Annotated in this window: 110 protein-coding genes, 2 tRNA genes and 5 pseudogenes (2 of these 117 only partly in view); 78 read left to right on the forward strand and 39 right to left on the reverse strand. The window is 75.3% G+C overall.

The genetic code is table 11. The features are described 5' to 3' along the window. On the reverse strand, positions 1–6 hold the 5' portion of the coding sequence (locus tag OVA14_RS07745; RefSeq protein WP_267503353.1) for an acyl-CoA dehydrogenase family protein. It extends 1,173 nt beyond the left edge of the window; the window shows 6 of its 1,179 coding nt (coding positions 1–6); the start codon lies at positions 4–6; its stop codon lies beyond the left edge, outside the window. 112 nt (positions 7–118) lie between these two features. Here OVA14_RS07745 and manA point away from each other — a divergent pair, with 112 nt between their 5' ends. From manA to OVA14_RS07775, 6 genes are all read left to right on the forward strand, one after another. Then, positions 119–1,285, forward strand: coding sequence for a mannose-6-phosphate isomerase, class I (manA, locus tag OVA14_RS07750; protein ID WP_267503354.1), 1,167 nt, complete (start codon positions 119–121; stop codon positions 1,283–1,285). Between the two features lie 186 nt (positions 1,286–1,471). Further along, positions 1,472–1,729, forward strand: coding sequence for a WhiB family transcriptional regulator (locus tag OVA14_RS07755; RefSeq protein ID WP_267505528.1), 258 nt, complete (start codon positions 1,472–1,474; stop codon positions 1,727–1,729). A gap of 44 nt (positions 1,730–1,773) precedes the next feature. Next, complete coding sequence (locus OVA14_RS07760) at positions 1,774–2,844, forward strand: glycosyltransferase family 2 protein (protein WP_267505529.1); 1,071 nt, start codon at positions 1,774–1,776, stop codon at positions 2,842–2,844. A 73-nt stretch (positions 2,845–2,917) separates the two neighbouring features. Further along, positions 2,918–4,840, forward strand: coding sequence for a glycosyltransferase family 2 protein (locus OVA14_RS07765; RefSeq protein ID WP_267503355.1), 1,923 nt, complete (start codon positions 2,918–2,920; stop codon positions 4,838–4,840). Beyond that, complete coding sequence (locus OVA14_RS07770) at positions 4,732–5,691, forward strand: hypothetical protein (RefSeq protein WP_267503356.1); 960 nt, start codon at positions 4,732–4,734, stop codon at positions 5,689–5,691. Before OVA14_RS07765 ends, OVA14_RS07770 begins: the two co-directional genes overlap by 109 nt. Before the next feature lie 11 nt (positions 5,692–5,702). After that, entirely contained in the window at positions 5,703–7,337 is a 1,635-nt protein-coding gene (locus tag OVA14_RS07775; RefSeq protein ID WP_267503357.1) for a DUF5719 family protein, read from the forward strand. 28 nt (positions 7,338–7,365) lie between these two features. On the opposite strand, the gene OVA14_RS07780 is transcribed toward OVA14_RS07775, so the two are convergent. Further along, complete coding sequence (locus OVA14_RS07780) at positions 7,366–7,788, reverse strand: hypothetical protein (protein ID WP_267503358.1); 423 nt, start codon at positions 7,786–7,788, stop codon at positions 7,366–7,368. 53 nt (positions 7,789–7,841) lie between these two features. Here OVA14_RS07780 and OVA14_RS07785 point away from each other — a divergent pair, with 53 nt between their 5' ends. From OVA14_RS07785 to OVA14_RS07795, 3 genes are read left to right on the forward strand one after another with little or no spacing between them, the layout of a single operon-like run. Then, positions 7,842–8,066 (forward strand): DUF3499 family protein, encoded by a 225-nt coding sequence (locus OVA14_RS07785; RefSeq protein WP_267503359.1) that lies wholly within the window; start codon positions 7,842–7,844, stop codon positions 8,064–8,066. Positions 8,067–8,108: 42 nt separating this feature from the next. After that, positions 8,109–9,542 carry an adenosylhomocysteinase gene (gene ahcY, locus OVA14_RS07790; RefSeq protein WP_267503360.1) on the forward strand — a complete coding sequence of 478 codons (1,434 nt, stop codon included), beginning with the start codon at positions 8,109–8,111 and terminating at the stop codon, positions 9,540–9,542. Between the two features lie 8 nt (positions 9,543–9,550). Continuing rightward, on the forward strand, positions 9,551–10,006 hold the full coding sequence (locus tag OVA14_RS07795; protein ID WP_267503361.1) for a hypothetical protein: 456 nt from the start codon (positions 9,551–9,553) through the stop codon (positions 10,004–10,006). A 17-nt stretch (positions 10,007–10,023) separates the two neighbouring features. Here OVA14_RS07795 and OVA14_RS07800 read toward each other — a convergent pair whose 3' ends face one another. From OVA14_RS07800 to OVA14_RS07810, 3 genes are all read right to left on the reverse strand, one after another. Then, positions 10,024–10,515: a MarR family winged helix-turn-helix transcriptional regulator gene (locus tag OVA14_RS07800; protein ID WP_267503362.1), complete on the reverse strand. Its 492-nt coding sequence runs from the start codon at positions 10,513–10,515 to the stop codon at positions 10,024–10,026. A 4-nt stretch (positions 10,516–10,519) separates the two neighbouring features. Beyond that, positions 10,520–11,137: a hypothetical protein gene (locus OVA14_RS07805; protein ID WP_267503363.1), complete on the reverse strand. Its 618-nt coding sequence runs from the start codon at positions 11,135–11,137 to the stop codon at positions 10,520–10,522. Between the two features lie 287 nt (positions 11,138–11,424). Next, positions 11,425–11,496: transfer RNA gene (locus tag OVA14_RS07810), tRNA-Gln, on the reverse strand. Positions 11,497–11,580: 84 nt separating this feature from the next. On the opposite strand from OVA14_RS07810, the gene OVA14_RS07815 reads away from it, so the two are divergent. From OVA14_RS07815 to OVA14_RS07845, 7 genes and pseudogenes are all read left to right on the forward strand, one after another. Continuing rightward, positions 11,581–12,291: a MerR family transcriptional regulator gene (locus OVA14_RS07815; protein ID WP_267503364.1), complete on the forward strand. Its 711-nt coding sequence runs from the start codon at positions 11,581–11,583 to the stop codon at positions 12,289–12,291. 22 nt (positions 12,292–12,313) lie between these two features. Next, positions 12,314–14,272 carry a glycosyltransferase family 2 protein gene (locus OVA14_RS07820; RefSeq protein WP_267503365.1) on the forward strand — a complete coding sequence of 653 codons (1,959 nt, stop codon included), beginning with the start codon at positions 12,314–12,316 and terminating at the stop codon, positions 14,270–14,272. Between the two features lie 36 nt (positions 14,273–14,308). Continuing rightward, positions 14,309–15,740, forward strand: a pseudogene (glmU, locus tag OVA14_RS07825) (bifunctional UDP-N-acetylglucosamine diphosphorylase/glucosamine-1-phosphate N-acetyltransferase GlmU). Between the two features lie 11 nt (positions 15,741–15,751). Next, a complete protein-coding gene (locus OVA14_RS07830; protein WP_267503366.1) occupies positions 15,752–16,729 on the forward strand; it encodes a ribose-phosphate diphosphokinase in 978 nt (325 codons plus the stop codon). Between the two features lie 13 nt (positions 16,730–16,742). Then, positions 16,743–18,047 (forward strand): hypothetical protein, encoded by a 1,305-nt coding sequence (locus tag OVA14_RS07835; protein WP_267503367.1) that lies wholly within the window; start codon positions 16,743–16,745, stop codon positions 18,045–18,047. A 47-nt stretch (positions 18,048–18,094) separates the two neighbouring features. Then, entirely contained in the window at positions 18,095–19,198 is a 1,104-nt protein-coding gene (locus OVA14_RS07840) for a methyltransferase domain-containing protein (RefSeq protein WP_267505530.1), read from the forward strand. A gap of 45 nt (positions 19,199–19,243) precedes the next feature. After that, positions 19,244–20,518, forward strand: a complete 1,275-nt coding sequence (locus OVA14_RS07845) for an APC family permease (protein ID WP_267503368.1) — start codon at positions 19,244–19,246, stop codon at positions 20,516–20,518. Positions 20,519–20,658: 140 nt separating this feature from the next. Here the strand turns inward: OVA14_RS07845 and OVA14_RS07850 are convergent, their stop codons facing one another. Next, a complete protein-coding gene (locus OVA14_RS07850; protein WP_267503369.1) occupies positions 20,659–22,044 on the reverse strand; it encodes a cation:dicarboxylate symporter family transporter in 1,386 nt (461 codons plus the stop codon). Positions 22,045–22,170: 126 nt separating this feature from the next. Here OVA14_RS07850 and OVA14_RS07855 point away from each other — a divergent pair, with 126 nt between their 5' ends. From OVA14_RS07855 to OVA14_RS07865, 3 genes are all read left to right on the forward strand, one after another. After that, positions 22,171–23,799, forward strand: a complete 1,629-nt coding sequence (locus OVA14_RS07855; RefSeq protein ID WP_267503370.1) for a sensor histidine kinase — start codon at positions 22,171–22,173, stop codon at positions 23,797–23,799. Continuing rightward, positions 23,796–24,476, forward strand: a complete 681-nt coding sequence (locus OVA14_RS07860) for a response regulator (RefSeq protein ID WP_267503371.1) — start codon at positions 23,796–23,798, stop codon at positions 24,474–24,476. The genes OVA14_RS07855 and OVA14_RS07860 overlap by 4 nt, the downstream gene beginning before the upstream one ends. A 93-nt stretch (positions 24,477–24,569) precedes the next feature. Then, a complete protein-coding gene (locus OVA14_RS07865) occupies positions 24,570–25,664 on the forward strand; it encodes a mechanosensitive ion channel family protein (protein ID WP_267503372.1) in 1,095 nt (364 codons plus the stop codon). Here the strand turns inward: OVA14_RS07865 and OVA14_RS07870 are convergent. Continuing rightward, positions 25,661–26,167 (reverse strand): Lrp/AsnC family transcriptional regulator, encoded by a 507-nt coding sequence (locus tag OVA14_RS07870; RefSeq protein ID WP_267503373.1) that lies wholly within the window; start codon positions 26,165–26,167, stop codon positions 25,661–25,663. The genes OVA14_RS07865 and OVA14_RS07870 overlap by 4 nt on opposite strands. A gap of 109 nt (positions 26,168–26,276) precedes the next feature. Between OVA14_RS07870 and ald the strand changes: the two genes are divergently transcribed. Further along, complete coding sequence (ald, locus tag OVA14_RS07875) at positions 26,277–27,377, forward strand: alanine dehydrogenase (RefSeq protein WP_267503374.1); 1,101 nt, start codon at positions 26,277–26,279, stop codon at positions 27,375–27,377. 175 nt (positions 27,378–27,552) lie between these two features. Continuing rightward, positions 27,553–27,993 carry a hypothetical protein gene (locus tag OVA14_RS07880; protein WP_267503375.1) on the forward strand — a complete coding sequence of 147 codons (441 nt, stop codon included), beginning with the start codon at positions 27,553–27,555 and terminating at the stop codon, positions 27,991–27,993. 70 nt (positions 27,994–28,063) lie between these two features. On the opposite strand, the gene gndA is transcribed toward OVA14_RS07880, so the two are convergent. Further along, on the reverse strand, positions 28,064–29,506 hold the full coding sequence (gndA, locus tag OVA14_RS07885; protein WP_267503376.1) for an NADP-dependent phosphogluconate dehydrogenase: 1,443 nt from the start codon (positions 29,504–29,506) through the stop codon (positions 28,064–28,066). Between the two features lie 101 nt (positions 29,507–29,607). Between gndA and OVA14_RS07890 the strand changes: the two genes are divergently transcribed. The 12 genes from OVA14_RS07890 (at position 29,608) to OVA14_RS07945 (ending at position 42,886) form a co-directional block, all read left to right on the forward strand. Continuing rightward, positions 29,608–30,492 (forward strand): SMP-30/gluconolactonase/LRE family protein, encoded by an 885-nt coding sequence (locus OVA14_RS07890; RefSeq protein WP_267503377.1) that lies wholly within the window; start codon positions 29,608–29,610, stop codon positions 30,490–30,492. Between the two features lie 58 nt (positions 30,493–30,550). Further along, a complete protein-coding gene (locus OVA14_RS07895) occupies positions 30,551–31,507 on the forward strand; it encodes a TIGR03557 family F420-dependent LLM class oxidoreductase (protein ID WP_267503378.1) in 957 nt (318 codons plus the stop codon). Positions 31,508–31,608: 101 nt separating this feature from the next. Beyond that, entirely contained in the window at positions 31,609–32,661 is a 1,053-nt protein-coding gene (locus OVA14_RS07900) for a D-2-hydroxyacid dehydrogenase (RefSeq protein ID WP_267503379.1), read from the forward strand. Further along, positions 32,661–33,437 carry an SDR family oxidoreductase gene (locus OVA14_RS07905; RefSeq protein ID WP_267503380.1) on the forward strand — a complete coding sequence of 259 codons (777 nt, stop codon included), beginning with the start codon at positions 32,661–32,663 and terminating at the stop codon, positions 33,435–33,437. The genes OVA14_RS07900 and OVA14_RS07905 overlap by 1 nt, the downstream gene beginning before the upstream one ends. Before the next feature lie 75 nt (positions 33,438–33,512). Further along, entirely contained in the window at positions 33,513–34,568 is a 1,056-nt protein-coding gene (locus tag OVA14_RS07910; protein ID WP_267503381.1) for an L-idonate 5-dehydrogenase, read from the forward strand. Then, positions 34,565–35,161 carry a gluconokinase gene (locus tag OVA14_RS07915; RefSeq protein ID WP_267503382.1) on the forward strand — a complete coding sequence of 199 codons (597 nt, stop codon included), beginning with the start codon at positions 34,565–34,567 and terminating at the stop codon, positions 35,159–35,161. The genes OVA14_RS07910 and OVA14_RS07915 overlap by 4 nt, the downstream gene beginning before the upstream one ends. Positions 35,162–35,241: 80 nt before the next feature. Continuing rightward, positions 35,242–36,651, forward strand: coding sequence for a GntP family permease (locus tag OVA14_RS07920; RefSeq protein WP_267503383.1), 1,410 nt, complete (start codon positions 35,242–35,244; stop codon positions 36,649–36,651). 258 nt (positions 36,652–36,909) lie between these two features. Further along, positions 36,910–37,557 carry a 50S ribosomal protein L25/general stress protein Ctc gene (locus OVA14_RS07925; protein WP_267503384.1) on the forward strand — a complete coding sequence of 216 codons (648 nt, stop codon included), beginning with the start codon at positions 36,910–36,912 and terminating at the stop codon, positions 37,555–37,557. An 18-nt stretch (positions 37,558–37,575) separates the two neighbouring features. Further along, a complete protein-coding gene (gene pth, locus OVA14_RS07930; RefSeq protein WP_267503385.1) occupies positions 37,576–38,154 on the forward strand; it encodes an aminoacyl-tRNA hydrolase in 579 nt (192 codons plus the stop codon). 69 nt (positions 38,155–38,223) lie between these two features. Continuing rightward, entirely contained in the window at positions 38,224–38,697 is a 474-nt protein-coding gene (locus tag OVA14_RS07935; RefSeq protein ID WP_267503386.1) for a hypothetical protein, read from the forward strand. Next, entirely contained in the window at positions 38,694–42,251 is a 3,558-nt protein-coding gene (mfd, locus tag OVA14_RS07940; RefSeq protein ID WP_420710570.1) for a transcription-repair coupling factor, read from the forward strand. Before OVA14_RS07935 ends, mfd begins: the two co-directional genes overlap by 4 nt. After that, positions 42,248–42,886, forward strand: a complete 639-nt coding sequence (locus tag OVA14_RS07945; RefSeq protein WP_267503387.1) for a MazG family protein — start codon at positions 42,248–42,250, stop codon at positions 42,884–42,886. The genes mfd and OVA14_RS07945 overlap by 4 nt, the downstream gene beginning before the upstream one ends. Before the next feature lie 40 nt (positions 42,887–42,926). On the opposite strand, the gene OVA14_RS07950 is transcribed toward OVA14_RS07945, so the two are convergent. The 3 genes from OVA14_RS07950 to OVA14_RS07960 all read right to left on the reverse strand — a co-directional run bounded on the left by OVA14_RS07950 (position 42,927) and on the right by OVA14_RS07960 (position 45,663). Next, the gene (locus OVA14_RS07950) at positions 42,927–44,051 is read right to left on the reverse strand and encodes a Gfo/Idh/MocA family protein (RefSeq protein WP_267503388.1); all 1,125 of its coding nucleotides are present in this window, start codon (positions 44,049–44,051) and stop codon (positions 42,927–42,929) included. After that, positions 44,048–44,872, reverse strand: a complete 825-nt coding sequence (locus tag OVA14_RS07955) for a sugar phosphate isomerase/epimerase family protein (RefSeq protein WP_267503389.1) — start codon at positions 44,870–44,872, stop codon at positions 44,048–44,050. Before OVA14_RS07955 ends, OVA14_RS07950 begins: the two co-directional genes overlap by 4 nt. Positions 44,873–45,054: 182 nt before the next feature. Continuing rightward, positions 45,055–45,663 (reverse strand): TetR/AcrR family transcriptional regulator, encoded by a 609-nt coding sequence (locus OVA14_RS07960; protein ID WP_267503390.1) that lies wholly within the window; start codon positions 45,661–45,663, stop codon positions 45,055–45,057. An 82-nt stretch (positions 45,664–45,745) separates the two neighbouring features. Here OVA14_RS07960 and OVA14_RS07965 point away from each other — a divergent pair, with 82 nt between their 5' ends. From OVA14_RS07965 to OVA14_RS07975, 3 genes are all read left to right on the forward strand, one after another. Then, positions 45,746–46,339, forward strand: coding sequence for a hypothetical protein (locus OVA14_RS07965; protein WP_267503391.1), 594 nt, complete (start codon positions 45,746–45,748; stop codon positions 46,337–46,339). Between the two features lie 132 nt (positions 46,340–46,471). Continuing rightward, positions 46,472–47,221 (forward strand): DUF1775 domain-containing protein, encoded by a 750-nt coding sequence (locus OVA14_RS07970; RefSeq protein WP_267503392.1) that lies wholly within the window; start codon positions 46,472–46,474, stop codon positions 47,219–47,221. Next, on the forward strand, positions 47,218–48,669 hold the full coding sequence (locus OVA14_RS07975) for a PepSY-associated TM helix domain-containing protein (RefSeq protein ID WP_267503393.1): 1,452 nt from the start codon (positions 47,218–47,220) through the stop codon (positions 48,667–48,669). Before OVA14_RS07970 ends, OVA14_RS07975 begins: the two co-directional genes overlap by 4 nt. A 246-nt stretch (positions 48,670–48,915) precedes the next feature. On the opposite strand, the gene OVA14_RS07980 is transcribed toward OVA14_RS07975, so the two are convergent. Next, the gene (locus OVA14_RS07980; RefSeq protein WP_267505532.1) at positions 48,916–49,344 is read right to left on the reverse strand and encodes a zinc-binding dehydrogenase; all 429 of its coding nucleotides are present in this window, start codon (positions 49,342–49,344) and stop codon (positions 48,916–48,918) included. A 217-nt stretch (positions 49,345–49,561) separates the two neighbouring features. Then, a pseudogene (locus OVA14_RS13840) lies at positions 49,562–49,732 on the reverse strand (alcohol dehydrogenase catalytic domain-containing protein); the annotation flags it as partial. A 212-nt stretch (positions 49,733–49,944) separates the two neighbouring features. On the opposite strand from OVA14_RS13840, the gene OVA14_RS07990 reads away from it, so the two are divergent. Further along, entirely contained in the window at positions 49,945–50,589 is a 645-nt protein-coding gene (locus OVA14_RS07990) for a TetR/AcrR family transcriptional regulator C-terminal domain-containing protein (RefSeq protein WP_267503395.1), read from the forward strand. On the opposite strand, the gene OVA14_RS07995 is transcribed toward OVA14_RS07990, so the two are convergent. Continuing rightward, complete coding sequence (locus OVA14_RS07995; RefSeq protein ID WP_267503396.1) at positions 50,549–51,274, reverse strand: Pr6Pr family membrane protein; 726 nt, start codon at positions 51,272–51,274, stop codon at positions 50,549–50,551. The genes OVA14_RS07990 and OVA14_RS07995 overlap by 41 nt on opposite strands. A 61-nt stretch (positions 51,275–51,335) precedes the next feature. Here OVA14_RS07995 and OVA14_RS08000 point away from each other — a divergent pair, with 61 nt between their 5' ends. The 9 genes from OVA14_RS08000 (at position 51,336) to OVA14_RS08040 (ending at position 60,483) form a co-directional block, all read left to right on the forward strand. Then, complete coding sequence (locus tag OVA14_RS08000; protein ID WP_267503397.1) at positions 51,336–52,556, forward strand: histidine--tRNA ligase; 1,221 nt, start codon at positions 51,336–51,338, stop codon at positions 52,554–52,556. 139 nt (positions 52,557–52,695) lie between these two features. Further along, positions 52,696–53,976 carry a phosphopyruvate hydratase gene (eno, locus tag OVA14_RS08005; RefSeq protein WP_267503398.1) on the forward strand — a complete coding sequence of 427 codons (1,281 nt, stop codon included), beginning with the start codon at positions 52,696–52,698 and terminating at the stop codon, positions 53,974–53,976. 68 nt (positions 53,977–54,044) lie between these two features. Then, a complete protein-coding gene (locus tag OVA14_RS08010; protein WP_267503399.1) occupies positions 54,045–54,506 on the forward strand; it encodes an FtsB family cell division protein in 462 nt (153 codons plus the stop codon). A gap of 97 nt (positions 54,507–54,603) precedes the next feature. Beyond that, a complete protein-coding gene (locus OVA14_RS08015; RefSeq protein ID WP_267505533.1) occupies positions 54,604–55,086 on the forward strand; it encodes a DUF501 domain-containing protein in 483 nt (160 codons plus the stop codon). Between the two features lie 39 nt (positions 55,087–55,125). Next, complete coding sequence (locus tag OVA14_RS08020; RefSeq protein WP_267503400.1) at positions 55,126–56,454, forward strand: NAD(P)/FAD-dependent oxidoreductase; 1,329 nt, start codon at positions 55,126–55,128, stop codon at positions 56,452–56,454. Between the two features lie 148 nt (positions 56,455–56,602). Continuing rightward, positions 56,603–57,253, forward strand: coding sequence for a TetR/AcrR family transcriptional regulator (locus OVA14_RS08025; protein WP_267503401.1), 651 nt, complete (start codon positions 56,603–56,605; stop codon positions 57,251–57,253). A gap of 112 nt (positions 57,254–57,365) precedes the next feature. Beyond that, positions 57,366–57,968: a TetR/AcrR family transcriptional regulator gene (locus OVA14_RS08030; RefSeq protein ID WP_267503402.1), complete on the forward strand. Its 603-nt coding sequence runs from the start codon at positions 57,366–57,368 to the stop codon at positions 57,966–57,968. Between the two features lie 2 nt (positions 57,969–57,970). Next, on the forward strand, positions 57,971–59,179 hold the full coding sequence (locus OVA14_RS08035) for an alanine racemase (protein WP_267503403.1): 1,209 nt from the start codon (positions 57,971–57,973) through the stop codon (positions 59,177–59,179). Continuing rightward, complete coding sequence (locus OVA14_RS08040) at positions 59,176–60,483, forward strand: D-arabinono-1,4-lactone oxidase (RefSeq protein ID WP_267503404.1); 1,308 nt, start codon at positions 59,176–59,178, stop codon at positions 60,481–60,483. Before OVA14_RS08035 ends, OVA14_RS08040 begins: the two co-directional genes overlap by 4 nt. Here OVA14_RS08040 and OVA14_RS08045 read toward each other — a convergent pair. After that, positions 60,480–60,998 (reverse strand): DUF4395 domain-containing protein, encoded by a 519-nt coding sequence (locus OVA14_RS08045; protein WP_267503405.1) that lies wholly within the window; start codon positions 60,996–60,998, stop codon positions 60,480–60,482. The genes OVA14_RS08040 and OVA14_RS08045 overlap by 4 nt on opposite strands. Before the next feature lie 114 nt (positions 60,999–61,112). Here OVA14_RS08045 and OVA14_RS08050 point away from each other — a divergent pair, with 114 nt between their 5' ends. Beyond that, on the forward strand, positions 61,113–61,661 hold the full coding sequence (locus OVA14_RS08050) for a LemA family protein (protein ID WP_267503406.1): 549 nt from the start codon (positions 61,113–61,115) through the stop codon (positions 61,659–61,661). Positions 61,662–61,680: 19 nt separating this feature from the next. Here OVA14_RS08050 and OVA14_RS08055 read toward each other — a convergent pair whose 3' ends face one another. Together OVA14_RS08055 and OVA14_RS08060 are read right to left on the reverse strand one after the other, a co-directional pair. Further along, positions 61,681–62,406, reverse strand: coding sequence for an amidohydrolase family protein (locus OVA14_RS08055; protein WP_267503407.1), 726 nt, complete (start codon positions 62,404–62,406; stop codon positions 61,681–61,683). A gap of 562 nt (positions 62,407–62,968) precedes the next feature. Beyond that, positions 62,969–64,175: pseudogene (locus OVA14_RS08060) on the reverse strand (winged helix-turn-helix domain-containing protein); the annotation flags it as partial. On the opposite strand from OVA14_RS08060, the gene OVA14_RS08065 reads away from it, so the two are divergent. After that, the gene (locus OVA14_RS08065; RefSeq protein ID WP_267503408.1) at positions 64,084–65,241 is read left to right on the forward strand and encodes an AI-2E family transporter; all 1,158 of its coding nucleotides are present in this window, start codon (positions 64,084–64,086) and stop codon (positions 65,239–65,241) included. The pseudogene OVA14_RS08060 and the gene OVA14_RS08065 sit on opposite strands and share 92 nt — an antisense overlap. Beyond that, positions 65,238–66,458 carry a threonine ammonia-lyase gene (gene ilvA / locus OVA14_RS08070; RefSeq protein ID WP_267503409.1) on the forward strand — a complete coding sequence of 407 codons (1,221 nt, stop codon included), beginning with the start codon at positions 65,238–65,240 and terminating at the stop codon, positions 66,456–66,458. Before OVA14_RS08065 ends, ilvA begins: the two co-directional genes overlap by 4 nt. A 481-nt stretch (positions 66,459–66,939) precedes the next feature. Here ilvA and greA read toward each other — a convergent pair whose 3' ends face one another. Both greA and OVA14_RS08080 read right to left on the reverse strand, forming a co-directional pair. Continuing rightward, positions 66,940–67,425: a transcription elongation factor GreA gene (gene greA, locus OVA14_RS08075; protein WP_267503410.1), complete on the reverse strand. Its 486-nt coding sequence runs from the start codon at positions 67,423–67,425 to the stop codon at positions 66,940–66,942. Positions 67,426–67,480: 55 nt separating this feature from the next. After that, positions 67,481–67,873, reverse strand: a complete 393-nt coding sequence (locus OVA14_RS08080; RefSeq protein WP_267503411.1) for a DUF4307 domain-containing protein — start codon at positions 67,871–67,873, stop codon at positions 67,481–67,483. A gap of 99 nt (positions 67,874–67,972) precedes the next feature. On the opposite strand from OVA14_RS08080, the gene mca reads away from it, so the two are divergent. Both mca and OVA14_RS08090 read left to right on the forward strand, forming a co-directional pair. Then, positions 67,973–68,827 (forward strand): mycothiol conjugate amidase Mca, encoded by an 855-nt coding sequence (mca, locus tag OVA14_RS08085; RefSeq protein ID WP_267503412.1) that lies wholly within the window; start codon positions 67,973–67,975, stop codon positions 68,825–68,827. Continuing rightward, on the forward strand, positions 68,827–69,177 hold the full coding sequence (locus OVA14_RS08090) for a hypothetical protein (protein WP_267503413.1): 351 nt from the start codon (positions 68,827–68,829) through the stop codon (positions 69,175–69,177). The genes mca and OVA14_RS08090 overlap by 1 nt, the downstream gene beginning before the upstream one ends. Positions 69,178–69,225: 48 nt before the next feature. Here the strand turns inward: OVA14_RS08090 and OVA14_RS08095 are convergent, their stop codons facing one another. After that, positions 69,226–69,618 (reverse strand): Rv3235 family protein, encoded by a 393-nt coding sequence (locus tag OVA14_RS08095; RefSeq protein ID WP_324287994.1) that lies wholly within the window; start codon positions 69,616–69,618, stop codon positions 69,226–69,228. Positions 69,619–69,804: 186 nt separating this feature from the next. On the opposite strand from OVA14_RS08095, the gene OVA14_RS08100 reads away from it, so the two are divergent. Continuing rightward, on the forward strand, positions 69,805–70,374 hold the full coding sequence (locus OVA14_RS08100; RefSeq protein ID WP_267503415.1) for a hypothetical protein: 570 nt from the start codon (positions 69,805–69,807) through the stop codon (positions 70,372–70,374). A gap of 66 nt (positions 70,375–70,440) precedes the next feature. Here OVA14_RS08100 and OVA14_RS08105 read toward each other — a convergent pair whose 3' ends face one another. After that, the gene (locus OVA14_RS08105; protein ID WP_267503416.1) at positions 70,441–70,689 is read right to left on the reverse strand and encodes a helix-turn-helix domain-containing protein; all 249 of its coding nucleotides are present in this window, start codon (positions 70,687–70,689) and stop codon (positions 70,441–70,443) included. Positions 70,690–70,861: 172 nt separating this feature from the next. Here OVA14_RS08105 and OVA14_RS08110 point away from each other — a divergent pair, with 172 nt between their 5' ends. From OVA14_RS08110 to OVA14_RS08120, 3 genes are all read left to right on the forward strand, one after another. Continuing rightward, positions 70,862–71,470: a hypothetical protein gene (locus OVA14_RS08110; RefSeq protein WP_267503417.1), complete on the forward strand. Its 609-nt coding sequence runs from the start codon at positions 70,862–70,864 to the stop codon at positions 71,468–71,470. A gap of 928 nt (positions 71,471–72,398) precedes the next feature. Further along, positions 72,399–72,728 (forward strand): hypothetical protein, encoded by a 330-nt coding sequence (locus OVA14_RS08115; protein ID WP_267503418.1) that lies wholly within the window; start codon positions 72,399–72,401, stop codon positions 72,726–72,728. After that, positions 72,725–74,233, forward strand: a complete 1,509-nt coding sequence (locus tag OVA14_RS08120; protein WP_267503419.1) for a sensor histidine kinase — start codon at positions 72,725–72,727, stop codon at positions 74,231–74,233. Before OVA14_RS08115 ends, OVA14_RS08120 begins: the two co-directional genes overlap by 4 nt. Before the next feature lie 79 nt (positions 74,234–74,312). On the opposite strand, the gene OVA14_RS08125 is transcribed toward OVA14_RS08120, so the two are convergent. Beyond that, entirely contained in the window at positions 74,313–74,561 is a 249-nt protein-coding gene (locus OVA14_RS08125) for a WhiB family transcriptional regulator (protein ID WP_267505534.1), read from the reverse strand. Positions 74,562–74,697: 136 nt separating this feature from the next. Here OVA14_RS08125 and OVA14_RS08130 point away from each other — a divergent pair, with 136 nt between their 5' ends. Further along, positions 74,698–75,096 (forward strand): hypothetical protein, encoded by a 399-nt coding sequence (locus tag OVA14_RS08130; RefSeq protein WP_267503420.1) that lies wholly within the window; start codon positions 74,698–74,700, stop codon positions 75,094–75,096. Positions 75,097–75,120: 24 nt separating this feature from the next. On the opposite strand, the gene OVA14_RS08135 is transcribed toward OVA14_RS08130, so the two are convergent. Further along, positions 75,121–75,594, reverse strand: coding sequence for a peroxiredoxin (locus OVA14_RS08135; protein ID WP_267503421.1), 474 nt, complete (start codon positions 75,592–75,594; stop codon positions 75,121–75,123). Positions 75,595–75,664: 70 nt separating this feature from the next. On the opposite strand from OVA14_RS08135, the gene OVA14_RS08140 reads away from it, so the two are divergent. Then, positions 75,665–75,737 (forward strand) — tRNA-Lys (locus tag OVA14_RS08140). 82 nt (positions 75,738–75,819) lie between these two features. Here the strand turns inward: OVA14_RS08140 and OVA14_RS08145 are convergent. Beyond that, positions 75,820–76,005 (reverse strand): hypothetical protein, encoded by a 186-nt coding sequence (locus OVA14_RS08145; RefSeq protein ID WP_267503422.1) that lies wholly within the window; start codon positions 76,003–76,005, stop codon positions 75,820–75,822. 258 nt (positions 76,006–76,263) lie between these two features. Here OVA14_RS08145 and OVA14_RS08150 point away from each other — a divergent pair, with 258 nt between their 5' ends. Continuing rightward, complete coding sequence (locus OVA14_RS08150) at positions 76,264–76,413, forward strand: hypothetical protein (RefSeq protein ID WP_267503423.1); 150 nt, start codon at positions 76,264–76,266, stop codon at positions 76,411–76,413. A 2-nt stretch (positions 76,414–76,415) separates the two neighbouring features. On the opposite strand, the gene OVA14_RS08155 is transcribed toward OVA14_RS08150, so the two are convergent. From OVA14_RS08155 to OVA14_RS08170, 4 genes and pseudogenes are all read right to left on the reverse strand, one after another. Next, positions 76,416–77,639: a pyridoxal phosphate-dependent aminotransferase gene (locus OVA14_RS08155; protein ID WP_267503424.1), complete on the reverse strand. Its 1,224-nt coding sequence runs from the start codon at positions 77,637–77,639 to the stop codon at positions 76,416–76,418. A gap of 72 nt (positions 77,640–77,711) precedes the next feature. Next, the gene (locus OVA14_RS08160) at positions 77,712–78,407 is read right to left on the reverse strand and encodes a PfkB family carbohydrate kinase (protein WP_267503425.1); all 696 of its coding nucleotides are present in this window, start codon (positions 78,405–78,407) and stop codon (positions 77,712–77,714) included. 13 nt (positions 78,408–78,420) lie between these two features. Next, positions 78,421–78,564 (reverse strand): annotated as a pseudogene (locus tag OVA14_RS08165) (hypothetical protein); the annotation flags it as partial. Continuing rightward, entirely contained in the window at positions 78,561–78,803 is a 243-nt protein-coding gene (locus tag OVA14_RS08170) for a hypothetical protein (protein ID WP_267503426.1), read from the reverse strand. The gene OVA14_RS08170 and the pseudogene OVA14_RS08165, both read right to left, overlap by 4 nt. A 175-nt stretch (positions 78,804–78,978) precedes the next feature. Between OVA14_RS08170 and OVA14_RS08175 the strand changes: the two genes are divergently transcribed. The 6 genes and pseudogenes from OVA14_RS08175 to OVA14_RS08200 all read left to right on the forward strand — a co-directional run bounded on the left by OVA14_RS08175 (position 78,979) and on the right by OVA14_RS08200 (position 84,469). Continuing rightward, a complete protein-coding gene (locus OVA14_RS08175) occupies positions 78,979–79,983 on the forward strand; it encodes a 3-oxoacyl-ACP synthase III family protein (protein WP_267503427.1) in 1,005 nt (334 codons plus the stop codon). Beyond that, the gene (locus OVA14_RS08180) at positions 79,980–80,753 is read left to right on the forward strand and encodes a glycosyltransferase (RefSeq protein ID WP_267503428.1); all 774 of its coding nucleotides are present in this window, start codon (positions 79,980–79,982) and stop codon (positions 80,751–80,753) included. Before OVA14_RS08175 ends, OVA14_RS08180 begins: the two co-directional genes overlap by 4 nt. Positions 80,754–80,821: 68 nt before the next feature. Next, complete coding sequence (locus OVA14_RS08185; RefSeq protein WP_267503429.1) at positions 80,822–81,940, forward strand: cytochrome P450; 1,119 nt, start codon at positions 80,822–80,824, stop codon at positions 81,938–81,940. 93 nt (positions 81,941–82,033) lie between these two features. Beyond that, a pseudogene (locus OVA14_RS08190) lies at positions 82,034–82,225 on the forward strand (AMP-binding protein); the annotation flags it as partial. A 226-nt stretch (positions 82,226–82,451) separates the two neighbouring features. Next, on the forward strand, positions 82,452–83,558 hold the full coding sequence (locus tag OVA14_RS08195) for an AMP-binding protein (RefSeq protein ID WP_267503430.1): 1,107 nt from the start codon (positions 82,452–82,454) through the stop codon (positions 83,556–83,558). Then, a complete protein-coding gene (locus OVA14_RS08200; protein WP_267503431.1) occupies positions 83,558–84,469 on the forward strand; it encodes an NAD-dependent epimerase/dehydratase family protein in 912 nt (303 codons plus the stop codon). The genes OVA14_RS08195 and OVA14_RS08200 overlap by 1 nt, the downstream gene beginning before the upstream one ends. A 113-nt stretch (positions 84,470–84,582) precedes the next feature. Here OVA14_RS08200 and OVA14_RS08205 read toward each other — a convergent pair whose 3' ends face one another. After that, complete coding sequence (locus tag OVA14_RS08205) at positions 84,583–85,821, reverse strand: cytochrome P450 (RefSeq protein ID WP_267503432.1); 1,239 nt, start codon at positions 85,819–85,821, stop codon at positions 84,583–84,585. A 5-nt stretch (positions 85,822–85,826) separates the two neighbouring features. Beyond that, positions 85,827–86,669, reverse strand: coding sequence for a sugar phosphate isomerase/epimerase family protein (locus OVA14_RS08210; protein WP_267503433.1), 843 nt, complete (start codon positions 86,667–86,669; stop codon positions 85,827–85,829). Positions 86,670–86,807: 138 nt separating this feature from the next. On the opposite strand from OVA14_RS08210, the gene ilvD reads away from it, so the two are divergent. From ilvD to OVA14_RS08235, 5 genes are all read left to right on the forward strand, one after another. Continuing rightward, the gene (gene ilvD, locus OVA14_RS08215) at positions 86,808–88,505 is read left to right on the forward strand and encodes a dihydroxy-acid dehydratase (protein ID WP_267503434.1); all 1,698 of its coding nucleotides are present in this window, start codon (positions 86,808–86,810) and stop codon (positions 88,503–88,505) included. Beyond that, positions 88,405–90,321, forward strand: coding sequence for an acetolactate synthase large subunit (locus tag OVA14_RS08220; protein ID WP_420710571.1), 1,917 nt, complete (start codon positions 88,405–88,407; stop codon positions 90,319–90,321). The genes ilvD and OVA14_RS08220 overlap by 101 nt, the downstream gene beginning before the upstream one ends. Then, positions 90,321–90,830 carry an acetolactate synthase small subunit gene (ilvN, locus tag OVA14_RS08225; RefSeq protein ID WP_267503436.1) on the forward strand — a complete coding sequence of 170 codons (510 nt, stop codon included), beginning with the start codon at positions 90,321–90,323 and terminating at the stop codon, positions 90,828–90,830. The genes OVA14_RS08220 and ilvN overlap by 1 nt, the downstream gene beginning before the upstream one ends. 34 nt (positions 90,831–90,864) lie before the next feature. Further along, on the forward strand, positions 90,865–91,890 hold the full coding sequence (gene ilvC, locus OVA14_RS08230) for a ketol-acid reductoisomerase (RefSeq protein ID WP_267503437.1): 1,026 nt from the start codon (positions 90,865–90,867) through the stop codon (positions 91,888–91,890). Positions 91,891–92,162: 272 nt separating this feature from the next. Then, positions 92,163–93,152, forward strand: coding sequence for a DUF2332 domain-containing protein (locus tag OVA14_RS08235; RefSeq protein WP_267503438.1), 990 nt, complete (start codon positions 92,163–92,165; stop codon positions 93,150–93,152). Between the two features lie 12 nt (positions 93,153–93,164). On the opposite strand, the gene OVA14_RS08240 is transcribed toward OVA14_RS08235, so the two are convergent. From OVA14_RS08240 to OVA14_RS08250, 3 genes are read right to left on the reverse strand one after another with little or no spacing between them, the layout of a single operon-like run. Beyond that, positions 93,165–94,196, reverse strand: a complete 1,032-nt coding sequence (locus OVA14_RS08240; protein ID WP_267503439.1) for an ABC transporter ATP-binding protein — start codon at positions 94,194–94,196, stop codon at positions 93,165–93,167. Beyond that, positions 94,193–95,761: an ABC transporter permease gene (locus OVA14_RS08245; protein WP_267503440.1), complete on the reverse strand. Its 1,569-nt coding sequence runs from the start codon at positions 95,759–95,761 to the stop codon at positions 94,193–94,195. The genes OVA14_RS08240 and OVA14_RS08245 overlap by 4 nt, the downstream gene beginning before the upstream one ends. Next, the gene (locus OVA14_RS08250) at positions 95,762–96,796 is read right to left on the reverse strand and encodes an extracellular solute-binding protein (RefSeq protein ID WP_267503441.1); all 1,035 of its coding nucleotides are present in this window, start codon (positions 96,794–96,796) and stop codon (positions 95,762–95,764) included. It lies immediately after the preceding gene. A 106-nt stretch (positions 96,797–96,902) separates the two neighbouring features. On the opposite strand from OVA14_RS08250, the gene OVA14_RS08255 reads away from it, so the two are divergent. Next, the gene (locus OVA14_RS08255; protein WP_267503442.1) at positions 96,903–97,295 is read left to right on the forward strand and encodes a hypothetical protein; all 393 of its coding nucleotides are present in this window, start codon (positions 96,903–96,905) and stop codon (positions 97,293–97,295) included. A gap of 642 nt (positions 97,296–97,937) precedes the next feature. Here OVA14_RS08255 and OVA14_RS08260 read toward each other — a convergent pair. Further along, complete coding sequence (locus OVA14_RS08260; protein ID WP_267503443.1) at positions 97,938–98,333, reverse strand: DoxX family membrane protein; 396 nt, start codon at positions 98,331–98,333, stop codon at positions 97,938–97,940. Between the two features lie 46 nt (positions 98,334–98,379). Beyond that, positions 98,380–98,841 carry a YbjQ family protein gene (locus OVA14_RS08265; RefSeq protein WP_267503444.1) on the reverse strand — a complete coding sequence of 154 codons (462 nt, stop codon included), beginning with the start codon at positions 98,839–98,841 and terminating at the stop codon, positions 98,380–98,382. Between the two features lie 174 nt (positions 98,842–99,015). On the opposite strand from OVA14_RS08265, the gene serA reads away from it, so the two are divergent. Together serA and OVA14_RS08275 are read left to right on the forward strand one after the other, a co-directional pair. After that, positions 99,016–100,608: a phosphoglycerate dehydrogenase gene (gene serA / locus OVA14_RS08270; protein ID WP_267503445.1), complete on the forward strand. Its 1,593-nt coding sequence runs from the start codon at positions 99,016–99,018 to the stop codon at positions 100,606–100,608. Positions 100,609–101,129: 521 nt separating this feature from the next. Beyond that, on the forward strand, positions 101,130–101,948 hold the full coding sequence (locus OVA14_RS08275) for an alpha/beta fold hydrolase (RefSeq protein WP_267503446.1): 819 nt from the start codon (positions 101,130–101,132) through the stop codon (positions 101,946–101,948). A gap of 46 nt (positions 101,949–101,994) precedes the next feature. Here the strand turns inward: OVA14_RS08275 and OVA14_RS08280 are convergent, their stop codons facing one another. Together OVA14_RS08280 and OVA14_RS08285 are read right to left on the reverse strand one after the other, a co-directional pair. Continuing rightward, a complete protein-coding gene (locus OVA14_RS08280) occupies positions 101,995–103,158 on the reverse strand; it encodes a sensor histidine kinase (protein ID WP_267503447.1) in 1,164 nt (387 codons plus the stop codon). 87 nt (positions 103,159–103,245) lie between these two features. Beyond that, positions 103,246–103,785: a TetR/AcrR family transcriptional regulator gene (locus OVA14_RS08285; protein WP_267503448.1), complete on the reverse strand. Its 540-nt coding sequence runs from the start codon at positions 103,783–103,785 to the stop codon at positions 103,246–103,248. A gap of 91 nt (positions 103,786–103,876) precedes the next feature. Here OVA14_RS08285 and OVA14_RS08290 point away from each other — a divergent pair, with 91 nt between their 5' ends. Further along, complete coding sequence (locus tag OVA14_RS08290; protein WP_267503449.1) at positions 103,877–105,403, forward strand: MFS transporter; 1,527 nt, start codon at positions 103,877–103,879, stop codon at positions 105,401–105,403. A gap of 58 nt (positions 105,404–105,461) precedes the next feature. Here the strand turns inward: OVA14_RS08290 and OVA14_RS08295 are convergent, their stop codons facing one another. Beyond that, positions 105,462–105,719 carry a DUF6458 family protein gene (locus tag OVA14_RS08295; RefSeq protein WP_267503450.1) on the reverse strand — a complete coding sequence of 86 codons (258 nt, stop codon included), beginning with the start codon at positions 105,717–105,719 and terminating at the stop codon, positions 105,462–105,464. Between the two features lie 178 nt (positions 105,720–105,897). Here OVA14_RS08295 and OVA14_RS08300 point away from each other — a divergent pair, with 178 nt between their 5' ends. The 4 genes from OVA14_RS08300 to OVA14_RS08315 all read left to right on the forward strand — a co-directional run bounded on the left by OVA14_RS08300 (position 105,898) and on the right by OVA14_RS08315 (position 109,260). Then, a complete protein-coding gene (locus OVA14_RS08300) occupies positions 105,898–106,956 on the forward strand; it encodes a 3-isopropylmalate dehydrogenase (protein WP_267503451.1) in 1,059 nt (352 codons plus the stop codon). Continuing rightward, the gene (locus OVA14_RS08305) at positions 106,953–108,041 is read left to right on the forward strand and encodes a branched-chain amino acid aminotransferase (RefSeq protein WP_267503452.1); all 1,089 of its coding nucleotides are present in this window, start codon (positions 106,953–106,955) and stop codon (positions 108,039–108,041) included. The genes OVA14_RS08300 and OVA14_RS08305 overlap by 4 nt, the downstream gene beginning before the upstream one ends. Next, positions 108,041–108,808: a fumarylacetoacetate hydrolase family protein gene (locus tag OVA14_RS08310; RefSeq protein ID WP_267503453.1), complete on the forward strand. Its 768-nt coding sequence runs from the start codon at positions 108,041–108,043 to the stop codon at positions 108,806–108,808. The genes OVA14_RS08305 and OVA14_RS08310 overlap by 1 nt, the downstream gene beginning before the upstream one ends. A gap of 125 nt (positions 108,809–108,933) precedes the next feature. Then, positions 108,934–109,260 carry a PadR family transcriptional regulator gene (locus tag OVA14_RS08315; protein ID WP_267503454.1) on the forward strand — a complete coding sequence of 109 codons (327 nt, stop codon included), beginning with the start codon at positions 108,934–108,936 and terminating at the stop codon, positions 109,258–109,260. Here the strand turns inward: OVA14_RS08315 and OVA14_RS08320 are convergent. Then, the gene (locus OVA14_RS08320) at positions 109,155–109,925 is read right to left on the reverse strand and encodes a permease prefix domain 1-containing protein (protein ID WP_267503455.1); all 771 of its coding nucleotides are present in this window, start codon (positions 109,923–109,925) and stop codon (positions 109,155–109,157) included. The two genes, OVA14_RS08315 and OVA14_RS08320, sit on opposite strands and share 106 nt — an antisense overlap. Positions 109,926–109,951: 26 nt before the next feature. Here OVA14_RS08320 and gltX point away from each other — a divergent pair, with 26 nt between their 5' ends. Further along, a protein-coding gene (gene gltX, locus OVA14_RS08325) for a glutamate--tRNA ligase (RefSeq protein ID WP_267503456.1) crosses the window boundary here: on the forward strand, positions 109,952–111,071 show its 5' portion. 371 nt of this gene lie beyond the right edge of the window; the window shows 1,120 of its 1,491 coding nt (coding positions 1–1,120); the start codon lies at positions 109,952–109,954; its stop codon lies off the right edge, out of view.

Genomic DNA, 111,071 nt, shown 5'->3' on the forward strand with positions numbered 1-111,071 from the left:
CTCCATTGCTCCTCGTCTCCCGGCCTGGCTCGGCCGTCGCCGCAAGGCTAGGGGCGCCGCCCGGGACCGCGCCGCGTCGTTGGTACGCTCGTGCAATCTGCCGGAAGGAGACCGCGGCGTGTTTGTGCCGATCGCCAACGAGCCGAGGGACTACGCCTGGGGCAGCTCGACGCTCATCGCGGAGTACCTCGGCCGTGCCCCGTCCGGGGGCCCGGAGGCCGAGGTGTGGCTCGGCGCGCACCCGGGGAGCCCCGCGCGGGTGACCGGTGGGAGGCACGAGGGGGCCACGCTCGACGCGGCGATCGAGGCCGAGGGGCTGGCGCAGCCGGCCCTGCTCCTGAAGGTGCTCGCCGCGGCTGCGCCGCTGTCGCTGCAGGCGCATCCGGACGACGCGCGCGCCCGGGAGGGGTTCGCGCGCGAGGACGCGGCGGGCATCCCGCGCGACGCCCCGCACCGCTCCTACCGGGACCCGTCCGCCAAGCCCGAGCTCATCGTGGCCGTGACGCCGTTCCAGGCGCTGTGCGGCTTCCGCTCGCGCGAGGAGGCGCTCGTGACGCTCGACGCGCTCGCCGCGCTCGACGCGCGGATCGCCCCGGTCGCCGAGCGCGTGCGCGCGGGCGACGCGCTCGAGTGGCTGCTCTCCGGCGACCCGGAGGTCGCCGAGGCGGTCGCGGCGGCCGCCTCGGCTGCGCCCGCGCTCGCCGCGACGCACCCGCGCGACGCCGACACGATCGCGCGGATCACCGAGACCCACCCCGGCGACCCGGGCCTGCTCGTCGCGCTGCTGCTGCACCGGCTCGAGCTCTCGCCCGGCGAGGCGCTCTTCCTGCCCGCCGGCAACATGCACGCGTACCTCGAGGGCCTCGGCATGGAGCTCATGGGCCCGAGCGACAACGTGCTGCGCGGCGGCCTCACGCCCAAGCACGTGGACGTCGCCGAGCTGCTCGCCGTCGTCGACCGCTCGCCGCTCGCCGATCCCCGCCTCCCCGCGACGCCGCTCGAGGGCGCGATCGCCTATCGGCCCGAGGCGCCGTTCGAGCTGCGTCGCGTCACGGGCGAGCACGCGATCGGTGGAGCGGGGGAGCGGGTGCGCGGCCTCGTGCTCGCGATCGCCGACACGACCGCGGAGGTCGAGGGCGAGGCGCAGTCGATGGCCCCCGCGGCGGCCGCGTGGATCGACGCGCCCGGGCCGGTGCGGATCGCATCGGACGGCGCGTGGGTCGCGCTCGAGCGCGACACGCCCGCGCGACCCGCGGTTCCGCAGGATCCGCCGCGACACTCCTAGGATCATCGACTTGACGCGGAGCGAATGACACCGGTGTAATTGGTCGCAACGCGGACCCGGCCGGGGCTCCGCAGAACCGGGGGATCCATGCGTGAGGGAGTGCAGCGCAGCACGTCGGCCGATGGCCGCGACACCACCAGCCCGCTCCATCGCGGGGTCCCCGGCGACTGGTTCGTCGACCCGGTCATGCTCGGCGTGCCGGGCGTGCGCCCGCAGCACGACGAGCAGCCGCTCGCATGGCAGGCCGACGCGCTCTGCGCGCAGACCGACCCCGAGGCGTTCTTCCCCGAGAAGGGCGGCTCGACGCGCGACGCGAAGCGCATCTGCGACACCTGCGAGGTGCGCCAGCAGTGCCTCGACTACGCGCTCGAGAACGACGAGCGCTTCGGCATCTGGGGCGGCCTCTCCGAGCGCGAGCGCCGCAAGCTGCGCAAGCGCGCCTGACGGGGCGACGCACGGTGCCGTCGCCCGGTCCGGTCGTGCTGACGATGATGGTGCGCGACGAGGCGGACATCATCGCCGCGACCCTCGAGCACCACCTCGCCGAGGGCGTCGACCGCATCCTGGTGACCGACAACGCGTCCGAGGACGGCACGCGCGACATCCTGGCCGACTACGCGCGCGTCGCCCCCGTCACGGTCTTCGACGACCCCGAGCATCGCAAGCAGCAGGCGGAGGTCGTCACGCGCATGGCCCGCCTTGCGGCGACCGAGCACCGGGCCGCCTGGGTGGTGAACGGCGACGCAGACGAGTTCGTGCTCGCGCGAGGCAGGACGCTCGTCGAGGCGCTGTCCGACGCGCCGCGGGGCACCACCGCGTTCCACGCGCCCGTGCGCAACCTCGTCGGGCCCACCGCACGCACGGGCTCGGGCCTGTCGACGAGGATGCACTGGCGCGACGAGCGCTCGCCCGAGCAGCTCGCGGCGGCCGGCGTGCACGCGCACCCGAGCGCCAACGCGATCCACGTCGGTGACGCGCACGTCGAGGTCGCGCAGGGCAACCACCGCGTCTCCACCCCGCCCGGCACGCCCGTCGAGGATGCGCTCGGCATCGAGGTGCTGCACGTGCCGTGGCGCTCCTGGGAGCAGTTCGAGCGGAAGACCGTGAACATGGGTCGCGGCTACGAGGCGGCGCCGCACCTCGACCCGAGCCCCGAGCACCACGGCATGCGCGACTGGCGGCGGTGGAAGGCCGGCATCCTGCTGCCCTTCTACCTGGCCCGGACCCCCGTGCGCGACGAGGCGTTCGGCGCCGGCTTCGTGCGCGACGACCGGCTCGCAGAGCGGCTCTCGGTGCTCGCGCCCGTGCGGCCCGAGCGCCTCGAGGCCGCCATCGACCCCGCCGCGGACGAGCCGTTCGCACCCGAGGAGGTGCTGGCGCTCCTCGAGCGAGAGCGCGAGCTCCACGGGCTCGACGCCGCCTTCCACGCGGAGATCGTCGACGCCGTCCGACGCAGGCAGGAGCTCGAGCGCCGCGCGATCACGCCGGAGCGCCTCGCACGGATCCCCCGTCGCGTGGTCCGCGCGGCCGGGGCCGCCGTGCGGCGCATCCGTCGATAGGTCCCCGGACGACTTGGGCGGCACACCGGCCCGCCGACGATGGGCCCGGGGGGCGCGCACCTAGCCTTGCGAGGTGCTCCCGAGGGTCTTCGCCGTGCTCGCCGTCTGCGACGGCGACGCTGCGCTGCCCGCCACGCTCGCGGCGCTCGAGGCGCAGACGGTCGCTCCCGACCGCCTCCTCGCGGTCGACGGCGGCTCGCGCGACGCCTCGGCGACGCTGCTGGAGTCCTCCGCCGCGAACGGGCTGCTCCGAGCGCCCCGCCTGCCCTACGGCATGCTGATCGCACGGGGCGCGGCGGCGCTGCCGGATGCCGAGGAGGGCGACTGGCTCTGGCTCCTCGCCCATGACGCCGCGCCGCATCCCCGAGCGCTCGAAGCGCTGCTCGCGCACGTCGACGCGCACCCCAGCGTCGCCGTCGTCGGTCCGAAGGTCATGCGAGCCGACGCTCCGGACCGGTTCGCCGAGTTCGGGCAGTCGGTCACCCCCTTCGGCCGGAGCCTCCTGCTCCACGAGGGCGAGCTCGATCAAGGGCAGCACGACGACGACTCGGATCGGCTGGGCGTCGCGGAGACCGGCGTGCTGGTGCGTCGCGACGCCTTCGCGGCGCTCGGGGGCTTCGACCCGGCGCTCCGATCGATCGACGCGGGCCTGGACCTCGGCGTGCGCGCGAGGCTGGCCGGCCACCGCGTCGCGGTCGAGCCGCGCGCCAAGGTGCGCCGCGCTGGCGGTCCCGAGCACTTCCAGGCGCGCTCGGTGAGCGACGCGCAGCGCGTCGCGATCGCGCGCCGAGCGCAGCTGCATCGACGCCTCGCGTACGCCCACCCGCTGCTGCTGGTCGTCCACTGGCTCCTGCTGCTGCCCCTCGCGCTCGCGCGCTCGGCGATGCACCTGCTCGCGAAGCGCCCTGCCGCCGTCCTCGCCGAGTGGCGCGCCGCGCTGGGCGCGCTCGTCGCCGTCGCGCCCGTCCTGCGCGCGCGGCGCCGCATCGCGCGCGCCCGCCGGACGGGATGGGCGGCGCTGCGGCCCCTGCGCACGTCGTGGCGCCAGGTGCGATCCCAGCGCCGCGCGCTCGGCGACCCCGACGAGATGCAGCGCCCGGCCGACGAGCGCGTCGGCTTCGTCGAGGGTGCGGGGCTGTGGGTGACGGCGCTCGCCGTGGTGGTGGGCGTCATCCTCTCGCCGCAGCTCATCGGCGCTGCACGGGCGACCGGAGGCGCGCTGCTGCCGGTCTCCGGTTCCCTCCGTGACCTCTGGTCGAGCACGCTCGCCGGCCCGCGCGATGCCCTCGGTGCCGTGGTCGGCCCGGCGGACCCGTTCACCCTCCTCCTCGCGCTGCTCGGCTCGCTCACGCCCTGGGAGCCGTCGACCGCGGTCGTGCTGCTGCTCTTCCTGGCTCCGGCGCTCGCCTCCATCACCGCCTTCTCCGCCGTGCGCCGCGCGACGGCCTCGCGCTGGGCGCCGGCGGCGGCCGCGGCCGTGTGGGCGCTCGCGCCGACGCTGCTCGTGGCCATCGTCGACGGTCGCCTCGGCCCCGTGCTGGCCCACATCGCACTGCCGCTGGCCGTGACCGGCGTGCTGCGAGCGCACGAGTCGTGGCGGGTCGCGGGCGCTGCGGCGATCCCGCTCGCCGTCGTCGTCGCCGGAGCGCCGATCCTGCTGCCAGCCGCCCTCCTGCTCGTGCTGCTCGGCGCCGCCGTCGGCTGGCGCTCGCCGCTGCGCCCGCTCGCGGCAGCCGTGCCGGCCGCGGTGCTGCTCGGCCCCGTCCTCGTCGACCGCTGGCTCGCGGGCTCCCCCTCGCGGCGCTCGCGGACCCCGGCGTGCCGAAGCCATCGGCAGCGCCGAGCGCGGTCGACTCGGCGCTGCTGGGCCCCGATGCCTCCCTCGCGATGCTCCGCGCGGCCGTCGACGCCGTCGCACCGGGCCTCGACGCCGGCTGGGTGGCGCTCGGGCTGCTCGTGCCGCTGGCGGGCGCGGCGCTCGCGGGCGTCGTCCTGAGGCCCCGCCGCGCGTGGCCCTGGCTGCTGCTGCTGCTCGCAGGCTACGCGAGCGCCATCGCCGCGGCACGCCTCGCCCCCACGACCCTCGACGGCGAGCCGGTGACCGTGTGGGCGGGCTCGGCGGCATCGCTCATGCTCGCCGCGCTGCTCGCGCTCGCGGTCGTCGCCGTCGACGTCGACGACCGCCGAGGCGCGGTGCCCGGCGGCATCGTCGCGCTCGCGGCGGTCGCCGCCGCGGTGCCCGTGATCGCGACCGCGTTCCTCGCTCCCGCGACGGTGATCGCGGCCCCCGAGCGCCGCATGCCCGCCTTCGTCGACGCCGCGGCCCAGGACGAGCCGCAGGTCGGGACGCTCGTCCTCCATCCGCTCGCCGACGGCGTGCTGGGCGTCGACGTCGAGCGCGGACGGGGTGCGGCGCTCGACGGCGTGGCGACTGCCGAGCTCGTCCGCACCGAGCCCGATCCCGCCGAGGCGGCGCTGGCCCAGGCGGCCGTCGACATGGCCACGGGCGGCGACGCGGACGCGTCGGCGCTGCTCGACCGGCACGGGATCCGCTTCGTGCTGCTCGAGCAGGAGCGCGAGGGGGCCGCGGCGGTGCACGATCGCGCCCAGCGCTCGCTCGACGCGCGCGGCGACCTCCAGGCGATCGGGCAGACCGAGGCGGGTCTGCTGTGGGAGCGCGCCGCTGACGGGCCGGACCAGGGCGCGCAGCAGGCGCGATGGGCCGGCTGGCTCCTCGCAGCGCAGCTGGCGGCACTGGCGATGGCGCTCGTCGCCGCGCTGCCGTCGCTGCGACGAGGCGCCCGCGTCCGCACCCGTCGCGGCACGACCGGGCAGGGCTGGCAGTGAAGGAGGACCCCGTGGGCGACCGCCACGACGAGCGCCGCGCGCCTCGCGACATCGACCCGACGAGCCCCGACCCGCTCGAGCTCGACGGTTCGCAGGACTTCGACGACGAGGCGCCGATCGCGGACGACGAGTCGCCCCGCCCCCACGTGCCGACCGCCGAGGAGCGCGCCGTCGAGGCTGCGGCCGCATCGGCGGCCGCGGCCGGCGACATCGCGGTGGACGCGTCCTTGACCGACCGGGAGGCGGCGGCGAACGACGCGGCCGAGGTCGAGCGCCGCATCGAGCGCGGGGACGTGCTGCGGTGGAGCCTCCGAGGCGTGGCGGGCCTCGCGACGGTGGGCGTCTGCATCGCGGCCGTGCTCGGTGCCGGCGCGCTGCCGGACGGGGTGTCCGCTCGGGCGGAGCCGCCGTCGACGCTCGTGCAACCCGCCTCCCCCCTCCAGTCGCGCGTCTGCGCAGGGCCCGCGCTTCGCGTGGGCAGCGCCGACGGCCAGGACGCGCTGGCCCTCGCCGCGGTCGCGGACGGGAGCACCGCCACCGGCAGCCTCGGCGGCGAGATCACCGCTCGGGAGCTCGTCATCCCCGGCTCGGAGGCGCTCGCCGGAGGTGCGGCGATCGAGCAGCGCGGCGAGGCCTCCACGCTCTCGGCGGCCGAGGGCCTCGACGTCGACGTCGACGCCGTCCGCGGGTTCGCGGCGAGCGAGTGCGCCGAGACGAGCCTCGACCAGTGGCTCGTCGGCGGCTCCACGCGCACCGGGCGGCAGAGCGTCCTGACGATCGCGAACGCATCGGAGGTCGGCGCGAGCGTCGACGTCGCCGTCTACGGGCCGGAGGGCCAGGTCGAGACCGTCGGATCCAGCGGCATCGCGGTGGCGCCGGGATCCCAGGAGGTGCTGGACCTCGCCGCGATCGCGCCGGGCGTCGACGGCGTCGTCGTCCACGTCGCCGCCTCGGGGGCGCCCGTCACCGCGCACCTCCAGCAGACGACCACGCGCGGCCTCGAGCGCGGAGGCTTCGACGTGGTCGACCCCGTGCTCGCGCTGCCCGCGGCGACGCTGCCCGGAGTCGGCCTCATCGAGCCGACGGGGATCGAGACGGGGGAGGACTACGACGACACCGTCCCGGTGCTCCGGCTGCTCTCGCCGACGGGGGGCGACGTGCGCGTGCGCATCCTCGGGCCGGACGGCACGACGACCGAGTCGCCCGGCGTCCTCGAGGCGGGCCGCGTCACGGACTTCCCGCTCGAGGAGATCGCGGTGGGGAGCGTGGCCATCCGGGTGGAGGCGGATGCGCCCGTGGTCGCGGGAGCCAGGACCGTCGCGCTCGCGGACGACGGCATCGACTTCGACTGGGTGGCGGGCGGCCAGCCGCGCTCCGGCACCGCTGCCATCGCCGTGCCGGACGGCCCCGGCGCGACGCTGCACGTCGTGAGCGAGGCGGCTGCCGATCAGGAGGTCGTCATCGGCGGCGAGAGGATCTCGCTCCCCGCCGGCGCCATGCTCGAGCGCCGCGTCGGACCCGGCGCCGTGGAGGTCACGGGGGAGTCGATCGTGCTCGCCGTGGCCTATCGCTCGGAGAGCGCGGTGGGCGGGTTCACCGCGAGCCCCCAGGGGCCGACCGCGGCAGGCGTGCTCGTCCTGCACTGATCCTGGGTCGCCCCACGCGAGCGATCCGCTAGTGCTGGCGCCAGCGATCCGGGGCGACCTCCCACGGATCGCGGCCCACGAGCTCCGCGGCCGCCCGGAACACGGCACCCTCGATCGCGATCTGGCGGTGCCACGCGTCCTCCATGTGCACGCGAGGGAGCCGCTGCAGCGGCAGTCGGAAGACCGTGACGGTGCGAGCGTGCGGGTCGACCGACCACTCCGGCACCTCGTCGACGCGATCTGCGAGCGCGGCCGGCGGCATGTCTGCCCACCGGAAGACGACGTCCCCCAGCTCGTCCGGCCAGAGCGCCTGGACGTAGTCGGCCGCGTCGGCGGCGATGTCCTCGAAGCGGGTCTCTCGGGACGACAGGTAGGGGAGGGCAGGGCCGGCCACCGAGGACCGCAACTCGCGCCCGTGGCGCGAGCGGTGCGATCGCGAGCGGCCGGGCATGGGGCAATCCTACGTCCGCTGGGCGAGGACCGACCCGCCACTAGCCTGGAGGGATGGACCGCAGGACCTGCTCCCGACCGGGATGCCGCAACTACGCGGACCGGACGGTGACGGTCGACTACGCGGCGCAGGTGCTCGTGGTGGGTCCGCTGCAGGCGTCCTCCCGCCAGGGGGCGATCGAGGGCTCCTACGACCTGTGCGAGCCGCACGCGGCGCGCGCATCCGGGCCCTCGGGGTGGCAGGTGGTCCGCCACGACCCGGGCCGCGCCGCGCGCTGAGGGCCCGCGCGCGCCGGGTGCCCGCGATGGCAGGATGTCGGCATGACCGACATCGCCACCGCGCTCGACTTCGACGTCCGCGACCTCGGGCTCGCCGAGTCCGGTCGCCACCAGATCCGGCTCGCCGAGCACGAGATGCCCGGCCTCATGGCGCTGCGCGAGCGCTACGCCGCAGCGCAGCCGCTCGCCGGCCAGCGGATCGCCGGCAGCCTGCACATGACCGTGCAGACCGCCGTGCTCATCGAGACGCTCGTGGCGCTCGGCGCCGAGGTGCGCTGGGCGAGCTGCAACATCTTCTCCACGCAGGACGAGGCCGCCGCGGCGGTCGTCGTCGGCGCCGGCACCGCCGAGGCGCCCGCCGGCGTGCCGGTGTTCGCCTGGAAGGGCGAGACGCTCGAGGAGTACTGGCGCTGCACGAACCGCATCTTCGACTTCGCCGAGGGGCCCACGCTCATCCTCGACGACGGCGGCGACGCGACGATGCTCGTGCACCGGGGACGCGATGCCGAGCAGGCGGGCGCCGCGCCCGCGACGCCGGAGGACGCGCCCGAGGAGCTGCGCGTCATCGATGCGCTCATCGCTCGCACGCTCGCCGACGACCCGCAGCGGTGGACCACGATCGCGGCGCAGCTGCGCGGCGTCACCGAGGAGACGACGACGGGCGTCCACCGCCTCGAGCAGCTCTTCGCGCGCGGCGAGCTGCTGTTCCCCGCGATCAACGTCAACGACTCGGTCACGAAGTCGAAGTTCGACAACCGCTACGGCATCCGCCACTCGCTGCCCGACGGCCTCAACCGCGCCACCGACGTGCTCATCGGCGGCAAGACCGCCTTCGTCGTCGGCTACGGCGACGTCGGCAAGGGCGCCGCGGAGGCCCTGCGCGGCCAGGGCGCGCGCGTCATCGTCTCCGAGGTCGACCCGATCTGCGCCCTCCAGGCGGCCATGGACGGGTACCGCGTCGCGCGCGTCGAGGACTGCCTCGACGAGGTCGACATCTGGATCACGACCACCGGCAACGAGCACGTGCTCACGCTCGCGCACCTCGAGGGCATGAAGCACCTCGCGATCGTCGCGAACGTCGGCCACTTCGACAACGAGATCGACATCGCCGCGCTCGAGCGCTCGGGCGCCGAGCGCATCGAGATCAAGCCGCAGGTGCACGAGTGGCGCATGTCCTCGGGCCGCTCGCTGCTCGTGCTCTCGGAGGGCCGCCTCATGAACCTCGGGAACGCCACCGGTCACCCCTCGTTCGTGATGTCGAACTCCTTCTCGAACCAGGTGCTCGCGCAGATCGAGCTCGCGACGAAGGACGTCGAGCTCGGGGTGCACCGGCTCGCGAAGGAGCTCGACGAGGAGGTCGCGCGCCTGCACCTCGACGCGCTCGGGGCTCGCCTGACGACCCTCTCGCAGCGCCAGGCCGACTACATCGGCGTGCCCGTCGAGGGGCCCTTCAAGCCCGAGCACTACCGCTACTGACGTACGGCGTGGAGCGCGAGGCACGGCCGACGCCGCTGCGGCTGCGTGCGAGGCTGCCGCTCGTCTACCCGGTCGTCGGGCTCGCCGCGGCCGCCGCGGGCGCCATCGCGGTCGCGCGCGAGCGAGCAGCGCCGCTCGCGATCGCGCTCGGCGCGGTCGTGCTCGCGGGCGTGCTGCTCGGTGTGCGCGTCGCCACGACCCGCGTGGTCGTGGCGCGCGGCCCCGCGGCCTCGATCGAGGTCGGGAGCGCGTTCGGCCGGCGCCGGGTGCCCGTCGCCGAGGTCGCGGTCGTCCGGCGGCGTCCGCTGCCCGCGCTCGTGCCGCTCCGGATCGCGCGCTGGCAGCTCATCGGGGTCGACGGACGGCGCCTCGGCGGGCTGCTCGACGAGGGGCTCACGGAGCGCGAGGTGCGAGCGCTCGAGGCCGAGCTCGGCGGCCTCCGCATCCCGATCGACCGCGGCTGAGCGCCGCAGCCCGCCGGCTACACGATCGCGTCGGCGAGCACGCGCAGGAGCTCGGCGAGCCGGGCCTGGTCGTCGGCGGGGATCGAGCGCAGCAGGCGGCGCTCGGCCTCGAGCAGCGCGTCCAGCGCCACGTCGACACGGTCGACGCCCTCGTCGGTGAGCTGCACGAGTCGCACGCGGCGGTCGGTCGCGCCCTCGACGCGCTCGACGAGGCCGGATGCGACGAGGTTGTCGATGCGGTTCGTCATCGTGCCGCTCGTCACCATCGTCTGCGCGATGAGGTCCTTGGAGCTCAGCGGCCCGCCCTGGCGGCGGAGCGCCGCGAGCACGTCCCACTCCCAGGGATCGAGGCCCGCCTGCTGGAAGGCCTCGGCGCGCACGCGCCCCAGCTGGCGCGAGATGCGGGTCATGCGGCTCAGCACCGCGAGCGGGGTGACGTCGGCGTCCGGGCGCACGCGCATCCACTGCTCGATGATGCGGTCGACGTCGTCCGACCCTGCGTCGCTCATGCCGTCATCCTGCCAGCAGGGCGACCCAGCTCAGCTCCGCCGTCGTGGCGAGCAGCAGCGCCATGACGGCGAGCGAGACGAGCCCGGCGACCCACACCGCGCGCCCGGGGTGGCGCACGTGCCAGGGCGCGTCGGCCGGGATCGCGCCGATGCGGCGCGCGAGGCCGTAGGGGATGCGCTCGCCCGGCACGAGCGCGCGGGCGCGCTCGACGTCGGCCGGATCGAGGCCCGAGGTCGCGGCGGTGCCGAGCCAGGCGCCGTCGTGCCCGACGAGGTGCCAGAGCTCGCTGTCGCGCGTCACGGGGATGCCCCGGCTCGAGGCGCCGGGCGCGACCTGCTCCACGATGCCCCCGATGTCGGCGAGCGCCGCGGAGCGCGCGGCATCGACGCCCCAGCGGAAGCGCGCGCCGTCGCCCGGCGCGTCGATCTCCCAGCGGGTGCGGCGGAGCCGCGCCGCGGCCACGGGGGCGAGCGCGAGCAGCGCCCCGAAGACGAGCGCCCAGAGCGGCCCGATGAGCAGCATCGCCGCGATGGCGATCCAGCCCAGGCCCACGAGCGGCGGCACCCACCACCCCGCCGAGCGGTGCCGCGCCGCGGCGCGGGCGACGAGGGCGGGAGGCATGCGACGAGGATGGCACGGGGCGCCGGGGCGCGGGCCGGGGCCGCGCCCCGATCTGCTGGAGCGCGGGCCGATCGCCCGCGCTCGATCGGCCGCAGCGCGGTGCGGGGTGCGATGTGCGCCTCGCGTGCACCTCAGGCCGATCGAGCGCGCGGCTCGCCGCTCGCTCCGCCCTCGCTCGCTGCGCTCGCGACTGGTGACGTCGCGATCGACCCACGGGGTCGTTCGCTCCGCCCTCGCTCGCTGCGCTCGCGACTGGTGGCGGCCATCGAGGTCCGCAGGACCTCGAGCTCCGCCACCAGGATTCGAACCTGGGCCTCACGGCTCCAAAGGCCGTCGTGCTGCCGTTACACCATGGCGGAGGGCACGCCCCAGGCTATCGCCGCACCGCGACGAGCCCGGGCGAGGGGGTTGATATCCACGCTATCGATAGGCACACTATCGATATGCGCATCGCCGAGCTCGCTGCCCGCAGCGGCACCTCCGCCGCCTCGATCAAGCACTACGCGCGCGAGGGCCTGCTCGCGGGCGACCGGGTGGGCTACAACCGCACCGACTACGCCGAGCACCACGTGGCGCGGCTGCGCCTCATCCGCGCGCTGCTGCACCACGGGGGCCTCAGCCTCGCGGGCGTGCAGGACGTGCTGGCCGCGATCGACGACGAGTCCCTGCCCATCGAGGCGACGATGGCCGTCGCGCAGCATGCGCTGCCGCGGCGCGCGAGCGCCCCGACCGAGGCCTCGGTCGCCGCCGTCCGCGCCGCGGTCGACGATCGCGGCTGGTGCGTCGAGGACGACAACCCGGGCATCGCGCTCGCCGCGGCGACGCTCGACCGCTACCGCGAGATCGGGCGCGACGACCTCGCGCGCATCACCGCCGAGCACCTCGACGCGGCCGCCGCGCTCGCCGCCGCCGACCTGCGGCTCGTCGCCGAGTCCGGCTCGCGCGACCGCATGGCCGAGACCGTCGTCGTCGGCACCGTGCTCGGCGACGCGCTGAACGCCGGCCTCCGCCGCATCGCGCAGGAGCACCGCGCCCGCTCGGACGCCGACCAGCGCTGCGCCCGCTCGGACGCCGACCAGCGCTGCGCCCGCTCGGACGCCGACCAGCGCTGCGCCCGCTCGGACGCCCCTGCCGTCCCCGAGCCCGTCGACTGACCCGCACCCGAGGAGGCGCACCATGCAGGCAGCAGGACCCGCCGCGACGCACGCGGCCGACGACCGAGGCGCCGCTCCCGGCGCCCTCGCCCTCCGCCTCCGCGATCCGCACCGCCCGCTGCTCGGCCTCGCCGCGGCGATGGGCGTCCTCGCGCTCGTGGCGGGCGTGCTCACGATCGTCGACCCCCGCGAGATCCTCGGGCAGCCCGCGTGGGCCAAGCCGCTGAAGTTCGCGCTGTCGATCGGCATCTACGCCGTGACCCTCGCCTGGCTGCTCGACCAGCTCCGGCGCTTCCGCCGCACGGGCCGCGCGCTCGGCACGGTCGTCGTCGTCGGGCTCGTGGTCGAGATCGTCATCATCGCGGGCGCGGCGGCGCTCGGCACCACGAGCCACTTCAACGTGTCGACGCCGCTGAGCATCGGGCTCTGGAGCGCGATGGCCGCGGCGATCGCGGTGGTCTGGCTCATCACGCTGCTCGTCGGCGTCGGGCTCTCGCTCGCGCCCGGCGACGATGCGGCGCGCACGATCGCGATCCGCGCGGGCGTCGCGATCGCCGTCGCGGGCATGGCGGTCGCGTTCCTCATGACCTCGCCCACCGAGGCGCAGCTGCGCGACTTCCAGGGCGTCGCGGGCGCGCACGCCGTGGGCGTCGCCGACGGCGGCGCGGGCCTGCCGCTGCTCGGCTGGAGCACCGAGGGCGGCGACCTCCGGGTGCCGCACTTCGCGGGCATGCACGCACTGCAGGCGCTGCCCCTCGCAGCGCTCGCCGTGGAGGCTCGCGGCGCGCCGCATCCCGCTGCTGCGCGACGCGCGCCTGCGGGCGCACCTCGCCGCCGTGCTCGCGGGCGCCGCCGCCGCCGCGCCCGCCGTCCTCACGGCCCAGGCCCTCGCGGGCGAGCCCGTGACGGCGCCGAGCGCGCCCGTGCTCGCGGCGGCGGGCGCGACGGCCGCGGCCGCGGCGACGCTCGTGGCGCTCGCCGTCGCGGCCGCGCGGCGCCGGGCCGCCGCGCGCTGACGGGCGGCGGCCCGGCGGGCGCATGGGAGGATCGGCCCATGCCCTCGAGCCGCTCCGACGTCGTCGCCGTCGCCGTCACGCACCGGCCCGACGAGGCGGCGCTGCCGGAGGTGCTCGCGCGCGCCGCCGGCCAGGTCGGCGGGCTCGTCGTGCTCGACAACGACAGCCCCGCCGTCGACGGCGCCCACTGGAGCGCGCGCATCGCGGTGCCGACGGGCGTCGAGGTCGTGCGCCTCGCAGCGAACGTCGGCCTCGGCGCCGCGTACAACCGGGCCGCGGCGATCGCGCGCGAGCGCGGCGCCCGCTTCGTGCTGCTGCTCGACCAGGACTCCCGGCTCGACGAGGGCTGCGTCGACCTGCTCCTCGCGCACCACGACCGGCGCGCCGCGCGCGGGCCCGTGGGTGCCGTGGGCCCGACCTTCGTCGACGAGCGCTCGGGGGAGCGCGCGCCCTTCGTGCGCTTCGGCTTCCCGCTCAACCGCAAGGTCGACGCGCCCGCGGGCGGCGACGTCGACGCCGACTTCCTCATCTCCTCCGGCTCGCTCATCCCGCTCGCCGCGCTCGAGGCGGCAGGCGCCTTCGACGAGGGCCTGTTCATCGACAGCGTCGACATGGAGTGGTGCTTCCGCGCGAAGGCCGCGGGGCTCCAGCTCGTGGGCGTCGCCGACGCCCGCATGCTCCACGCGATCGGCGACGAGCTCGTGCGCCTGCCCGGCGGTGGCACGATGTTCGTGCACTCGCCGCTGCGGCTCTACATGATGACCCGCAACCGCGTGGCGCTCTGGCGTCGGCCCGGCACCCCGGGCGTGTGGACGGCGCAGGACGTGCCGCGCATGGTGCTCAAGCTCGCGCGCATGACGGCCTTCGCGGCCCCTCGCGGCCGCAACGCCAGGGCGATGCTGCGCGGGGCGCTCGACGGCTGGCGCGGCCGCCAGGGGCCGCCGCCCGCGGCCGCGCGCCGCTAGCCTGGGCGAGCATCCCGTCCTGATCGGAGACCCGCTATGCCCTCGATCGCCGTCATCGTCCTCGCCGCGGGCGCCGGCACGCGCATGAAGAGCCGCACGCCGAAGCCCCTGCACCCGCTGGCCGGCAGGCCGCTCATCGCGCACGTCCTCTCGACGGCGGGCGAGCCTGCACCCGGAGGCCGTCGTGGCCGTCGTGCGGCACGAGCGCGACCGCATGGCCGAGGCCGTGCTCGAGCACGCGCCCCACGTGCGCATCGCCGACCAGGACGAGGTGCCCGGCACCGGCCGCGCCGTCGAGCAGGGGCTCGAGGCGATCCCCGGCTTCGAGGGCCACGTCGTCGTCCTCTCGGGCGACGTGCCGCTCATCGACGCCGCGACGCTGCGCACCCTGCTCGAGCGCCACGAGGCGCAGGGCAACCAGCTCACGCTCCTCTCGGCCCACCTCGGCGACCCCACGGGGCTCGGCCGCATCGTGCGCGACGAGGCGGGCGCCTTCGTGCGCATCGTCGAGCAGAAGGACGCCGACGAGGCCGAGCGCGCGATCGACGAGGTCAACGGCGGCATCTACGTCTTCGACGCCGCGGCGCTGCGCTCGGCGCTCGCGACCATCGGCACCGACAACGCGCAGGGCGAGAAGTACCTCACCGACGCCGCGCTGCGCATCCAGGCCGCGGGCGGCCGCATCGACGCGGTCGCGGCCGCCGACCCGTGGGCGATCCACGGCATCAACGACCGCATCCAGCTCTCGGAGGCGGCGCGCGAGCTCAACGCGCGCATCGTCCGCCGCTGGCAGGCGGCGGGCGTCTCGGTCGTCGACCCGGCGTCGACGTGGATCGACGTCGACGTGACGCTCGCGGAGGACGTGACGCTGCTCCCCGGCACGCAGCTGCGCGGTGCGACGACCGTCGCGACGGGCGCGACCATCGGCCCCGACTCGACGCTCGTCGACACGGAGGTGGGGGAGGACGCGGTCGTCGTCCGCACCGACGCGACGCTCTCGGTCATCGGCGCGGGCGCGACGACGGGCCCCTGGGCGTACCTGCGCCCCAACACCGTCGTCGGCGAGCGCGGCAAGGTCGGCACCTTCGTCGAGACGAAGAACGCCCAGATCGGCGCGGGCAGCAAGGTGCCGCACCTGTCGTACGTGGGCGACGCGACGATCGGCGAGGGCGTCAACGTGGGCGGCGGCGCGATCACCGCGAACTACGACGGCGTGGCGAAGCACCGCACGCAGATCGACGACCACGCCCAGACCGGCGTCCACAACAGCTTCGTCGCCCCCGTTAGGATCGGTGCTGGCGCGAAGACGGGTGCCGGGGCCGTCATCCGCAAGGATGTCGAGCCCGGCGCGCTGGCGATCACCGTCGCCCCGCAGCGCAACCGGGCCGGATGGACCGAGGCCAACCGCCCCGGTTCGAAGGCCGCAGAGGCGGCAGCCGCCGCCGAGGAGCAGGGCCGGCAGGCCTGAGGAGGACCCGCGTGGGATCGATCGTCGCGAAGAACCGCAAGCACCTGGTCCTGGCGACCGGCCGATCGCACCCGGAGCTCGCGCAGTCCGTCGCGGTCGAGATGGGCGCCGACCTCATGGAGGTCGACTCCCGCACCTTCGCCAACGGCGAGATCTATGCCCGCTTCCGCGGCTCGGTGCGCGGCTCCGACGCCTTCATCATGCAGTCGTACGCGCGGCCCGTGAACGAGTGGCTCATGGAGCAGCTCATCATGGTCGACGCGCTGAAGCGCGCCTCGGCGAAGCGCATCACCGTGGTGATGCCGTACTACCCGTACTCGCGCCAGGACAAGAAGGGCGCGGGCCGCGAGCCGATCTCCGCCCGCCTCGTCGCCGACCTCTTCAAGACCGCGGGCGCCGACCGCATCATGTCGATCGACATCCACGCCTCGCAGATCCAGGGCTTCTTCGACGGCCCCTTCGACCACCTCTTCGCGATGCCGGTGCTCCTCGAGCACTTCCGCGACACCCTCGACCCCGACTCGCTCACGGTCGTCTCGCCCGACATGGGTCGCGTCCGCGTCGCCGACGTGTGGTCCGACAAGCTGGGCGCGCCGCTCGCGATCATCCACAAGCGCCGCGACCCGCTCGTGCCCAACCAGGTCTCGGTGCACGAGATCGTCGGCGAGGTGGCGGGCCGCACGTGCCTGCTCGTCGACGACATGATCGACACGGGCCGCACGATCGTGAAGGCCGCGGAGGCGCTGAAGGCCAACGGGGCCACGAACGTCGTCGTCGCGGCGACGCACGCGATCTTCTCGGATCCCGCGCCCGCGATCCTGAACTCCGAGCACATCGACAAGGTCGTCGTCACCGACACCCTGCCGCTGCGCGACGACCAGCGCTTCGAGAAGCTCCACGTGCTCTCGATCGCCCCGCTGCTGGCGCGCGCGATCACCGAGGTCTTCGAGGACGGCTCGGTGACGAGCCTCTTCGACGGCGCCGCCTGAGCGGTCCCCGCGCGTGACCTGGCACCGCGATCAGGTGCCCGGTCCCGGCCGCGGCACGGGCCGCTCGCGGCCGGTGCGGCGCGGCCCCGCGCTCCACGCGCTGGGCGCGCTCGCCGCGCCGGTGCGCGGCGCGGGCGCCGCCTCCGCGGGGCTGCTCGCGGGCGCGTGCGTGCTGGGCCTCGTGAACGAGGAGGTCATCGGCCTCGCCGCGGCCGATCTCGTGCTGCGCGGCGTGCTCGCCTCGGTGCTGCTGCTCGCGGCCGGGTGCGCGGTCGTCGAGCCGTGCAGGGTCGGGCTCGAGCGCGCGCTGCTGCTCCGCGCCGCGGAGCGGGCGGAGGACGACGCGCCGCCGACGCTGCAGGAGCGCGTGCTGCTCGTCCGTGGCCCGCTGCCGCCGCTGCAGGCGCTCGGCGTCGGCGCGTCGATCGCCCTCGGGCTCGTGGCGCTCGTCGTCGTCGCCGTCGCGCTCGAGGACGACGACCCGGTCTGGGCGCTGGGCATGCCCGCCGCAGCGATCGGCCTCCTCGCGATCGCCGTCTCGCTCGCCGTCGTCGCGCGCGGGCGCGGGCCGCTCGCCATGCGCCGGGCCGAGCGCCTCGCGACGCTCGCCGCGCGCTGGGGCCGCGGCGCGCATCCCCGGCCGCGCGAGCTGCGGGCCCGCGCCGGGCGCGGGCTCGGCGCGCTCGGCACCGCCGCCGGGCTCGGCGCCGGCACCTTCTGCACCGGGGTCGTGCTGCGCCAGCCCGGACGGGGCGCCGACCCGATCCGCTGGGACGAGGGCGGCGAGCTCGCGATCGACGGCCTCGTGCTGCTCGGCGGCGCGGCGCTCGTCGCGGTCTCGCTCGTGCTGCTCGCCATCGCGGCCGCGCGGCTCGTGCGTGCCGCGCTCGCCGCTCGGCGGGTCGCCGCCTCGCTCGCCGGGGCGGCGGAGCCGCTGCCGCCCTCGCCGGCGCTCGACGCCCTCCTGCTCGACCGGACCGCGCTCGAGCGCGTCGCGGCCTCGCTCGCCGTGCTCGGCTGGGGCGCGCTCGCGCTCGGCCTCGCGCCGGGCTGGATGGCGGTCATCGACGGCCCGGCCGTCGCTGCGGGCATCGCGCGGCTCGAGGCGCTCCTCACCCCCGCCGCAGCGCTGCTCGCGGGCTCGCTGCTGCTCGCGCTCGTCGGCTCGGTGCGCGGTCAGCGGCTGCGTGAGCGGGCGCGCGCGCTCGTCGCCCACGACCCCTTCGAGGGCGTGGCGGCGCGGCGCGGCGAGGCGCAGCGCGCGGCGGAGGAGCGCGCGGGACTCGGCACCGCGCTCGCGCAGGGGGAGGGCCGATGAGCGCCGCGTCGTCGACAGCCGGGGCGCCGTCCGGCGGGGCGCGCGACCTGGACTGCGCGTACTTCGACGCATGGCGCTGCCGCTCCTGCACGCTGCTCGAGACGCCGTACGCACGCCAGCTCGCCGAGCAGCAGGCGTCGGTCGAGCGGATGCTGTCGGCGCTCGCGTGGGAGCCGCCGTTCGCGAGCGCCGTCGCGGGCTTCCGCAACAAGGCGAAGATGGCGGTGGCCGGCACGGTCGACGCCCCCACCCTCGGGATCCTCGCGGCCGACGGCTCCGGCATCGACCTGCAGGCATGCCCGCTCCACGAGCGACCGATCCAGGACGCGATGCCGGTGCTCGAGGCGCTCGTGCGGGAGGCGCGCCTGACGCCCTACGACGTGCCGAGCCGCCGCGGCGAGCTCAAGCACCTGCTGCTCACCGCCTCGCCCGACGGCGAGCTGGCGCTGCGCCTCGTGCTGCGCTCGAGCGAGGCGATCGCGCGCATCCGCAAGCGCCTCGCCGCGCTGCTCGGGGCGCTGCCGCTCGCCTCCGTCTCGGTGAACCTGCAGCCGGCGCACAAGGCGGTGCTCGAGGGCGACGAGGAGCTCGTGCTGCACGGCGGCACGCTCCGGATGCGCGTGAACGACGTGCCGCTGCGGCTGAAGCCGCGCAGCTTCTTCCAGACGAACACCGCGGTCGCCGCGGGCCTCTACCGGCAGGCGACCGCGTGGATCGACGAGGTCGATCCCGCGAGCGCGCTCGACCTCTACTGCGGCGTCGGCGGCTTCGCGCTGCACGCGGCGCGGCCCGGCCGGCGCATGGCGGGGGTGGAGGTCGCGGCGGAGGCGATCGACGCGGCCCACGAGAGCGCCGCGGAGCTGGGGCTCGACGTCGCGTTCTCGGTGGGCGATGCGACGGCGGTCGACCTCGAGACGGGCGCCGCGCCGGAGCTCGTCGTCGTGAACCCGCCGCGCCGGGGCATCGGCCCGCTCGCGGCGCGGCTCGAGGCCTCCGCCGCCCGGCACGTCGTCTACTCCTCGTGCAACCCCGTGACGCTCGCGCGCGACCTGCAGGCGATGCCGAGCCTCGTGCCGGTGCGCGGCCGCGTCTTCGACATGTTCCCGCACACCGGCCACGCCGAGGTGCTCGTGCACCTCGAGCGGCGCTGAGCACGGTGCGCCCGCCGTTCACCCGTCGCCGCTAGCGTCGGCCGCGTGACGACCCTCCAGCGCCGCATCGGCGTGCCCGGCGCGATCGCCATCGGCCTCGGCGCGATGATCGGCGCGGGGCTGTTCTCGGTGTGGGGCCCGGCCGCCGGGATCGCGGGGCCGTGGCTGCCGCTCGCGCTCGTGCTCGCCGGCGCCATCGCGACCATGAACGCCCTCTCCACCGCGCAGCTCGCCATGGAGCACCCGGTCGCGGGCGGCGCCTACGCGTACGGCCGGGCGGAGGCGGGGGAGCGCGTCGGCTTCGCCGCGGGGTGGATGTTCCTCACGGGCAAGACGGCCTCGGCGGCCGCGATCGCCGTGGTCGCAGGCCGGCACCTGTGGCCCGAGCACGCGGTGCCCGTCGCGATCGCGGCGGTCCTCGTGCTCGCCGCGATCAACATGGCGGGCGTGCGCGTGACCGCATGGACCTCGGCGGCGCTCGTCGCGGTCGTGCTCGCGGTCGTCGTCGGGGCGCTCGTGTGGTGGGCGTCCGGGGGAGCACCGCACGGCGCCGTGACCGCAGCGCTCGCAGCGGGCGACGTCGGGGTGCTGCCGGCGGCGCCCGCGCCGCTCGTCGGCGCCGCGGCCGGCGGCCCGCTCGCCGTGCTGCAGGCCGCGGGCATCCTCTTCTTCGCGTTCGCCGGCTACGCGCGCATGGCGACGCTCGGCGAGGAGGCCCGCGACCCGCGCCGCACGCTCCCCGTCGCGATCGTCGTGGGCCTCGCCGTGGTGCTCGTGCTCTACGCCCTCGTGGCCTGGGCCGTCTCCGACGCGCTCGGCCCGCAGCTGGCGCTGTCGGCGACGCCGGTGGCCGACCTCGTGGCCGACCCGACCCTCCACCGGGCGGTGCTCCTGGCCGGCGCGCTCGCGTGCCTCGGCTCGCTGCTCGGCATCCTCGCCGGCCTCAGCCGCACGAGCCTCGCGATGGCGCGCGAGCGCGACCTGCCCAGGCCGCTCTCGCGCGTCGCCGCCCGCACCGGCACGCCCGTCGTCGCGGAGGCCGCGGTCGCCGCGCTCGCGATCGTGGGCGTCCTCGTGCTGCCCGCCGGCGGCCTCGTGGCGCTCTCGTCCACCTGCGTGCTCGCCTACTACGGCATCGCGCACCTCGCGGCGATCCGGATGCGTCGCCGCGGCATCCGGATGTGGCTGCCGGCCTGGCTCCCGTGGCTGGGCGCGGCCGCGTGCGCCCTCGTCGTCGCGACGCTGCCCTGGCCCGGCGTCGTCGGCGCGGCGCTCTGGCTGGCGCTCGGGCTCGGCGCGCGGGCCTTGCTGCGCCGCTGAGCCGCCGCCGCTGCCGCGGAGCCGCCGCCGCTGCCGCGGAGCCGTCGCCGCTGCCGCGGAGCCGCCGCTGGGGCCGGACGCGCCGACGGCCCGCGCCCCGAGTGGGACGCGGGCCGTCGGCAGCGGACCGGCGGATCCGGTCAGCGCCGCTCGGTCGCCTCGAACTCGTGCGCGCCGCCCGTCGCGACCTCGCCGGTCGCGGGGGCCGCGCCGTGGTCGTCGGCGAGCATCGTGCGCTCGTCGAAGGGGCGCTCGCCCGCGAGGACGCCGCGCACCTGCACCATGTCGATCTGCTTCGTCCAGGTGCCGATGAGGAGCGTGGCCACGGCGTTGCCGGTGAAGTTCGTGAGCGCGCGCGCCTCCGACATGAAGCGGTCGATGCCCACGATGACGCCCACGCCGTCGACGAGGTCGGGGCGGTAGGTCTGCAGGCCGCCCGCGAGGGTCGCGAGGCCGGCGCCCGTGACGCCCGCGGCGCCCTTCGAGGCGATGATCATGAAGACCAGCAGGCCGATCTGCTCCGGGATCGACATCGGCATGCCCATGGCGGTCGAGATGAACAGCGACGCCATCGTCAGGTAGATGGCCGTGCCGTCGAGGTTGAACGAGTAGCCCGTGGGCACCGTGATGCCGACGACCGGCTTCGAGACGCCCGCGTGCTCCATCTTGGCGATGAGGCGGGGGAGGGCCGACTCGGAGGAGGAGGTGCCGACGATGAGCAGGTACTCGCGGCCGAGGTACTTCATGAGCGAGAAGATGTTCACGCCCGTGACGAGCTTCAGCAGCGTGCCGAGCACGACCACGATGAAGACGATGCAGGTGAGGTAGAAGCCGAGCATCAGGGTGGCGAGCGCGACGACCGCGCCCCAGCCGGTCGAGCCGACGACGCCGGCGATCGCGCCGAAGGCGCCGATGGGGGCGACCCACAGGATCATCGTCAGCACGCGGAAGACGAGCGCCTGCAGGTGCTTGACGACGTTCAGGATCGGCGTGCCGCGCTCGCCCATCGCCTGCACGGCGAAGCCGACGAGCAGGGCGACGAAGAGCGTCTGCAGCACCGACTCGCCCGTGAGCGGCGAGAAGAGCGTCGTGGGGATGATGCCGAGCAGGAAGTCGGTCGTGGTCGAGGCCTCGCCCGTCGCCTCGTAGGTGGCGTCGGCGATGTTGAGCCCCTCGCCCGGGTGGACGAAGTTGCCGACGACGAGGCCGATCGCGAGCGCGAAGGTCGACATCGCGAGGAAGTAGATCAGCGCGAGGCCGCCGACCTTGCCGACCGTCGCGGCCTTGGCGATCGAGCCGATGCCGACGACGATCGTGCAGAAGATCACGGGCGCGATCATCATCTTGATGAGGGCGACGAAGCCCTTGCCGACGGGGGCGAGCGACTCGCCGACCTCAGGAGCGGCGAGGCCCACGGCGATGCCGAGGACGACCGCGACGATCACCGCGATGTAGAGCCAGTGCGTCTTGTCGATGCGACGGAGGCGGCCGAGCCGCGATCCGTCGGTGCTGGGCGTCGTTGCCATGCTGTTCGCTCCTTCATGGGCGCAGCCCCTGCGCGGCGCCCTCGGGGAGCCAGCATGGGCGCCCCGCGTCGGGCGCGCCCGCTTTCGTGCATAGTGTTCATGGTCCGGTCGGGGAGGTGGTGGCGGATGCTCCGGTGGTGGCGCGACGCGAGCATCGCCACGCGCGTGTTCGCGCAGACCGCGACGATGCTGCTGCTCGCAGGGCTGGGCGCCTTCGCGCTCCTGGCCGCCGACGCCCAGCAGGTGCTCGACCGGGAGGCTGCCTCGACGAGCTCCGAGCTCGCGCAGGCGATCGCCGCGACGCCCACGGTGCGCGAGGCGGCCGCGGCGGCCTTCGAGGCCTACCCGCGCGACCGCGACGGGGCGGTCCGGGCGGCCTCGGAGGCGATGCAGGACTACGTGCAGGGCGTGACCGAGGCGACGCGGCTCGACTTCATCACCGTCATGCACCCCGATGGCACGCGCTACACGCATCCCGATCCCGACCGCATCGGCGGCGCCTTCCTCGGCTCGCGCGGTCCCGCGCTCGAGGGGCGCACCTTCACGGAGGTCTACGAGGGCACGCTCGGGCCCTCGGTGCGGGCGGTCACGCCGATCGAGGTCGACGGCGAGGTGGTGGGGCTCGTCGCCGCGGGCGTCACGGTCGAGCGGGTCGGCACGCTGGTCGTGCAGCGGCTGCTCGTCGTGGGCGCGCTGCTCGTCGCGGCGCTCGTGCTCGCCGCGCTCGGCGCGTGGGTGCTCGCGCGGCGGCTCGACCGCGCGACCGGCGGGCGGCGGCCCGAGGACCTCGCGCGGCTGTTCGACGCGCACGAGGCCGTGCTGCACTCGGTCGACGACGGCCTCGTGCTCGTCGAGCAGGGCAGCGTCGTGCTCGCGAACGATCGCGCGCGCTCGCTGCTCGCGCTCGGCGACCTGCCGCTGCCCATCGTGCCGGAGGCCTCGCTGCCGCCCGGCGTGCGGCGCGTGCTCGAGGGCGAGGGACAGGTGCGCGTGCGCGGCCGCTGGCTCGTGGTCGAGCGCCACGAGGCGGGCTCGGGGCGCACGACCCTGACGATCCGCGACCGCACCGAGCTGCAGCGGATGACGGGCGAGCTCGACGCCGTGCGCCAGCTCGCGTCGGCGCTGCGCGCGCAGACGCACGAGTTCGGCAACCGCATGCACACGGTCGCGACGCTCATCGAGCTGGGCGAGAGCGCGAGGGCGGTCGAGGTCGCCACGGCCGGGCGGGCGCTCGGCCAGCGCCTCGCCGACCGCGTCGTGGGCGACGACGAGGAGCCGGTGATCGCGGCGCTGCTGCTGGGCAAGGCGGCCGAGGCGCACGAGCGCGGCGTCGAGATGCACGTCGAGACGCACCTGGAGCCCGGCACGCACGGCATCGACCCGGTCGACTTCGTCTCGATGCTCGGCAACCTCGTCGACAACGCGATCGACGCGGCCGCCGACCGCGCGGGCGCCGCGATCGGCTCGGGCACCGAGGCCTCGGCGTGGGTCGAGGTGTACCTCGACGAGGACGAGGAGGGCCAGATCGTGCTCCAGGTCACCGACAGCGGCGCCGGGCTCCCCGAGGCGCAGCGCGACGCGGCCTTCGGCGCCGGCTGGTCGACGAAGCCGCCCGGGCCCCACGGCCGCGGCTTCGGCCTCAGCATCGTGCGCGAGACGGTGGAGCGGCTGGGCGGCACGGTCGAGCTCGGCGCCGCCGAGCACGGCGGCGCGGTCGCGACCGTCGTGGTGCCGCGGCCGGGGGTCGCCGCGTGATCCGGGTGCTCATCGTCGAGGACGAGCGCGGCACGGCAGCCGCGCACGTCGCCTACGTGCAGCGCTGCGAGGGCTTCGAGGTGGCGGCGGTCGCGCACTCGGCCGCCGCGGCGCTGCTGGCGATGCGCGAGGCGGCCGCGAAGGGCGCGCCGCTGCAGCTCGTGCTGCTCGACATGCAGCTGCCCGACGGCCACGGGCTCGACGTCTGCCGGCGCCTGCGCGCCGAGGGGCACCTCGTCGACGTCATCGCCGTCACGGCCGAGCGCGGGCTCGAGACGGTGCGCGACGCCATCGCCGTCGGCGTCGTGCAGTACCTCATCAAGCCCTTCGCGTTCTCGGCGCTCGCGGAGCGCCTGCAGCGCTACCGCGACTACCGCGACCGCGTCGACGGCGAAGGCCGGCTCACGCAGCAGGAGGTCGACCAGGCGATCGCGGCGCTGCGCACCACGAACGCGCCGGGGCTCGCGAAGGGGCTCTCGGCCGACACGCTCGAGGCCGTCGCCGCGCTGCTCGCCGACGGCACGGCGAGATCGGCGGCGGAGGTCGCTGCCGAGGTCGGGCTCTCGCGCGTCACGGCGCGGCGCTACCTCGAGCACCTGGCCGCCACGGGCGACGTGGAGCGGAGCCCCCGCTACGGCGCGCGCGGGCGGCCGGAGCTCGAGTACTCGCGCGGCTGAGGCCGCGTCGACCGGCGCCGCCGCGCATCCGATGCCGTGCTGTCAGACATCGTCGTGCGGTAGCGTGGCCGGCTCCCGAGCGAGAGGAGCCCCATGCCCCTGATCGACGTCCTCGCCCTCGTGGGCCTGTCCGTCGGCATCGCCGCGGTCGTCGCGGTCGTCGCGAGCGCCATGCTCGTCGCCGGCGCCGCCGCCGCGACCCGATCCCGATCCCGCGCCCGCATCGCGGCGGTGCGCCGGCCGCTGCGCTGGCCCGTCGCGGCGCTGGCCTTCGTCATCGGGCTCTCGGTCGCCGCGGGCGCGACCGGCCTCCAGGGAGCGCTCGGCGACGAGGGCGGGCGCGTGCTGGGCCAGGTGCTCGTGATCGCGGGCATCGCCGCGGGGGCGTGGCTGCTCGTGCGGCTCGTCGGCGTGGCGAGCGCCGCGGTGCTCGCGCGCTTCGCGGCCGCCGACGCGGGCCGCCGCGCGCGCAAGGTGCACACGCAGGTCGAGATCATGCGGCGCGTCCTCACGGTCGTCGTGGTCGTCGTCGCCTTCGGCGCGGCGCTGTTCACCTTCGAGGCCGCGCGCGTCGCGGGCACGAGCCTCCTGGCCTCCGCGGGCCTCGCCTCGCTCGTCGCGGGCCTCGCGGCGCAGTCGCTGCTCGGCAACGTCTTCGCAGGCATCCAGCTCGTGGTCTCCGACGCCATCCGGGTCGACGACGTCGTCGTGGTCGAGGGGGAGTGGGGGCACATCGAGGAGATCACCCTCACCTACGTCGTCGTGCGCATCTGGGACGACCGCCGGCTCGTGCTGCCCTCCACCTACTTCACGACGACGCCGTTCGAGAGCTGGACGCGCACGACGACGCAGCTCATGGGCGCCGTCGAGCTCGACGTCGACTGGAGCGTGCCGATGGACGCCATGCGCGAGGAGCTCGACCGCATCCTGGCGGACGAGCCCGCGTGGGACGGCCGCGAGCGGCTGCTGCAGGTGACGGGCGCGGTGGGCGGCGCCGTGCGCGTGCGCGTGCTGCTCACGACCGCCGACGGCGCCGACATGGCGGGGCTGCAGCACGCGGTGCGGGAGCGGCTCGTCGACTGGCTGCGGCAGCGGCACCCGGATGCGCTGCCGCGCCAGCGCTTCGAGCCGTTCGCGGCGAGCGAGGGCGAGGGCGAGGGCGCGTCGGCCGGTCGGCAGGCGGCCTAGGCGAAGGAGGCCGTCGAGACGTTCCGGCGGTACTCGAAGACGATGCTCGTGCGCGTCGAGGCGACGGTCGCGTCGGCCGAGAGGTGGTCGACGACGAAGCGGCGCAGGCCCGTGGAGTCGGGCACGGCGACGTGCACGATAAAGTCGTCGACGCCGCCGAGGAAGAAGAGCTGGCTCACCTCCGGCAGCGCCCGCACCTTCTCGGCGAAGTCGGGGATCGTGGCGCGCGCGCCCGCGCGGAGCGTCACGTGCACGAGCGCCTGGAGGCCGCGGCCGAGCCGCGCCTGCCGCACGACGGCCTCGTAGCCGGCGATGACGCCGCGCTCCTCGAGCCGGCGCACGCGCGCGTGCGCGGTCGACTCGGCGATGCCGACCGCGCGCGCGAGCTCCCGGTTCGTCGTGCGCGCGTCGTCGCGCAGGATGCCGAGGAGCGCGTGGTCGACCTGGTCGAGGGAGTCGTCGGGCTGCGGCGGCTTCGGGTCGGAGGGGCTCGAGGGGCTCATGCATGCATCTTTCCATCGAAAGTCGCTGATCGACGTCGAATGCTTCGGCGCTTCTCGCGATCCGCCGGATCGTCTCCCATGATCGATGCAACCTGACGAGAGGCCTCCCATGCGCATCGCCATCCCCACCGAGATCAAGCCCCAGGAGTCGCGCGTCGCGATCACGCCCGCGGGCGTCGACGCGCTCGTGCACCGCGGCCACGAGGTCTGGGTGCAGGCGGGCGCGGGCCTCGGGTCCCGCATCTCCGACGACGACTACCTCGCCGCCGGCGCGCGCATCGCCGCCGACGCCGACGAGGCCTGGGCGAAGGGCGACCTGCTGCTCAAGGTCAAGGAGCCCATCGCCGCCGAGTTCCCCCGCATGCGCGACGGGCAGACGATCTTCACCTACCTGCACCTCGCCGCCGCGCAGGACACCGCCCGCGCGCTCCTCGACTCCGGCGCGACGGGCATCGCCTACGAGACCGTGCAGCTCGCCGACCGCTCGCTGCCCCTGCTCGCCCCCATGAGCGAGGTCGCCGGCCGCCTCTCGATCGCGATGGGCGCCTACCACCTCCTCGCGCCCGCGGGCGGCCGCGGCACCCTGCTCGGCGGCGTGCCCGGCACGCGCCGCGCGAAGGTCGTCGTGCTCGGCGGCGGCGTCGCGGGCGAGCACGCGGCGCGGAACGCGGTGGGCCTCGGCGCCGACGTCACGGTGGTCGACCTCTCGATCCCGCGCCTGCGCCAGCTCGAGGCCTCCTTCGGCACCGCCATCCAGACCCGCCACTCCTCGCGGCTCGAGATCGCCGAGCAGCTCGCCGACGCCGATCTCGTGATCGGCTCGGTGCTCATCCCGGGCGCGGCGGCCCCGAAGCTCGTCACCGACGAGATGGTGGCGGCGATGCGACCGGGCGCCGTGCTCGTCGACATCGCGATCGACCAGGGCGGCTGCTTCGAGGGCTCGCGCCCGACGACGCACGACGCCCCCACCTTCCGCGTGCACGACGCGCTGTACTACTGCGTCGCGAACATGCCCGGCGCCGTCCCCGAGACCTCGACGCGCGCGCTCACGAACGCGACGATGCCCTACGTGCTGCGCCTCGCCGACCTCGGCGTCGACGCGGCGGTCGCGGCAGACCCGGCGCTCGCGAAGGGCGTCAACGTGCGAGCGGGCCGCGTCACGAACGCGGGCGTCGCCGAGGCGATGGGCCTGGAGCTCGCCGCCGTCTGAGCTGCAGCCGAACCATCGCCGGAGGAATCGGCGCTGAGCGGCTGCATGGCTGCGATATGTGGCCATGTGCCCGCTGACACCCGATTCCTCCGGAGGATCCGGCCCCAGCGCGCCGCCAGCCGGATCATCCACTCGGCCCGCCGCTGCTGGCCGTGGCGGCTGGGCGAGCGTCCTGGTGCTCCAGGACGTCTCGCTCCTGGACGCCCGCTCGATCGACGCGTTCGCGATCCTCGCCTTCGGGCTGGCGGTGCTCGCGCTGCTGGGCGGCATCGCGGTCGTGACGGGCCTCCGCTGCAGGGCGCTGGTCTCCGAGACCGACGCGATCGTCGTCGGGCGCTTCGGCGAGCTCGTGCTGGACCGACGCTCGGTGGTGCGCTTCGAGAACGGCGGCACGCCGGACATCGGATCGATGCTCGTGCGCCTCGTGGAGCGGCGTCCACCAACCTTGCACTCCCTCGAGGTGACGCTCAGCGACGGCCGCAGGATCCAGTTCGTCGGGTTGAGCGGCACCCACGTCGACGTGCGCGACCTGGCGCGCCGCATGGAGCGCTGGCGCGCCCACGGCGTCGCGGCCGCGCTCGCGCCGCTGCCGAGAGGCGGCCGCTACGCCCGCTGATGCCGCGAGGGCCGCTCCCCGGCTGGGGGAGCGGCCCTCGCGGCGTCGGCGCGCCAGCGCCGCCGATGGTTCAGTGCGTGTCGACGGCCGGGGCCTCGGTGCGGTCGCCCGACCACTGCGTGTGGAAGGTGCCCTCCTTGTCGACGCGGCGGTACGTGTGCGCGCCGAAGAAGTCGCGCTGGCCCTGCACGAGCGCGGCAGGCAGGCGCTCGGCGCGGAGGCCGTCGTAGTACGACAGGCTCGACGAGAACGCGGGGGCGGGGATGCCCGCCTGGGCGGCGGCGACGACGACGCGGCGCCACGCCTCCTGCGTCTGGCCGAGCGCATCGCGGAAGTACGGCGCGAGCAGCAGCGCGGGCAGCTCCGGGTCCTCGGCGTAGGCGCTCGTGATGTCGTTGAGGAAGCGGGCGCGGATGATGCAGCCGGCGCGCCAGATGCGGGCGACCTCGCCCTTCTGGATCTCCCAGCCGTGCTCCTCGGCGGCGGCGACGATCTCGTCGAAGCCCTGCGAGTAGGCGACGATCTTCGAGGCGAAGAGGGCCTTGCGGACGTCCTCGACGAACGCCTCCGGGTCCTCGACCGTCCACGTCTCCGAGGGGCCGGGGAGGTCGGAGGCGGCGGCGCGCTGCGCCAGCTTCGACGAGAGCGAGCGGGCGAAGACGGCCTCGGCGATGCCCGAGACGGGGACGCCGAGGTCGAGCGCGGTCTGCACCGTCCAGGCGCCCGTGCCCTTCGCGCCCGCGGCGTCGAGGATGACGTCGACGAGGGGCTTCCCGGTCTCGGCGTCGACCTGGCGCAGCACCTCGGCGGTGATCTCGATGAGGTACGACTCGAGCTCGCCCGTGTTCCACTGCTCGAAGACGTCGGCGATCTCGGCCGGCGACTTGCCCGTGCCGCGGCGGATGAGGTCGTAGGCCTCGGCGATGAGCTGCATGTCGGCGTACTCGATGCCGTTGTGCACCATCTTCACGAAGTGGCCGGCGCCGTCGGTGCCGACGTGCGTCACGCAGGGCTCGCCCTCGGCGACCGCGGCGATGCGCTCGAGGATCGGGCCGAGCGTCTCGTACGACTCGGCCGTGCCGCCGGGCATGAGCGAGGGGCCGTTGAGCGCCCCCTCCTCGCCGCCGGAGATGCCGCAGCCCACGAAGTGGATGCCGGTCTCGCGCACCTTCGCCTCGCGGCGGATGGTGTCGGTGAAGAGCGCGTTGCCACCGTCGACGATGATGTCGCCGGGCTCGAAGACCGAGACGAGCTCGTCGATGACGGCGTCGGTGGGGCGGCCGGCCTTCACCATGATGATCGCGGTGCGCGGCTGCTGGAGGCTGTCGGCGAGCTCCTGCATCGTCGCCGCCTTCACGAACCCCGCCTCGGGGTGGGCGGCGATGAGGTCGTCGGTCTTCTGCGTCGTGCGGTTGTAGACCGCGACGGTGTTGCCCTCGCGGGAGGCGAGGTTGCGGGCGAGGTTCGAGCCCATGACGGCGAGGCCGACGACGGCGATGTTGGCGGTAGGCATGCGGGGAGTCCTCCTGGGTGTGAGCACCTCCAGGCTATGCCGTCGCGCATGCGGGCCGCCCGGCCCAGGCGCCGGGCGGACGGGGATGGTTCGATCGGGGCATGGCTGCCGATCGCGTCCTCGACCCGCACGGGCTGCTCGCCCCCGACGCCCGCCTCGAGCGCATGGCCACGGGCGCGGGGTGGAGCGAGGGGCCGCTCTGGATGCCCGAGGCGCGGGAGCTGCGCTGGAGCGACATCCACGGCGACCGCATCCTCGCGGTCGACGAGCGCGGCAGCATGCGCGTGCACCGGGAGCGCGTGGAGTTCACGAACGGCCGCGCGCACGGCCTCGGCGGCGTCGTGCAGTGCTCGCACGGGCGTCGGGCGGTCGAGCTCGAGCGCGACGGCGAGGTCGTGGTGCTCGTCGACCGCTTCGGCGAGCACCGGCTGAACTCGCCGAACGACGTCGCCGTGCACCCCGACGGCTCGGTGTGGTTCACCGATCCTCCCTACGGCATCGAGAAGCCGGAGGAGGGGCACCCGGGCGAGGAGGAGTACGGCGGCCGCTTCGTCTTCCGCTGGAGCGAGGCCGACGGCATCCGCGCCGTCGTCACCGACATGGCGCGGCCCAACGGCATCGCCTTCAGCCCCGACCTCGGCACCCTGTACGTGACCGAGTCGGCGGGGGAGGACGAGACGCCCGCGCCCAACAGCCTCCGCGCCTACCGGATCGAGGGCGAGGGCGCGGACGCCCGCGGGCTCGAGGGCCGCCTGCTGTTCGCGATGGACGCGGGCACGCCCGACGGCATCGCGGTCGACGAGGAGGGGCGCATCTGGTGCTCGAGCGCCGACGGCGTGCACGTCATCGCGCCCGACGGGGAGCGCATCGCGCACGTGCCGGTGCCCGAGACGGTCGCGAACCTGTGCTTCGGCGACGACGGCTGGCTGTGGATCGCCGCGACGACGAGCGTGTACCGCATCCGCACGCGTACCGCGCCCTGCTGAGCGCACCCCTCGGGCGTCCCCCATCCGGCGTCCAGTCCCGGGTCGTAGCGTCGCCGCCATGCAGATCGGATACAAGCTCTTCGCCGAGGACACCGCACCGAAGGAGCTGATCCGCCGCGCCGTCGAGGCCGAGCGGGCGGGCTTCGACTTCGTCGAGATCAGCGACCACTTCCACCCCTGGCTGCCCGAGCACTCGCACTCCGGCTTCGCCTGGGCGATCCTCGCGGCGATCGCGGCGAAGACCGAGACGCTGCGCATCGCCACGGGCGTCACGTGCCCCTCGGTGCGCTACCACCCGGCGATCATCGCCCAGGCGGCCGCGACGCTGCAGATCATCTCCGACGGCCGCTTCACGCTCGGCGTGGGCTCGGGCGAGCGGCTCAGCGAGCGCATCGTGGGGCAGGGGTGGCCCGAGATCGGCGACCGCCACCGCCGCTTCCGGGAGGCGCTCGAGATCATCCGCCTCCTGTGGTCCGGGGGCACGCACTCCTACCGCGGCGAGTTCCTGCAGCTCTCGGACGCGCGGGTCTACGACCTGCCGGAGGTGCTGCCCGAGATCGTGGTGGCCGCGGGCGGCCCGCAGGCCGCGACGCTGGCCGCGGAGCTCGGCGACGGCATCTTCTCGACGGATCCGGACGCCTCGCTCGTCGAGGCGTGGACTGCGGCGGGCGGCAGCGGCCCCCGCTGGTGCGAGGTGCCCACCGCCTTCGCGCCCGACGCGCAGGCCGGCGCGGCGTCGGCCCACGGGCTCTTCCGCTTCGGCACGCTCGGCTGGAAGGTCAACGCCGAGCTGCCGGATCCGGCCGCCTTCGAGCAGGCGACCGCATCGGTGACGGTCGAGCAGATGGCGGACGCCTTCGCCTGCGGGCCTGACGTCGAGCGGCACCTGGAGGTCTTCGGGCAGTTCCGCGACGCGGGCTTCGACCACCTCGCGCTCATCGACGCGGGGCCCGACGCCGACGCGTCGATGGCCTTCTTCCGCGACGAGCTGCTGCCGAGGCTGCGCGCCGCCTGAGGCGCCGAGGCGCGCCGCGCCCGCCGACCCGAGCGGCGCGGCGCGTCGCCCAGCGGGCACGCGACCGCGGCTAGCCTGGTATCTGACAAGGGAGTGCACCCATGCCAGAGAGCCTGCAGGTCGCCGTCGCCGTGAGCATCGACGACGCGTCCGCCGACCGCATCCGCGAGCTGGAGCCCCGCGTCGAGCTGCTGCGCGATCCCGCGCTCACCGCGCCGTGGCGGTGGGACGGCGACTGGGAGGGCGATCCCGGCTTCCGCAGGAGCCCCGCGCAGCAGGATGCCTTCGACGCGATGCTCGCCCGGGCCGACGCGATCTTCGGGATCCCTGACGTCAGCCCCGCCGCGCTCGCCCGCGCCGTGCGCGGCAGCGAGCGCCTCCGCTGGGTGCACACGACCGCGGCGGGCGGCGGCGGCCAGGTGAAGCAGGCCGAGCTCGCCCAGGCCGAGCTCGAGCGCGTCGTCGTCACGACGAGCGCGGGCATGCACGCCTCCACCCTCGCCGAGTGGGCGCTCCTCGGGGTGCTCGCGGGAGCGAAGGGCCTCCGGGAGCTCGAGGCCGACCAGGCCGCGCGACGATGGGGCGACGGCCGCCGCATCATGCGCCACGTGAGCGAGATGACCGTGCTCGTCGTCGGCCTCGGCGGCATCGGGAAGGTCGTCGCCGAGCGCCTCGACGCCCTCGGCGCCACGGTGTGGGGCACGACGCGCAGCGGCGAGCCTGTCGACCACGTGCACCGGCTCGTGCCGATCGGCGAGCTCGCGGCCGCCGCCGCGCAGGTCGACGCGATCGTCGTCACGCTCCCCGGCACCGCGCGCACCGAGGGCCTCGTGGGCGCCGAGGTGCTCGGCGCCGTGCAGCAGGGCACGATCCTCGTGAACGTGGGCCGCGGCACCGTCGTCGACGAGGACGCCCTGCTCGAGGCGCTCGACGCCGGCCGCGTCGGCTTCGCGGCGCTCGACGTCACCGCCGTCGAGCCGCTGCCCCAGGCGTCGCGCCTGTGGGAGCACCCGAGCGTCCTCATCAGCCCGCACACCGCGGCGCTCTCGCGCCAGGAGCCGCGCCGCATCGCCGAGCTGTTCGCCGCGAACGCGACGCGCCTGCTCGACGGCGAGCCGCTCGAGAACGTCATGTCGACGAAGGAGTTCTACTGATGGGCGCGGGCTCCGCCCTCTTCGACCTCGCAGGCCGCGTCGCGCTCGTCACGGGCTCGAGCCAGGGCATCGGCCGCGCGCTCGCGCAGGGCCTCGCCGAGGCCGGCGCGACCGTCGTCGTGCACGGCCGCGACGCCGCGAAGGCGCAGCGCGCCGCCGACGGGATCAGCGCGTCGACCGGCGTCCAGGCGCACGCCATCACGTTCGACGTGACGGACGCCGCGGCGGTCGACGCCGGGATCGCCGAGCTCGAGGGGCGGCTGGGAACCCCTGACGTCCTCGTGAACAACGCCGGCATCCAGCGCCGCGCGCCCATCGCGGAGTTCGCCGACGACGACTGGCACGACCTCGTCGCCACGAACCTCACGAGCGCCTTCCTGCTCTCGCGCCGCGTCGCGCGCGGCATGATCGCGCGCGGCACGGGCCGGATCGTCTCGATCGGCTCGGTGCAGTCGCAGCTCGCGCGTCCCTCCATCGCCCCCTACTCGGCGACGAAGGGGGCGATCGTCATGCTCACCAAGGGCCTCTGCGCCGACCTGGCGCCGCACGGCATCACGGCCAACGCGATCGCGCCGGGATACTTCGCCACCGAGCTCACGGCGCCGCTCGTCGCCGACGAGCAGTTCTCGGCGTGGGTCCGCGGACGCACGCCCGCGGGCCGCTGGGGCGACGTGCGCGACCTCGTCGGCGCGCTCGTCTTCCTCTCGTCGGACGCGTCGGCGTTCGTCAACGGCCAGACCCTCTACGTCGACGGCGGCATGACCGCGGTCGTCTGACCCCGCCGCGCGCCCACCCGGGCGCATAGGCTCGAGCAGGGCGCCGCGGACGGCGCGCCCACGGAAGGACGAGGCATGACCGCCGCGCAGCTGCCCAACCTCGGGATCGTCGCGCACGCGAAGGACGACGTGCGCGTCGAGGTCCTGCCCGAGCCCGCGCCGGCGCGCGACGAGGCGGTCGTCGCGATCCGCTACGGCGGCGTCTGCGGCTCCGACCTCCACTACTGGCGCCACGGCGCGGCGGGGGAGTCGATCCTGCGCGAGCCGATGGTGCTCGGCCACGAGGTGGTCGGCACGGTGCTGCGCGCCGCCGCCGACGGCTCCGGCCCCGCCGAGGGCACCGCGGTCGCCGTGCACCCGGCGACGCCGATCGACGACGGCTCCGCCCCGTTCCCCGCGGACCGCCCGAACCTCAGCCCCGCGGGCACCTACCTGGGCTCCGCCGCGCGCGTGCCGCACACCGCGGGTGCCTTCGCTCGCCGCGTCGCGCTGCCGAGCCGCATGCTGCGCGCGCTGCCGCAGGGCCTGGGCCTCCGCACGGCCGCCCTCGTCGAGCCCGCCGCCGTCGCCTGGCACGGCATGGGCCGCGCGGGCGACGTCGCAGGCAGACGGGTGCTCGTCATCGGCTCGGGGCCCATCGGCGCGCTCGCGGTCGCCGTCGCCGTGCACCACGGCGCCGCAGAGGTCATCGCGACCGACCTCCACGACCTGCCCCGCGAGATCGCGGCGAGGGTGGGCGCGTCCCGCACGATCGACGCGCGCGACGAGGAGGCCATCGCGGCCGTGCACGCCGACGTCGTCATCGAGTCGTCCGGCACGGTCCTGGGCCTCGCGAGCGCCATCCGCGGCGCCGTCCGCGGCGGCACGGTGGTGATGCTCGGCCTGCAGCGCTCGGGCGAGGTGCCCGTGCTCGCCTCGCTCGCGATCACCCGCGAGCTCACGCTCGTCGGCTCGTTCCGCTTCCACGACGAGATCGACGACGTCATCGCCGCCCTCGCAGACGGCTCCCTCGCCGCCGACCCCGTCATCACCCATGTCGCACCCGTCGACGACGCGCTCGAGGCCTTCGCCACCGCCGGCGACGCGAGCGCCTCGTCGAAGGTGCTCATCGACCTCCAGGAGGCATCATGACCGAGCTGCGCTACCCGCCGATGATCATCATGGGCGTGCAGGGCTCCGGCAAGTCGACGATCGGCGCGGCCCTCGCCGAGCGGCTGAACATCGACTTCATCGACGGCGACGACCTGCATCCGAAGGCCAACAAGGACAAGATGGCCGCCGGCCACCCGCTCACCGACGAGGACCGCGTGCCGTGGCTCAAGGTGATCGGCGAGACGATCGCCGAGGGCCGCCGCGAGGGCCGCATCACGATCGTCGCGTGCTCGGCGCTGAAGCGCTGGTACCGCGAGCTGCTGCGGTCGAGCGACGCCGACCTCGTCTTCGTGCACCTCTCGGGCGAGCAGGCGCTGCTGGCCGACCGGCTCGCGCACCGCGACCACGAGTTCATGCCGACGACGCTGCTCGACAGCCAGATCGAGACGCTCGAGCCGCTCGCCGAGCACGAGCGCGGCATCGTCATCGCGATCGAGCAGAGCCCCGCGGCGATCGTCGACGAGGTCACGCGCATCCTCATGGCGCGCGCCGCCGGGCGTGCGGTCGAGCCCGCCGCGGGCGCGACGCTCACCGGCGCGATCGACCTGCCCCGCGAGCCCCGCGGGGACTGACCCGACCATCCCCCGGGCGTCGGCGCCGCGCGCCGCCGCTCACCCATCCCTGCACACGCACAGACACAGGAGTCACGACCATGGATGACCTCGTCCTCACCTGGGACCTCGGCACCGGAGGGCTGCTGCTGCTCGCGGCGGGCGCGATCGCGCTCCTCCTCGTGCTCATCATGGCCTTCCGGATCCACGCGTTCGTCGCGCTGATGATCACGAGCCTGCTCACCGCCATCGCGGCGGGCATCCCGTTCGACCGCCTGCTCGAGGCGATCGCGTTCGGCTTCAACCCCACCCTCGGCAACGTCATGCTGCTCGTCGCGCTCGGCGCGATGCTCGGCCGCATGATCGAGGTCTCCGGCGGCGCGCGGGTGCTCACCGACAAGCTCATCGAGCGCTTCGGCGAGCAGCGGGCGGCGATGGCCGTCGGCGTCGCGAGCCTCCTCATGGGCTTCCCGATCTTCTTCGACGCGGGCCTCGTCGTGATGATGCCGATCATCTACGCCGTCGCGCGTCGCCTCGGCGGCTCGCTCCTCACCGTGGCCTTCCCGGCTGCGCTCGCCTTCTCGTCGATGCACATCTTCGTGCCGCCGCACCCCGGGCCCGTCTCGGCCTCGGCGATCCTCGGCGCGGACGTGGGCCTCGTGCTCCTCCTCGGCCTCGTCGTCGCGATCCCCGTCTGGTACCTCGTGGGCGTGCTCTTCGGTGGCTGGGTCGGCCGCCGCTACGACATCCGCGTGCCCGACCTGCTCTCCGGCTCGAAGGACGAGTACGAGGAGATGGAGTCGAACCCCTCGTTCGGCCGCATCCTCTTCCTCCTGCTGCTGCCGCTGTTCCTCATCCTGCTGAACACGGGCCTCAACATGTACGCGTCGACGACCGAGGACGCGGACGCGTTCAAGGCCGAGCCCGTGGTGGCGGCGCTGCGCCTCCTCGGCGAGACGCCCGTCGCGCTCCTCATCACCGTCGTCATCTCGTTCTGGCTGCTCGGCTGGGGCATGGGCAAGCGCGGCTCCCTCGTCGACAAGGTCGCCGACAGCGCCCTCGGGCCCATCGCCTCCGTCGTGCTCGTCACGGGCGCCGGCGGCATGTTCGGCGGCGTGCTGCGCGTCACGGGCATCGGCACCGCGATCGCCGACTCGCTGAACGCGATCGGCATGCCGGTGATCCTCGCGGCCTTCCTCATCTCGCAGATCGTCCGCATCGCGCAGGGCTCGGCCACGGTCGCGCTCACGACGGCCGCCTCGCTCATGGCGGGCGTCGTCGCGCAGGGCGACTTCAACCCGGTGCAGATCGCGGCGATCGTGCTCGCGACGGCGGCCGGATCGGTGGGCTTCAGCCACGTCAACGACTCCGGCTTCTGGCTCGTGAGCCGCTTCTTCGGCCTCGACGTCGCGACGACGCTGAAGACGTGGACGGTGGCGCAGGGCCTCATGGCGATCGTCGGCTTCGCGATCTCGGTCGCGATCTACCTCGTGGGCGGCCTCCTGGGCTAGCGCCGGCCGTCGGTCGAGGCGCGCGCGGCGCAGTCGCTCGCGCCACGAGGTCCGCTCCGGCGACGGGGCCTCGTGGCGGCTGATCCCTGCGGGATCGGCCTCCTCGACCGGCGGTTCGCCTGCTAGCATCGGAGGCTGAACTTCGGCGAGGGATGCACCGCATCCGTGATCGACGCAGTGGCAGCACGGGGCCCGTCCTCACGCGTCAGCGTTCGAGTCGACATCATCAACAGGCCGGCTGGCCGCAGGAGAAGCACCATGAGCACCGACGACAACAAGCTCCAGACCGAGATCCGCGAGAGCTTCGGCAAGGGCGCCGCCCGCAAGCTGCGCGCCGTGGGCAAGGTCCCCGCCGTCCTCTACGGCCACGGGTCGGAGCCCCAGCACCTCACCGTGAACGCGCACGACGTGTTCATGCTCGTCCGCAAGGCGAACGCGATCATCGACCTCCAGATCGAGGGCAAGAGCCAGCTCGCGCTCGTCAAGGACGTGCAGCGCAACCCGGTCATGATGGGCGTCACCGCCATCGAGCACCTCGACCTCGTCATCGTCCGCCGCGGCGAGAAGGTCACGGTCGACGTGCCCGTGCACGTCGAGGGCGAGCCCGTCTCGGGCTTCATCGCCATCCAGGACGCCACGACGGTCTCGGTCGAGGTCGAGGCGCTCCACATCCCCGAGTCCTTCACGGTCTCGGTCGAGGGCCTCGAGGACGGCGCGCGCATCCTCGCCTCGGAGATCGAGCTGCCCAAGGGCGCCGAGCTCCTCACCGACGGCGAGACGCTCGTCGTCTCGGTCCAGGAGCCCCAGCTGGCCGAGGAGGACGAGGAGGCCGAGGAGGCCGAGGGCGAGGAGTCCGAGGAGGGCGCCGAGGGCGACGAGGCCACCGAGGGCGACTCGGCCGAGTAGTCCCCAGGACCTTCCGCGGTGGCGGACACGTGGCTCGTGGTCGGGCTCGGGAATCCCGGGCCCGACTACGAGCGCACGCGCCACAACATCGGCCGCATGGTGCTCGTCGAGCTCGAGCGCCGCGCCGGCGCGAGCCCCAAGCGGCACGGCCGCGCCGAGGCGCTCGTCGCCGAGTCGCGCATCGTCGGCGGCCCGAAGGTCGTGACGGCCTTCCCCACGACCTACATGAACCGCTCGGGCGGCCCGACCGCGAAGCTCATGGACTGGTACGGCGTCGAGCCCGACCACGTGATCGTGCTGCACGACGAGCTCGACCTGCCGCTGGGCGAGATCCGGCTGAAGCAGGGCGGCGGGCACGGCGGCCACAACGGCATGCGCGACATCATCGCCGCGCGCGGGCCCGAGGTGCTGCGGGTGCGGCTCGGCATCGGCAGGCCCCCGGGCCGCCAGGACGCCGCCGACTTCGTGCTGAAGCCCTTCGCCAAGGCCGAGCAGGGCGAGGTCGACCTGATGGTCCAGCTCGGCGCCGACGCCGTCGAGCGGATCATCGCCGAGGGCTTCCTCGCCGCGCAGCAGCGCATCCACGCCCCCTCCTGAGGGGCGCAGCGCGGGACGGCCACGGGGTCGCCGCCGCTAGCATGGAAAGCCGAGACGGAGGAGGGCGCCGTGCGCCGAACGACCACGCGGATCGCCGCGGTCATCGCTGCGAGCCTGCTGCTCGCCGGTTGCGCGTCGACCGAGCCGGAGCCCACGCAGCCCGCAGGGCCCAACGGCTACGCGCTGGCGGCGGGCTTCCCCGACGGCCACAACCTCTGGTATGACGTCGGCGACGAGACGGGGCTCACCGACCTGATCCTCGAGGACTCCGCCGGACGCGCGATCACCTCGTGCCTCGGCAACGGGCCGCTGCTGTGCGTCGCCGGTCCCGACGATGCGTACGGCGTGCTCGTGATCGCCCCTGAGGGTGCGGAGCGCGCGGTCATGACGTGGTTCGGCCAGGAGGTGGAGCTCACGCGCGGCGAGGGGCCCGCCGAGGGGCAGCCCCCGGTCTTCGGCGGCGTCATGCCGCCGTTCTCGAACTCCGACGGCTACAGCCTCGAGGTCTTCGACGGCGCCGGCGCCGTCGTCATGACCTCGTGAGCCTGACGCCCCTGCTCGACGCGCTCGAGCGCGGCGCGCTCGCCCCGGTCGTCGAGGAGGGCCGCGGCGGCGAGCTGCACGGGATCGAGCCGCTGCGAGCCCCGGTCGTGGCCGCCCTCGCGCGCGGACACGATGCGCCCCTGCTCGTGATCACCGCGACGCGGCGCGAGGCCGAGGCGGTGCGCGACGACCTCGCGGCGTGGCTGCCCGCCGCCGAGGTGCTCGACCTGCCCGCGTGGGAGACCCTGCCCCACGAGCGCCTGAGCCCCTCGCCCGAGACCGTCGGCCGTCGCGGCGCGACGCTGCGCGCCGTGGCCGAGCGCGACGGGTCGCGGCCGACGATCGTCGTGGCGTCGGTGCGTGCCGCGCTCCAGCCCCTCGCGGGCAACCTGCTCTCGGTCGAGCCCGTCGACCTCGTCGCGGGCGGCCGCGGCGTCGACCTGGCCGAGCTCTCGCGGCGCCTCGTCGACCTCGCCTACGCGCGCGTCGACATGGTCACGCGCCGCGGCGAGTTCGCGGTGCGCGGCGGGATCGTGGACGTCTTCCCTCCCGCCGAGGACCACCCGGTGCGCATCGAGCTCTTCGGCGACGAGGTCGAGCAGATGCGGTGGTTCCACGTCGCCGACCAGCGCTCGGCGCCCGAGCCGGTGGAGCGCGTGGTCCTGCCGCCGAGCCGCGAGCTGCTGCTCACGCAGGACGTGCGCGACCGCGCGCGCCGGCTCGCGCCCGAGCTCCCCGGCATCGCGCAGATGCTCGAGAAGCTCGCGGAGGGCATCGCGGTCGAGGGCATGGAGTCGCTCGCGCCCGCGCTGCTGCCCGGCCTCGTGCCGATCACGCACTACCTGCCCGGCGCCGGCGTCGTCGTGCTCGGCCCCGAGCGCATCCGCGACCGCGTGCGCAGCCTCAACGAGACGAACCACGAGTTCCTCGAGGCGGCCTGGAGCGCCGCGACCGCCGGCGGCGCCCCGCCCGTCGACCTCGAGGGCGGCTTCCTCGAGCTCGACGCGCTGCGCGACGCGGCCGAGGGGCCGTGGTGGACGATGTCGGCGCTGCAGCGCGACGAGGACGTCGCCGCGCTCGCCGCCGAGGCCGTGCCGAGCTTCGCGGGGCGCGCCGAGGGCGCCGTCGACCACCTGCGCGAGCGGCTCCGGGACGGCTGGCGCGCCGTCGTCACCGCGGGCGGCCACGGCCTCGTCGAGCGTGCCGCGGCGGTGCTCGCCGAGCGCGAGGTCGCCGCGCGCGAGGAGGCCGAGCTGGGCGCCGAGGTCGAGCCCGGCGTCGTGCACGTCGTGCAGGCCGCGATCGAGCACGGCTTCGAGCTGCCGGCGGAGCGCATCCTGCTGATGAGCGAGGCCGAGTTCTTCGGCCGCGCCGTCGGCGTCGACGCGCGGGCCCCGCGGCGCATGGCCGCGCGCCGCGGCACGGTCGTCGACCCGCTGCAGCTCAAGGCCGGCGACTTCGTCGTGCACGAGACGCACGGCGTCGGCCGCTTCCTCGAGCTCACGCAGCGCACGGTGTCCTCCGGCGGCCGCAACCCCGTCAAGACCACGCGCGAGTACCTCGTCATCGAGTACGCGTCGTCGAAGCGCGGCCAGCCGGGCGACCGCCTCTCGGTGCCCACCGACCAGCTCGACCAGCTCTCGCGCTACGTGGGCGGGGAGAGCCCGGCGCTCTCGAAGATGGGCGGCTCCGACTGGCAGCAGTCGAAGGCGAAGGCGCGCAAGGCCGTGCGCGAGATCGCGGTCGAGCTCGTGCAGCTCTACTCCGCGCGCATGGCGTCGAAGGGCCACGCCTTCGGCCCGGACACCCCCTGGCAGCGCGAGCTCGAGGACGCCTTCCCGTACGCCGAGACCCCCGACCAGCTCACGACCATCGACGACATCAAGCGCGACATGGAGCGCGAGGTGCCGATGGACCGGCTGCTCTCGGGCGACGTCGGCTACGGCAAGACCGAGGTCGCGGTGCGCGCGGCGTTCAAGGCTGTGCAGGACGGCAAGCAGGTGGCGGTGCTCGTGCCCACGACGCTGCTCGTGCGCCAGCACCACGAGACCTTCGCCTCGCGCTTCGCGGGCTTCCCCGTGCAGGTGCGCGCGCTCAGCCGCTTCCAGACCGACAAGGAGGTCCGCGAGACCGTCGCGGGCCTCGCCGACGGCACCGTCGACGTCGTCATCGGCACGCACCGCATCCTCGCCGACCAGATCGCGTTCCACGACCTCGGCCTCGTCGTCATCGACGAGGAGCAGCGCTTCGGCGTCGAGCACAAGGACGCGCTGAAGGCCCTGAAGACGAACGTCGACGTGCTCGCGATGTCGGCCACGCCCATCCCGCGCACGCTCGAGATGGCGGTCACCGGCATCCGCGAGATGTCGACGCTCGCGACGCCGCCCGAGGCACGGCATCCCGTGCTCACGTTCGTCGGCCCCTACAACGAGCAGCAGGTCGCCGCCGCGATCCGGCGCGAGCTGCTGCGCGAGGGCCAGATCTTCTTCGTGCACAACCGCGTCTCGACGATCAACAAGGTCGCGGCGCAGCTCGCGGAGCTCGTGCCGGAGGCCCGCATCGGCGTGGCCCACGGCAAGATGGCCGAGTCGCAGCTCGAGCGGGTCATCGTCGACTTCTGGGAGAAGCAGTACGACGTGCTCGTCTCGACGACGATCGTCGAGACGGGCCTCGACATCCCGAACGCCAACACGCTCATCGTCGACCGCGCCGAGCGCTTCGGCCTCAGCCAGCTGCACCAGCTGCGCGGCCGCGTGGGCCGCGGCCGCGAGCGCGCCTACGCCTACTTCCTCTACGACGGCGAGACGCCGCTGTCGGAGACCGCCCACGACCGGCTCGAGACGATCGCGGTGCACAACGAGCTGGGCGCCGGCATGCAGGTGGCGCTCAAGGACCTCGAGATCCGCGGCGCGGGCAACATGCTGGGCGGCGAGCAGTCGGGCCACATCGCGGGCGTCGGCTTCGACCTCTACCTGCGCATGGTGGGGGAGGCCGTGGCCGTCTTCCGCGGCGAGGAGGCCGACGCGCCGCGCGAGCTGCGCCTCGAGCTGCCGGTCGACGCCGTCATCCCCGAGCACTACGTCGAGGCCGAGCGGCTGCGCCTCGAGGCCTATCAGAAGCTCTCGGCTGCCGCCTCGGGCCGCGACGAGGGCGCGATCGACCGCGTCGTCGAGGAGCTCCGCGACCGCTACGGCGAGCCGCCCGCGCAGGTCGCGGCGCTCGTGGCGATGGCGCGCCTGCGGCGGCGGGCCCAGCGCGCGCAGCTGTCGGAGGTCATCGCCGTGGGCCCGAACCTGCGGGTGGGCCCGGCCGAGCTCCCCGACTCGGTGCAGCTGCGCCTGCGCCGCATGTATCCGGAGGCCAAGCTCAACGCGGCCGCGCGCACGCTCGTCGTGCCGATCCCGACCGTCGGCGGCGGCCGCCTCGCGGGCACCCAGGCGCAGCCGCTGCCGGACCCCGAGCTCATCGCCTGGGTCGACGCGCTGCTGACCGCGGTCTTCCCCGCGTCCGTCGCGCCGAGCCAGGAGGATGCCGCGGCGGGGGCGGCGCCGTGAGCGCGCTCGACGAGCTCGTCGAGACGATGGCGCGCCTGCGCGCGCCGGGCGGCTGCCCGTGGGACGCCCAGCAGACGCACGCCTCGCTCGTCACCTACCTCATCGAGGAGTCGCACGAGCTCGCCGAGGCGATCGAGACGGGCGCGGACGACGCGCACCTCGTCGAGGAGCTGGGCGACGTGCTGCTGCAGGTGGCCTTCCACGCCGAGATCGCGCGCGCCGAGGGCCGCTTCGACCTCGAGGAGGTCGCGGCGCGGCTCGTCGAGAAGCTGCGCAGCCGGCATCCGCACGTGTTCGGCGACGTCGCGGTCTCCGGCGCCGACGAGGTGGTGGCGAACTGGGACGCGCTGAAGCGCGCCGAGAAGCCGGAGCGCGAGAGCGCGCTCGACGGCATCCCGGCGGGGCTGCCGGCCCTCGCGCTCGCCGCGAAGACCATGGGCCGCGCGCGCCGCGCCGGCCTCGCGCTGCCGGCCGCGCCGGAGGCTGGGCCCGCCGACGAGGCGGCGCTCGGCGAGGCGCTCCTCGCGCTCGTGCGCGCGGCCGACGTGCAGGGCCTCGACGCCGAGCGGGCGCTCCGTGCCGCGACCCGCGGCATGGCCGAGGGCCTCCGCGCCCAGGAGCGCGCCGCGGGCTGACCGGGGCGACCCCGGGGCGCCGAGCCCCGGGGCCGCAGCCTCAGAGCGTCGCGCGGAAGGGGTCGAAGCCCTCGGGAAGCAGCGGCACGGGCGCGAGGCTGCTCGCGACCGCCTCGGTCCGGCCGGTCTCGGCCGAGCGCGCGGCCGAGAGCATCGTGTCGAGCACGTGCAGCCCGAGCTCGCCCGAGGCCACGTGCGGACGGCCCTCGGCGATGGCGCGCACCATGTCGAGCGCGCCGATGCCGCGGCCGACCTCCAGCTCGGGGTGCGGGATCTCCTCCCACACCTGCTCGTGCGACAGCCCGTCGACGAGCATGCCGAGCGGCCGCACCGCGGCGATGCGCCCCGCGAAGCGGTTGGGGTCGGGCAGCACGATCGAGCCCTCGGTGCCGTGGATCTCGACGACGCCGTGCCGCTCGAGCGGGGAGTCGAAGCTCAGCAGGCTCTGCGACTGCGCGCCCGACTCGAACGCGGCGACGAGCTGGATCGTCGAGGGCACCTCGACGGGGAAGCGGGTGCCCGCGAGCGGCCCGGTGCGGATCTCGCGCTCCTCCTGCGCCTTCGTGCCGACCGCGGCGACCGTCGCGACGGGACCGAGGATGCTCACGAGCGCCGAGAGGTAGTACGGCCCCATGTCCATGAGCGGTCCGGCGCCCTGGGCGAAGAGGAAGCCGGGGTTCGGGTGCCACAGGTCGGGCCCCTGCGTCTGGAACGCGGTCTGCGCGAAGAGCGGGCGACCGATGCGCCCGGCCTCGATCGCGCGCCGCGCGGCCTGGAAGCCGGGGCCGAGCAGGGTGTCGGGCGCGCAGCCGACGCGGAGGCCCGCGGCGTCCGCCTCGCGCAGCAGCTGGGCCGCGCCGTCGAGGTCGAGGCCGAGGGGCTTCTCGGTCCACACGTGCTTGCCCGCGGCGATCGCCGCGCGCGAGACGTCGAGGTGCGCCGCCGGGATCGTGAGGTTGATGACGAGCTCGACCTCCGGGTGGGCGAGCACGTCGCCGGCGGTGCCGTGGGCGGGCACGCCGTGCGCCTGCGCCTGCGCCGCCGCGCGGTCGACGTGGAGGTCGCCGACGATCCGCACCTCGGTGTCGCCGAAGGCCTGCAGGTGCTCGAGGTAGGTGTCGCTGATGACGCCCGCCCCGATGATGCCGATGCCGACGGCGCTCATCGGGCGAGCCCGCCGTCGCGGAGGAACGCGAGGCTCGCCGCGATGTCGGCGAAGACGTCGCCGGGCGGGTTGTCGTACTCGATCACGGCGTACTGCACGGCGCTCGCGGCGCGCAGCGCCTCGGCGAGCGCGACCTCGCCCTCGCCGGGCCTGCGCTGGTCGAGCGCGTCCGAGCCGAAGCGCTCGGCGCCGGGGCGGAAGGGGTTCTCGGCGGGCGCGATGCCGTCCTTGACGTGCACGGCGAGGAGGCGGTCGCCGAGCGATGCGGCGAGCGCCACGGGGTCCTGGCCGCCCACGACGGCCCAGTAGAGGTCGAGCTCGAGCTGCACCCTGGGGTCGGTGCGCGCGACGAAGCGCTCGTAGGCGGTCTGGCCGTCGAAGGAGGCCACGAACTCCTGCGCGTGGTTGTGGTAGCCGACCTGGAGGTCGAAGGCCGCGGCGCGCTCGACGAGGGTGTTGAGCCGCTCGCTGATGTCGTCGACGCCCTCGGCGGTCGCCCAGCGCTCGGGGGCGACGAAGGGGTCGATGACGGTGCGGGCGCCGAGCGTCGCGGCGGCCTCGAGCACGACCTCCGGGGCGGGGGTGGGGATGGCGCCGTCGGGCGTCCACAGCTCGTCCGAGAGCAGCGGCGCGTGGGCGGTGGGGGAGACGAGGCCCGCGGCGTCGAGGGCGGCGCGCAGCTCCTGGGGCCTGCGCACGAAGTCGAAGGCCTCGACGGTGCGGAGGCCCATCGCGGCGAGCCGCTCGAGCGATCCGGCGGGATCGGCGGAGAGCTCGTCGGCCAGGGTGTAGAGCTGCACGGATGCCAGGGGCAGGGTCACGTCGTCGTTCCTTCCTCGTGCGGGCCGCGTCGGTCGGGCGCGCGCAGAACCTCCATGTGGAGGTTCCTGGCGATGACGGTACACGGCGCGCGCGCGGCTGTCACGCGCGCGTCGGCTCGGCGTCGGCTCTGCGCCCGCCCGGCGTGGGCCCGGCGCCGGGACCGGGCCTCGGCGCGCCGTCGTCAGCGGTCGGGGCGGAGCAGGTGCTCGAGCAGGGCCAGCGAGCCGTCGAGCGCCACCTCGCCGTCGAGCAGCCACTGCGTCTGGAGGCCGTCGGAGGCCGCGATCACGAGGGCGGCGACGTGCTCGGGGTCGACGTCGTCGCGCACGAGGCCGGCGCGCTGGTTCTCGCGCACCTGCTCGGCCATGCCCGCGCGGAGGCGCTCGAAGCGATCGGCGACGAAGGCCGTCGCCGCGGGGCGGTCGGCCTCGAGGGCCGCGGCGACGAGGCTCGTGTACAGCTGCACGAGCCCGGGCACCGCGCGGTTCTGCTGCGCCGAGACGCGCATCGCCTCGACGGGCGTCGCGGCGTGCGCCGCAGGCCCCGCCTCGTCGAGCCGCCGCTCCGACTCCCGGTAGACCGCCACGAGCAGCTCCTCGAGCGAGGCGAAGTAGTGGGTGAGCGCCGCGTGGGTCACGCCCACCTCGCGCGCGATCGCGCGGAGGCTCGTGCGCTCCGAGCCGCGTCGTGCGAACACCTCGAGGGCGCGGTCGAGGATCTCCTGCCGGCGCGCGATGCCCTTCGCCGAGGCGCGGCGGGCCGGGGGCGGTGCATCGCTCGGGGTGGGCATGCGCGCAGTCTAGGGCGCGGCCTCCGGCGCGTCCGCGAGCCCGATGCGAGCGGGATCGGCGCGGACAGGGCAGGATGGAGGCATGACGGGGGAGCAGCGGATGCAGCGGCGACGCCGCGCGGTCGCCGCTGCCGTCGCGGTCGCCGCCCTCACGACCGTCGTCACGGGCTGCGCGCACTCGCTCGCTGGCGGCGCCGCGCCCGACGCGCTGCTGCTGGGCGCCGCGCTCGTGGCGACCCTGGCGATCCTCGCGCCGATGCTCGGGCCACGCCCCGGCCTCGTGCGCCAGTCGCTCGCCGTGGCGCTCGCGCAGGTCGTGCAGCACGCCCTCTACGCGCTGCCGCACGGCTCCGGCGGCGCCGCGCACGCGCACGGCGCTGCCGCGGGCGACGCCCTCGCCGCCGCCTCGCTCGACCACGGCGGCGCCGCGATGCCGCTCGCGCACGTCGCCGCGGGCCTGCTCACCCTCCTCGTGCTCCGCGCCGCGCCGCGCGCGCTCGCCGCCGCCGTCGCGGCCGTCTCGCTGCGCGCCGTCGCGCTCGTGCTCGCCTGGGTCGCGCCGCTCGGCGCGCCGCGCCGCCCCGCGCTCGCCGCGGAGCGCCCCGTGGTCCTACCGACCCTCCCCGTGCTCGCCCGCGCCTCCGCGCGACGCGGGCCGCCGCTCCTGCTCGTCTGAGCCGGCTCGCCTCGCGAGCCCTCCGTCGGCGTCCCACGAGGGCGTGCCGACGGCCCTCCGGCGTCGCACCTCGGGTGCCGCGCCCCACCAGACGAACGCGCCCCACGGCGCCCCCAGCACAGGAGTGCTCCCATGTCCCGTACCTCCACCTCCCGCACCTCCACCTCCCGCACGCGCCTCGCCCGCGCCGCGTCGCGCACCGCGCGCCTCGCCGTCGTCGGCGCCGCGGGCCTCGGCCTCGCGCTGCTCGCGCCCGCCGCCGCGAGCGCCCACGTGCACGTCTCGCCCGGCGCCGCCGACGCGGGCGAGACCGTCGAGCTCGGCTTCGCGGTCGGCCACGGCTGCGACGGCTCGCCCACGACCGGGCTGCGCATCGCCGTGCCGGAGGAGGTCTCGGCCCTCACGCCCATCGCCAACGCCGGCTGGACCGTCGAGGCATTCGCCGAGGGCGCGGAGCGGGGCGTCGCCCTCACCGCGCTGACGCCGCTGCCGGACGGCGTGCGCGACACCATCGCGCTCGAGGTCACGATCGGCGAGGACGTCGCCGACGGCACCGTGCTCGCCTTCCCCGTCGAGCAGACCTGCGCCTCCGGTGCGAGCTACGACTGGGCCGGTCCCGCCGACGGCGAGGAGCCCGCGCCGGAGCTCGTCGTCGGCGGCGACCCCGCCGCCGGGCACGGCGACCACGCCGAGCACGGCGGCACGACGGGCGACGACGCGTCGACGGACGATGCCGCCGCGGCCGCCGCGGCCGCCGCTCCCGCCGCGACGCCGGCCTCGGTCGACCCGATCTCGATCGCCGCGCTCGTCGTCGGCGTCATCGCCGCGGCGCTCGCGGCCATCGCCATCCGCCGCCAGGCGGCCTCGCGGGCCGGCCGGTGACCGCGGTCCTCGAGGGCGGCGCCGCCGCCCCGACCGCCGGCGACCCCTCGCCGCCCGAGCCGCGTCGCAGGCCGTGGCTCGTGCCGCTGCTGCGGCGCCTCCACTGGATGGCGGGCGTGCTCGTCGGCCCCTTCATCCTCGTCGCCGCGCTCTCCGGCGCCGCCTACGCGCTCACGCCGGCGCTCGAGCAGCAGGTCTACCGCGAGGCGCTCACGGCGCCCGCGACGGGCGAGCCGCTGCCGCTCGCCGAGCAGGTGCGCATCGCGCAGGACGTCGTGGGCGGCGCCGCGCCGCTCTCGGCGGTGCGGCCCGCGCCCGAGGCGGGCGCGACCTCGCGCATCCTCTTCGCTGCCGAGGGCCTGCAGGAGTCGGAGTCGCGGGCGATCTTCGTCGACCCCGTCAGCGGCGAGGTGCGCGGCGACCTCACCGTCTACGGCACGAGCGGCGCGCTGCCGCTGCGGACCGCGATCGACCACTTCCACCGGGGCCTCGGCCTCGGCGACGTCGGCAGGCTCTACTCGGAGCTCGCGGCGAGCTGGCTGGGCGTCGTGGTGCTCGCGGGCGTCGCGCTGTGGATCGTCCAGTGGCGCTCCCGGCGCGCAGGGCGCAGGGCCGAGCTCGTGCGGCCCGCGCGCGGCGCGACGGGGGTGCGACGGCTGCTGTCGTGGCACGCCTCGCTCGGCATCTGGCTCGCGCTCGGCGCGCTCTTCCTCTCGGCGACGGGCATCACGTGGTCGCAGCTCGCGGGCGCCAACGTCTCCGACCTCCGCTCCGCCCTCGGCTGGACGACGCCCTCGGTGTCGACGGCGCTCGAGGGCGAGGCCGACGGCGGCGGGGCGCACGCGGGGCACGGCGCCCCCGCCGCGGCCGAGGTCGCGGATCCCGCGCTCTTCGACGAGGTCGTCGCGGTCGCCCGCACGCGCTCGGTGGACGTGGGCGCGATCGAGGTGCGGCCCCCGGCCGACGCCTCGAGCGCCTGGGTGGTGCAGGAGATCCAGCGCTGGTACCCCACGCAGGTCGACGCCGTGGCCGTCGACGGCGCGACGCTCGCCGTCGTCGACGAGGTGCGCTTCGAGGACTACGGCCTCGTCGCGAAGCTCGCCCGCTGGGGCATCGACCTGCACATGGGCTCGATGTTCGGCCTGGCCAACCAGCTCGTCATGGCGGCGATCGCGCTCGGCATCGCCGCGCTCGTCGTGCTCGGCATGCGCATGTGGTGGCGGCGCGGCCCGTATCGCGACCGGCCGGGAGCGGCACCGGAGGCGGGCGCGCTCGCCCGGGCGCCCTGGTGGGGGATGGCCGCCGTGGCCGTCGTCGGCGCGGCGGTGGGCCTCCTGCTGCCGCTCGTCGGCTGGACGCTCGTCGCCTTCGTGCTCCTCGACGGCCTCCTCGTCGCGGTGCGCTCGCGCCGCGACCGCGCGGACGCCCCGGCGGCGCCGCGGGCCTGACGTGCTCGGGCCCGATGGACGCGGGCCCGAGCGCCGCCGCCCTGAGTCGCTCGGGCCTGCCGCACGCAGTCCCGAGCGCCGCCCTGATCCGCTCGGGCCTGCCGCACGCAGTCCCGAGCGCCGCCCTGATCCGCTCGGGCCTGCCGCACGCAGTCCCGAGCCCTGAGCCCCGGGCGGCCGCTCCGTGCACCGAGCGGCCGCCCGGCCCCTCGGCGGGTGCCCGGCTCCGGCCGGGCACCCGCCCCCTCAGGCGCCCGGCAGCACCACGACGCTGCCGACCTTGTGGCCGGAGTCGACGATCGCGTGGGCGCGTGCGACCTCCGCGAGCGGCAGGGCATCCTGCAGCACCGGGTCGAGCTCGCCGCGCTCGAGCAGCGCGAGCAGGCGCTCGACGTCCTCGCGCCGCGCGACCGCGGTGCCGGCCCGCACCTGGCCGCGGGCAGCGACCAGCTGCCCGAGCGAGCCCGCGACGAGCAGCAGCAGGCCGCCCGGCGCCAGCAGCCGCCGCCCCTGCGCGGTGCGCAGCGCCCCCACCGCGTCGAGCACCACGTCGAAGCGGTCCTCGAGCGCGTCGTAGTCGACGCCCGCCCGGTCGAGCACGGCCTCCGCCCCCAGCCGTCGCACGAGCTCGGCGTTCCGCGCGCTCGCGACGCCCGTGACGCGCGCGCCCGCGATCCGGGCGAGCCTGCACGGCGCTCGTGCCGACGGCGCCCGCCGCGCCGATGACGAGCACGCGCTGGCCCGGGCGCACGGCCGCGATGCGCTCGAGGAAGTGGAGCGCGGTGTGGCCCCCGAACAGCACGGCCGCGGCGTGCTCGTGGGGCACGCCGGCGGGCTTCGGCACGAGCCGTCGCTCGGGCAGCGCCACGAGCTCGGCGTGCGCGCCCGTGCCGCCCGTGGTGCCCGCGACCTCGTCGCCCACCGCGAACGCCGTCACGCCCTCCCCGACCGCCTCGACCGTGCCCGAGAGCGCGAAGCCGAGCACCCGCCGCCGCGGTCCGCGGAGACCGATCGCGAGGCGCGCCGGGATCGCGAAGCCGGGCGGGAAGCTGCCCGAGCGCATCCGCGCGTCACCGGAGCTGACGGGCGCCGCGACGACGCGCACGAGCACCTCCCCGCGGCCGGGGACGGGGTCGGGCAGCTCGACGACGCGAGCGACCTCGGGGGGACCGTAGCGGTCGACGACGACTGCGCGCACTGCTGCTCCTTACGCCTGTAAGCCTCGGATGCGGCCATCGTAGCCTTACAGTCGTAAGCAGACAAGGGGAGGGCGAGATGGCCGACCGCGAGCCGCTGAGCGAGGCGCGCATCGTCGCCGCGGCGTCCGCCGTCGCCGACCGCGCGGGCCTCGCGGGCCTCAGCATGCGCACCGTCGGGCGCGAGCTCGGCGTCGAGGCCATGTCGCTGTACCACCACGTGGCGGGCAAGGAGGCGCTGCTCGACGCGCTCGTCGACCGCCTGGTCTCCGGCATCCGCCACCCCGACCCGGCGCTGCCGTGGCGGGAGGCGCTCGCCGAGCGCTGCCGCTCGATGCGCGCGGTGCTCGGCGCCCACCCCTGGGGCCTCGGCCTCATCGAGTCGCGGCGCACCCCCGGCCCCGCGCTGCTGCTCCATCACGAGACCGTCATCGCGTGCCTGCGCGGCGCGGGCTTCCCCGTGCGGCTCGCGGCGCACGCGTTCTCGGTGCTCGACGCCTACGTCTTCGGCTTCGTGACGACCGAGCAGCACCTGCCGTTCGAGCCGGGGGAGTCGGCGGAGGCCGTGGTCGCCGAGATGGCCGTGCCGCGCGACCGCTTCCCGCACCTCGCCGAGATGGCCGAGGTGCTCGTGGCCGGCCGCGACTACGCCTACGGCGAGGAGTTCGAGTGGGGGCTGGCGCTCATCCTCGACGGGCTCGAGCGTCGGCTCGAGGCGGCGTGATCGCCCTGCCGTGATCGCCCTGCCCCGAGCGCGCCGGCAGGACCGGGCCGAGCACCCTGTGCCGCAGCGCGCCGACGGCCGCGACGAGCGCGATGCCCACGAGGAACGCGAGCAGCACCTGGCCCACCGGTCCCACGAGCCCGGCCCAGCCGCCGTGCGCGCCCGGGTCGAGGAAGGGGTAGGGGAACCAGCCGTCGACGAGCCCGCCGCGCAGCCACGCGCCCGCGAGGTAGGCGACCGGGTACGCCATCCACCACAGCGAGCGCACCAGCCGGAACCGACCGGGGCCGCGCACGAGGATCCAGTCGATCGCCATGAGCCAGGGGATGAGCCGGTGCTGGGAGGCGTTCGTGTAGTCGATGGTCCACGAGAGCACCTGGCCCGGCTCGGCGAGCAGCATCGCCCAGACGAGGCCCGCGAGCACGACGTAGGCGGTCGCGGCGCCGCGCACCTGCTCGCTCCACGCGGGTCGGCGGTGCGCGGGCACGAGCAGGAGCCAGGCGACGACGACGAGCACGAGCAGGTTCGACTGCACCGTGAAGTACGCGAAGTGCTCGCTCCACCGCTCGCCGCTGCGCGCGACGTCGACGACGTTCCAGGCCTCGGCGAGGACGCCGAGGAGGAGGATCGCGACCCGGAGGGCCACGACCGGCGGGGTCTCGTCATCGAACTGCCAGCGGCGCATCAGGCCATCCTGCACCCGGGGCGCGTCGGATCCGCCGCACGCCATGCGGGAGGATGGGGGCATGGCAACCCAGGTGCACCCGCCGCGCGGCATGCGCGACTTCCTGCCCGTCGACAAGCGCCGCCGCGAGCGCGTGCTGCGCGTGATCCGGGAGGCCTACGAGCACCACGGCTTCGAGGAGATCGAGACGCCCGTGGTCGAGGACGCCGCGCGGCTCCACGCGGGCCTCGGCGGCGACAACGAGAAGCTCGCCTTCGCGATCATGCGCCGCGGCCTCACGGGCGACGACCTGCAGGCCGCGCGGAGCCCGCTCGAGCTCGCCGACCTCGGCCTCCGCTTCGACCTCACGGTGCCGCTCGCGCGCTTCCTGTCGACGCACCGCTCCAGCCTGCCGCCCGTCTTCCGCGCCATCCAGATCGCGCCGGTCTGGCGCGCCGAGCGGCCGCAGCGCGGCCGCTTCCGCCAGTTCGTGCAGTGCGACATCGACATCGCGGGGGAGCCCGGCATCGCGGCCGAGCTCGAGCTGCTCGCGGCCACGGGCGACGCGCTCGAGCGGCTGGGGCTGACGGGCACCCACATCCGCATCAACGACCGCCGGGTGCTCCTGGCCGCGCTCGAGCACGCGGGCGTGCCCGACGCGCAGCGCGAGGGCGCGCTCATCACGGTCGACAAGCTCGACAAGGTCGGCCGCGAGGGCGTCGTCGCCGAGCTCGCCGAGCGCGGCGTCGACGGCGCGGCGCTCCTCGCCACGCTCGACGCGATCGGCGCGGGGGAGGCGCCCGAGGGCTTCGACGCCGCGACGCTCGAGCCGCTGCGCGAGCTCATGGCCGCGCACGTCGGCGTGCCGCTCGTGCTCGACCCGACGCTCGTGCGCGGCATGGGCTACTACACGGGCGCGATCTTCGAGGTCGCGCACCCCGACCTCCCCTTCTCGATCGGCGGCGGCGGCCGCTACGACGGCATGGTCGGCCGCTTCCTCGGCCAGGAGGTGCCGGCCGTCGGCATCTCGCTCGGCTTCGAGCGCCTCGTCGACCTCGTCGAGCTGCCCGAGGAGGACGGCCGGGAGGTCGTGGCGCTGCTCGTCGACAAGCAGGTGCCGCCCGTCGAGGCGCTCGCGATCAAGCGCGCGCTCATCGCGCAGGGCCGCACCGTGCGCATGCAGCGCCGTCCCAAGAACCCGCAGGGCCTGCTCGACCAGCTCGTGGCGGCGGGTGCGACCCACGTGGCCTTCGTGCGCCCGGGCGACTCGGCCGAGGACCTCGAGCCGAAGCCGATCTCCTAGGCGCGCCGCCCACCGCCCTCGGGGTCCCGCATCGCCCGACCGCCGCGGCATGCCCGGTGGCTAGGCTGGTCGGCGGGCGCGGCGCAGCCGCACACTCACCCAGGAAGCCCACCCCACTCCCTTTCGAGAGGAACCCCCCGTGGCACTCATCGACACCCTGCAGGCCCGCGAGATCCTCGACTCGCGCGGCAACCCGACCGTCGAGGTCGAGGTCCTGCTCTCCGACGGCACCGTCGGCCGCGCCGCCGTGCCCTCCGGTGCGAGCACCGGCGCCTTCGAGGCCTACGAGCTCCGCGACGGCGACGCCGACCGCTACGCCGGCAAGGGCGTCCTCAAGGCCGTCGAGGCCGTGAACGAGGACATCGCCGACGCCCTGGAGGGCATCGCCGCCGACGACCAGCGCATCGTCGACGCGACGCTGCTCGAGCTCGACGCCTCCGACAACAAGAAGAACCTCGGCGCCAACGCGATCCTCGGCGTCTCGCTCGCGGTCGCGAAGGCCGCTGCCGAGTCGTCCGGCCTGCCGCTGTTCCGCTACCTCGGCGGCCCGAACGCCTTCCTGCTGCCGGTGCCGATGATGAACGTCATCAACGGCGGCGCGCACGCCGACACGGGCGTCGACATCCAGGAGTTCATGATCCTGCCGATCGGCGCCGAGTCGTTCCGCGAGGGCCTGCGCTGGGGCACGGAGACGTACCACGTGCTGAAGTCGATCCTCAAGGAGCAGGGCCTCTCGACCGGCCTCGGCGACGAGGGCGGCTTCGCGCCCGACCTCGCGAGCAACCGCACGGCGCTCGACCTGCTCGTGCAGGCGATCGAGAAGGCCGGCTTCCGCCCGGGCGAGGACATCGCGCTCGGCCTCGACGTCGCGGCCTCCGAGTTCCACGAGGGCGGCGTCTACCGCTTCGAGGGCCAGGACCGCACGAGCGCCGAGATGGCCGACTACTACGCCGACCTGGTCTCGAGCTTCCCGCTCGTCACGATCGAGGACCCGCTCGACGAGGACGACTGGGAGGGCTGGACGGCCCTCACCGAGCGCCTCGACGACCAGGTGCAGCTCGTGGGCGACGACCTCTTCGTCACGAACCCCGAGCGCCTCGCCGACGGCATCGAGCGCGGCGCCGCGAACGCGCTGCTCGTGAAGGTCAACCAGATCGGCACGCTGTCGGAGACCTTCGACGCCATCCGGATCGCGACGCAGGCCGGCTACGCCTCGGTGCTCTCGCACCGCTCGGGCGAGACCGAGGACACGACGATCGCCGACATCGCGGTCGCCGTGAACGCCGGCCAGATCAAGACGGGCGCGCCCGCCCGCTCGGAGCGCGTGGCGAAGTACAACCAGCTGCTGCGCATCGAGGAGGACCTCGGCGACGCGGCCCGCTACGCCGGCGCCGCGGCCTACCCGCGCTTCGGGGCGTAGTCCCGCGCATCTCGCGTCGACGGGCGGTCCTGCCGCCCGAGGAGGGCGCTCGCCGGTATCCTCGGCGGGTGCCCTCCTCCCGTCCTGACCCCGTCGGCCAGCTGCGCGTGTCGTGGCTGCTGCTCGTCGTCGTCGGGCTCGTGGTCGCGGGCGTCGTCGTCCTGGCCCCCACGGTCGGGCTCCTGCTCGAGCAGCGGCGCGACATCGCGGCCGCCGAGGCGCAGGTCGTCGAGCAGCAGGAGAACGTCGAGGCGCTGCAGGACGAGGTCGCGCGCTGGGACGACCCCGCCTACATCGAGGCGCAGGCGCGCGACCGCCTCTTCTACGTCTACCCCGGCGAGACCAGCTTCGTGCTGCTCGACGACCGCTCCGCGCTCGAGTCCGCCTCGGCGCCCGTGCCCTCGGCGACGCTCGAGCAGCCGACGCGGGACTGGGCCTCGGCCGCCGCGTCGTCGTTCCTCGTCGCGGGGCTCACGAGCGCCGGGCCGACCTCGTTCGGCGAGCCCGCCGAGACCGACACCCCGGAATGACGGCAGGCGCCGCACGGCGCCCGCCCCGACCGCTCCGCCGCGAGGCGAGGGAGGACCACCCGTGATCGAGCCCGCCTCCGCGCGCGACCTGGAGATCATGGCCGCGCAGCTCGGCCGCGAGATGCGCGGCGTGCTCGGCGTCGGCGCCCGCTGCGCGTGCGGCGCACCCACGGTCGTGGTGACGAGCCCGCGGCTGCCCGACGGCACGCCCTTCCCCACGTTCTACTACCTCACGCACCCCGCGGCCGCGGTCGCGGCCTCCCGCCTCGAGGCCGACGGCACGATGGCCGCGCTCCAGGAGCGCCTCGCCGAGCCCGAGATCGCGGCCGCCTACGCCGCCGCGCACGAGGCCTACCTCGCCGACCGCGCCGCGCACGGCGAGGTCGAGGAGATCGCGGGCGTGAGCGCGGGCGGCATGCCGACGCGCGTGAAGTGCCTGCACGCGGTGCTCGCCCACGCGCTCGCCGCGGGGGCCGGCACCAACCCCATGGGCGACGCCGTGCTCGAGCTCGGCGGCTGGAGCCCCGCGACCTGCGCCTGCGAGCCGGGCGCGCGCGGCGGGCATCCCGCGCAGGCGTAGACTGGCCGCGCACCTATCAGAGAACGGGAAGAAGTCGCTGTGACCAAGATCCTGATCGTCGGCGGCGGCTACGCCGGCCTGTACACGGCCCGTGGCCTCGAGCGCCAGCTCGGCGCGGCCGAGGCCGAGATCACCATCGTCGACCCGCTGCCGTACATGACGTACCTGCCGTTCCTCCCCGAGGTCGCGGCCGGCTCGATCGAGCCCCGCCACGCAGTCGTCTCGCTGCGCCGCCACCTCGCGCGCACCCGCGTCGTCGAGGCGAAGGTCACCTTCGTCGACCACGCCGCGAAGCGCGCCACCATCCAGCCCGAGATCGGCGAGGCCTGGACCGAGGACTACGACGTCGTCGTCATGACGGCGGGCTCGGTCTCGCGCACCTTCCCCATCGGCGGCGTCGCCGACGAGGCGATCGGCATGAAGACGATCGAGGAGGCCGTCGCCGTCCGCGACCGCCTGCTCGGCAACTTCGCCAAGGCCGCCACGCTGCCCGCGGGCCCCGAGCGCGACCGCCTCCTGACGGTCGTGGTCGTCGGCGGCGGCTTCGCCGGCATCGAGACGATCGCCGAGCTCCGCGACCTCGCCACGCACCTGCTCTCGCGCTTCCGCGAGATCGCGTTCGAGGACGTGCGCTTCCACCTCGTCGAGGCGATGCCGCGCATCATGCCCGAGGTCAGCGCCAAGACGGCGGAGTGGGTCGTCGAGGACCTGCGCGGCCGCGGGGTCGACGTGCACCTCGAGACGCAGCTGCAGAGCGCCGTCGACGGCGTGTGCGAGCTCTCCACGGGCGATCGCTTCGCCTCCGACCTCATTATCTGGACGGCGGGCGTCATGGCGAACCCGGTCGTGCGCCAGACCGACCTGCCGCTCGACGAGCGCGGCCGCATCACGGCGCTCGCGACCCTCCAGGTCGCCCGCGACGGCGAGGTCGTCCCCGACGCCTGGACGGCCGGCGACGTCTCGGCCGTGCCCGACAAGTCGAAGACCCCGGGCCCCGGCGGCTTCTGCGTGCCGAACGCGCAGCACGCCGTGCGCCAGGCCAAGCTGCTCTCGAAGAACATCGTCGCGAGCCTCCGCGGCGAGGCGCCGCGCGAGTACGTGCACGACAACCTCGGCGCGGTCGCGGGCCTCGGCATCGGCAACGGCGTCTTCCAGAGCGGGAAGATCGCCATCAAGGGCCCGCTCGCGTGGCTCGCGCACCGCGGCTACCACGGCCTCGCGATGCCGATGTGGGAGCGCAAGCTCCGCGTCTTCGGCGGCTGGTGGAACAACTTCTGGCTCGGCCGCGACATCGTCGAGCTCTCGGAGCGCGAGGTGCCGCGCCGCGCCTTCGAGACCTTCGCCTCGCGTCCCAAGGTGGACGCCTGACGGCAGGCCCTCCGGGCCACCACGCGGTCGGCGCCCCGGCGCCGACCGAGCGGGCGAGCCGGCCGTCGCGAGCCGACGGCCGGCCGGCCCGCATGCAGCGACGGCGCGAGCCGTCCGGAGCTCCGATGGCGGAGCACGAAGGGGCGCCATGCCGAGGAAGCCTGCCGCGGAGCGGCGCGTCGAGATCGTCGAGGCCGCCCTCCGCGTGATCGCGCGCGACGGCATCCACAACGCGACCGTCCGGGCGATCGCGGCCGAGGCGGACATGCCGCTCGCGACCTTCCACTACGTCTTCGACTCGCGCGACGAGATGATCGGCGAGGCCTACGGCCACATCGTGCGCTTCATCGACCCCGCGCCGCTCGAGGCGCTGCCCGCCGGCGCGACGCTCGACCAGGCGGTGCGCGCGCTGCTCGACGCGTGGTTCGCGAACCTGCTCGAGCATCCGGAGTGGGTGCTCGCCTCGGTCGAGACGATGGCCTACTGCTGCCGCACGCCGGCGCTCGCGCACGTGCACCAGGAGGTGCAGGCGCGCCTGCTCGGCGCTGCCGCGGCGCTCATCGAGGCGCTCGCCGAGCGCATGGGCATCGCGCCCGCGACGCCCGCGCGCGAGGTCGCGACGCTCGCCGTGCACCTCGCGGACGGCATCGGCTACTCGTGGCTGCGCACGCGGGATGCCGAGGCGTCCCGCCGCATGCTCGACGTCGCGGTCCCGGTGCTCGTGGGCGCGATCGGCGGACCGGGCGCCGCGGCGGCGGCGGGACCGGCGGGCGCTGATCGAGGCCTCGGACGACCCTGACCGCGCCCTGCGCCGCGGGCGCGCTCGCCCTGCGCGCGTCCCGGTACGGTCGCACGTGCTCCCGCGATCTGGTGGGGGCGGCTGGGCGCCGCGAGGCGCAGGAGGAGGGTCCATGGCGCGCAAGGCGGCGACGGAGCGACGGGCCGACATCGTCGAGGCGGGCCTGCGCGTCATCGCGCGCGAGGGCATGCACGGCGCGACCGTCCGGGCCATCGTCGCCGAGGCCGAGGTGCCGCTCGCGACCTTCCACTACGTCTTCGACTCCCGCGACCAGATGATCGGCGAGGCCTACGCCTTCGTCGGCTCGTTCATCACCGACGAGCCCTTCGCGGCGCTCCCGCAGGACGCCTCGGTCGAGGACGCTGCGGCCGGGCTCATGCGCGCCTGGTTCGGTCGCTTCCTCGAGCACCCCGAGTACGAGCTCGCCGCGATGGAGATCATGGCCTACTGCCGGCGCACGTCCTCGCTCGCGCACGTGCACGCCGAGGTGCAGGAGCGCTGCCTGCAGGCGCTCGTCGACCTGCTCGAGGCGCTCGAGCAGCACCTCGGGGTGGTGTCGGCGACGCCCGCGCGCGAGCTCGCCACCCTCACGATCCAGTTCGCCGACGGCATCCAGTACTCCTGGCTGCGCACGGGCGACACCGAGGCAGCGCTGCGGATGATCGAGCGCGTCGCCGTCCCCACCATCGTCGCGGGGATCGAGCGTAGGCTCTGAGCGTGCACCTCGCGTCGGCCCAGCCCTGGTCGCGCGAGGGGCACTGGCGTCGCCTCGACGGCGCGGTCGCCGGGCTCGACGGCCCGCTCGCGGCGCTCTCGCTCGACGCGCTCGCGCACAACGCCCGGACGATGGTCGCGCTCGCGGCCGGCCTGCCGCTGCGGCTCGCGACGAAGTCGATCCGCTCGCGCGACGTCGTCCACGCGGTCCTCGCGAGCGAGGGCTGGCGGGGTGTGCTCGCCGCGACGCTGCCGGAGGCGCTGTGGCTCGCCGAGACGGTCGACGACGTGCTCCTCGGCTATCCCACCGCCGACCGCGCGGCGCTCGCGGCGCTCGCCGCTGACGAGCGGGGCCGCGCGCGCATCACGCTCATGGTCGACGACGTCGCGCAGCTCGACCTCATCGACGCCGCGGCGCCCGCGCACCCGGAGCTGCGGGTCGCGATCGAGCTCGACCTCGCGCTCGTGCGCGGCCCCATCCGCTACGGCGTGCGCCGCTCGCCCGTGCGCGAGCCGGAGCAGGCGGTGGCGCTCGGGCGGGCGATCGCGCAGCGCCCGGGCTTCCGCCTCGTCGGCCTCATGGGCTACGAGTCGCAGGTCGCCGGCGTCCAGGACGCCCGCTGGCGCGGCTCCGCGCCGCCCGCGGCCGTCCGCACGATGCAGCGCCTGTCGATGCGCGACGCGATCGAGCGCCGCGGCGCCGTCGTGGCGGCGCTCGCGGAGGTCGCCGAGCTCGAGCTCGTGAACGGCGGCGGCACCGGCTCGATCGGGCGCACGGCCCGCGACCCCTCGGTCACCGAGGTCGCGGCGGGCTCGGGGCTCTACGGGCCGCACCTCTTCGACGGCTACCGCGGCATCACCCCTGCGCCGGCGCTCGGCTTCGCCCTCCCCGTCGTGCGCAGGCCCGGTCCCGGCTGCGTGACGCTCCTCGGCGGCGGCTGGGCCGCCTCGGGGCCCGCGGGCGACGACCGCTCGCCGATCGTCGCCTGGCCGACGGGCCTGCGGCTCGACGAGGAGGAGGGCGCGGGCGAGGTGCAGACGCCCGTGCGCGGCGAGGCCGCGGACGACCTCGCGCTCGGCGACCGCGTGTGGCTGCGCCACGCGAAGGCGGGCGAGCTGTGCGAGCGGGTCGACGTGCTGCACGTCGTGTCGGGCACGGAGGTGATCGGCACAGCCGCCACCTACCGCGGAGCGGGCAGGATGCTCCTGTGACGTGGCGCAACTGGAGCAGATCGCAGCGGGCCGAGCCGAGCGCGCTGCACGCACCGGTGACGGCGGCCGACGTGCAGGCCGTCGTGCGCGAGGTGCGCGGCCGCGGCGGCTCCCTGCGCGCCGTCGGCGCCGGGCACTCCTTCTCGGCCGCCGCGCGCCCCGACGACGCGCAGATGACGCTCGACGGCCTCGCGGGCCTCCTGGGCGTCGACGGCGCGACGGGCGAGGCGACGCTGCTCGCGGGCACCCGCCTGCGCGAGGTGCCCGCCCTGCTGGCGCCCAGCGGCCTCGCGATGGAGGTGCTCGGCGACATCGACGCGCAGACGATCGCGGGCGCGATCTCGACCGGCACGCACGGCACGGGCCTCGCCTTCGGCTCGATCGGCTCGACCGTGACCGCCGCGACCCTCGTGACGGGGGAGGGCGAGCTGCTGCGCGTCGACGCCGGCTCCCGGCCCGAGCTGCTGCCCGCCGTGCGCCTGGGCCTCGGCGCCCTCGGCATCCTCGTCGACGTCACCGTGCGCTGCGTGCCGGCCTTCGGGCTCGACGCGGTCGAGGCGGTCGTCGACCTCGATCCGGTGCTCGACGACTGGCGGGGCCTCGCCGAGCGCACCGACCACTTCGAGCTCTACTGGTTCCCGACGACGCGCGTCGCCGTGACGAAGTCGAACGCGCGCGTGCCGCTCGACGACCCGTCGCGGCCGCTGCGGCCGCGCTCGGCGGTCGGGCGCTTCGTCGACGAGCGCATCCTCACCGACCTCGGGCACCGCGCGCTGCTCGCGCTCGGCGCGCTCGCGCCCGCGACGCGGCCGGGCATCAACGCGCTCTCCGCGCAGCTCATGCCCCGCGGCCGCTTCTCGGAGCCCAGCCACGAGGTCTTCAGCGCTCCGCGGACGGTGCGGTTCCGCGAGATGGAGTACGGCCTGCCGCTCGACGCGGTGCCGGCGGCGATGCGCGAGATCGACCGCGCGCTGCGTCGCGCCGACCTCGCCGTCACCTTCCCGATCGAGGTGCGCGCGACGGCCGCCGACGACGCGCACCTCTCGACCGCGCACGGCAGGCAGAGCGGCTACGTCGCCGTGCACCGGTGGTGGCGCGAGGACCCGCGGCCGCTCTTCGACCTCGTCGAGCCCATCCTGCTCGCGCACGACGGCAGGCCGCACTGGGGCAAGCTGCACTCGCTGCGCGCGCCGGAGCTCGCGACGCGCTTCCCCGGCTTCGAGGCCTTCCTCGCGGCGCGCGACGAGCTCGACCCGCGCCGCACCTTCGGCTCGGCCTGGACGCGCCGCGTGCTCGGCGACTAGCGGGCGCTCGCCTCGCGCTCCGCGCGGAGCTCGGCGGAGCGGGCCGCCAGGCGCCCCGTGACGTCGGCGCACGCCTCGCACACCGACGCGGGGATGATGCCGGCACGCATGAGCCGGCCGAAGATCCAGCAGCCGAGGCAGAAGCCGATGAACGCCTCGAGCGAGGCGGCGACGACGAGCACCGCGAGGATCGCCCACGCGGCGACGGGCGCGCCGAGCGTCCACGAGAGCGCCGCGGCGAGGCTGACGACGAGGCCGATCGCCTGCGCGAAGCGCTTCGGCGGGCCCGGCACGAGCCGCGCGGGACCGAGCCTGGGAGCGATGACGCGCGTCGCGAGCAGGCCGAAGGGCGAGAAGCGCGGGCCCCAGGCGACGCGCAGGGCGAAGCCGGCCGCGAGCAGCCACGCGGCCCAGCCCGCGCCGGTCACGAGGATGGCGACCGCGGAGGCGACGACGAGGCCGGCGACCGAGCGCGCCGCGAGCTCGTTGACGGGGTTGGGGAACGAGAACGCCATGCGACCACGGTGCCAGCCCTGCGGCCGACGCGCGAATCGCGGCGTCACACGGCGTCGCACGGCGACCCGGCACGCGCGCGGCGCTCGCCCGGGACGGACGCCTAGTCTGGACGCATGGACCCGCTGCTGATCGTCTGGACCGTCGCCGGCGCCCTCGTGGTGGTGGCGCTCATCGGCGCCGTGTGGACCGGCGCGGCGCTCGCGACGATGCGACGCCTCGGCGCCACGGTCGACGAGCGGTGGCGTGCGCTCTCGACGACGCTCGAGCAGCGCCGGGCAGCGGCCGAGCCGCTGCTGGCGACCGCGACGGAGCCGCAGCGGGCGCGCGCCGAGGCGGCCTTCGCGGCGCTCGAGCAGGCCGTCTTCCCGAGCGGCAAGGCCGAGGCGGAGGCCGAGGTGCAGCAGGCGCTGCGGCCGATCGCAGCCGCGGCCGCGGCGCAGGCCTCCGGCTCCGAGGCGTTCCGGGCGCGCGCGGCCCTCGCCGCCCTCGAGGACGAGGCCCAGCAGCGCCGCCGCGACTACAACACGGGCGCGCGCGAGCTGAACGCGCGGCTGCGACGCTTCCCGACCTCGCTGTGGGCCTCGGCGGCGGGCGGCCGCCGCGACTTCTTCGAGGTCGATCAGTCAGGGGCGGTCGCCGAGCCGCCGCGCATCCAGTTCTGACGCCGAGGTCGGCCGCGGCTCAGCCGACTGGCACGACCTCGGCGATCGGCAGCCCCGGGGCGACGGCCGGCAGCGGCACCCCGAGCACGCCCGCGGGCACGCTCGTCGCCGCCGCGACGGCGTCGTCGAGCGCGACGCCCGCGCCGACCACGACCTCGATCGCGCGATCGAGGGTGAGGGTGGAGCCCGCGAGCGTCGTGGTGCCGGCCACGAGCGGCACGCCGCCCCGCACCTCCACGTCGAGCGCGCCGAGGCGGTGCGCGCCGTCGCCGAGGCCCGTCGCGGCCATCGCGTCGCTCACGAGCGCCACCCGGCCCGGCGCCGCCGCGAACAGCGTGCGCAGCACGACCGGATGCACGTGCACGCCGTCGGCGATCGCCTCGAGCACCACGTGCTCGCGTGCGATCGCGGCGCCGACGGGACCGGGCTCGCGGTGGCCGAGGCCCGGCATCGCGTTGCACGCGTGGGTGAGCACGCTCGCGCCGCGGTCGAACGCGTCGGCGGCGGCGGCCAGGTCGGCCTCGGTGTGGCCGACGGCCACCACGACCCCCGCGGCGACGAGCCGGTCGACCGCGTCGAGCGCGCCCGGCAGCTCGGGCGCGAGCGTCACCATGCGCAGGACGCCCTCGCCCGCCTCCAGCAGCGCCTCGATCGCGGCGGGGGAGGGGTGCGCGAGCGCGCCGGGGTCGTGCGCGCCTCGCCGGGCGGGGGCGAGGAAGGGCCCCTCCAGGTGCACGCCGAGCACCCCGGGCCGCTCCGCGACCAGCGGCCGCAGGGACCGCAGGCGCTCGGCGAGCCTGCGGCACGGGCGCGCTCACGAGGCTGAGGAAGCCGCGCGTCGTGCCGTGCGCGCGGTGCTCGGCGAGCGCGGCGTCGATGCCCTCGGCATCGGCCGCGTCGTAGCCGTGGCCGGCCGCGCCGTGCTGGTGCAGGTCGAGCAGGCCCGTCGTCCACCGCGGCGCCGGCGCGCGGTCGTCGCGCGGCTCGAGCGCGGCGATCGCGCCCTCGCGCACGAGCGCCCATCGCGGCTCGCGGCCGACCACGACGGGGAGGCGGCGGTCGTCGGCGTGCGCTGCGGGCTCGGTCATGGCGGCAGTCTGCCAGGCCGCGGCGCGCCCTCCTCGCCTCAGGCGGCGCGGAGCGCCGCCGCGAGGTCGACGGCCCAGGTGCCCGCGCCCGCGACCACGACCTCGTCGAGGCCCTGCCACGCCGCGGCCTCGCGCAGCGCGGGCGCGAGGCGCTCGGCGAGGCTCGGCGGCGCGGTCGGCGCGCTGCGGCTCGATCGTCGCCACCTGCACCCGCAGCACGCCCGCCCTCCGATCGCTCTTGAGGTCGACGCGCCCGACGAGCGCGTCGTCGACGAGCACGGGCAGCACGTAGTAGCCGTGCACGCGCTCGGCCGCCGGCGTGTAGATGCCGATGCGGTAGGCGAAGCCGAACAGGCGCTCGGCGCGCGGCCGGTGCCACACGAGCGGATCGAAGGGCGAGAGCAGCGCGGTGGCGCGGACCCGCCGCGGCATGCGCGCGCCCGCGGCGAGCCAGGCGGGCCGCGTCCAGCCCTCGACGGCGACGGGCTCGAGCTCGCCCGCGTCGACGAGCCTCGTCCACGGCCGCCCTCGTCTCGGCGACCGCGAGCCGATGGTGGTCGGCGAGGTCGTCCAGCGTGGCGACGCCGTGCGCGCGCGCCGCCCGCAGCACGAGCTCGCGATGCGCCTCGTCGCGCGGCACCGCGGCGCGGGCGGCCTCCGGCAGCACCGCGTCGGCCACCGCGTAGGTGCGCTCGAAGCGGGTGCGCCCCGTGGTGACGAGCTCGCCGCGGCGGAAGAGGATCGTCGTCGCCCAGTAGGCGTCCGACTTGTTCCACCAGCCGCCCGGCAGCCGCTCGTGCGCCTCGTGCTCGAGCGCGCTCGGCCGCAGCGGCCCGCGCTCGGCGAACTCGGCGAGCACCTCCTCGACGAGCGTCGCGTGCTCGGTCGCCCACGCCTCGGTGCGCGGCCGCATCGGCGCCGAGCGCTTCCAGTGCCACAGCGGCCAGTCGCCCACGGCGATCGCGGCCGCCTCGTGCGCCACGTACTCGGTGTACCTGCCGAGCCCCCGCCCTCGGTCGTGGTGCAGCAGCCGATCGAGGGCGCCGCGGTCGTAGGGGCCCAGGCGCGCGAGCAGCGGCAGGTAGTGGCTGCGCTCGAAGACGTTGACCGAGTCGAGCTGCAGGAGCCCCAGGCGCCCGATCGTGCGCGCCAGCGTGCCGGTGCCCGTGCGGCCGCGCTCGCCGGGCACGGCGCCGTCGAGCCCTCCCGCCGCGATCGCCGTGCGCCGCGCCTGCGCGGCCGTGACCCTCCGAGGTGCCTGCACCCTCGGGAGCCTAGTGAGCGCCTCCGACGCATGCGGCCGGAGTCCCGAGGCGCCCCCGTAGGATCGTGCAATGCTGTTCGGTCTCGGCAGGTCGCCCCAGCCGCATCCGTCCGCCGGGCCCGAGGGCCCCGGCGACGTCGCGGTGCCCCGCGGCATGCGCATCGCGGGCGCCTGGTCGTGGCGGGTGCTCGTCATCGCAGGCGCGGCGGCCGTGGTGATCTGGCTCGTGATGCAGTTCTCGCTCATCGTGATCCCGCTGCTCGTCGCCGCGCTGCTCACGGCCCTCCTCCTGCCGCTCGTCGACTGGCTCGTGCGGCGCCGCTGGCCGCGCGGGCTCGCCGTCGCGCTCGCGATCGTCGGCCTGCTCGTGCTCGTCTCGGGCCTGGGCTGGCTCGTGGTCTCGCAGATGCGCGCCGAGTACCCCGCCCTGCAGGAGCGCGCCGTGCGCTTCTGGGAGGACGCGCAGTCGTGGATCCTCTCGCTCCCGTTCGGCATCTCCGAGCAGGACGTCAGCGACTTCGGCACGAACATCCTCGGCACGATCCGCGACGACATCTCGTCGATCCTCTCGAGCGCGCTCACCGTCGGCGCCTCCGTCGGCCACTTCCTCGCGGGGATGCTGCTGACGATCTTCGCGCTCATCTTCACGCTCGGCGACGGCCGCAACATCTGGCGCTGGCTCCTCGGCGTGCTGCCGAAGGGCGCGCGTCCCGCGACCGACGGCGCCGCGAGGGCCGGCTGGGTGACGCTCGGCAACTTCGTGCGCGTGCAGGTGCTCGTCGCGGGCATCGACGCCGTCGGCATCGGCCTCGGCGCGTTCATCCTCGGCCTCTTCTACGGCGGCATGCCGCTCGTCCTGCCGATCGCGATCCTCGTCTTCCTCGGATCCTTCATCCCGATCATCGGTGCCGTCACCACGGGCGCGGTCGCCGTGCTCGTCGCGCTCATCGCGCTCGGCCCGATCCCCGCGGTGATCATGCTCGGCATCGTGCTGCTCGTGCAGCAGGTCGAGGGCCACATCCTGCAGCCGCTCGTCATGGGCACCGCCGTCAAGGTGCACCCGCTCGCGGTGGTCGTCGCGGTCGCCGCGGGATCCACGATCGCCGGCATCGCGGGCGCGCTGTTCGCCGTGCCCGTCGTGGCGTTCGTCAACGTGTTCGTGAAGACCGTCGCCTCCGGCTCGTGGCGCGCGAACCCCAACCCGTCGATCGAGGACGTCGTCCGATGAGCATGCCCGACCTGGCCGGCATCGAGGCCGCGCGAGAGCGCCTGCGCGGCATCGCGCAGGAGACCCCGATGGAGCGCTCGCGCTACCTGAGCGGGATGCTCGGCGCCGAGGTGTTCCTGAAGTGCGAGAACCTGCAGCGCACCGGCGCCTACAAGATCCGCGGCGCCTACAACATGCTCGCGAAGCTGCGCCCCGAGGAGGCCGCCCGCGGCGTCGTCGCGGCCTCGGCCGGCAACCACGCCCAGGGCGTCGCGTTCGCCGCGACCGAGCTCGGGATGCGCGCCACGATCTTCATGCCGCTCGGCGTCGCCCTGCCGAAGCTGCAGGCGACGCGCGACTACGGCGCGGAGGTCGAGCTGCGCGGGCAGGACTTCCAGACGGCCCTCGCGGCGGCCGTCGAGCACGTGGAGCGCACGGGCGCGACGTTCGTGCCCCCCTACGACCACCCCGACATCGTCGAGGGGCAGGGCACGCTCGGCCTCGAGATCCTGGAGCAGGTGCCGGAGGTCGCGACGATCGTCGTGCCCATCGGCGGCGGCGGGCTCGCGGCCGGTGTCGCGGCGGCCGTGCGGCAGCGGGCCGCCGAGCTGGGCCGCACGGTGCGCATCGTGGGCGTGCAGGCCGAGCGCGCGGCCTCCTACCCGCCGTCGATCGGCGCGGGGGAGCCCACGACGATCCGCACGCAGCCGACGATCGCCGACGGGATCGCGGTGGCGCGGCCCGGCGCCCTGCCGTTCGAGATCATCCGCGACGCGGTCGACGAGATCGTCACGGTCTCCGACGACGACATCGCGCGCGCTCTCATCGTGCTGCTCGAGCGCGCGAAGCTCGTGGTGGAGCCGGCCGGCGCGGTGACGACCGCGGCGATCATGCGCGGGCTCGTGCCCGCCGACGGGCCCACGGTGGCCGTGGTCTCCGGCGGCAACATCGACCCGCTCTTCATGGAGCGGGTCATCGGCCGCGGCCTCGCGGCCTCGCAGCGCTACCTCAAGGTGCGCCTCGCGCTGCCCGACCGCCCGGGCCAGCTCGCGATCATCTCGCAGATCGTCTCCGACGAGCAGGCGAACGTCGTCGAGGTGCTGCACACGCAGCACGACGCGTGGACGTCGATCACCGACGTCTCGCTCGACATCTCGGTCACCACTCGCGGGCCGGAGCACGCGGAGCGCGTCCTCGAGGCGCTGCGGCGCGCCGGCTACGAGCCCGTCGTCCTCTGACGGGGCCCCGCTCCGCCCTCGCTCGGCTCCGCCGTCGCCGTGGCTCCGCCCCTGCGCCCTGCCCCGCGACCCCTGCCCCTGAGCGGCGACTCCCGACGCTGAGTGGCGACTCCTGCCTCTGAGTGGCGACTCTTGGCGCTGAGTGGCGACTCTTGGCGCTGAGTGGCGACTCCTGACGCTGAGTGGCGACGAATGGCTGGATTTCGACGCCAGTGTCGACCGATCGGCGCCACTCGATGGCGAACGACGCCACTCGATGTCGGAGGTGGCCCCAGGGCCGGGCAGCGAGGCCGAGAAAGCGAGGGGCGAGGGGCGAGGCGGCTAGGGGCGCGCCGGCGAGGAGCTAGAGGGGGAGCGGCGAGGGGCCAGGCGGCGAGGGTCGGGGTGCGCGAGCCGCGGGAGGCGCCGGCCGGACACCGCAGAGGGCCCCGCGCACGTGCGCGGGGCCCTCTGCGGTGTCCGGCGCGCTGCGCCGAGAGGCCTACGGGCGGTAGGTCTGCACGTCGAGGATCTCGACCTCGATCGTCGCGCCCGAGGGGGCCTCGTAGGAGGTCTTCGCGCCGATCTTCAGGCCCATGATCGCGCTGCCCAGCGGGCTCGCCTCGCTGTAGACGTCGAGGTCGCCCGTCTCCTGGATCTCGCGGTTGCCCACGAGGAACGTGGTGGGGTCGCCGGCGATCGTCGCCTTCACGACGGTGCCGGGCTCGACGACGCCCGAGGCCTGCGGCGCCTCGCCGACCTTGGCGGTGCGCAGCAGCTGCGTGATCTGGGCGATGCGCGCCTCGATCTGCGCCTGGTCGTCCTTGGCGGCGTGGTAGCCGCCGTTCTCCTTGAGGTCGCCCTCGTCGCGGGCCTCCTCGATGCGCTTCGCGATCTCCGCGCGCACGGGCCCCTGCAGGTGCTCCAGCTCGCCCTGCAGGCGGTCGTGCGCCTCCTGGGTGAGCCAGGTCTCCGTGGTGCCGTTCATGTCGTCTCCCGGTATGCACAGAACCGGCCCCGAGTGGGCCGGTCCGGCCACGATCCTACGGGATCCAACACTGGGAGACGGCTCCACTCGCGGCGGGAGCCGCGGTCCGGAGCGTCACGGCATGCCCCGTGGTGCGCCGGTCGGAGGCCTCGAGCACCACCTCACGCCAACCGACGATGCCGAAGGAGAGGTCGAGGGCCTCGACGGCGCACACGACCTCGGTGCCGGGCTCCGCGGTCACCTCGAAGCGCACCTCGACGGTGCTCGCGTCGACGACGGTGTGGCCGGTGTCCTGGGCCTGCACCTGCGGGCTCGCGGGGTCTGCGCCGATCCACCAGAGCGCCGCGACGACGAGCGTCAGCGCGACGATCCCGGCGATCCACCAGCGGCGCAGGCGGCGCGGCGACGCGGCGCGCGCTCGTCCGTAGCGGGCGTCGAGGTCGGTCATCTGCGGCTCTCGTGCGGGGTGGCTCGTGGGAGGATGGGGTGCCTCCAGCCTAGTCGCCGCACCGCCCGGCGCGGCCCGCCGGGGGCGGGAGGAGCCCAGGTGCGACGTCTGCTCGCGGTCCACGCCCACCCCGACGACGAGTCGAGCAAGGGAGCGGGCACCCTCGCGCGCTACGCCGCGGAGGGCGCGCAGGTGACGGTCGTCTCGTGCACGGGCGGCGAGAGCGGCGACGTCCTCACGCAGGGCTTCGCGCTGCGGCACCGCGCGTCGCGCGACATGGCGGGGCTCCGCCGCGTCGAGATGGCGGCCGCGCAGGCCGCGCTCGGCATCGACCACGTCTGGCTGGGCTACGTCGACTCCGGGCTGCCGGACCCCGGCGACCCCCTGCGGCCGCTCTCGTTCGCGACGATACCCGTCGAGGTGTCGGGGCGCGCGCTCGTGCGCCTCATCCGTCGGCTGCGCCCGCAGGTCGTGACCACCTACGACGAGACGGGCGGCTACCCGCACCCCGACCACATCCGCTGCCACGAGGTCACGATGTGGGCCGTCGAGCACGCAGCCTCCGGGCTGCCGGAGCTCGGCGAGCCGTGGCGGGTCGAGAAGGTCTACGTCGACCGCTCCATGAGCGGCCAGCGCCTCCGCGCCCTCATCGCCGCCCTCGAGGCGAGCGATCCGGACGACGCGCGCCTGCCCGACATGCGCGGCTGGTCCGAGCGGATCGGCGACCGCGGCGCGACCATCACGGCGCGCGTCGACATCGCGGCGCACCTCGAGGCGCGCGACGCGGCCCTCCGCGCGCACGCGAGCCAGGTCGAGCCCGACTCGCCCTTCTTCTTCTGGCCGCACGAGCTGCTGCGCGGCGCCTGGCCGACCGACGACTACGAGCTCGTCCGCGGCGCGGGCCAGGGCGGCGGCACGGAGGACGACCTGTTCGAAGGCGTCGAGGAGGCCTGATGCTCGGCTCCGCGCAGCTCGCCGGCAGCAGCCCGCTGCCCTTCGACCCCGACATGGTGACGCCCGGCGTCATCGGCTTCCTCGCGACCGTCGCCGTCGCGGTCGTCGTGATGCTCCTCATGTGGGACTTCAACCGGCGCGTGCGCCGCATCAACGACCGCGCGGAGATCAAGGAGCGCATCGCGCTCGAAGTCGCCGAGCGCGAGGCGGCCGAGCGCGCCGCCGCGGCAGGGCAGCCCGAGGCGGTCGCAGGTGAGCTCGCGGCCTCCGAGCCGACCGCGGTGCCCGACGCGACGGACGAGGGCTCCCGGCCCGGGGGCCCGGAGCAGGAGCGCCGCGCCGACGCCTGAGGTCGCGCGGCGGCGCGCTCCGCGGGCCTCGAGCGGGGCCGCGGAGCGTCAGAGCACGCCCACGGAGGTCGCGCGCCAGCGCCCGTCGAGGCCCTCGAGGCGGATCGCGACGGCGCGGGTCCGGCCCGCCGAGCGGACGACGACCGCGCCCTCGACGACGCCGTCGGCGCAGTGGCAGGCGCGCACGCGGCTGATCGCGAAGCCCGGCACCTCGCGGCTCGCGCGACGGGCCCGTGCCTGCCTCGCCGCGAGCGCGCGGCGCACGAGGCAGTCGTAGGTGGGCTCGGTGACCCAGCGGGCGATCTGCTGCACGTCGCGGACGCCGAGCAGGATCTCGACGACGCTCGTCGCGAGGTTCTCGAGCAGCGGCGCGGGATCGGGGAGGCCCGCCGACGAGCAGGGCTGGAAGTCGAAGTACTCCTCGGCGTCCGCCGCGGTCATCCGCCGTCGCATCGTGCGCATCGTGTCCCCCTCGAGCCTCGCCCCGGCCGTTCCCGGTCGGCCGGCCCGTTGTGGCGCCGTTGCGCGAAAACATAGCCAACCCTGAGGGATCGGGGCATGGGCAGAACTCCCCATCTGTGGAGAGCGCGGACGGGTGCGCCCCGGCGCGCCGTTAGATTCGCCCGCGTGCGCTTCGACGACCTGTTCGACGACCTCGAGAGCCAGCTCGAGGCGGAGCAGGGCGCCGAGCGCCGCGACCTGGAGGCCGAGGAGGAGCGGTTCCGGGTCGGCAGGCTCGAGCTCCGCGACCGCATCGCCGCGGCGCCGCGCGCGCTCGACCTCGCGCTGCGAGCAGGGGGCAGGCTGCGCCTGCGCCGCATGGCGCTCGGCCGCGACTGGTTGAACGGTGAGGTGCTCGAGGGCGCTCCCGCGGGCACGGGGGCGATCGTGCCGCTGCACGCGATCGCGGGGATCGAGCTCGACGGCGACGCGATCCGCGGCTCGGTGCGCCCGCAGCCCCCACGGGCAGACCTCGCGCAGCGGCTCTCCTTCGCGTTCGCGCTGCGCGACCTCGCGCGGCGCCGCGCGCCGGTCATCCTCGAGGGCGGCCACCCGCTCTCGGGCACGATCGACCGCGTCGGCCGCGACCACCTCGACCTCGCGCTGCACGAGCCGGGCTCGAGCCCGCGCCACGGCACGGTGCGCTCGTGGCGCGTGGTGCCCTTCGCGGCCTTCGACTGGGTCCGCCTCCCGTAGCGCACCCCGCCGCCGGCGCGCAGCGCTCTTGTCGGAGGCGCGGTCCAGCGGCTCGGGGAGGCGCGGTCAGCGGTCGCCGAAGAGGTCGGCGATGCTCGCCGTCTGCGCCTGCCGCCACAGCGCCCGGCGGCGCTCGACCTCGAGCTCGCGATCGATCCACGCCTGCAGCTCGTCGGCGTCGACGCGCCAGGCGCCGGCGACGCGCACCCCGCGGAGCTCCCCGTCGTCCAGGAGCGCCCGGACGGCGGCGGGCGTCGAGCCGAGGGCCTCGGCGACGTCTGCCACGGCCAGGAAGCGGCGGGGCTCGAGGGGCATGCGAACCATTGTGGGCCGCGCGGCAGATCGGGGCGCCGGCCTGTGGAGAGCCGACGGGCCCGGGACCGGCGCTGTGGAGAACTTCCGCCCGTGCCGGGCGCGCTCGGGCACGGTGGTGCCGATCCGGAGCCGCCGCGGCGCCGCTCCGGGCCCGCCGAGACGAGGAGGAGCGATGGCGACCCGACGCACCTGGATGGACCCGAGGCTCGTCATCGGCGTCGTGCTCGTGCTCGCCTCCCTCGGGGGCGTGTGGCTCGTCGTCGACCAGTCCGCGCGATCCGAGCAGGCCTGGTCCGCGACGCGCACGCTGCTGCCCGGCGACACGATCGCGGCGGGCGACGTCGCCCCGGTCGACGTGCGGCTCCCGCAGTCGTCCTCGCTCTACCTGCCCGCGGGCACCGACCCCGTCGGCATGGTCGTGGCCTCGACCGTGGGGGAGGGGGAGGTCCTCCCGACGCGAGCGGTGGGCGAGTCGTCGGCCGCCGAGCGCGCCGCCGTGGTCATCGACGTGGGCGAGGGCCTGCCGACGGCGGTGCGGGCAGGCGCGCACGTCGACGTCTGGACCGCGGCGCCCACCGCCGAGGGCTTCGCGGCGCCGGCGGTGCTCGTCGACGACGCGATCGTCGTGGGCGTCGTCGAGGACGAGGGGATCATCGCCGCGGCCGGCGTGCGGCTCGAGCTGCTCGTCCCCCGCGACGCGACGGGCGCGCTGCTCGAGGCGCTCTCGAACGAGCACGCGGTGAGCGTCGTGCCGCTCGCGCAGCCGGTGGCGTCGCCGTGATCGGGCTCGCCGTCTCCGCCCCGCTCGAGCGGGAGGACGCCGTGGTGCGCGAGGCCGCGCGGCACGGCCACCGGGTCGCGATCCGCGCCGCGACCGCCGCCGACCTCGTCGAGCGCCTCGCCGCGCGCCCCGCGGACGCCGAGCCCGCGATCGACCTCGTGCTCGTCGTCGCCGACGAGCCCCACGCGAGCCGCGCGCTCGTCGAGGCGTGCGACGCGCGAGGGCTGCGGCTGCTCGCGCTCGCCGACGATGCGGGGGAGCGCTCCCGCGCCCAGGCCCTCGGGATCGACGCGGTGGCGTGGGCCGACGGCTTCGCGGCGGTCGAGGCGGCGGTCGCGCCCGAGCGCCGCGCCGATCGGGCGCCCGCGCCCCGCGGCCGCGTCGTCGCCGTGTGGGGGCCGCACGGCGCCCCGGGGCGCACGACCGCGGCCATCGCGCTCTCGGCGGAGCCTCGCGCTCCTGGGCAGCCGGGTCGCGCTCGTCGACGCCGACACCACGAGCGCGGCGATCGCGCCGGCGCTCGGCCTGCTCGACGAGGCGCCCGGCTTCGCCGCGGCGGCCCGCCTGGCGCGGGCGGGCAGCCTCACGGTCGACGAGCTCGACCGAATCGCGCAGGCGGTCCCGACCCTCGGCGGCGCCATCCGCGTGCTCACGGGCATCGGGCGTGCGAGCCGCTGGCCGGAGCTCGGCGCCGAGCGCGTCTCGGAGGTGCTCGAGCGGTGCCGCGACTGGGCGGACGTGACGATCGTCGACGTCGCCGCGAGCCTCGAGCGCGACGAGGAGATCTCCAGCGACCTCTTCGCCCCGCGCCGCCACGCCGCGACCATCGCGGCGCTCGAGGCGGCGGACGAGGTGGTCGTCGTCGCGGGCGGCGACGCCGTGGGGATCGCGCGGCTCGTGCGGGCGCTCCCGGAGCCTGCGAGCGCTCGTGCCCCACGCGCGACCGCGCGTCGTGGTGAACAAGGTGCGCGCCGCGGCGATCGGGGTCGCGCCGGAGCGGGCGGTGCAGGAGACGCTGCGGCGGCTCGCCCAGGTCACGCCCGAGGCGTGCTGGCCCTTCGACGCGCGCGCCGCCGACGCCGCGCTGCTCGAGGGACGCCCGCTCGTCGACGTCGCCGGCCGGTCGCGGCTGCGCCGACGGGTGCAGGAGGCTCGCGCTCGCGCTCGTGCCGCAGGACGCGGCCCCCACGCGGGCCTCCCTGCGCGCCGCCGAGCGGCCCAGGAGGCGACTGCTCGCCGCGCTACGCTGAAGCGGTGACGAGCCTGAGTGCCATCGCCGAGCGCTACGGCCGGCTCTCCCCGCAGGACGTGCAGTGGCTCCACCGGCTCACCGCCGACTTCCAGGTGCTCGCCGACCTCGCGATCGGCGACATCGTGCTGTGGGTGCCGACAGGCGACGACGACCAGTTCATCGCGGTGCACCACGCACGCCCCGCGGGCGCCGCGACCCTCTTCTACCGCGACATCGTCGGCCACGCCGTGCGGAACGCGTGGCGCGACCAGATCGGCCGCGCGCTCGAGGAGGGCGTCCTCCTCGACGCCGCGAGCCCCGCGTGGGGCGTCGACGCCGACGCGCAGGTGCGTGCGATCCCCGTCCGCAGGCGCGAGGCGGAGCCCTCGACGCAGGTCGTCGAGCGCCCGATCGCCGTCATCACGCGCCACGCGAACCACGCCGACGTGCGCAGCGCCGGCCGCCAGGAGCGCACGTTCAAGGAGTGCGCCGACGAGCTCTTCCGCATGATCGCCGACGGCGACTTCCCCGACCAGTCGGCGCCCACGGGGCCGCGCCGCGGCGCGCCGCGCGTCTCGGACGGCCTCATCCGGCTCGACCAGGCCGGCACCGCCACGTTCGCGAGCCCGAACGCGCTCTCCGCCTTCACCCGGCTCGGCTTCCGCGACGAGCTCGAGGGCCGGTCGCTCGCGGAGATCACGACCGAGCTCATCGACGACTCGCACGAGGTCGACGAGACGCTGCCGCTCGTCGTGACGGGGCGCGCGCCGTGGCGCACCGACATCGAGACGCGCACCGTGACGCTCTCGCTCCGCGCGATCCCGCTGCGGCGCGGACCGGAGCGGCTCGGCGCGATCGTGCTCGTGCGCGACGTCACCGATCAGCGCCTCCAGGAGCAGACGCTCATCACCAAGGACGCCACGATCCGCGAGATCCACCACCGGGTCAAGAACAACCTCCAGACGGTGGCCGCGCTCCTGCGCATCCAGTCGCGCCGCACGCGCAGCGAGGAGGCGCGCACCGCGCTGCAGAACGCCGAGCGCCGCGTCTCGTCGATCGCGGTCGTGCACGACACGCTCTCGGAGGGGCTCAGCCAGTCGGTCGACTTCGACGAGGTCTTCGACCGCGCCATGAAGCTCACGAGCGAGCTCGCCTCGATCCACGGGGCGAGGGTGCGCACCGAGCGGCGCGGCAGCTTCGGGGTGCTGCCCTCGGGCTACGCGACGCCGCTCGCCCTCGCGCTCACCGAGCTCGTGACGAACGCGGTCGAGCACGGCCTCGTCGGCCGCGAGGACGGCCTCGTGCGGATCACCGCGACCCGCGACGACGGCTGGCTCACGGTGCAGGTGTGCGACAACGGCTCGGGGCTGCCGCCGGGCCGCGTGGGCTCGGGCCTCGGCACGCAGATCGTGAAGACGCTCGTGACGGGTGAGCTCTCGGGCACGATCGACTGGGGCTCGCGCCCGGTCGAGGGCACCGAGGTGACGGTGCGGGTGCCGATCTCCTACATCCAGGACGAGGCGCGGCGCTGAGGACGCCGGCGCATCGCCCGCGGACATGACGAGAGCGGGGCCCCGAGGGGCCCCGCTCTCGTCATGGGTGGTGCTGGTCTCAGCCGGCTCGGCGGGCGCGCGCGGCGCGGCGCTTGAGCGCGCGGCGCTCGTCCTCCGAGAGGCCGCCCCACACGCCGGAGTCCTGGCTCGTCTCGAGCGCGTACTGCAGGCACTGCTCGGTCACCGTGCAGGTCGCGCACACGGCCTTCGCCTTCTCGATCTGCTCCAGGGCCGGGCCGGTGTTCCCGACGGGGAAGAACAGCTCGGGGTCCACGGTGAGGCAGGCTGCGCCGTCACGCCAATCCATACATTGTCTCCTTGTTACATTGGAGGGGAGGTGCGCCACGGGGAGCCGCAGCGCGGGAAGTCTGATGGGCTCGGCCACGCTGCCGCCCGACTTTCCATGGTTCCACAGCGCCCCCAGAGAGGCAAGGGTCGATTCCGTGAGCGAGGCCGCACAGGCACGTCCGAGGGCCGCATCCGCGGCCGCAGCGCTGCTGCTCGTCGAGGCGCTGGGCATGGTCGGGGTGGCCGTCTACCTCGCGATCGCGTCGTTCGGCGACCCGATCGAGCACCTCGGGGGCGGGCTCTTCCTCGCCGTGATCGCGGCCGGTGCCGGCCTGTTCCTCGCGCAGGCCGGTCGGGCGATGCTGAACGGCCGCGCGTGGTCGCGGAGCGCGGCCGTCGTGTGGCAGGTGCTGCAGTTCGGCGTCGCGCTCGGCACCTTCGACGGCGCCGAGGGCCCGGTGCCGCTCGCGCTGCTGCTCGCGGGGCTCGCGATCGCCGTGATGGTGCTCGTGCTGCGCAGGAGCGTCACCGGCTGGCTGCGCCGCGAGGACTGACCGGTCGGCGCCGGCCCGAGCCGCTCAGGCGGCGCTGAAGCCCAGGCGCTTGTCGAGCATCTCGAGGTGCCCCTTGGCCTTCGTGTTGTAGAACGCGTGCGTGATGACGCCCTCCGCGTCCAGCACGAAGGTCGAGCGCCGCACGCCCATGACCATGCGGCCGTAGCTGTTCTTCTCGCCGTAGGTGCCCCACGCCTCGTGGACGGCGAGGTCGGCGTCGCTCAGCAGCGGGAAGCCGATGCCGTCGGCGTCGCGCGCGCGGCCGAGCTTCTCGACCGGATCCTTCGAGATGCCGACGACCGCGTAGCCGTGCTGCGCGAGGTCGGGCAGGCGGTCGGTGAAGTCGCACGCCTGCTGGCGGCACGCGCTCGTCATCGCCTCCGGGTAGAAGTAGACGATCGCGGGGCGCCCGCGGAGGTCCGCGAGGCGCACGGTGCGACCGTCCTGGTCGGGGAGGGCGAAGTCGGGGGCGTGCATGCCGGGCTCGAGGTGCGTCATCCCTGCCATCCAAGCAGTGCGCGAGCACCCCGTGGGGCGTGCTAGACTCGTTCCTCGGCGATGCAGCCATGCACCTCTAGCTCAATTGGCAGAGCAGTTGACTCTTAATCAATTGGTTCCGGGTTCGAGTCCCGGGGGGTGTACGAGCGAGGCCCGGTCAGACGAACGTCTGACCGGGCCTCCGTCATGTGCTGGGGGATGCGGGTCCGAGGCGTGGCCGCGCGGCTAGGAGAGCGGCACGGTGTCGTCGAGCGCTGCCGGGACGACCGGCTCGACGGGGACCACGGCGGCGCGGGCTCGCCGGGCGAGGGCGAGGCGCAGGAGCTGCACGGCGATCACCACGGCGACGGCGAAGCCGGCGAGCACGCCGATGAGGGGGAGGAACGACCAGGGGTCGACGGGGAGGGCCACGGAACGGGCCTTTCTGAGGTGCCAGACAGCGAGGGCGCTACGAGCGCTGCGAGGAGTCGGAACGTACTCGTCGAGACGTGCGCTGGCTGCCACCGGAGCAGTGGCCGTCGGGACAACCGTACCCCAGCTGTACCCCGACGCGCCACGCGCAGGGTGCCCGTCCTGGCGACGAAGCGGACGGGATGTCCGCTCTTCGCGCCGATCTGTGGCATCATCCCCAGATGTGACGATCACTCACGGAAGCGCCCGATGATGGGCATGGCGATCGCCGAGGAGCTCTGGCCGCCGATCGCGGCCTCGACCCTCACGGCGGTCCTGGTCGGCCTCCGCATCGCCGTGGAGGTGCGTCGCGCCCGCGAGCGCGCGGGCGTCGCGCCCCCCGATCAGGAGCCGGAGCTCCCGCTGTAGGCCTACTGGCGGTAGGACGCCAGGAAGTTGCCGATGCGCTCGACCGCGTCGACGAGGTCCCGCTTCCACGGCAGCGTCACGATGCGGAAGTGGTCGGGCGTCGGCCAGTTGAAGCCCGAGCCGTGCGTGACGAGGATCTTCTGCTGGCGCAGCAGGTCGAGCGCGAAGCGCGCGTCGTCGTGGATCTCGTGCACCTCCGGGTCGAGGCGCGGGAACGCGTAGAGCGCGCCCTTGGGCTCCACGACCGAGACGCCAGGGATCGACCGCAGGCCCTGCACCGCGGCGTCGCGCTGCTCGAGCAGGCGCCCCCCGGGCAGGATGAGGTCCTCGATCGACTGGTGCCCGCCGAGCGCCACCTGGATGCCGTACTGCGCGGGCACGTTGGGGCACAGGCGCGTGGAGGCGAGCAGGGTCAGGCCCTCGAGGAAGCCCTGCGCGTGCGACTTGGGGCCCGTGATCGCGAGCCACGCGGCGCGGAAGCCGGCCGCGCGGTACGTCTTGGACAGGCCGTTGTAGGTGAGGCAGAGCAGGTCGGGCGCGAGCGAGGCGATCGACGTGTGCTCGGCGCCGTCGTAGAGGATCCGGTCGTAGATCTCGTCGGCGAGGATGAGCAGCGAGTGCCGGCGCGCGAGGTCGACGATGCCCCGCAGCACCTCGGGCGAGTAGACGGCGCCCGTGGGGTTGTTGGGGTTGATGACGACGATCGCCTTGGTGCGATCCGTGATCTTCGCCTCGATGTCGGCGAGGTCGGGCGCCCACTCCGCCTGCTCGTCGCAGAGGTAGTGGATGGGCGTGCCGCCGCCGAGCGAGGTCATCGCCGTCCAGAGCGGGTAGTCGGGGGCGGGGATGAGCACCTCGTCGCCCGTGTCGAGCAGCGCCTGCATCGTCATCGTGATGAGCTCGGAGACGCCGTTGCCGAGGTAGACGTCGTCGACGGTGAGGGGCGGGAACCCGTCCACGTCCTCGTAGCGGGTGACGACCGCGCGGCGGGCCGAGAGGACGCCCTTCGAGTCGGAGTAGCCCTCGGCGAGCGGCAGGTTGGCGATCATGTCCTGCACGATCGTCGACGGCGTCTCGAAGCCGAACGGCGCCGGGTTGCCGATGTTGAGCTTCAGGATGCGGTGCCCCTCGGCCTCGAGCCGGGCCGCCTCTGCGGCCACCGGGCCGCGGATCTCGTAGAGGACGTGCTGCAGCTTCGAGGACTGGTCGAGGGACTTGAGCGCCATTGCACCATGCTAGGCGGGCGCTCCGCCTGCCACTCGGCGCGCAGTGGCTGCCGGCTGGGCGCCGCGCGCCCCTCAGGGCAGCTGCAGGAGGCCGCCCGGGGCCCGGGTGGTCGCGGCGGCGACCGCCATGGCGCGCTCGAGCGAGGCCCCCCAGCCCGCTTCGTGCCGCCCTGCGACGACCGCGGCGGCGAGGGTCGCGAGCACGCTGTCGCCCGCGCCGATCGTGTCGACGAGCGGAGCGTCGAGCGCGGGCACGGGAGCCGCGACCACCGCATCCGCCGTGACGACCTCGGCGCCGTCGGGGCCCCGCGTGATGCACACCGCGCCGGCGCCCGCGCCGAGCAGGCGTCGCGCGACGGCGTCGACGGGCTCGCCGTAGACGAGCTCGACGTCCTCGTCGCTGAGCTTCACGAGCAGCGCGCGGGCCGCGAGGCGATCGAGGCCCGCGGCGAAGCGCGCGACGGCTCCCGGCGCCTCGAGGTAGGCGGGGCGCGCGTTGGGGTCGATCATGAGCGGCGACCCGAGCTCCAGCAGCGGCGCGAGCTGCGCCTCGTGCTCGAGCGCGAGGCACGAGACCACGACGAGCGGTGCGGCGGCGAGCCGATCGGCGACGGGCGCGAGGTCGACGAAGCGCTCGAGGCCGGCGCGGTTGAAGGCGTAGCGCATCGTGCCGCCGACGCGCTCCGCGGTCGCCACGGCCGTGCCGAGCGGCGCGGGCGTCGCGACGAGCCTCCACGTCGTGCGCCGCGCAGTGGGCGCGCACGGCATCGCCCGGGGCGTCGTCGCCCACCATCGCCACGAGCGCGGCGGGTGCGCCGAGCCGGGAGAGCCCGACCGCGACGTTGAGCGCCGCGCCGCCGACGATCGAGGCGCCGTCGACCTCGTCGACGAGGGCGTCCCCGACGACGAGGACGCGCCCGCTCATGCGCGCCGGCGCGAGCGCCTGCCCTTGGCGGTGCGCTCGAGCTCGCGCTCGAGCTCCTCCTGCCGGATCGCCTCCTCGCGCTGCTTCACGGCGCCGAGCGCCAGCAGCACGCCGATGCCCCAGCTCGCCCAGAGGAGGCCCAGCCGCCAGTCCTTCGGGCCCTCCTTCGTGGCCTTCCGGACGGTCAGGACGCTCATCAGGGCACTGATCACGCCCGCGTTGAACAGGTACTTGCGCATGTCGTCTCCTCCTGGGCGACCAGCCAACCACGTCAGGCTGGGTGCGAGGAGGCGGGGCGGGGCCGCGGCCGCCGGAGAGCGCGTCCGCGGACGTGGACCGGACCGCCTCGCCGCCGCCTCGCAGGCGCGGTGTCGCGCCCGCGCCTCGCAGCCTGCGCGGGCTACAGTCGCGCTCATGCCCCGCACCTCCGCCATCGCCGCCGTGGGCGTGCACCTCCCGGAGCGCGTGCGCACCACCGACGAGACGGAGGCGCGCCTCCGGCGCGAGAACCCGCGCGCGGGGCTCCCCGTGGGCCTCATCCGCCGCATGACGGGCGTCGAGCGCGTGCACGAGCGCGAGCCCGGCGAGCAGGCCTCCGACCTCGCGGCGCACGCGGCGCGGCGCGCGCTCGCGGCGTCGCCGGAGCCCGTCGACCTGCTCGTCTTCGCGAGCGCGAGCCAGGACCTCATCGAGCCCGCCACCTCGCACATCGTCGCCGACAGCCTCGGCCTCGACGTGCCGGTCTTCGACGTGAAGAACGCGTGCAACTCGGTGCTCAACGCCGTGCAGGTGGCGCACGGGCTCATCGCGAGCGGGCAGGCGCGGCGCGTGCTCGTCGCGAGCGGCGAGACCCCCACGAGCGCCGTGCGCTGGCAGGTGGCCGACCGGCACCAGTTCGTGCGCTCCTTCCCCGGCTACACGATGAGCGACGCGGGCGCGGCGCTCGTGCTGGAGGCGACGGAGGACGACGGACGCGGCGTGGTCGACCTCGCGTTCTCGGCGGCGTCGCACCACTGGCGCATCGGCACGCTGCCCACGGGCGGCTCGATGCGGCCGCGCGACCTCGACGCCACCTACTTCGACATCGACGGCCGCGCGCTGCAGCGGGCGTTCCTCGCCCTCGGCCCCGACCTCGTGACGGGCCTCCTGGACCGCGCGGGCCTCACGATGGAGGACCTCGACCTCGTGCTCATGCACCAGGTGGCGCAGCCGCACCTCGCGCCGATCGCCGAGCGCCTCGGCGTCGCCGAGGGGCGCATCCACGAGACGGTCGTGCGGCACGGCAACCTCGCCTCCGCCACCCTGCCCGTGCAGCTGCACCAGGCGCAGGAGGCGGGGCTCGTGGGGCCCGGCAGCACCGTGCTGCTCGTGGGGCTCGCGGGCGGCATCTCGCTCGGCGCCGCGGTGGTGGTGCTGTGAGCCGCCTCGCGGTCGTCGTGCCCGTCTACCAGGAGGCCGCGGGCATCCGGCCGACGCTCGAGCACCTCGCGGCGCAGCACGACGACGACGTCGACGTCTGGTTCGTCGACAACGGCTCGACCGACGGCTCGCACGCCATCGTCGAGTCCTTCGCCGCCGCGCGCGGGCTCGCCCGCTGGCGCGTGGTCCACGAGGCGCAGAAGGGCACGGGCGCCGCGGCGGACACCGGGATGCGCGCGGCCATCGCCGCGGGCGCGACGATGCTCGCTCGCACCGACGCCGACTGCCTCCCGCGCCGGGACTGGACCGCGCGGCTGCGGCACGCGATGACCCCGCGCGAGGCCGGCGGCCTCGGCATCGACCTCGTGGCGGGCCTGCTCGTGCCGCGCCACGACGAGGGGCTCGGGCCCGTCCGCCGCGCCGCGCTCACCGCTGCCGTGCGGGTCGCCGACGGCTTCGGGGTCGTCCGTCCCGCCAACTACGGCGACGGCATGCACGGCCTGTACGTCATGGCGGCGGGCTGCAACGTGGGGATCACGGCCGCGATGTACGAGCGCGCCGGCGGCTTCCCGCGCACCGCGATCGAGGACCTCCACGAGGACCGCGCACTCGTGAACGCCGTGCGCCGGATCCCGGGGAGCCGCTGCGTGCGCCGCGACGACGTCGTCGTGCGCGGCTCCTCGCGGCGCGTGCGGGCGTGGGGGCTCAAGAACACGCTGCTCTGGTACAAGGACCACGCCTACCGGCCCGAGCACGTGGACATCCGGTGACGGCGAGCGCGACGGCCGACGACCGCCGTCGTCGGCTCGCGCGCGCGATGCGTCGCGACGAGCGGCTGATGCATGCCGCCCACCCCGTGGCATACCCGCTGCTGCAGGCGATCCCCGGCCCCGTGCGCCGCGTGCCGGGGCTCGGGGTCGTCGTGAAGGACGCCGCGCTCGCCCGCGCGCTGCTGCTCGACGGCGAGGGCTTCTCGAAGACCGGCCCCGGCGCCTCGAGCGACCTGTGGACCCCGGTGCTGGGCCCCAGCGTGCTCGTCAACATGCACGGCGAGGACCACCGCGCGCTGCGGCGCCGGCTCGCCCCGATCTTCGCGCCCGGCTTCGTCGACCCGCTCGTGGCGCGCACGCTCGGCGAGGGCGCGCGCGCCCTCGAGGCGCGGCTGCTCGCCGGGGAGCGCGTCGACCTCGCGGCGCACGTGCGCCGCGCGGCGAGCGCCGCGATCGCGCTGCTCGTGGGGCTCGACGAGGGCGCCGTCGACGAGCGGCTCTTCCGCCGCGTGACGGCGATCACCGGGATGGTGCGGCTCGCCCGCCCGCGCTTCACCCCGGGGCAGGTGCGCCGGGCCCGCGCGGTGCTCGACGAGCTCGCGGTGCACGCCGCGGCCGCGCACCGCGGCGACGAGTCGACGGTGCCGGGGCGGATGCGGGCGCTCGGCCTCGACGAGCGGGAGTCGCTCGGCGCGGTCGGCGCCTTCGTGCTCACGGGCACCGAGACGATCGTCGCGGCGCTGCCGCGCATCGCGGCGCTGCTCATCGACAGCGGCACGCTCGCCGAGGCGCTCGACGAGGAGGGCGCGGAGCGCGCGATCGCGGAGGGCATGCGCTGGACGACGCCGACGCCCGTGATGCTGCGCTCGGTCGTGGCGCCGCGCTCGATCGGCGACGTCGCGGTCGCTCCGGGCGATCGCGTCGTCGTCGCGACCTACGCCGCCGATCGTGCGACGGGCGGCTTCGACCCGGCCGAGCGCCGTGCGGCGGGCCTCAAGCAGCTGTGGTTCGGGGCGGGCGAGCACTTCTGCATCGGCGCGCCGCTCGCGATGGCGCAGCTGCGCCTCGGGCTCGGCGCGCTGCGCGGCGTCGAGCGCGCGGGCGCGCGCGTGCGCATCGTGCAGCGGCGCCCCGCGCGCGGCCGCCTGCTGCCCGCCTGGGGCTCGCTCGTGCTGGAGGCCCGATGACCCACATGCTCGCGGCCGTGCTCGCCGCCGCCCGCGCGCACGGCGACGCACCGGCGCTCACCGCGGGCCGCGCGACGCTCTCGTACGCCCAGCCTGCTCGATCGCGTCGAGCGCACCGCCGCGGGCCTCGCCGCCGCGGGGCTGCGGCCCGGCGACCGCGTCGCGTTCTCGGTGCGCCCCGGTGCCGACGCCGTCGTGCTGGCGCTCGCGACCTGCAGGGCCGGCGGCCAGATCGCCTTCGTCGACCTGGGTGCAGGCCCCGAGCTGCTCGCCTCGCGCCTCGCGCTCGCGGCACCCGCCTGGACCGCGGCCGAGGCCGTGCTGCACCTCGTCTCCTCGCCCGGGCTGCGTCCGCTCGCGCGCCGCCGCGGCATCGACCTGCCCGCCTACCGCGAGCCTGCTGCCGGGGGCGCGGCACCTCGTCGCCGGCCCGCGCCTGCCCGGCGCGCCCCGCGGGGCGCTGCGGCTCGGCCGGCTCGCGCGCACGCCGCTGCCCGCGTCGCCGCTGCCGATGCCCGACCCGCGCGCCGACGCCCTGCTCATCTTCACCTCCGGCACCACGGGCACCCCGAAGGCCGTCGTCCACACGCTCGCCTCCCTCGGCGCGGGCCTCGCCGACATCCGCGCGGGGCTCGGCCTCGAGCCCGGGATGCGCGTGCTCACCGACCAGCTGATGATCGGCATCCCCGCGCTCATCGCGGGCGCGCACTGGACGCTGCCGCCCATGGGCGCCGACCCGCTCGCGGCGCCCGAGCGGTTCCTGCCGCTGCTGGAGGGCGCCGACGCCGCCTTCTTCGCGCCCGCCGCGCTCGACGGCATCCTGCGCCTGCTCGACGAGCGCGGGGCCGGCCCCGGCGCGCTCCGCCTCATCGCGATGGGCGGCGCGCCCGTGCTGCCGCCGCTCATCGAGCGCGCGCTCGCGCGCTTCCCCCGGGCCCGCATCCGCTGCGTCTACGGCATGAGCGAGATCCTGCCCGTCGCGATCGCCGACGGCGCCGAGAAGCTGACGACGACGGGGGAGGGCGACGTCGTGGGCCGCATCGCCTCGAGCGTCGACGCCCGCATCGACGAGGGCGAGCTCGTGCTCGCGGGCCCCGGGCTCGCGCGCGCCTACCTGCACGAGCTGCCGGCGGAGCTCGCCGAGGTGCGCACGGGCGACCTGGCGCGCATCGACGGCGACCGGCTGACGCTCCTCGGCCGCAAGAAGGACATGCTGCTGCGCGGCACGCAGAACGTCTACGTGGGCCTCTATGAACCCGTCATCGCCTCGCTCGCCGGCGTCGAGGACGCCCTCATGGTGGGGGTGCCCGACGCGATCGGCGACGACCGGATCGTCGTGGCCGTCGTGCCGGCGGGCGCCGCCGCGAGCGGCGCGCCCGCGACGCCGGATCCGACCCATCCGCTCGCGCGGCGCGTCGCGGCGGCGCTCCCGGGACTCATCGACCACGGCGCCCTGCCGGACCTCGTGGTGGCGGTCGACGCGCTGCCGCGCCGAGGGCGGCTGCGGAAGCCGGATCGCGCCGCGCTCGTCGCGCTCGTCGCGCCGCTGCTCGACGCCGGCGCTCCGACGCCCGGCGGCCGGGCGTCGGGCGTCGCCGACGCGGGGCCGGCCGGCTGATGCGGGTGCTCGTCACGGGCGCGAGCGGCTTCGTCGGCGGCGCGGTCGCGACGGCGCTCGCGGCGCGCGGCGACGACGTCGTCGGGCTCGGCAGGCGCGCGGGCGGCTGGGCGCACGAGGGCGGCCGCTACGAGCGCCGCGACCTCGCCGCGCCGCTCGACGACCTGGGCGCCTTCGACGCGGTCGTGCACGCCGCGGCGCTCGCGGACGACTGGGCGCCGCTCGCCGAGGCGATGCGCGTCAATCGCGACGGCGCAGCCGCCGTCGCCCGCGCGCTCCCCGCCGCCCGCTTCGTGCACGTCTCGACCGCGAGCGTCTACGACGCCTCGGTGCCGACGGTCGCGGGGCGCGAGGACGCGCCGCCGCCCACCCGATTCCTCAGCGCCTACAGCGCCTCGAAGGCGGCCGCCGAGCGCGCGCTCTCGGGCCGGGCGCACGCGATCCTCCGGCCGCACGCCGTCTACGGGCCCGGCGACACGACGCTCCTGCCGCGCGTGCTCGACGCGCGTCGCGGCCCCCTGCTGCCGCTCCCGGGCGGCGGCAGGGCGCTCCACACGCTCACGCACGTGCGCACGCTCGTCGCCGCGTGCCTCGCTGCCGCCGACGCGTCGGAGCCGCTGGGGATCGTGAACGTCGGCGACGCCCCCGCGGTGCCGCTCGCGGCGGTCATCGAGGGCGTCCTCGCGGCGCGCGGCGAGCGCGCCCGCATCGTCCCAGTCCCGGTGGATGCGGCGATGGCGCTCGCCGCCGCCGCCGAGCGCCGGGCTCGACGCATCGGCGGCCGGCCGCGCCTCACCCGCTACGCCGTGAGCCAGGTGGGCATGGAGCGCACCCTCGACCTCACCCGCATGCGCGAGCGCCTGGGCCTCGTCCCGCGCCCCGTCGACCTCGCGGGCGCCCGAGGCTGGTGATCGGGACCCCTCCGCGCATCCGCGATCCCCGCGGGCGGGTCCCGGATGCACGTGGGGTCCCGGATCGACCGAGGGAACCGCAGCGGGCCTCCGCCGCGGACGCTCCGCGGCGCTCAGGGCGCCTTCCGCACCACGAGCGAGGCGTAGGCCGGGATGAGCACGCGCCTGCCGGGCACGCGTCGCACGACCTCGATGGGCCGGCCGTCGCCGAGCAGCACGTCGAGCATCGCCCCGAGCTCCGCGCGGGCGAGGGGCGCACCGAGGCACAGGTGGCGGCCCGCGCCGAACCACAGCTGGCGGTGGTGGGGAGAGTAGGGACGGTCGACGCGGAAGGGCCCCGCGGCGTTGTTGGCGGTCCAGGTGAGCACGAGCACGCGCTCGCCGGCCCGCAGCGTGCGGCCGTCGAGCTCGAGGTCGGCGGAGATCGCGCGGCCGATGAGCGGCGCGGGGGAGGCCACGCGCAGGGTCTCGCGCACGGCGCCCTCGCGCAGGCCCGGCTCGGCGAGCAGCCGGTGCTGCTCTCCGGTGTCGATGAGCAGCGCGGCCATCCGCCCCATGGCGGAGGCGGCCGTCTCGGTGCCGGCGACCATGAGGAGCGTCGCGAGGCCGCGCGTCTGCTGCAGGCTGAGCCCCATCTCGCGGCAGCGGCCCAGCACCGTGTCGGCGGGCGCCGAGCGGTACCCCTCGGGCACGCCCGCGGTGAGGCGCTCGACGATCTCGCGCGCCCGCGCGATCGCCGCGGGCGAGAGGTGGGTGTCGGCGGTGGAGCCGAGCGCCGTGGCCGCGAGCTCCTCGCCCACGTGGAAGACCTGGCGGCAGCCCTCGTCGTCGGTCTCCGGCATGCCGAGCAGCTCGACGACCATGCGGCCGACGAGGGTGCGGGCCAGCTCGGCGACGTCGAGCTCCTCGCCCGCCTCGAGCCGCTCGCGGGCGCGGTCGAGCAGTCCGCCCCAGGCCTCGGCGACGAGCCGCTCGCTCGAGGCGTCGGTGAAGAGCCCCTTCGACCGCGTGCGCAGGTCGAGGTGACCGGGCCCGTCGAAGAGCTCGAGCACCCAGTCGCCGAGCACCTGCGCCCACAGGTGGCCGACGCCGCCCTCCTCGAGCAGCGTCGTGCGACCGGCGTCCTGCAGGATGCGGCGGGCCGCGACGGGGTCGGCGGTGATCCAGCCGAGCCCCGGCACCTTGAGGAGCGGCCGCGCGCGCTGGCCCAACCACAGCAGCACCGGCAGCGCAGGGCGGGCGGCGGCGAGCAGCCGGCGCTCGTGCGCCTCGGCGCTCGATCCCAGCGCGTCGCCGAGGAGCCGGATGCGACGCTCCCGCGGCGCGGGTCGGCGCTCGGCGGCGACGGGCATGGCGGCTAGGCCTGCGGCTCGGGCGTCGAGCCGACCGCCTCAGGGGCCTCGTCGTCGTGCAGCTGCCCCAGGTGCTCCCGCGCGAAGTGCAGCGCCTCCCGCAGCAGCCGCAGCCGGTCGCGCTCGGAGCGCGCCTGCCGCGTCTTGATCTCGGCGACGACCTGGCCGTCCCAGCCCTTCGCCGCGAGCATCTGCAGCACCTCGGCGACGGGCTCGTTGCCGTGCCCCGGCAGCAGGTGCTCGTCGAAGACCTTGCCCTCCTCCGCGGCGACGCCGTCGGTGAGGTGCAGGTGCCGGAGGCGGTCGCCGAGGTCGAGCGCGAGCTCCATCGAGTCGCGCTTCGCGAGCGCGCAGTGCGAGAAGTCGAGCGTCGCGTGCGGCACGTCCATCTCGCTCGGGTCGATGCCCGGCAGGTAGGCCTGGCGGTCGACGCCGCCGGCCGACCACGGGAACATGTTCTCGACCGCCACCTCGACGCCGTGCTTCGCCTCGGTCTCGCGCACCGCGCGCTCGAAGGTGCGGGCGTAGCGGCCCTGCCAGCGGAACGGCGGGTGCACCACCACGGTGGGCGCGCCGACCGCGACGGCGAGCTCGGCCGAGCGGTCGAGCTTCACGAAGGGATCGCGGCCCCACACGAAGGTCGTCAGCAGCACGACGGGGGCGTGGATCGCCATGATCGGCTGCTCGTAGCGCGCCGAGAGCTCGAGCAGGCGCTCGGGGCTGCGCGTGCGCGCGTCGGTCGTCACCATCACCTCGACGCCGTCGTAGCCGGCCTCGTGCGACAGGCGGAAGCCGTCCTCCACGCTCTTGGGGAAGACGGAGATCGTGCTCAGCCCGACCTGGATCATGCCCTCGACCGTAGCCCCTCCCGGTGGACGCGAGGTGGCCGCGGGGCGGCATCCATGCGAATCGCACGGGCGGGGCACAGCCCGCCGCGCCCGGCGGCCGCCCCGATCAGACATGCGCCGTCGGCGTAGGATCGCCGCATGCCTGAGATCGACATCAAGCCGCGCTCGCGCGCCGTCACGGACGGCGTCGAGGCCACCACGAGCCGAGGCATGCTCCGCGCCGTCGGGATGGGCGACGGCGACTGGGAGAAGCCGCAGATCGGCATCGCCTCCTCGTGGAACGAGATCACGCCCTGCAACCTCTCGCTCGACCGCCTCGCGCGCGCCTCGAAGGAGGGCGTCCACTCGGGCGGCGGCTACCCGCTGCAGTTCGGCACGGTCTCGGTCTCCGACGGCATCTCGATGGGCCACGAGGGCATGCACTTCTCGCTCGTGAGCCGCGAGGTCATCGCCGACTCCGTCGAGGTCGTCGTGAGCGCCGAGCGCCTCGACGGCACCGTGCTGCTCGCGGGCTGCGACAAGTCGCTGCCGGGCATGCTCATGGCCGCGGCCCGCCTCGACCTCGCGAGCGTGTTCGTCTACGCCGGCTCGATCGCCCCCGGCTTCGCGAAGCTCACCGACGGCACGATCCCGCAGTCGATGACGATCATCGACTCCTTCGAGGCCGTCGGCGCCTACAAGGCGGGCAAGATCTCGGCCGAGGACCTCCACCGCATCGAGTGCGGCTTCGCCCCGGGCGAGGGCGCGTGCGGCGGCATGTACACCGCGAACACCATGGCGTGCGTCGCTGAGGCGCTCGGCATGAGCCTGCCCGGCTCCTCCACGCCGCTCTCGGCCGACCGCCGCCGCGACCACTACGCGCGGAGGTCCGGCGAGGCGGTCGTCGAGCTGCTGCGCAAGGGCATCACCGCGCGCGACATCCTCACGAAGGAGGCGTTCGAGAACGCCATCACGGTCGCGATGGTGCTCGGCGGCTCGACGAACGCCGTGCTGCACCTGCTCGCGATCGCGCACGAGGCCGAGGTCGACCTCACGCTCGACGACTTCCGCCGCGTGGGGGAGCGCTCGCCGCACCTGGCCGACGTCAAGCCCTTCGGCGCCTACGTCGCGCAGGACTTCGACCGCGTCGGCGGCATGCCCGTCGTCATGCAGGCCCTCCTCGACGCCGGCCTCCTGCACGGCGACGTGCTGACGGTCACGGGACGCACGCTGCGCGAGAACCTCGAGGCCATCCGCCCCGAGCCGATCGACGGCACCGTCGTGCGCGAGCTCTCGAACCCCATCCACGCCACCGGCGGCCTGACGATCCTCTCCGGCTCGCTCGCGCCCGAGGGCGCGGTCGTGAAGACGGCTGGCTTCGACGCCGAGGTCTTCGAGGGGCCCGCCCGGGTCTTCGACCGCGAGCGCGCCGCGATGGACGCCCTCACGAACGGCGAGATCAGCGCGGGCGACGTCGTGGTCATCCGCTACGAGGGCCCGAAGGGCGGTCCCGGGATGCGCGAGATGCTCGCGATCACCGCCGCCATCAAGGGCGCTGGCCTCGGCAAGGATGTACTACTCTTGACCGACGGACGATTCTCGGGCGGCACAACCGGCCTGTGCATCGGCCACATCGCCCCTGAGGCGGTCGACTCCGGTCCGATCGCCTTCGTGCGCGACGGAGACCGCATCAAGGTCGACATCGCCGCTCGCTCGCTTGACCTGATCGTCGACGAGGCAGAGCTCGCCTCCCGGCGTGAGGGCTGGGAGCCGCTGCCGCCGCGCTACACGCGCGGAGTCCTCGCCAAGTACGCGCGCCTCGTGCGCTCGGCCGCCCACGGGGCGGTCACGGGCTGACGCCCGCGCGTCGACGCTCAGGAGAGCCATGACCATCACACCCAGGCCTGCCCCGCCCCGCAGCGCCGAGCCGCCCGTGCTCACGGGCTCCGGCGCGGTCCTGAAGTCGCTCGAGCTCCTCGGCGTCGAGGACGTCTTCGGCCTCCCCGGCGGCGCGATCATCCCCTTCTACGACGAGCTCATGCAGCAGTCGGCGATCCGGCACATCCTCGTGCGCCACGAGCAGGGCGCCGGCCACGCGGCCGAGGGCTACGCGGCGGCCACGGGCCGCGTCGGCGTCTGCATCGCCACCTCCGGCCCCGGCGCGACGAACCTCGTCACCGCGATCGCCGACGCCTACATGGACTCCGTGCCGCTCGTGGCGATCACCGGCCAGGTCTTCAGCCACCTCATGGGCACCGACGCGTTCCAGGAGGCCGACATCACGGGCATCACGATGCCCATCACGAAGCACTCCTTCCAGGTCACGCGCGCCGCCGACGTGCCCGCTGCGCTGCAGGCCGCCTTCCACGTCGCCTCGAGCGGCCGGCCCGGCCCCGTGCTCGTCGACATCACGAAGGACGCGCAGCAGCAGTCGGCGCCCTTCGTGTGGCCCGACCGCATCGACCTGCCCGGCTACCGCCCCGTCACGAAGGCGCACGGCAAGCAGATCACCGCGGCCGCGCAGCTGCTCGCGGCCTCGCGGCGCCCGCTCCTCTACGTGGGCGGCGGCGTGATCCGCGCGAAGGCCTCGGCGGAGCTCCGCGAGTTCGCGGAGGCCACGGGGGCGCCCGTCGTCACGACGCTCATGGCGCGCGGCGCCTTCCCCGACTCGCACGCCCAGCACCTCGGCATGCCCGGCATGCACGGCTCGGTGCCCGCGGTGCTCGCCTTCCAGGAGTGCGACCTCATCATCGCCCTCGGCTCCCGCTTCGACGACCGCGTCACCGGCAAGGTCGCGGAGTTCGCGCCCGGCGCGAAGGTCGTGCACGTCGACATCGACCCGGCCGAGATCTCGAAGATCCGCACGGCCGACGTGCCCATCGTGGGCGACGTGCGCGACGTGCTCGCCGACCTCTCGATCGCGTTCCAGGAGCTCGCCGCGAGCGAGCGCCCCGACCTCACCGACTGGTGGGAGCGCCTGCACGGCCTGCAGGAGCGGTTCCCGCTCGGCTACTCGGAGCCCTCCGACGGCAAGCTCGCGCCGCAGCACGTGATCTCGCGCATCGGCGCGCTCACGGGCCCCGAGGGCGTCTACGCCGCGGGCGTCGGCCAGCACCAGATGTGGGCGGCGCAGTTCATCCAGTACGAGCGCCCGAACGCCTGGCTCAACTCCGGCGGCGCCGGCACGATGGGCTATGCCGTGCCCGCCGCGATGGGCGCCAAGGTCGCCGAGCCCGAGCGCCACGTGTGGGCGATCGACGGCGACGGCTGCTTCCAGATGACGAACCAGGAGCTCGCCACGTGCGCGCTCAACGACATCCCGATCAAGGTCGCGGTCATCAACAACTCGTCGCTCGGCATGGTGCGGCAGTGGCAGAGCCTCTTCTACGAGGGCCGGCACTCGTTCACCGACCTCGAGACCGGCGACGACGCGCGCATGATCCCCGACTTCGTGAAGCTGGGCGAGGCCTACGGCTGCCTCGCGATCCGCGTGACGAAGCCCGAGGAGATCGACCCCGCGATCGAGCTCGCGCTGCGCACGAACGACCGACCCGTCGTCATCGACTTCATCGTGTCGAAGGACGCGATGGTCTGGCCGATGGTGCCGCAGGGCGTCTCGAACTCCTTCGTGCAGTACGCGAAGGATCACAGCCCGGTGTGGGAGGAGGAGTGATGAGCACGCACGTCCTGTCGCTCCTCGTCGAGGACAAGCCGGGTCTGCTGACCCGCGTCGCCGGCCTCTTCGCCCGCCGCGGCTTCAACATCGAGTCGCTCGCCGTGGGCAAGACGGAGGTGCCGGGCCTGTCGCGCATCACCGTCGTCGTCGACGTCGAGGACCTGCCGCTCGAGCAGGTCACGAAGCAGCTGAACAAGCTCGTCAACGTCGTGAAGATCGTCGAGCTCGAGCCCGCCGCCTCGGTGCAGCGCGAGCACATGCTCATCAAGGTGAAGGTCGACAACGCGACCCGCTCGCAGATCCTCGAGGCGGCGACGCTCTTCCGCGCCCGCGTCGTCGACGTCACGACCGACGCGCTCGTCGTCGAGGTGACGGGCGACTCCGCCAAGTGCCAGGCGCTGCTGAAGCTGCTCGAGCCCTACGGCATCAAGGAGATCGCGCAGTCGGGCCTGCTGGCCATCGGACGCGGCGGCAAGTCCATCAGCGAGCGCGTGCTCAAGGCATAGCGCCGCACCACAGACCACCACGGAGGGAACCGCAATGACTGAGGTCATCTACGACGACGGTGCCGACCTCGGCATCGTCCAGGGCAAGAAGGTCGCCATCATCGGCTACGGCTCGCAGGGCCACGCGCACGCGCTCAACCTGCGCGACTCGGGCGTCGAGGTGCGCGTCGGCCTCCAGCCGGCGTCGAAGTCGCGCGCGAAGGCGACGGAGGCCGGCTTCGAGGTGGGCACGCCCGCCGAGGTCTCGGCCTGGGCCGACGTCATCGTCATCCTCGCGCCCGACCAGCACCAGCGCCACATCTACAAGGACGAGGTCGCGCCGGCGCTCGCCGAGGGCAAGACGCTGCTCTTCAGCCACGGCTTCAACATCCGCTTCGGCTACATCGAGGCGCCCGAGGGCGTCGACGTCGTGCTCGTCGCGCCGAAGGGCCCGGGCCACACCGTGCGCCGCGAGTTCGAGGCCGGTCGCGGCGTGCCCGTGATCGTCGCGGTCGAGAAGGACGCCACCGGCAAGGCCTGGGACACCGCCTGGTCGTACGCGAAGGCGATCGGCGGCCTCCGTGCCGGCGGCATCACCACGACCTTCACCGAGGAGACCGAGACGGACCTCTTCGGCGAGCAGGCCGTGCTCTGCGGCGGCACCTCGCAGCTCGTGCAGTACGGCTTCGAGACGCTCATCGAGGCCGGCTACCAGCCCGAGATCGCCTACTTCGAGGTGCTCCACGAGCTGAAGCTCATCGTCGACCTCATGTGGGAGGGCGGCATCGCCAAGCAGCGCTGGTCGATCTCCGACACGGCCGAGTACGGCGACTACGTCTCGGGCCCCCGCGTCATCAGCCCCGACGTCAAGACGAACATGCAGGCCGTGCTCGCCGACATCCAGTCGGGCGCGTTCGCGAAGCGCTTCATCGAGGACCAGGACGCCGGCGCGCCCGAGTTCCAGGAGCTCCGCGCGAAGCAGGCCGGGCACCCGATCGAGGCGACGGGCAAGCAGCTGCGGTCGCTGTTCGCCTGGGAGCAGCCGGACGCCGACTACACGGACGGCTCGGCCGCCCGCTGACCGTCGTCCGGGACGGACGACGGCGCTGGCGTCGCGAGGGGGCCCGAAAGGGCCCCTCCTCCATCTCCAGCGCGCCTGGGAGCAGCCGGACGCCGACTCCACGGACGGCCCGGCCGCCCGCTGACCGTCGCATCGAGGAGGGGACCCCCGACGGGGTCCCCTCCTTCGTCGTGCGGGCCTCGTGACGCGAGCGGCTGCGCCGCGCGCTCCTCGACCGGCGGAGGCGCCGTCACGCGACCCGTCCCGCGCCCGCCCGTGCCAGGGTGGATCGCATGGAGAGCGTCACCGAGGACCGCCGCGTCGCCGAGGCCTACCGCCGCTGGGCGGCGGACGAGGCGGGCGAGCGATCGCCCCGCTACGCCGACTGGGCGCTCGGCGTCGCCGACGACCCCGCCCTCCCGAGCCTCCTGGCCGAGCTCGAGCCGATCAAGCGCCAGCCCAACCTGCTCTTCGCCGCCGCCCGCTTCGAGGGCGTGCCCGTGGCGCCGTGGGTCGAGGTGCGCGACATGCTCGTGGGCGCCTGGCCCGCGATCCGCTCCTGCATGCTCGCCCGCATGACGCAGACGAACGAGGCGCGGCGCATGGCCACGCTGCTGCCCGCGATCGCCCACCTGGAGGGCCCGATCGCCCTCGTCGAGGTCGGCGCGGCCGCGGGGCTGTGCCTCTACCCCGACCGCTGGCGCTTCCGCTTCGGGCCGGGCCGCACCCTGGGCGACGCGTCGCTGCCGCTGCTCGAGACCGAGGCCTCGCCATCGACGCCGATCCCGCGGGCGGCGCCGCAGGTGGCGTGGCGCGGCGGCATCGACCTGCAGCCGCTCGATCCCGCCGAGCCGGACACCAAGGCGTGGCTCGAGGCCCTCGTCTGGCCGGATGCGACGGGCGCCGTCGACGGCGCGCGCGTCGACCGGGTGCGCACGGGCATCGCGATCGCCCGGCGCGAGCCCGCCGACATCCGGCGCGGCGACCTCACGACCGACGCGCGCGCCCTCGTCGAGCGCGCCGCCGCGCACGCCCCGAACGTCGTCGTGTGGCACTCGGCCGTGCTCGCCTACGTGCCCGCCTTCGAGCGCGCCGCGTTCGCCGACCTCATGGGCGAGCTCGACGTCACCTGGGTGGCGAACGAGGGCGCGGCCCTCGAGATCGGCCCGCCCGCGCCCTGGGCGGAGCCCGGGATGTTCGTGCTGCGGCGCGGCGCGGAGCCGATCGCCGTCACCGATCCGCACGGCGCCTCGATCGCCTGGCTCGACGACATCGCGCTCTGAGCGTCGCCCCGGTCAGGCCGGGACCGCGTGGGGCGTGCCGTGCACGCGGATCGGGATGCGAGCGCCGCGCTCGATGCCGACGGCCGAGGGCATGCGGACCAGCACGTCGCCGACGATGCCATGGGCCTCCGCCAGCAGCAGTCGGTCGTGCCCCGAGTACTCCAGGTCGCGCACCCGCAGCGGGACACCCGCCGCGTAGGGCTTCAGCTGCTCGGGCCGGACCACGAGCAGCGCTCGCGCATCCGGGATCGCGCCCTCGGCGATCGGCACGCGCCCGAGCGGCGTGGCCCAGGCGTCGCCGTCGCGCACCGCGGGCACGAGCGTCGACTCGCCGAGGAAGCGCGCGAGCCACGCCGAGCGCGGTCGGGCGAAGAGCGCCTCCGCCGATCCGGTCTGCTCGACCGCGCCGTCGCGGAGGACCGTCACGCGGTCGGCGAGCGCGAACGCCTCCTCCTGGTCGTGCGTGACGAGGAGCGCGGTCGCATCCGCGTCGCGCAGGATCCGCCCGACCTCGCGCCGGAGCGCGACGCGCAGCCCCGCGTCGAGCGCCGAGAACGGCTCGTCGAGCAGCACGATCCGCGGCGACGGCGCGAGCGCGCGAGCCAGGGCGACGCGCTGCGCCTGCCCGCCCGAGAGCTCGGCGACCGAGCGGTCGCCGTAGCCCTCGAGCTCGACGAGCTCGAGCAGCTCGTCGACGCGTCGGCCGCGGGCCTCCCCGTGGCGCCGGGGGAGCCCGAAGGCGATGTTCTGCGCGACGCTGAGGTGCGGGAAGAGCGAGGCGTCCTGCGGCACCCAGCCGACGCCCCGACGCTCGGGCGGCACCGTGCGGCCGGCGGTCGAGACCGGCTCGCCGTCGACCTCGATCGTCCCGGCGCGCAGGGGCAGGATGCCGGCGATGGCGAGGAGCAGCGTCGACTTGCCGGACCCCGAGACGCCGAGCACGGCGTCCACGCCTCCGGCGGGCACCTCGAGGTCGACCGAGTGCACGACCGGGTCGCTGCCCGGGTGCGCGACCGTCGCGCCGCTGATCCGCAGCTCGCTCATGCTCCGCTCCGCTCCGCCTCGTGCTCGACGCGGTCCCGAGCGCCGGAGACCGCGAGCACCAGCATCGCAGGCACCGCCGCGCACGCGACGAGCACGAGCGCGAACGGCGCCGCCGCCGCGTACTCCGAGACGTCGGTGCGCGCCCACAGCGACGTCGCGAGGGTGTCGACGCCCGTCGGCCGCAGCAGCAGCGTCGCCGGCAGCTCCTTGAGCGCAGCGACGGCCGCGAGCAGCGCCGCGACCGAGACGCCCGGCAGGGCGAGGCGCCAGGTCGTCGCGAGCGCCGCTGCGCCGGGGCCGCGGCCGAGCGTGCGGGCCAGGTGCTCGAAGCGCTCGGGCACGCGCGCGATCGACGCGCGCACGGCGCCGACGGCGCGCGGTGCGCCGAGCACCGCGTAGGCCGCGATCAGCGCGAAGGCGCTCTGGTAGGCCCACGGGACGAGCGCGAGCGTGAGGAAGACGAACGAGAGCCCGACGACGATGCCGGGCATGCCGTGCGCGAGCGTCGCGGCGGCTTCGAGCCCGCGCGCGAGGCGCGTGGGCCGGCGGGCCGCGCCGACCGCGATCGGGGCGGCGAGGAGCAGCGCGAGCACGGCCGCCGCCGCCGCGAGCGCGAGCGAGGTCCCGGTTGCCTCGAGCAGCCTCGACGCGTCGAGCGCGCGCACCGATGCCGCGTCCGCGGCCCGCGCCAGCAGCACGGCGACGGGCACCAGGATCGCGCCGATCGGCGTGACGAGCACCAGGAGGAGCGCGGGTGCGGTCCACGCGCCCGCCGCGACGCGCACGGCCCGCGCCCCGCGCGAGCGGAGCGGCGGCGCCGCGCGTCGCACGGCCTGCTCGAGCGCGAGCAGGGCGGCTGCGGCGCCGACGAGCACGAGGCCGAGCAGCGCGGCGTACGAGCGGTCGAAGCCCGCGCCCATCGCGCGCGCGATGCCCGTGGACAGGGTCTCGACCCGCATGAGCGAGACGACGCCGAAGTCGCCGAGGGCGTAGAGGCCGCAGAGCAGGGCGCCCGCGGTCGCCGCGGGCCGGACGAGGGGCCACGTGGTCTGCAGGAAGGCGCTCGCCGGACCGCGCCCCAGCGAGCGCGCCGCGATCTCGAGCCCCGGCGGCGCCGATCGGAGGGCCGCGTGCACGGGGAGGGTGACGTAGGGGGCGCACACGAGCGTCAGCTGCAGCCACGCGGCCCAGAAGCCGTGCATCGACGGGACGGCGCCCAGCCAGCCGAACGCGGCGATGTAGGACGGCATCGCGAGCGGCAGGGCGGCCGCCACGAGCAGCGCGCGCCCGGCCGGCAGCCGCAGCCGGGCGAGCGCCACCGCCTGGCCCACCCCGAGCGCCCCCGCGGCGAGCGCGACGGCGAGCGCGAGCGCGAGGCTCGTGCCGAGCAGCTCAGCGGTGCGGGGCCGGAGCACGAGCGCGAGCGAGGCCGACGGATCCGACTGCGAGGCGCGCACGACGAGGTAGAGCACGGGGGCGGCGAGCACGGCGACCGCCGCCGCGCTCGCCGCGGTGCGGCCGATCCCCGCGGGGGTCGGCCGCACCGCGGCGCGCGTGCGGAGCACCTAGAGGAGGCCGTGCTCGGCGAGCATCGCCTGGGTCTCGGCCAGCGACGAGAGGTCCGCGAGGTCGAAGCCCTCGATCGCGAGGTCGTCGATGGCGGGCAGGCCCTCCGGAGCCTCCGCGTCGCCCGCGAGGGGGTACTCGAAGGTCTCGGTCACGAAGTACTCCTGCGCCTCGTCCGAGAGGAGGAAGCGCACGAAGGCGAGCGCGTCCTCGTCGCCCTCGGCGCCCGCCAGCAGGCCGGCGCCGGTGACGTTGACGATGCCGCCCGGGTCGCCCGGCAGGTACTGCAGCTGGGCGCGCATCGCGTCCGCGCCGACCTCGTTGGCGTCCTCGAACCAGTAGTAGTGGTTGATGAGGCCGAAGTCCGCCTCGCCCGAGGAGACGAGGTCGAGCGTCGCGCCGTTGCTCTCGGTGAGGATCGGGTCGTTGGCCGCGATGGCCGCGACCCACGCGTCGGCCGCCTCCTCGCCCTCGAGCACGCGCATCGCGGTGACGAAGGACTGGAAGGAGGCGTTGCCCGGGGCGAACGCGACCCGGCCGCGGTAGGCCTCGTCGGTGAGCGCGGCGACCTCGGTGGGCACGGCGTCGGCGGCGACGTCCTCGCTGTCGTAGGCGATGACGCGCGCGCGGCCGGTGACGCCCACCCAGCTGCCGTCGGTGGAGGTGAGGTCGGAGGGCACCGAGCTCGTCACGTCCTCCGGCAGCGTCGCGAGCATCCCGGCCTCGGCGACGGCGCCGAGCGAGCCGGCGTCCTGCGACCAGAAGACGTCGGCGGGGGAGCGCTCGCCCTCCTCGAGCAGCAGCGCCTCGAGCTCGGTCGAGGAGGCGTAGCGGACCTCGACGTCGATGCCGGACTCCTCCTCGAATCGCTCGACGAGCGGGCCGACGAGGTCCTCGCTCCGGCCGGCGTAGAGCGTGAAGGCGCCGTCGGAGCCTGCCTCGGATGCGGCCGGCTCGCCGGACGGCGCGGCGGTGCAGCCTGCGGCGGCGAGGGCGGTGAGGGCGAGCAGGGCGGCTGCTGCGGGGGTGCGCATGGGTCTCCTGAGGGTCGTGCGGGCGCTCCGGGACGTCGGAGCCGTAGGTAAGGCTAGCCTAACCTGAACGTGATGCGACGCCGCGTCGACGGGTAGGCTCGATCGGGTGAGCCGCGACGACGACGCCCTCCGCTGGGAGGGGGACGACGACCTCGATCGCGCGTCCCCGGAGGATGCGCCCGAGGTCGCTCCCGCCGCGGTCGTCGCGCCCGTGACGCCGCGCGAGCGGGGCTCGCAGCCGCTTCGCTGGCTCGTGCTCGCGCTCGCCGTCGCCGCGACCGCGGGCTGGATCGTCATCGTCGTGGCCAACCCGGTGCAGCAGCCGAGCCTCATCGGCCTCGCGATGTACCAGCTCGGCGAGCTGCTGGCCGCCATCGGGCCCGTGCTGTGGTGGCTCGTGGTCGACCGCCTCGTCGCCGCACGTCGTCGCGCGCCCTGGTGGCTCGCCGGCATCGTCGTCACGGCCCCCTGGCCGCTCGTCGCGGGGATGCTCGCATGAGCGCCGAGGAGCGGGAGGAGCCCGCCGTGGAGCGCGACGGGACCGAGCCGCAGCCGGGCGCCGAGCCGGACGCGGCCGCCACGACCGACGCGGCGGCCGAGGGTCGGGCCGAGCGCCCCGGCGACGCCTGGATCGTCGGGTTCCTCTTCGCGCTCGCGTTCGTCTACGACACCGTCGAGGCCGTCACGAACCTGCAGCAGCTGCCGCTGCTCTACATCGGCGCCGACATCGGGGCCGCGATCCCGTGGTGGCTGCTGGTCGCCGGCGTCGCGCTGCCGGGGCTGCTGCTGGGGACGGCCCTCGTGCTCGGCCGCGGCCGCCGCATCGTCGCGAAGGCCGGCATCCTGCTGCTCGCGCTCGCGGTGAGCGCGCAGACGAGCCTGCTGGCCGAGCAGGCTCGCGCGCCAGATCGCCGTCGCCGCGCTCGGCGGCTGAGCGGCGCCGTCCGCGCGTCCCCGAGCGGTCGCTGCCGCCGCCCGCGCGCACCGAGCGGCCGCTGCCGCCGCCTGCGTGCACCGAGCGGTCGCTGCCGCCGCTCGCGCGCACCGAGCGGTCACGGATGGTCCTCCCGCGGCGGTTCGAGCGGCCGCGCGCGACCGCTCGGCGCCGGGCAGGGCAGGCCGGGTCAGAGCGGGGCGGGGCTCAGATCACCGAGACGAGCACGAGCGCGCCGAGCACCACCTGGCCGATGGCGCGCGGCACGATCGGCACGGCGGCGGCGCCGAAGCGCCGCGGGTCGCGCGCGGCCTCGGCGTTCGCGGGGAAGACCGCGACGAGCAGCGCGATGATGCCGATCGCGGCGGCGAAGCGCACCTCCCACCAGGGCGCGAGCAGCCCGAGGCCGCCGAGGATCTCGGCGACGCCGGAGATCGTCACGAGCGGCAGCGCTCGCCGGCGCTCGGGGCCGGCGATGCCGGCGGGGATCATCGCGGCCATCGTGCGCCGCACGCGGGGCACGAAGTGGGAGGCGCCCATCGCGACGAAGGCGACGGCGAGGAGGATGCGCAGCACGAGCTGCGCGATCGAGAAGGCGTCCATCGCCTCCATCCTCCCACCCGCCGCGGCGGGTGCGGCATCGGCCCGATCAGCGCGGCGGCATGCCGAACGGATCGGGGGCGCCGCCCTCGACCGGCGGCACGCCCGCGGGCGGTGCGAAGCCGCCCGCGGGCGGACGCTGCTGCCGCGCGAGGTCCGCCGACTGGGGCGTCGCGCCCGGCTCGCCCGCGGGGATCGCCTCGACGACCACGGCGGTGCCGTAGGCGCAGATCTCGGTCCACTGCGTGGCGATCTCGCTCGCGTCGAAGCGCATCGCGAGGATCGCGTTCGCGCCGCGCCGCTGCGCCTCGTCGACCATCCGGCCCATCACCTGCATGCGGGCCTCGTAGAGCATCTGCGTGAACTCGGGGATCTCGCCGCCGCCGATCGCGCGCCAGCCCGCCACCCAGTTCGTCGCCGCGTCGCGGCTGCGCACCGTGAGCCCCATCACCTCGCCCTGGACGGCGAGGACGCGGAAGCCGGGGATCTCGTTGGAGGTGACGATCAGCACGGGTGCATCCTCGCCGCGCCCGCCGCGCGCCGGCTGGGAGCGTCGCCGCGCCCGCCGCGCGCGCATGACGCCGCGCGTCTCCCGCCGCGTCACGGCACGCCCGGCTCGCTAGGCTGGACGACGGCACGACGACGTGCTGCGCCCGCATCCGCCGCCCCACGCGAGGAGTCCTGCATGTCCAAGCCCGTCGTCCTGATCGCCGAGGAGCTCTCGGCCGCCACCGTCGACGCCCTCGGCCCCGACTTCGAGGTCCGGCACGTCGACGGCACCGACCGCCCGGCGCTCTTCGCGGCGCTCGCCGATGCGAACGCCATCCTCGTGCGCAGCGCCACGAAGGTCGACGCGGAGGCCCTCGGCCACGCCCCGAAGCTGCAGGTCATCGCTCGCGCGGGCGTCGGGCTCGACAACGTCGAGATCCCCGCCGCGACGGCCGCGGGCGTCATGGTCGTGAACGCGCCCACCTCGAACATCGTCTCGGCCGCCGAGCTCGCGATCGCGCACCTCCTGGGCCTCGCCCGCCACATCCCGGCCGCCGACGCCTCGCTGAAGCGCGGCGAGTGGAAGCGCTCCGCGTACACGGGCGTCGAGCTGTACGAGAAGACCGTCGGTATCGTCGGCCTCGGCCGCATCGGCGTGCTCGTCGCCGAGCGCCTCGCGGCGTTCGGCACGAGGCTCATCGCCTTCGACCCCTTCGTGAGCCCCGCGCGCGCCGCCCAGCTGGGCGTCGAGCTGCGCAGCCTCGACGAGCTCATGGCCGAGGCCGACTTCATCACGATCCACATCCCGCGCACGCCCGAGACGGTCGGTCTCATCGGCGAGGCGCAGTTCGCGCTCGCGAAGCCGTCGCTGCGCATCGTCAACGCCTCGCGCGGCGGCATCATCGACGAGGCCGCGCTCGCGACGGCGCTGCGTGAGGGGCGGATTGCGGGCGCCGGCATCGACGTCTTCGTCTCGGAGCCGCCGAAGGACGACGCGCTCACCTCGGCCCCGAACATCCAGGTCACGCCGCACCTCGGCGCCTCGACCGACGAGGCGCAGGAGAAGGCGGGCATCGCCGTCGCGCGCTCGGTGCGACTGGCGCTCTCGGGCGACCTCGTGCCGGATGCGGTGAACGTCGCGGGCGGCGTCATCGACGAGTACGTGCGCCCCGGCATCCCGCTCGCCGAGAAGCTCGGGCAGTTCCTCGCCGGCCTCGCCGCGGGACCGGTGGAGTCCGTCGACGTGCACGTGCACGGCGAGCTCGCGGGCTACGACGTGAAGGTGCTGCGCCTCGCGGCGCTCAAGGGCTTCTTCTCGACGATCGTCTCCGAGCAGGTCACGTTCGTGAACGCGCCCGTCATCGCGGAGTCGCGCGGCGTCTCGTCCGCGCTCTCGGCCGACGAGCGCTCCGACGAGTACCGCAACGTCGTCGAGGTCGTCGCGGCGACGAGCGACGGCCGCCGAGTGTCGGTCGCGGGCACGCTCACGGGCCCGAAGCAGGTCGAGAAGATCGTCGCGGTCAACGGGCAGTCGGTCGAGGTGCCGATGGCCGAGCACTTCGTCGTCATGGAGTACGAGGACCGGCCCGGCATCGTCGCGCTGTACGGCGGCGCGTTCGGCGAGGCCTCCATCAACATCGCGGGTATGCAGATCGCGCGCACCGAGGCCGGCGGCACGGCGCTCTCGATCATCACGATCGACCAGGCGGCGCCCGAGGCGCTCGTCGAGCAGCTCGGCGCCTCGATCGCCGCGACGGCCATCCGGCAGATCGAGATCCGCCCGCTCTGACGTCAGCGCGCTCGCGACGGCGCCGCCCCTCCGGGGGTCGGCGCCGTCGGCGTCTGCGCGCTCCGGGAGCGGTCCTCGGCGCCGTCGGCGCTGCGCCGCTGCGCCTGCTGCCCCGTGCCGCCGCGTCGGCCTGCCCATGCCGCCGCGCGTTGCGGCTCGTGCCGCGGTGCCCGCCTGCTGGTGCCGCGGTGCCCGCCTGCTGGTGCCGCGGTGCCCGCCTGCCCCATGCCGCAGCGTTCCCGTGCTCCTGCGTCCCGCGTCCCGAGCACCCGTCGTGAGTGGCGGCTTCTGGCGATGAGTGGCGTCGAACGGTCGACTCTGGCGCTGAAATTCAGCCGTTCGCCGCCACTCGGGGCCGAACGCCGCCACTCGGGGCCGTTCGCCGCCACGCACGAGCGGTCGGGGCAGGTCAGGGACGGCGCCGGGTCCTGGGGCGGCGGATCCCGAAGCGCAGGGCGGAGGCGGCGGCGGAGCGGAAGCAGTCCTGGGAGCGAGTGGGCGGGCAGGGCTAGCGTCGGGGCATGGACGCAGCATCGCCGCAGGACGCCGCATCGCCGCAGGGCGCAGCTTCGCCGCAGGGCACCGCACCGCCGACCGGATCGGCGCCGCAGGGGGCGGAGCGGACGCAGCCCGACCGCGCGGAGGGCGCCGGCACCGGGCGCATCGTGCTCGTGCCCGGCTTCTGGCTGGGCGCCTGGGCCTGGGACGAGGTCGCCGGCATCCTGCGCGAGCAGGGCCGCGAGGTCGTCGCACTCACCCTCCCGGGCCTCGAGCCCGACCATCCGGCCCGCGGCGAGGTGACGCTCGAGGACCACGCGGCCGCGATCCTCGATGCGATGGGCGACGGCCCGGCCGTGCTCGTCGCGCACTCGGGCGCCGCCGCGCCCGCGACGATCGCGCTCGATCGCCGGCCGGAGGCCGTGCGCCACGCGGTGTGGGTCGACACCTGCCCGGTCGTCGACGGCCACGCGATGGATCCCGGCCTCGAGGGCGACGGCCTCCCGCTCGAGGCCGCGTGGGAGGAGGAGCTCGAGGGCGGCTCGATGCGCGACCTCACCGACGAGCAGCTGGCCGAGTTCCGCGAGCGCGCCGTCACGGAGCCAGCGGGCGCGGTGCGCGACCCCGCCGCGCTGCGCGACGAGCGCCGCCTCGACGTGCCGCAGACCCTCGTCGCCACCGCGTTCTCGGGCGAGGAGTACCGCGCCTACGCCGAGCAGGGCGCCGGCTTCCTGCGCGGCCTCGACGAGCAGCGGGCGCTCGCGGTCGTCGACCTGCCCACGGGCCACTGGCCGATGTGGTCGAAGCCCGCCGAGCTCGCCGCCATCATCGCGGCGCGCTAGCCCGGAGCAGCGCCGACCGGGCTGCACCCCGGCCGGACGGCCGGCCTCACTCCGGCAGCAGGAACCAGACGCTCGCCCCGCCGAGCGGGGACTCGTCGATGCCGATGCGCCCGCCGAGCGCGTCGACGATCCGCCGGCAGGTCGAGAGTCCGATGCCGAGCCCGTCCTCGTCGCGGCCGTCGCCGCGCGCGAGCAGGCCGAAGACGCGTTCGCGCTCGGCCTCCGGCACGCCCGGGCCGTCGTCGTCGACGCGCACGCGCCAGCCGCCCTCGAGCTCGTCGCAGCGCACGGCGACGCGCGGCGCGCGGCCCCCGGCCGACGAGAACTTCACGGCGTTCGCGAGCAGGTTCTGGAGCAGCGCCCGCAGCAGCGTCTCGTCGCCGAGCACCACGGGCAGCGGATCGACCTCCAGCGTCGCGCGAGAGGCCGTCAGCGGCGCCGAGAGATCGTCGACGACCGCCGCGGCGACCTCCGCCAGGTCGACGGGCCGGCGGGCGTGCCCGCCGCCGATCCGCGCGTAGTCGAGGAGGTCCTCCACGAGCGCCGACATCCGCGCCGTCGCTGCCTCGGCGCGCGCGAGCGCCCGCGCGGCGTTCGGGGCGTCGACGAGCTCGGGGGAGTCCGCCGCCAGCTCGAGGAAGCCTGCGAGCGCCGTCAGCGGGTTGCGGAGGTCGTGGCTCACCTGCCCGGCGAACTGCGAGAGCGACTCGTTCGAGCGGCCCAGCTCGCGCGTCATGCGACGCAGCTCAAGCACGTCGACGGCCTGGTGGGCCAGGAGCGCCAGCCCGCGGCTGTCGGCGTCGCTGAGCTCGCCGACCTCCTCGTCGAAGACGCAGAGGGTGCCGATGGGGATGCCGTCGGGCGTCACGAGCGGGCTCGAGGCGTAGAAGCGCACGCTCGCGATCTCGCCCGTGACGAAGGGGTTGTGGCGGAAGCGGTCGTCGTCGCGGGCGTCGCTGACGACCGTGTGGCCGTGCTCCCGGAAGACCTTCGCGCACATCGAGTCCTCGCGCGAGCAGATGTCGGGCGCGAAGCCGAAGGCGGCGATCTGGTGCTGGGCGCGGTCGTCGATGATGTTGATCACGGCGCGGGGCACCTGGCAGAGCGTGGCGGCGAGCTGCACGAGGCCCTCGAGGTCTGGCTCCGGCGCCCGGCCGACGACCTCGTACTCGGCGATCGCCTCGCGGCGGGTGATGTCCTCGATCGACACGGCAGGCCCCTCCGCGCGGCGCTCGGACCCGCCGCGCCGATCCAGCCTAACGACGCGCCGCGCGCGGCCCGCGCGGCGCCCGGCGCGTCACGCGCCGAGGCGCCGCGCGACGGCGATGAGGCGCTCGACCTCGGCCTCGGCGCGACCCGGCTCGAGCGCGCCGAGGGCCGAGCGCAGATAGACGCCGTCGGACATCAGCACGATCGCGTGGGCGATCTCCTCGTCGCCGAGCGCGGCGGAGAGCGCGGCGGCGTAGGCGTCGTCGACGGCCTGCATCGCGGCGCGGGCGGCCCCGCCGGAGGGCAGCTGCGCGAGGCGCACGATCGCGACGGTCGCGCGGTCGAAGCCGGATCCCTCCGCGACGGAAGTGCGCAGGAAGGTGCCGACGATGTCGTCGGCGCCGCGCAGCGCCTCGACGTCCTGCTCGGCGAGCACGCGGAAGCGCTCGATGAGGCCGGTCTCGAGCTCGGCCTTCGAGCCGAAGTGGTACAGCAGCCCGCCCTTGGAGACCCCGGCGCGCGCGGCGACCGCCTGCACGGTGGCGGCGCGCTCGCCCTCCTCGATGAGCAGCGCCTCGTAGGCGTCGAGCAGCTGCTCGCGGGCGTTGCCCGATCCGACCCTGGCCATGCGGCGAGCATAGCGTTGCCAGAAAACCGTCCAGACGGTACAGTTGGCGGGTCGGTGCGCCCCCTCGCACCGACGAGCACGAGGAGGAACCATGCAGACCGGCCAGCTGCCCCGCACCGACGAGTCGACCGCGCCCCGCGCAGGCGCGCGGGAGTGGGTCGCGCTCGCCGTGCTCATGCTTCCGGTGCTGCTCGTGTCGATCGACAACACCGTGCTCGCCTTCGCGCTGCCGCAGATCGCGCTCGCGCTCGAGCCCGACGCCGCGCAGCAGCTCTGGCTCGTCGACGCCTACGCGCTCGTGCTCGCGGGCCTCCTCGTCGCCATGGGCAGCATGGGCGACCGCTTCGGGCGGCGCCGGATGCTGCTCATCGGCGCCACGGGCTTCGCCCTCGTCTCGGCGCTCGCGGCCTTCGCGCCGACCGCGGAGGCGCTCATCGCCGCCCGCGCCGCGCTCGGCTTCTTCGGCGCGATGCTCATGCCCTCGACGCTCTCGCTCCTGCGCTCCACGTTCCAGCACCGCGACCAGCGGCGGCTCGCGATCGCCGTCTGGGCGACGGCCTTCTCGGTCGGCAGCGCCATCGGCCCGACCGTCGGCGGCGTCCTGCTGCAGCACTTCGCGTGGGGCTCGGTCTTCCTCATGGCCGTCCCCGTGCTGCTGCCGCTGCTCGTGCTCGCGCCGCTGCTCGTGCGCGAGAGCCGCGACCCGAACCCTGGCCGCATCGACCTCGTGGGCATCGCGCTCTCGATCGTCGCGCTCGGCGCCCTCGCCGCGGCCATCAAGCACGTCGCCGTCGACGGCCCCGACCTCGTCGCGCTCGCCCTCGTGGTCGCGTCGGTCGTCGCGGGCATCGCCTTCGTGCGCCGCATGCAGCGCTCCGCGACGCCGATGCTCGACATCGACCTGCTCCGCATCCCCGCGTTCTCGGGCGCGATCGCCATCAACCTGCTGAGCGTCGTCGCGCTCGTGGGCGCCCTCTTCTTCCTCACGCAGCACCTGCAGCTCGTCGAGGGGATGTCGACGCTCGACGCGGCGCTGCTGCTCGTGCCCGGCACGATCGCGATGGTCGCGACCGGCCTCGGCGTCGTGCGGATCGTGCGGCACCTGCCCGCGCGCGTCGTCATCGCGATCGGCCTCTCGAGCTCGGTCGCCGGCTACCTGCTCGTCGCCATCTCGGGCGAGCACCTGACGCCGCTCCTCGTGGCGGTCGCCTACCTGCTGCTCGGCGCAGGCATCGGCGCGGCCGAGACGCTCTCGAACGAGATCGTCGTCTCGACCGCCCCGCCCGCGAAGGCGGGCGCCGCGAGCGCGGTCTCCGAGACGGCCTACGAGCTCGGCGCCGTGCTCGGCACGGCGGTGCTCGGCGGCATCGTCAGCGCGGTCTACCGCTCGACGATCGAGCTGCCCGAAGGGCTCGCGGCCGCCGACGCCTCCGCGGCGCGGGAGACCCTCGCGGGCGCGCTCGACGTGGCCGACCGTGTGCAGGGCGAGCTCGGCGCCGCTGTCGCCGAGGCCGCGCGCACGGCCTTCGACCACGGCGCGCTCTGGACCTCGCTCGCGGGTGCCGCGCTCGTGCTCGCCGCGATCGTCGTCGCGCTGCGGGCGCTGCGGCGGGCGTAGCCCCGCAGACGGCGGACGGCGCCGCCCCGTCAGGGTGCGGCGCCGTCCGTCGTCAGGGTCAGAGCACGTCGTCGCGGCGCTCGGTGCGCTCGACGCGCGTGCCGGTCTCCGGGTCGATCGCGGAGCGCGTGACCTGCGAGGTGCGGCCGGAGCGCGCGGCCATGATGATGCCGATGAGCGTGACGAGCGCGCCGGCGGCGAGCAGGATGTAGCCGATCAGCGTCCAGTTGGCGCCCTCGACCTCCCAGATGCCGGGGAGCGCCCAGGCGACGATCGCGCCGACGGCCATGAGGAAGATGCCGAAGCCGATGCTCATGCGTCTCTCCGTTCGGTAGTGGGGCCGCCCGGGCTCGGGCGACCGCTCGCGCGACCGTACCCCGGGTCGCTGAGCGTCGGTCGGGAGCGCCCGCGTGGCTAGGCTGGGGAGCCACGGCCCGCGCGGGTGCGGCGCCCGGAGGTTTCGACGCGCACGCGGTGCGCCCGAGGGAGGAAGCGTGGAGCAGCTGCGGCTCGCGGTCATCGCAGGCGACGGGATCGGACCGGAGGTGACGGCCGAGGCCCGGAAGGCGATCCGCGCCGCCGTCGACGGCGTCGAGGTGGTCGAGACCGAGTACGCGCTCGGCGCGGGCCACTACCTCGAGACCGGCGAGGTGCTCGAGCCCACGACGCTCGAGGCGCTCCGGGGGCACGACGCCATCCTGCTCGGCGCCGTCGGCGGCGACCCGAGCGACCCGAGGCTCGCGGGCGGCATCATCGAGCGCGGCCTGCTGCTGGGCCTCCGCTTCGCCTTCGACCACCACGTCAACCTGCGGCCCACGAAGCTGCACCCCAAGGTGCAGAGCCCCCTGCGGGCGCCGGGCGAGATCGACTTCGTCGTCGTGCGCGAGGGCACCGAGGGCCCGTACGTGGGCAACGGCGGCGCCATCCGGGCGGGGACGCCGCAGGAGGTCGCCAACGAGACGAGCGTCAACACGGCATTCGGCGTCGAGCGCGTGGTGCGCTTCGCGTTCGAGCTCGCCGAGCGGCGCTCGAAGCGGCTGACGCTCGTGCACAAGACGAACGTGCTCGTGCACGCGGGCGGCCTGTGGCGGCGGATCGTCGATGCGGTCGCCACCGAGCACCCCGGGGTCTCGGTCGACTACCTCCACGTCGACGCCGCGACGATCTTCCTCGTCGACCGGCCGAGCCGGTTCGACGTGATCGTGACCGACAACCTCTTCGGCGACATCCTCACCGACCTCGCGGGCGCCGTCGGCGGCGGCATCGGCATGGCTGCCTCCGGCAACCTCGACCCCTCGGGCACGTTCCCGAGCATGTTCGAGCCGGTGCACGGCTCCGCGCCCGACATCGCGGGCACCGGCGTCGCCGACCCGACCGCGGCGATCCTCTCGGCGGCGCTGCTGCTCGAGCACACCGGCCACCCCGAGGCGGCCGCCCGCATCCGCGACGCCGTCGACGCCGACGTCGACGCGCGCGGCGAGGGGCGCCGCACCACCACCGAGGTCGGCGACGCGATCGTCGACCGCATCCGAGCATCCAAGGAGCAGGCATGACCCTCGAGTTCGCGCTCACCCGTTCCGAGCGCCCCGCGAGCGACGAGGCCCGCGCGGCCGTGCTCGCGGCGCCCGGCTTCGGCAAGCACTTCACCGATCACATGGTCTCGATCGACTGGACCGTCGACGGCGGCTGGCACGACGCGCGCGTCGAGCCGTACGGGCCCCTCGCGATCGACCCCGCCTCCGCCGTGCTGCACTACGGCCAGGAGATCTTCGAGGGCATGAAGGCCTACCGCCGCGCCGACGGCTCCGTCTGGACCTTCCGCCCCGACCAGAACGCCAAGCGGATGCAGCGCTCGGCCGCGCGCCTCGCGCTGCCGCAGATCCCCGAGGAGCTCTTCCTCGAGGCCGTGCGGCGGCTCGTCGAGGTCGACGAGGCCTGGGTGCCCGAGGGCGGCGAGGACTCGCTGTACCTGCGGCCCTTCATGATCGCGAACGAGGTCTTCCTCGGCGTGCGCGCCGCGCAGACGGTGCGCTTCATGGTGATCGCGAGCCCCGCGGGCCCCTACTTCACGGGCGGCGTGCAGCCTGTCTCGATCTGGCTCTCGCGCGAGTACAACCGCGCCGGCCGCGGCGGCACGGGCGCCGCGAAGTGCGGCGGCAACTACGCCGCGAGCCTCCTGCCGACGCAGATCGCGGTCGCGAACGGCTGCGCGCAGGTGCTCTTCCTGAACGAGGGCGGCACCGACCTCGAGGAGCTCGGCGGCATGAACGTCGTGCTCGTCAAGGCCGACGGCACGCTCGTCACCCCCGACTCCGAGTCGATCCTCGACGGCGTCACCCGCAACTCGCTGCTGCAGCTCGCGGAGGACGACGGCCACCGTGTCGAGCGCCGCCCGGTGACGCTCGCCGAGTGGCGCGAGGGCGTCGCCGACGGATCGATCACCGAGGCCTTCGCGTGCGGCACCGCCGCGGTGCTCACGCCCATCGCGGCGCTCAAGAGCACCGAGGAGACCATCGGCGACCCGGATGCGCCCGCCGGCCCGGTCGCGCTCGCGCTGCGCAAGCGCCTCACCGACCTGCAGTACGGCCGCGCCGAGGACCCGCACGGCTGGATGGTCCAGCTGACGGGCGCCCGCTGATGCGGGTCGCGCGCTTCGCGCACCAGGACCGCATCGGCTTCGGCGTCGTCGACGAGGACGCCCTCGTCGAGCTGACCGGCGACCCGATCCTCGGCTCGTGGGACACCACGGGCCAGCGCATCCCGCTCGCCGAGGCTCGCCTGCTCGCGCCCGTGATCCCGCGCTCGAAGGTCGTCGCCGTCGGGCGCAACTACGCGAAGCACGCCGCCGAGCTCGGCAACGACGTGCCCACGCAGCCGCTCGTGTTCTTCAAGCCCAACACCTCGGTGGTCGGCCCCGGCGACGCGATCGTGCTGCCGCCGGAGTCGGAGAGCATCCACTTCGAGGGCGAGGTGGCGCTCGTCATCGGCCGCGTCGCGCGTCGGCTGACGCCCGAGGATGCGCTCGACGCGGTCTTCGGCGTGACGGTCGCGAACGACGTCACCGCCCGCGACCTCCAGCAGCGCGAGGGGCAGTGGGCGCGCGCGAAGGGCTTCGACACGTTCTGCCCGCTCGGCCCCGCGATCGAGACGGAGCCCGACTGGTCGTCGCTGCGCGTCATCACGCGCGTCGACGGCGAGGTGCGGCAGGACGGCGTCTCGAGCGACTGGATCTTCGACGTGCCCGCGGTGCTCACGTGGATCACGGCGGCGATGACGCTGCTGCCCGGCGACGTCGTGCTCATGGGGACGCCCGAGGGCGTCGGTCCGCTCGCCGCGGGCCAGACGGTGGAGGTCGAGGTGCCGGGCGTCGGCACCCTGCGCAACCCCGTCGTCGCGCACGCCTGAGCCGCAGCGCGCGATCGATCCGGCGCCCGGGGCGCGACGCTCCGCGTCGCTCGCCCCGGGCGCCGGATCGCGCCGCTTGTGGAGTCTGTCTGCATATGGAGCCTGTCGACCGGTAGAGTGCCCCCATGGCTTCCCCCGATGCGCTCCGCGGCCACGTCGACGCGATGCTGCTCTCGGTCCTCGCCGAGGGCCCCGTGCACGGCTACGGCGCGATCGAGCGCATCCGCGAGCGCTCCGGCGGCGAGCTCGACTTCCCGAGCGGCACGGTCTACCCGGCGCTGAAGCGCCTCGAGCGCCGCGGCCACATCGAGGGGGAGTGGGCCGCCGAGGGGCGGCAGAAGCGCGTCTACCGCCTCACGCCCTCCGGCGAGCGCGCGCTCGCGAGCGAGCGCGACGAGTGGACGGCGACGGCGTCGATCATCACGCGCGTGCTCGGCGCGGCGCGAGCCTGAGCCGCACGCCCGCGAACCGCGCGAGCAGCGCCGCGGCCCCCGCGGCGATCCCCGAGCCCACGAGGACCGTGAGCAGCACGAGGGCCGCGAGCACGGCCTGCCCGCCGGCGGGCACCGGCAGCGCCACGGCCATCGCGACGGCTCCGGCGACGAGCACGGCCGCGAGGGCGAGCCTGCAGCGCCGCGACCGCGACGAGCGCGGCGATCGAGCCCGCGCGGCGGATCGCGAGCCAGCCCACGGCGGCCGCCACGACCACGACGGGGGCGAGCACGTCGAGCGCGCGCGAGAGCGGCAGCATCCAGGCCACGTCGGTCGGCACGCGGAAGCCGGGCATGCCCGCGAGCGTCGTCATGCCCGCGATCCACGCGACCACGAGCAGGCCCGCTCCGGCCGCCGAGGCGGGGGAGTAGCGGCGCCCGAGGTCGGCGAGCAGCTCGCGCGAGAGCTCCGCGGCGATCGCGGCCGGATCGCCGAACTCGGCGACGACCGCACGCGCGGCCTCCGGGCCGGCCTGGCCCCGTGCGACGCGCGCCGCCACGGCCTCGCGGAGGTCGCCCTCCACCTCGGCGATCGCATCGCGCCGACGGCGCCGCGACGCCACGACGCCGCGCTCGAGGCGGGCGACGAGGTCGGTCACGGGATCGGCGGCGGGCATCGGATCCATCGTCCCACGCCTAGGATGGAGCCATCATGAGCGTCCCCTTCTCGACGGCGACCGGCAGCGACGTCGTCGTCCGCTTCTGCCCCTCGCCGACCGGCACCCCGCACGTCGGCCTCATCCGCACGGCCCTGTTCAACTGGGCCTACGCGCGCCACCACGGCGGGAAGCTCGTCTTCCGCATCGAGGACACCGACGCCGCGCGCGACAGCCAGGAGTCCTACGAGCAGCTGCTCGAGGCGATGCGCTGGCTCGGCATCGACTGGGACGAGGGCGTCGAGACCGGCGGCCCGCACGCGCCCTACCGCCAGTCGCAGCGCGGCGAGATCTACGCGGGCATCATCGAGCGGCTCACGGCCGCCGGGCACCTCTACGAGTCGTTCGCGACGCCGGAGGAGATGGAGCAGCGCAACCGCGACGCGGGCCGCGACCCGCGCCAGGGCTACGACAACTTCGAGCGCGACCTCACCGACGAGCAGCGCGAGGCGCTCCGCGCCGAGGGCCGCCGGCCCAGCCTGCGCCTCCGCGTGCCCGACGAGGACCTCTCGTTCGACGACCTCGTGCGCGGCGAGATCACGTTCCCCGCCGGCTCCTTCACCGACTTCGTCGTCGTGCGGCCGAACGGCGCCCCGCTCTACACGTTCGTGAACCCCGTCGACGACGCGCTCATGGGCGTGACCCACGTGCTGCGCGGCGAGGACCTGCTCTCGTCGACCCCGCGCCAGATCGCGCTCTACCGCGCGCTCGCCGACATCGGCGTCGTCGCCGCGATCCCGCGCTTCGGCCACCTGCCCTACGTCATGGGCGAGGGCAACCGCAAGCTCTCGAAGCGCGACCCGCAGTCGAACCTCTTCCTGCTGCGCGAGGCCGGCTTCATCCCCGAGGGCCTCCTCAACTACCTCTCGCTGCTCGGCTGGTCGATCTCGCACGACCGCGACGTCTTCACCCGCGACGAGCTCATCGCGGCCTTCGACGTCGAGGACGTCAACCCGAACCCCTCGCGCTTCGACGCCAAGAAGGCGGAGTCGATCAACGGCGACCACGTGCGCCTCCTCGCCCCCGAGGACTTCGCCGCGCGCCTGGAGCCCTACCTCGGGCAGGTCTTCGACGGCCCGCCCACCGACAAGCAGCGGGCGCTGCTCGCGCAGGCGG

The organism is Agrococcus sp. SL85 (genome assembly GCF_026625845.1).
Lineage (GTDB): Bacteria > Actinomycetota > Actinomycetes > Actinomycetales > Microbacteriaceae > Agrococcus.

Coding starts and splice junctions, on each gene's coding strand:
- OVA14_RS07755 (WP_267505528.1), top strand. CDS start 1,472: ATGCTCGGCGTGCCGGGCGTGCGCCCGCAGCACGACGAGCAGCCGCTC.
- OVA14_RS07760 (WP_267505529.1), top strand. CDS start 1,774: ATGATGGTGCGCGACGAGGCGGACATCATCGCCGCGACCCTCGAGCAC.
- OVA14_RS07770 (WP_267503356.1), top strand. CDS start 4,732: ATGCTCCGCGCGGCCGTCGACGCCGTCGCACCGGGCCTCGACGCCGGC.
- OVA14_RS07780 (WP_267503358.1), bottom strand. CDS start 7,788: ATGCCCGGCCGCTCGCGATCGCACCGCTCGCGCCACGGGCGCGAGTTG.
- OVA14_RS07785 (WP_267503359.1), top strand. CDS start 7,842: ATGGACCGCAGGACCTGCTCCCGACCGGGATGCCGCAACTACGCGGAC.
- ahcY (WP_267503360.1), top strand. CDS start 8,109: ATGACCGACATCGCCACCGCGCTCGACTTCGACGTCCGCGACCTCGGG.
- OVA14_RS07800 (WP_267503362.1), bottom strand. CDS start 10,515: ATGAGCGACGCAGGGTCGGACGACGTCGACCGCATCATCGAGCAGTGG.
- OVA14_RS07805 (WP_267503363.1), bottom strand. CDS start 11,137: ATGCCTCCCGCCCTCGTCGCCCGCGCCGCGGCGCGGCACCGCTCGGCG.
- OVA14_RS07815 (WP_267503364.1), top strand. CDS start 11,581: ATGCGCATCGCCGAGCTCGCTGCCCGCAGCGGCACCTCCGCCGCCTCG.
- OVA14_RS07820 (WP_267503365.1), top strand. CDS start 12,314: ATGCAGGCAGCAGGACCCGCCGCGACGCACGCGGCCGACGACCGAGGC.
- OVA14_RS07850 (WP_267503369.1), bottom strand. CDS start 22,044: ATGGCAACGACGCCCAGCACCGACGGATCGCGGCTCGGCCGCCTCCGT.
- OVA14_RS07855 (WP_267503370.1), top strand. CDS start 22,171: ATGCTCCGGTGGTGGCGCGACGCGAGCATCGCCACGCGCGTGTTCGCG.
- OVA14_RS07865 (WP_267503372.1), top strand. CDS start 24,570: ATGCCCCTGATCGACGTCCTCGCCCTCGTGGGCCTGTCCGTCGGCATC.
- OVA14_RS07870 (WP_267503373.1), bottom strand. CDS start 26,167: ATGAGCCCCTCGAGCCCCTCCGACCCGAAGCCGCCGCAGCCCGACGAC.
- ald (WP_267503374.1), top strand. CDS start 26,277: ATGCGCATCGCCATCCCCACCGAGATCAAGCCCCAGGAGTCGCGCGTC.
- gndA (WP_267503376.1), bottom strand. CDS start 29,506: ATGCCTACCGCCAACATCGCCGTCGTCGGCCTCGCCGTCATGGGCTCG.
- OVA14_RS07890 (WP_267503377.1), top strand. CDS start 29,608: ATGGCTGCCGATCGCGTCCTCGACCCGCACGGGCTGCTCGCCCCCGAC.
- OVA14_RS07895 (WP_267503378.1), top strand. CDS start 30,551: ATGCAGATCGGATACAAGCTCTTCGCCGAGGACACCGCACCGAAGGAG.
- OVA14_RS07900 (WP_267503379.1), top strand. CDS start 31,609: ATGCCAGAGAGCCTGCAGGTCGCCGTCGCCGTGAGCATCGACGACGCG.
- OVA14_RS07905 (WP_267503380.1), top strand. CDS start 32,661: ATGGGCGCGGGCTCCGCCCTCTTCGACCTCGCAGGCCGCGTCGCGCTC.
- OVA14_RS07910 (WP_267503381.1), top strand. CDS start 33,513: ATGACCGCCGCGCAGCTGCCCAACCTCGGGATCGTCGCGCACGCGAAG.
- OVA14_RS07915 (WP_267503382.1), top strand. CDS start 34,565: ATGACCGAGCTGCGCTACCCGCCGATGATCATCATGGGCGTGCAGGGC.
- OVA14_RS07920 (WP_267503383.1), top strand. CDS start 35,242: ATGGATGACCTCGTCCTCACCTGGGACCTCGGCACCGGAGGGCTGCTG.
- OVA14_RS07925 (WP_267503384.1), top strand. CDS start 36,910: ATGAGCACCGACGACAACAAGCTCCAGACCGAGATCCGCGAGAGCTTC.
- OVA14_RS07950 (WP_267503388.1), bottom strand. CDS start 44,051: ATGAGCGCCGTCGGCATCGGCATCATCGGGGCGGGCGTCATCAGCGAC.
- OVA14_RS07960 (WP_267503390.1), bottom strand. CDS start 45,663: ATGCCCACCCCGAGCGATGCACCGCCCCCGGCCCGCCGCGCCTCGGCG.
- OVA14_RS07965 (WP_267503391.1), top strand. CDS start 45,746: ATGACGGGGGAGCAGCGGATGCAGCGGCGACGCCGCGCGGTCGCCGCT.
- OVA14_RS07970 (WP_267503392.1), top strand. CDS start 46,472: ATGTCCCGTACCTCCACCTCCCGCACCTCCACCTCCCGCACGCGCCTC.
- OVA14_RS07990 (WP_267503395.1), top strand. CDS start 49,945: ATGGCCGACCGCGAGCCGCTGAGCGAGGCGCGCATCGTCGCCGCGGCG.
- OVA14_RS07995 (WP_267503396.1), bottom strand. CDS start 51,274: ATGCGCCGCTGGCAGTTCGATGACGAGACCCCGCCGGTCGTGGCCCTC.
- OVA14_RS08000 (WP_267503397.1), top strand. CDS start 51,336: ATGGCAACCCAGGTGCACCCGCCGCGCGGCATGCGCGACTTCCTGCCC.
- OVA14_RS08015 (WP_267505533.1), top strand. CDS start 54,604: ATGGCCGCGCAGCTCGGCCGCGAGATGCGCGGCGTGCTCGGCGTCGGC.
- OVA14_RS08025 (WP_267503401.1), top strand. CDS start 56,603: ATGCCGAGGAAGCCTGCCGCGGAGCGGCGCGTCGAGATCGTCGAGGCC.
- OVA14_RS08030 (WP_267503402.1), top strand. CDS start 57,366: ATGGCGCGCAAGGCGGCGACGGAGCGACGGGCCGACATCGTCGAGGCG.
- OVA14_RS08045 (WP_267503405.1), bottom strand. CDS start 60,998: ATGGCGTTCTCGTTCCCCAACCCCGTCAACGAGCTCGCGGCGCGCTCG.
- OVA14_RS08050 (WP_267503406.1), top strand. CDS start 61,113: ATGGACCCGCTGCTGATCGTCTGGACCGTCGCCGGCGCCCTCGTGGTG.
- OVA14_RS08065 (WP_267503408.1), top strand. CDS start 64,084: ATGCTGTTCGGTCTCGGCAGGTCGCCCCAGCCGCATCCGTCCGCCGGG.
- ilvA (WP_267503409.1), top strand. CDS start 65,238: ATGAGCATGCCCGACCTGGCCGGCATCGAGGCCGCGCGAGAGCGCCTG.
- greA (WP_267503410.1), bottom strand. CDS start 67,425: ATGAACGGCACCACGGAGACCTGGCTCACCCAGGAGGCGCACGACCGC.
- OVA14_RS08080 (WP_267503411.1), bottom strand. CDS start 67,873: ATGACCGACCTCGACGCCCGCTACGGACGAGCGCGCGCCGCGTCGCCG.
- OVA14_RS08090 (WP_267503413.1), top strand. CDS start 68,827: ATGCTCGGCTCCGCGCAGCTCGCCGGCAGCAGCCCGCTGCCCTTCGAC.
- OVA14_RS08095 (WP_324287994.1), bottom strand. CDS start 69,618: ATGACCGCGGCGGACGCCGAGGAGTACTTCGACTTCCAGCCCTGCTCG.
- OVA14_RS08105 (WP_267503416.1), bottom strand. CDS start 70,689: ATGCCCCTCGAGCCCCGCCGCTTCCTGGCCGTGGCAGACGTCGCCGAG.
- OVA14_RS08110 (WP_267503417.1), top strand. CDS start 70,862: ATGGCGACCCGACGCACCTGGATGGACCCGAGGCTCGTCATCGGCGTC.
- OVA14_RS08125 (WP_267505534.1), bottom strand. CDS start 74,561: ATGGATTGGCGTGACGGCGCAGCCTGCCTCACCGTGGACCCCGAGCTG.
- OVA14_RS08135 (WP_267503421.1), bottom strand. CDS start 75,594: ATGACGCACCTCGAGCCCGGCATGCACGCCCCCGACTTCGCCCTCCCC.
- OVA14_RS08150 (WP_267503423.1), top strand. CDS start 76,264: ATGGCGATCGCCGAGGAGCTCTGGCCGCCGATCGCGGCCTCGACCCTC.
- OVA14_RS08155 (WP_267503424.1), bottom strand. CDS start 77,639: ATGGCGCTCAAGTCCCTCGACCAGTCCTCGAAGCTGCAGCACGTCCTC.
- OVA14_RS08160 (WP_267503425.1), bottom strand. CDS start 78,407: ATGCCGTGCGCGCCCACTGCGCGGCGCACGACGTGGAGGCTCGTCGCG.
- OVA14_RS08170 (WP_267503426.1), bottom strand. CDS start 78,803: ATGCGCAAGTACCTGTTCAACGCGGGCGTGATCAGTGCCCTGATGAGC.
- OVA14_RS08175 (WP_267503427.1), top strand. CDS start 78,979: ATGCCCCGCACCTCCGCCATCGCCGCCGTGGGCGTGCACCTCCCGGAG.
- OVA14_RS08185 (WP_267503429.1), top strand. CDS start 80,822: ATGCATGCCGCCCACCCCGTGGCATACCCGCTGCTGCAGGCGATCCCC.
- OVA14_RS08195 (WP_267503430.1), top strand. CDS start 82,452: ATGCCCGACCCGCGCGCCGACGCCCTGCTCATCTTCACCTCCGGCACC.
- OVA14_RS08200 (WP_267503431.1), top strand. CDS start 83,558: ATGCGGGTGCTCGTCACGGGCGCGAGCGGCTTCGTCGGCGGCGCGGTC.
- OVA14_RS08205 (WP_267503432.1), bottom strand. CDS start 85,821: ATGCCCGTCGCCGCCGAGCGCCGACCCGCGCCGCGGGAGCGTCGCATC.
- OVA14_RS08210 (WP_267503433.1), bottom strand. CDS start 86,669: ATGATCCAGGTCGGGCTGAGCACGATCTCCGTCTTCCCCAAGAGCGTG.
- ilvD (WP_267503434.1), top strand. CDS start 86,808: ATGCCTGAGATCGACATCAAGCCGCGCTCGCGCGCCGTCACGGACGGC.
- ilvN (WP_267503436.1), top strand. CDS start 90,321: ATGAGCACGCACGTCCTGTCGCTCCTCGTCGAGGACAAGCCGGGTCTG.
- ilvC (WP_267503437.1), top strand. CDS start 90,865: ATGACTGAGGTCATCTACGACGACGGTGCCGACCTCGGCATCGTCCAG.
- OVA14_RS08235 (WP_267503438.1), top strand. CDS start 92,163: ATGGAGAGCGTCACCGAGGACCGCCGCGTCGCCGAGGCCTACCGCCGC.
- OVA14_RS08240 (WP_267503439.1), bottom strand. CDS start 94,196: ATGAGCGAGCTGCGGATCAGCGGCGCGACGGTCGCGCACCCGGGCAGC.
- OVA14_RS08250 (WP_267503441.1), bottom strand. CDS start 96,796: ATGCGCACCCCCGCAGCAGCCGCCCTGCTCGCCCTCACCGCCCTCGCC.
- OVA14_RS08260 (WP_267503443.1), bottom strand. CDS start 98,333: ATGGACGCCTTCTCGATCGCGCAGCTCGTGCTGCGCATCCTCCTCGCC.
- serA (WP_267503445.1), top strand. CDS start 99,016: ATGTCCAAGCCCGTCGTCCTGATCGCCGAGGAGCTCTCGGCCGCCACC.
- OVA14_RS08275 (WP_267503446.1), top strand. CDS start 101,130: ATGGACGCAGCATCGCCGCAGGACGCCGCATCGCCGCAGGGCGCAGCT.
- OVA14_RS08285 (WP_267503448.1), bottom strand. CDS start 103,785: ATGGCCAGGGTCGGATCGGGCAACGCCCGCGAGCAGCTGCTCGACGCC.
- OVA14_RS08290 (WP_267503449.1), top strand. CDS start 103,877: ATGCAGACCGGCCAGCTGCCCCGCACCGACGAGTCGACCGCGCCCCGC.
- OVA14_RS08295 (WP_267503450.1), bottom strand. CDS start 105,719: ATGAGCATCGGCTTCGGCATCTTCCTCATGGCCGTCGGCGCGATCGTC.
- OVA14_RS08305 (WP_267503452.1), top strand. CDS start 106,953: ATGACCCTCGAGTTCGCGCTCACCCGTTCCGAGCGCCCCGCGAGCGAC.
- OVA14_RS08310 (WP_267503453.1), top strand. CDS start 108,041: ATGCGGGTCGCGCGCTTCGCGCACCAGGACCGCATCGGCTTCGGCGTC.
- OVA14_RS08315 (WP_267503454.1), top strand. CDS start 108,934: ATGGCTTCCCCCGATGCGCTCCGCGGCCACGTCGACGCGATGCTGCTC.
- OVA14_RS08320 (WP_267503455.1), bottom strand. CDS start 109,925: ATGGATCCGATGCCCGCCGCCGATCCCGTGACCGACCTCGTCGCCCGC.